Source organism: Paenibacillus sp. FSL R5-0623, assembly GCF_037974265.1.
In the GTDB taxonomy this organism is placed as follows: domain Bacteria; phylum Bacillota; class Bacilli; order Paenibacillales; family Paenibacillaceae; genus Paenibacillus.
Map to the genome: position 1 here is coordinate 5,651,807 of NZ_CP150233.1, position 115,343 is coordinate 5,767,149.

A 115,343-nucleotide genomic window follows, 5' to 3' on the forward strand; every position below is an offset into this window, starting at 1 on the left:
TCATAATAGGATTCATCTAACATCTTAGCCCCTACAGCTAAAGATAATTCATTTAGGTCCTTAGCTAAGGACACTTCATATATCCAATCTTCTACAGTATCCTTTTTCAAAATTTGTCTATCAGCCCACTCCTGCCAGTCCACCTTAGAGTAATACCCACTTACACATGCTATATATAAATTACTAGCTATGGTCAATTTATTTCCTCCCTTTTGGAGTCTGCGGATGTAGTCCTGGAACACCTTTCCCATGCTGGTCCGGATTCAAAAATGAGTTTGGATGATGATGTGGAATTGTATGAGTAGCTATATCATTCCTTCCATGATCAGTAAAATCATTATTACCTATTCTCCGTCCATATTGATCAAATATGGTTTCCCTCACATAGGTTTCACCAGTCTTATTATTAATTTTTATGTCTTTAATACTTCTTTCACCAGGAACAGTATAAACTCTTTGTCTGGTATTTATCTCTTTACCGTTCATTACTTTCCAGATTTCTTGCCCGTTCTCTTTGATTTTTTCAAGTGAACCGTGCCCCTGTTTCCAATAAGATTCATACCTAGTCGCTTCTACCGAATCCATCATATCAACAAACGATTCCTTTTGTTTTCCCGTCCCCCCAGTCTCACACCCCATCAATCCCAACGGATCGATATAACTCACCGGGTTGCCATTCACATACGCATATCGGTTAAACGTCTGCCCATCCTGAATCTCTCCACGGATCACATCTCGGTTCAAGAACCGCTTCAGATTCGGATTATAGTACCGTGCTCGCATGTAATACAGTCCGTTGGCATCCGTCATGACCCCATCTCGACCATTATACGCAAACGGCTGCTGGGTTAATCCTTCATGTTGCTCCAGTTCGCCATATAATCCGTACGTATAGCGATCCGTCACCCGGTTCTGCTCGTCCGTTAGCAACGTCGTACTACCACGCAGGTCGTAGTGGTAACTCAGGTATGTTCCGTCGGCATCCTCTCGACCAATAAGCCCCAGTCCATAGATGTAACGGGCCTTTACGTTCCCTTCCCCGTCCAGCTCCATCAACACCCGGCTCAGTTCATGTGCATCGTCGATGACATAGCGGGTCACTTGCCCTCGCTGCGCGAGTTCAATCCGGTCTCCCTGCGGGTTGTACCGATACTTCAGTTTCCCTGCCTTCACCAGACGGTTCCGAGCATCGTATTCGTAAGCGGAAGCGGTGTTACCATCCGTTGCATACAGCAGATTACCGTTGGCATCAATCTCGACAGGATAGTCCCCCACACGCTGAAGCCGGTTATCCCAGGTGTAGTGCAGATGCTGCGTGGGTGAAGTACTCGTGAATTCCGTTTCAGACACCCCGACCTGTTCACTCGTCAGGTTCCCGGATGGATCATACGTGTAGTGTACAACACGACCTGGTTCGGCGCCACTGCGCAGACGTTTCAAGGTATCATACGTATACTGTTTGTTTTCTTCCTTCAGCAGCAAGCCGCTTGGGCTATATTCGTACTTAAATTGCTGTAAACGAATGCCCTGTACGCTCGTATCCGTCAGCCGAGTCAGTTGGCCTGCGGCATCGTATTCCCGTTGCTCCTGGCTGCCGTTCGGGCGTCGGGTGTCGATGAGCTTCCCACTCGCATCATAGCGGTACCGGGTCAGGCGGCCGTTCCAGTCCTTCACTTCAGCCAGTTCACCTGTGGCCTGGTAGCGATATTCTACTACTTTGCCATCCGGATAGGTCAGTGCCGTCATCCGGCCTGCCGCATCATACGCATATTGCAGCAAATGTCCAAATCCATCGGTTCGCGTGAGCAAGCGGCCTGCCGCATCATAGGTTCGTTCCTCATGCTGCTCGGCTTCGAGCACACGCGCCACTTGTCCATCGGGCGTGTAGGTCAGCACAATTTCGCCCGCTTCATCGGTTGCCCGGATCAGGCGGCCCGCGGCATCATACGCGTAGCGGGTTTCCTGTCCCTTGGCATCCAGCTTGGCATTTAGCCAGCCGCGTTCATCATACGTATACGCCGTCCGTGCACCTACCGCATTCGTTTCCTGCAGCAAGCGACCACTGCGGTCATACGTTAGATGGGTCTCGTTTCCACTGGCATCAGTGTAACTTGTATTGCGATCTTCCCCATCCCATGTCTGGCGATAGGTCACTTCATCTGCGCCTTCGCCTTGAATGACTTCGGTCAGACGGTGCGCGGCATCGTAGCGATAATGGCGGGTATGACCATCTGCGTCGGTATCTTCGACGCGTTGATGGAGGGCATTGAACCGCAGCCGCGTCATGTGGCCGAGTCCATCCTGCCATGCCACGGGACGACCAGCCGCATCATAGGTCAGTTGCTGGACCGTCCGACCTTCGCCATCGATGACGGAGACCAAGCGACCTGCGCCATCATAGTAATACTTCGTGATGTGTCCTAATGCATCGGTCACGGTCTGTAATCGACCTGCGGCATCATAAGAGAGCTGCGTGGTTTCGCCCAGTGCATTCGTCTCGGCAATCAGGCGGTTTTCGGCATCATAGGTATACTGCCGGGTGTGACCGAGCGCATCGGTGATGCTCGCCACTTCCCCGTTCAGCGTATACGTATAGTGCATGGAGGCTCCAGACGGACGGGTCTCTCGAATGCGCTGCCCACTGGCATCATACAGGGTCTGCCACGTGAGGCCTAGAGGGTCGGTGATGGATGTCAGGCGATCTGCACCATCGTAGCTCCGGCGACTCACGCTTCCTGCGGCATCCGTGAGTTCGACCAGTCGACCTGCTTCATCCCAGCCCACCTGTAAACGTCGACCTTCCGGATCCAGCGTATGCTGCAGTTCACCTGTCTCGCTGTAGGCATAGGTCCAGATGGCTCCCATGAAGTCCTGGTACGTGGCTGTTTGTCCCGTTTTGGTGTAGACCCACTTGGCTGTACTACCATCTGGACGGCTCACTTCGGTCAGTCGTTGTTGTTCATCGTACTGGTAGCGGGTTACGCCGCCTTCGGCATCCGTTTCACGCTCAACTTGGTGGTGCATGGTATAGTGATATTCCGTTTCATGATCCAAAGGATCGATTTCACGAATCAGATGTCCCTCTTCATCGTAGACATACGTTGTTGTTTCGCCCAGTGGGTTGGTGACACTGGCCATCTGTCCCTGCGGCGTGTAGGTATAACGTGTAATACCGCCATCTTCAGCATGTACTTCGAGGAGCTGTAAGGCATCATCATGCACAAGGATGCGCGCCTGACCCAAACGATTGGTAACGGTAGTCCACGTCTGACCCGGATGGCTCTCGGTATCATATGCCATCCGCCCTGCTGCACCGGATGGGTCGGTTTGCGCAATGATTCGGTTTTTCTCATCGTAGGTATTGGTAAACTGAACAACGCCGGCTTCGCTCAGCGACATCAGACGCCCTTCGCCGTCATGGGTCATTTCCGTGATCGTACCGTCCGGTTCGGTTAGACGCACCAGGAATCCTGCGCTATCATAGCCAAATGTCGCTCCACGCAAGGCATCCCTGACCGCGGCAAGGTTTCCTTCCGCAGTGTAGTCCAGTGTCAGCACACGTCCCGTGACCCGGTCCTGCAACTGCTGGAGTTTTCCTTCTTCATCATAGACCAGATCAAGTGACAGTCCGTCCTTGTTGGTGTGACGAAGCAGTACGCCATTGAGATCGAATTGGTACATTTCGCGCGGACTACGGGCTGTATAGAGCCAACCCTGCTCGGTGTAGGTCAGCTCGTCATGGTTCACATCCAGGTCATCACTGCGGTAACGGCCGTCCCCTTGGTGTGTAAATCGGTTTTTCCGTCCCGGCGTCCAGCAGACATCCACGATGGGTTGGAATGCATCACTAGCTTCGGTTTCGGTCTGGTAATCCTTTGGAGTGATGTCCAACCGCAGACCATATTGATGTGTCCAAGCTGGGCCTAGCTCTCCCCGTTGCAACAGTCCCGAATGGTAGATTAGGGTAAAGGGCCAGTCGGCTGCTCCATGCAGCGTCAGCAAACTATGATTCATAAACTGATGACCGGTCGCTGCGTGAATCGGGTCCTCCACTTTACTTTCTGCGTGTGATTTTTGAGGATTCTGCGTTTCAGTGGTTCGCCCTGTAGATGGTTGATGTGGCGAAGAATCAACATCCTTCGACTTGGGCGCCCCTGGTACCTCTGCGCCTTTCGGAGCGTTACCTCCGGGTGTCTTCTTTATCATCGAAGCGGCCGCTGCAGAGCCCGTTCCTGCCGCCGTTCCTGCTGCAGCCGCTGCTTTCTCGGCATCGGTGAGTCCCGTATCGTGGCGTGTGGACCCGGCATCGCTTGGCGCATCGTCTGCTTTGCCCGTTGGTTTGTTACTCGTCATCGGCGCGTCACCTGTATCCCTGGAGCCTGCGGGGGCTTCACCTGCCTTGGTCGACTTCGGCGTCGCTCCGGCCATATCCTCCCCGGCTTCTCGGGTCGAGTTCCCGGGCACGCCCGCCTTGTTCGGGCTGGTCGGGATCGCATCGATTGCTTCATCGGCGTTGCGACCGACGGTTTTTGCTGCATCTGCAGCGTCATCCGCATGTTTAACGGTTTTTCCCGTCAGTTCCAGCGCCTCATCCGCATACTTGAAGAGGGAAGCGGCCTTATTGGCTCCTTTCCCCAGCGGCCCCAGCACGGCAAGACCACGCTCATACCAGGCCAGTTTCTCTCCGGTCAGCAGATCCCGACCTGTGATGGCCTCGATAATCCCTTTCACATTGCCAACGACAGGCAAGAAATCCAGCACCGTCCCCAATGCAAAGGTGAGGAAGCTCGCCAGCTTCCCCCAGTTGAATTTTTTGCCCTCCCGATCCGCTTGTTCATATTCTTCTCGTTTGCGACGGGTCAACTCCGACAACAGTTCCAGCTTGCTTTGCAAGCCGTCCAGTTCCCGCATCAGGTGGGTGAATGTGCTTTGTACCCCACCTTGGCTGAGGGTTTTATAGCTTAGGCTGTTCATGGACCGATTCAGGTCCGCGCGCAGATCCCCCATCTCATCCGCGGCTCCATTCAGACTTTTTGAGGTCCGCTTCAGGTCAGATAGGCTGACTTCCAATTTCATGTCTGTTCCTCTTTTCTATGTACAATGACGTTGCAATTCATTTTTTTAAATTGATACTTCTTCCTTTGCTCATCGTTCTAAATAAATGCGGTACACCGTAAGGCATACCGCAAATGAGTCTACAGTGTTCTCTTTAAAAATGACTTAGACTATATCCTGCTATTTCTCTTTTCTACATCTGAAACTAATGCGGTACCTGCGCACTGAAATCATCCCGGCTGGAGCGATCCGCATGGTAGAAGACCACGTCTCCGTCCCGCAACGTAAAGCTGTTTCCATAGCTATCCTCTACCTCACGCTGGAATCCTTCCAGCAACCATTGATTCATCAGCGGGGCATGGATATATTGCAGATGCGGTGCCGCCAGATTTCCCTCTCGAATGGACTCGAAGTTGAAGTTCACTACGATATACCCATCCTTCAAGAAGATCGGCGATTTAGCATCCAATCCGCCATGCGTACGTCCATACTCAGCCAAGTTTGTTCCCGCTTGAACTACATAGGGCTCGGCGGGCAGACTGTATTCCCCATACCATTGTTGAATGGCTGCATTCGCACGCAGGACATCTGCACTGGCGGTGGTGGGAATATTCGTTTTCGGACCGATAAACGTTCGAAGTTGCTCTGGCATCAAGAGCAGGCTATATCCGCCTACCGGAGTTTTCATTTTCGTGAACTTGTCTCGATAGTACTCTTGGTACGCTCGTTCACTCATCATCCCCGGATGGATTTCACCATATCGGTTGTATTTGTACGTCGCTGTATCTCGCAGTTGTTCGGACGGAACTTGACGTAGCCGATCATTCAGAATCACGAACCGCTTCACTTGATCTTCTGTCGAACCGATGCGAATAAAGTTCCGCTGGTTGGTGGAGTAATACAGATCCACGGGCACACGTTCGCTTCCATCCTTACTTACAAAATCAAAGGTTGGCGTGAGACGAATGCCGTCTCGTGGACCGAACATGTTGCCTTTTGTTTTAAAGTCAAACTTGAAGTGGTATCCCGTTTTCACCGCCACATTCTGGTACCCTTGCAGCGGGTGACTGCCCGGACGAATTGGGACAGTAAACTGGGGTTTGTTCCCCCGCTTGTCTCCGTCGATATCCTGCGTGCCGGTCCAGTAACTGATCCAGGTCGGCGCAAGACTATTTTTGAAACGGCGGAAGACCAGCTCCCAGTTATAGTCGGCGATATCGGTAATCTCAAAGTCGTATAGTCGCCCAATGACCTCCACAGATACTTCGTCCGAAGCGGCATGGTAGTACAGATCTGTGTTGGCATCGGGTTGGGCGTCGATCTCCGGCTCGCTACTAAAATGCGTTGGGGCATTTTCAGCGATATTCCGGAATTCCACCTGGTAGTCTCCTTCATCCACCCACACAGGCAGATAGAAGGTCGTATCCAGTACCGGTACCTGAACATCAATCCATGTATTTCGTGGATAAAATTGCGATCGGTTAGCACTGTACACGTCAAATGGAAAACGGACTTGTTTAATCCGATAATATTTGGCGTAATCCCGATCGCCATATCCCGGGTAAGATCCCGCATCCAGATGTTGTCCGCTGGTCGGGATGCGAACTGTGAATGGTCGCTCCAAAATGAGCGCAGACCGGTTCATGTTCGGCACCGTTTTCTGATTATGCGGCTGATCATCCGAAACGAGCGAGTAGTTCACCACTGGTGTATGGACGGTGACGGTGTTGATTGGATCAACTGGAAAGGTTTTTCCTCCGCTGCCGCCCAAGGTGGTTGGATGGAGGGCATACTGGATTTCTCCCGTGGAGTCCGTATCCGCTTTATTCAAGAGTGTCCGGGGAATCAACAGCTGATCTTCATACAACACCTGCTCCCCGGTGTTTTTATACGAGCCGATCTTGGTTGGTGCCGGGATTTGCGTCGGATCCGGTCCATTTTCAACGACGGTGCTGCCATCCATGACGTTTGTCGTCGAACCCTCCCAGGTAAAGTCGAGCGCATCATTCTTCACATCGGGTGGACCCGTTTGGCCCTCAGCCATGCCTTTAAGCAGTTCGGTATCATCAGGTACTTCTGGTGGTTCATATCCATCACTTGCCAATACTTCGGGAACATAGCTGATTTCCCCTGTTTCCTGCGGCATGACATGAATCTCCACGTCTTCCTCATGCTCCATCTCCAGGTCGGGTGGTGTGTATCCCTGGGGCCAGAGTGTAATCCGGCTTCCGTCAGGAAGAGCATAATTCTCCATCTTCGCCTGTTCGATCGAATACAGTTCGACGTTATTAATTTTCCAATAGCTATAGTTTCGGTCAAAGCTAAACGTATACTTCACATCAACCGTATCCGAATCCTCGGTATCGGGTTGCGGGATAGACGTACCATTCGGTCCGGGCAGATTAGGCTGCTTCACTTTCCAGGTCCGGGCATACGTAAGGTCCGCGGTACAATCATAGGTAATCGTGCCTTGCTGTTTGCCAAAGGTATGCTGGAACAGATAATTCATCGCCCACGTATTGGCATACAGGTGCTCCGAAGTCGGGATCCCCCGCGTAGCATCAAAATGAATGCCGTTCGTTGGATCATCCGCCAGAATATGCCCTTGGGCACCTGGGTCCATAAACGCAGTTTCGGGTGCGGCTACCTCATTCGGTGGATTGATGGTATATGTACAGCCTGCCACTCCCCCTGGTGGGGCTGCCCCATCACCCACCGTGACTTTTAAGTAAGCTATAAGATCGTATTTATATGAATCGTCGCTTTTCCAACGTACAGAAATTGTAGCGGTTCCCGGGCTTACGCCTTTAATCTTTCCACTTGGGTTCACCTCAACGATACCTTCCTGATCTGATTTCCATTCCACACCCGAACGAGTGGAGATATCTACCCAGTTCCCAAAGTCTGCCTCTCCAGGATTCATGGTAGCCACCTCACCTTTAAGGTAGGCCTCTTCATCAATCGCCAGTCGCTGGCTTCCCGTAAGACGAATTTTCTTTTGTTCTACAACTTTTCCTCGCCAAGTTATTGTGAGCGGAGTTAAATATAAAGCTGTTTTTTTTGGATATCCATTATTACCATTACCAACCGCGTCATCATTATATTCTTCTCTATACTTAGTAGGTATGTCTGGAAAATTGGCTCTCCCCGTTTCGGAAGTAAGCAAAACTGCTGTGTTCTGCCCTGTAAGCTCTAAATCACTAATATAAGAGGTGCGACCTTGTAGATCCGTTGTAGTAACTTTTGATATACGCGCTTCAGTAACCATATTTATATTTTCAACTGGAGTACCCTCAAAATAACTATATTCACGAGCCATATAATGTGAGTCATACAAATCTATTTTATCCCTGACAACTCCTAATGTTGGCCAAGGTGCTTCAGGAGGACCAACGCTGTTAACAATCTCATCTCCTCGAGATGATCTAGCAACCCACTTTCCATCATCCCTTTGGACCCAATATACACCCGGATTAGCTGTCCGTACCCCATCAACTTTTCTTACAACTTTTTGATAACCCGTTGGACCAACTGGAGATGCAACAGAAGCAGTAAGTGGTTCCCTATCCTCTGGATTAGAACTCACAGCAATAACTTTAGTAGAATTACCCGGAGCAGAAAAAACCAACATCATCTGATAGTTACTACATACAATAAATACAGATAATATTACTATACATTTTCGCAGACCTCTAAATTTCATATGTACATCCTCTAATCAATTTGGTATATAAAATGACGTAAGGGAGTTACCGACCCTTATAGATGAACCGTTTAAAGTAACATCCTCCGAACGATATCGATTGATAGATTGGGCCATCCAATATCGCTTAGAAACCCCTTTTTTGAAAAAGCCAGATTTCACATAATCTACCCTTGGTAAGTTTATTATTCCATATTTTTTTATAGCTCCACTTGTAAAATTACTTGCTGCACCACTAGTTAAGCGATATCCAGTCGAGTTAGCTAAGGCAAGATTGCTAAGATTATTTCCATTAGGAGTAACTGTTACTTCCATAAAAACCATGTAGCGATCTTCATCAATGAATCTGTCAAAATCTTTATCGATAAACATTTTTCCATACATATTCTTCACAGTCGAAGCAGTGGGGGCGTCGGCTATGATCATTCGATGGACTATCATTTCTCCAAGATTGTTACGAAGTGAAAAAGGTTTCTCCGTTATCAAGTCAAAACTATTCAAATAGTTTGCGTTCTCATATTTACTGTAAACAAATGGCGTCGCAGAAGTCAGATTCGTTCCTGTTAGACCTACCTCGCGCATTTCATTCAGATCTCTATACGACGTTGCCTTGCTCTTCTGTACCTGTTCGTAACGGGATAAAATAACTGCTGCCTCTGCTCGTGTGGTTGTTTTCCCCGGACCAAACGTACCGTCTGGGTACCCGCCCATCAATCCAGTTCCCAATACCACCGACACATAGGGATATGCTGCTTTCTTCAACCCGCCCTTGTAATATTCTGCCACAGGCACTAGCGTATTCTCTGTATCCTTTAACGCTTGCTTGTAATCTTCATCCTGAGCTGCAAGTCCTGAGCTGAGCCACTTTGCCATTTCCTCTCGTGTCAAAGCCGTGCCTGGCTTAAAACCATTCGGATAATCGGAAGTTTTCAAAAAGCCGAGCGATACCGCACGATTCACCTCGGTTTCACTCCAATGTCCCGTCAAATCCTGAAACTCATTAGCTAGCTCTGTCTCCAGCGTTCCTTTAGACACCCGAGCCAGCAGCGCTGCAAATTCTGCACGTGTTACTGTCGCTCCAGGCTTAAACGTACCATCACTATATCCTTTGAAATAACCTTTTGCTACCGCTGCATCGATCGATGCTTTCGCCCAATGGCTCGTTGGCACATCTTTAAATGAGGTCACGGCTGCTTGACTGGTGTTTGCGGTGAAAGGGAACATTCCAAATACCAATGCACCGCTTAATACTAGTTGTGTTACTTTTTTCAAATCTTTCACGCTCCATTTTTATTTTTTTCTGTGGAATCCTTCATGCCTATGTACCTTTTTTCCTTGAATCTACTATTTTGCTATCATCAAATATATAGGACTTATTTAAATAGAATAGTTCAATAAGCAATATATCCCATTCAAGTTCCATGAATATTTTACCATAACATGATGCCTATTCATAGGTATTAAGACTTATTCTCCCTTGTCTGAATATCCCTGAATCCACATATAATTCTTCCTAGCTTACTTAAATAACCAAAGCTTTACATATGTACTTGCTACTCTCTCCCCACATCTTTTCTCACAACATAGGCTCATCATCATAATGAAAAAACCTTTAAATGGCTTTTAATTTCCCCCCACCGTCATCTTGACCCCATAGAAACGACCGATTCGTTTATGGAACTCATTGAAGAAGTCCCAATATACGTCTGTAAATTCAATGACAATGCGGTCGATGGATACAGTGACCCCGTTCATGTGCCGCCCTCTCCCGAATTTTTTCATGAATTTCGGGCTTAATCAGAGGGCAGGTGGCTAGCCTTTAACACATGACATTCCCGATGGTGAAATGTTTAATTAACTCCTGACAATATTAGTGGTCGTCATATCCCAGTGATAAGATGCGACCACGTCTTTCCACCGTAACTATCGTTTCGGTTATTTACATTGTTGCGGCTCATTTTTGAAAAACTGTGAGAAAACGAAGATAACAAAAAACAGGTCAATCATGGTGGTATCTGACCATAATCGACCTGTTCGATGTAACGGAATAGCGTTATTTGGGTATAAAATTCGAGCTTTTTCGTACGTACAACCGAAATGACGAAATCATTATACGGGTATTACATGGGTTATGTGTGTTATTGGTTAAATGATGGGTTCATTCGACACTGGGTAAGCTCCCACCAAAGAAAAACCCCGAAAGGCATGAAGCCAATCGGGGTTAGTGTGGTGTCAATACCTTTCTAATTCTTCCACATGTAGCTGCGCAATTTTTCTAAACGGTTCGTATAATACAGATATTTTCCTTTGAAAGTCATTGTCCTCCATTAGAAGTGTATTCTTTTCTAAGTCACTGCTAATTGCATAAAACTCTTCACATTCAACAGATGCACCTTCACCACCATCTGCCTCGTCCCCGGAATTCAACAATAACTCTTGAAGAGATAACTTTCCTTCTAAATACATTAGATAATAATATCCAATTGTTGCATCGCTAGAAGGAACTCGATTTTTTACCTCGAACCTCTCTGAAATCAGTAAATCTCCAAGTGCATTACTTAACATTTCAATACTATTGGCTAACGAAATGTTAATCAACCACTCTTCGGCTGATGTTTGTTTTAGAATGCGTTTGTCAGCCCAATTTTGCCAGTCCTTCTTTTGGTAATAACCACTAAAAGATATCTCAAAAAGATAGTGCGCAATTGGTATCATACTACCACCTCGGAGTATTAGGATGAAGACCAGGAGTGTTCGGACCGTGTTGTGTAGAATTCTGCCATGGGTTTGGATGATGATGTGGGCTTTCATGATGATGTGGTTTCCCATGGTTTGTATAATCGTTATTTCCAATCCTTCTGCCGAACTGGTCATAAATTGTTTCTCTGTTGTACAGCTCGCCAGTATTACTTAATTTTTGGTCTATAATGCTCCGCGTACCAAGTGCAGTATACGTTCTCCCTCTTGTGTTTGGTGCTCCCTTATAGTCCGGATTTATATCCTGCTTCCAGTACCTTTGATATCGAGCCGCTTCTGAAGCGTCCATATCATCAACAAAAGTCCTAGGATTTCCCGTCCCCTCAGTCTCACACTTCATCAACCCCGGCGGATCAATGTAACTCACCGGGTTCCCGTTCACATACGCATACCGGTTAAAGGTCTGCCCCTCCTGAATCTCTCCACGGATCACATCTCGGTTCAGGAACCGTTTCAGCTTCGGATCATAATACCGTGCCCGTATGTAATACAGTCCGTTGGCATCGGTCATGACACCATCTCGACCATTATACGCAAATGGCTGCTGGGTCAAGCCTTCATGTTGCTCCAGTTCCCCATATAATCCATACGTATAGCGGTCCGTCACCCGGTTCTGCTCGTCCGTTAGCAACGTCGTACTACCACGTAGGTCATAGTGGTAACTGAGATAGGTTCCGTCAGCATCTTCTCGGCCAATCAGTCCGAGTCCATACACGTACCGCGCCTTCACATTCCCCTCGCCGTGCATCTCCATCAGCACCCGGCTCAGTTCATGCGCATCGTCAATCCTTTTACATCCAGTGAATCCCTAGCCTATTTCTCAGAACCATATCTAACATAGTGTTCGTTCTCACACTTCATCAACCCCAGCGAATCAATATAACTCACCGAATTCCCGTTCACATACGCATACCGGTTAAACGTCTACCCATCCTAAATTTCTCCGCGAATTACATCCCGGTTCAGGAACCGTTTCAACTTCGGGTCATAGTACCGTGTCCGCTTGTAATACAGTCATAAGGATGTTAACAGTTTAATATAAGAAAACCTGGCTCTTCGCTATACTTCGTGGCTAAAGTTACATTTTCTAGACTGATAGAGCGATTTGACATGGAGCCTCTGCGGGCATGAGTACTCGCGAAAGCCGCGAAGCATAGGGACTTCGCGTTGCTAACCAGCTTATCATGCCCGCCTCTCCATATAAAATCGCAGTCTTGTATTCCATTCGATGTAGCGAGGAAGCGAAAACCTTGAACGGCTTAAAACAGCGCTCAAGGTTTTCTTACATATATTAATAGTAATTTAGATGCAGGCGCTTCATTTATAATAGCTTTACATTGGTAAGGTAAAAATCCCCCAGGATTGATTCATAGTCGTAGAACAAGCTTATAGTTAATGCAATTCTACTAATTCCTCTTCATATCCTCGCTAGTTTGCCTTACCAAACAGGTTTGCAATTTTATCTATTTTCTTATCTGAGTATTAATCAGAATTTTTTGAGTAGATTTCGCACTTCATATCACAATCTGTCAAAAGAAAATAACATAGTAATAGATTTTTTATTCCTTCTTCTCAAGTAAATCTGCTAAAAGGATACGGCTCTTTCCATAGATTAACAGACAACCCCATTTCACGAACTTGTTTTACTGCCTTCTCACAATCTATCGTACTTCCAATGTCAACATAATAATCATAATCAAATCTTACAAACATTGAATCTGATTCCAACTCCACCCAGATATATTCTCTTAAAGCTAAACGAGAAATAAACTCCACCTCATTCAAACCTATACTAGTCCCCTTCTCAACTAATTGATAAAACTTAAGCATCTCTGTGTAATCTTCCAAAGAAAATCCCTTTTTTATGATACTATCTTTTATCACTTCCAGATCTAATGGTTTTTCAAGTTGTCTAACAAATATTTTGGAGGAATCTAAATTAATCATAAATATTTTAATTGCTCTAATAAACATTTCCTCTGTACGTAAGTAGTCATTTACCGTAAATTTATTCCCATCATATATCTTCCCAATATCAGAAACAGAAGTCCATGTAGGTTTTTTGCCTTGTTGATGTAGAGGGTGCTCGTCATCTGTATACTTAGTTATTTGCCAAAAGTATTTAATTTCAATCACCTATCCGATTTAAATTTTTATCATACGTTCCTTTTCTTGTTTCTTTCCTAAACAAATCCGTAATTGAATTTGCTTTCTTCCATACTCCCCCATTATCAGTTGAGCCATTCTGTCTAGGTGTATCAGGAGAGATATAATCCTTCCCATTAGTGTACACTGCTCTACCATGAGATTTTGTGTTTTCATCAACTCGTCTATAACCCAACATTTCTGCACCAATATCCGCTTCCTTATCAGTCCGATAAGGCCCATTCGGTGGTGTTGTTTTTGCAGAAGGTGTCCAATCTCCTGTTTTATTATTGTAATCATTTGTTCTTTGAGCTTTACGCTCGTAGTATCCACCGTAGGGATCGGCAGTCCCACACTTCATCAACCCCAGTGGATCAATGTAACTTACCGGATTCCCGTTCACATACGCATACCGGTTAAACGTCTGTCCATCCTGAATCTCTCCACGGATCACATCTCGGTTCAGGAACCGTTTCAGCTTTGGATCATAGTACCGTGCTCGCATGTAATATAGTCCGTTGGCATCGGTCATGACCCCATCTCGACCATTATACGCAAACGGTTGCTGGGTTAATCCTTCATGTTGCTCCAGTTCCCCATATAGTCCGTACGTATAGCGATCCGTCACCTGGTTACGTTCATCCGTCAGCAACGTCGTACTGCCACGCAGGTCGTAGTGGTAACTCAGATACGTTCCGTCGGCATCTTCGCGCCCGATTAGCCCCAGACCATAGATGTAACGGGATGTCACATTCCCTTCCCCATCCATCTCCATCAGCACCCCGCTCAGTTCATGTGCATCGTCGATGACATAGCGGGTCACTTGCCCTCGCTGCGCGATTTCAATCCGATCCCCCTGCGGGTTGTAGCGATACCTCAGTTTCCCTGCCTTCACCAGACGATTTCGAGCATCGTATTCGTAAGCGGAAGCGGTGTTACCATCCGTTGCATACAGCAGATTACCGTTGGCATCGATCTCGACGGGATAGTCTCCTACCCGCTGAATCCGGTTATCCCAGGTGTAGTGCAGATGCTGCGTGGGCGAAATGCTCGTGGATTCTGTTTCAGATGTCCCTACTTGTTCGGTTGTCAGGTTCCCGGATGGGTCATACGTGTAGTGTACAACACGGCCTGGCTGGGTGCCACTGCGTAGGCGCTTCAAGGTATCGTACGTGTACTGTTTGTTTTCTTCCTTCAACAGCAAGCCGCTTGGGCTGTATGCGTACTTGAATTGCTGTAAACGAATGCCTTGTCCACTCGTATCCGTCAGGCGAGTCAGTTGGCCCGCGGCATCATACTCCCGCTGCTCCTGGCTGCCGTTCGGGCGCCGAGTCTCGATAAGCTTCCCGCTTGCATCATAGCGGTACCGGGTCAGACGGCCGTTCCAGTCCTTCACTTCAGCCAGTTCACCCGTGGCTTGGTAACGATACTGCACCACTTTGCCATCCGGATAGGTCAGTGCCGTCATCCGGCCTGCCGCATCATACGCATATTGCAGTAGATGCCCAAATCCATCGGTTCGCGTAAGCAAGCGTCCTGCCGCATCGTAGGTTCGTCCCTCATGCTGCTCCGCTTCGAGCACACGCGCCACTTGTCCATCGGGCGTGTAGGTCAGCACGATTTCGCCTGCTTCATCCGTGGCACGGATCAGGCGGCCCGCGGCATCATACGTGTACCGGGTTTCCTGTCCCTTGGCATCCAGCTTGGCACTTAGCCAGCCACGATTATCATAAGTATACGCTGTCCGTGCACCTGCCGCATTTGTTTCCTGCAACAAGCGGCCACTGCGGTCATACGTTAGACGAGTCTGGTTTCCACTGGCATCGGTATAGCTCGTATTCCGATCTTCCCCATCCCATGTCTGGCGATAGGTCACTTCATCTGCGCCTTCGCCTTGAATGACTTCGGTCAGACGGTGCGCGGCATCGTAGCGATAATGACGGGTATGCCCATCCGCGTCGGTATCTTCGACGCGTTGATGGAGGGCATTAAACCGCAGCCGCGTCATGTGGCCGAGTCCATCCTGCCAGGCCACGGGGCGTCCTGCGCCATCATAGGTCAGCTGCTGGACAGTCCGCCCTTCGCCATCGATGACGGAGACCAGACGACCTGCACCATCAACGTGATACTTCGTGATGTGTCCTAACGCATCGGTCACGGTCTGCAATCGACCTGCGGTGTCATAGGATAGCTGCGTGCTTTCACCGAGCGCATTCGTTTCGGCGATCAGGCGGTTTTCGGCATCATAGGTGTACTCCCGGGTGTGACCGAGCGCATCGGTGAGGGTCGCCACTTCCCCGGTCGGCGTATACGTATACTGCATGGAGGCTCCAGACGGACGGGTATCCCGAATGCGCTGCCCACTGGCATCATACACGGTCTGCCACGTGAGGCCCAGCGGGTCGGTGATGGATGTCAGGCGATCTGCACCATCGTAGCTCCGGCGACTCACACTTCCTGCGGCATCCTTCAGTTCGACCAGTCGGCCTGCTTCATCCCAGCCCACCTGTAAACGTCGACCTTCCGGATCCAGCGTATGCTGCAGCTCCCCTGTCTCGCTGTAGGCATAAGTCCAGATGGCTCCCGTGAAGTCCTGGTACGTAGCCGTTTGTCCCGTTTCAGTATAGGTCCATTTCGCTATACTGCCATCTGGACGGGTCACTTCGGTCAGTCGTTGTTGTTCATCGTACTGGTAGCGGGTTACGCCGCCTTCAGCATCCGTTTCACGCGCAACTTGGTGGTGTGAGGTATAGTGATATTCCGTTTCATGACCCAGTGGGTCGATTTCGCGGATCAGATGCCCATCCGCATCATAGACATACGTCGTGTTTTCGCCCAGTGGGTTGGTGACACTGGCTATCTGTCCTTGTGGCGTGTAGGTATAACGTGTAATCCCGCCATCTTCGGCATGCACTTCGAGGAGCTGCAAGGCGTCATCATGCACGAGGGTGCGTGTCTGCCCCAGCCGATTGGTCACTGTAGTCCACGTCTGACCCGAGTGACTCTCGGTATCATAGTGGAAGTAGAATTTGCTTCCTGCCGCATCCGTCTGCTCCACAATTCGGTAAGATGCGTCGAAGGTGTTCGTGAACTGGAGGATGCCACTCTCCGTCAGGGAGATCAAACGTCCATCCTCATCCGAGACCAAATCGGTTACAACACCACCGGGCTCGATCACGCGAACCAATACGCCCTCCGGGCTATATTCAAATGCTACACGCCGTAGGGCATCCCTCACTTCTTTCAGTTCGCCTGTCGAGGTATAGTCCAAATGCAGGGATCGCTGGGTTGCCCGATCGGTTAGGGTCATCAGGCGACCCGCTACCTGATAAGACATGTCCAGGGTTAGGCCACTGGACTGCGTGTGACTGAGCAGTTGTCCTTCTTCGGTAAATCGATAGATCTCACGTGGCTCACGCGTTGTCAGTTTCCAACCATCCTCTTCCCGTTCGAGCACATCAAAGTACACATCGAGATCTGGACTTCGATAGGTTCCATCGGCTTGATAGATGAATTGGTTTTGACGTCCTGCTGTCCAATAGACGTCCACGGCAGGCGCGTGCTCAGCTGAATCTTGGATTGAAGAATGAACATGCAATCGCAGTCCGTATTGGTGCGTCCAGGCCGGGCCCAGTTCCCCTCGTTGCAGCAGGCCTGAGTGGTAGATCAAGGTCAAGGGCCAATCGGTAGCCCCATGCAGCGTCAGGATATCATGGTTCATAAACTGATAACCGGTAGCCGCATGGATCGGATCACCTGGACAGCTTTCTTTGTTGGATTTGGTTACATTCTGCGTTTCGGTGGTTCGCCCTGTAGATGGTTGATGCGGCGAAGAATCGATATCCTTCGACTTGGGCGCCCCTGGTACCTCTGCGCCTTTCGGAGCGTTACCTCCGGGTGTCTTCTTTATCATCGAAGCGGCCGCTGCAGAGCCCGTTCCTGCCGCCGTTCCTGCTGCAGCCGCTGCTTTCTCGGCATCGGTGAGTCCCGTATCGTGGCGTGTGGACCCGGCATCGCTTGGCGCATCGTCTGCTTTGCCCGTTGGTTTGTTACTCGTCATCGGCGCGTCACCTGTATCCCTGGAGCCTGCGGGGGCTTCACCTGCCTTGGTCGACTTCGGCGTCGCTCCGGCCATATCCTCCCCGGCTTCTCGGGTCGAGTTCCCGGGCACGCCCGCCTTGTTCGGGCTGGTCGGGATCGCATCGATTGCTTCATCGGCGTTGCGACCGACGGTTTTTGCTGCATCTGCAGCGTCATCCGCATGTTTAACGGTTTTTCCCGTCAGTTCCAGCGCCTCATCCGCATACTTGAAGAGGGAAGCGGCCTTATTGGCTCCTTTCCCCAGCGGCCCCAGCACGGCAAGACCACGCTCATACCAGGCCAGTTTCTCTCCGGTCAGCAGATCCCGACCTGTGATGGCCTCGATGATCCCTTTCACATTGCCGACGACAGGCAAGAAATCCAGCACCGTCCCCAATGCAAAGGTGAGGAAGCTCGCCAGCTTCCCCCAGTTGAATTTTTTGCCCTCCCGATCCGCTTGTTCATATTCTTCTCGTTTGCGACGGGTCAACTCCGACAACAGTTCCAGCTTACTTTGCAAGCCGTCCAGTTCCCGCATCAGGTGGGTGAATGTACTTTGTACCCCACCTTGACTGAGGGTTTTATAGCTTAGACTGTTCATGGACCGATTCAGGTCCGCGCGCAGATCCCCCATCTCATCCGCGGCTCCGTTCAGACTTTTTGAGGTCCGCTTCAGGTCAGATAGGCTGACTTCCAATTTCATGGCTGTTCCTCTTTTCTATGTACAATGGCGTTGCAATTCATTTTTTAAATTGATACTTCTTACTTTGCTCATCGTTCTAAATAAATGCGGTACACCGTAAGGCATACCGCATAAGCTCTACAACGTTCTCTCTAAAATACGACTAGACTATATCCTGCTATTTCTCTTTTCTACATCTGAAACTAATGCGGTACCTGCGCACTGAAATCATCGCGGCTAGAGCGATCGGCATGGTAAAAGACCACGTCTCCGTCCCGCAACGTCAAGCTGTTTCCGTAGCTATCCTCTACCTTACGCTGGAATCCTTCCAACAACCATTGATTCATCAGCGGAGCATGGATATATTGCAGATGAGGCGCCGCCAGATTTCCCTCTCGAATGGACTCGAAGTTAAAGTTCACCACGATATACCCATCCTTCAAGAAGATTGGTGATTTAGCATCCAATCCGCCATGCGTACGTCCATACTCAGCCAAGTTTGTTCCCGCTTGCACCACATAGGGCTCCGCGGGCAGACTGTATTCCCCGTACCATTGTTGAATGGCTGCATTCGCACGGAGGACATCGGCACTGGCGGTGGTGGGAATATTCGTTTTTGGACCAATAAATGTCCGCAACTGTTCTGGCATCAAGAGTAGACTATACCCACCTACGGGTGTTTTCATTTTCGTAAATTTGTCTCGATAGTACTCTTGGTACGCTCGTTCACTCATCATCCCCGGATGGATTTCACCATATCGGTTGTATTTGTACGTCGCTGTATCTCGCAGTTGTTCGGACGGAACTTGACGTAGCCGATCATTCAAAATCACGAACCGCTTCACTTGGTCTTCTGTCGAACCGATGCGAATAAAGTTCCGTTGGTTGGTGGAGTAGTACAGATCCACGGGCACACGTGTACTGCCATCCTTACCCACAAAATCAAAGGTTGGCGTAAGACGTATGCCGTCTCGTGGGCCGAACATGTTGCCTTTCGTTTTAAAATCAAACTTGAAGTGGTAACCCGTTTTCACGGCCACATTCTGGTAGCCTTGCAGTGGGTGACTGCCCGGGCGAATCGGGACGGTAAACTGGGGTTTGTTCCCCTGCTTGTCCCCATCGATATCCTGCGTGCCTGTCCAGTAGGTAATCCACGTTGGGGCAATGCTGCCCTTGAAGCGCCGGAAAACAAGTTCCCAGTTGTAGTCCGCAATATCCGTGATTTCAAAGTCATACAATCGGCCAATAACCTCGACGGATACTTCATCGGATGCAACGTGGTAGTACAGATCGGTATTCGCATCTGGCTGAGCATCGACTTCTGACTGCATAGGGTACTCGGACGGTGCATTTTCCGCAATGTTGCGAAACTCGACCTGGTAATCTCCCTCATCCACCCAGACGGGTAAATAAAAGGTCGTATCCAGCACAGGAACCTCAATGTCAATCCACGTATTTCGTGGATAGAACTCTGTCCGGTCGGCACTATACACATCAAACGGGAAACGCACCTGTTTGATCCGATAATACTTCGCATAGTCCCGATCTCCGTATCCCGGATACGAGCCTGCATCCAGATGCTGGCCGCTCGTCGGGATGCGAACGGTAAACGGTCGCTCCAAAATGAGCGCAGATCGATTCATGTTCGGCACGGTTTTCTGGTTATGCGGCTGGTCATCCGATACGAGCGAGTAGTTCACGACTGGGGTATGGACGGTGACGGTATTGATCGGATCGATTGGAAAGGTTTTTCCCCCACTACCTCCCAAAGTCATGGGATAGAGGGCATACTGAATTTCCCCTGTGGAGTCCGTATCCGCTTTATTCAAGAGTGTCCGGGGAATCAACAACCGATCTTCATAGAGCACCTGCTCCCCGGTATTTTTATACGAGCCAATCTTCGTGGGTGCCGGGATTTGCGTCGGGTTCGGTCCGTTCTCAACGACAGTGCTACCATCCATGACGTTGGTCGTCGAACCCTCCCACGTGAAGTCCAGCGCGTCATTTTTCACATCGGGTGGCCCCGTTTGACCTTCCGCCATGCCTTTAAGCAGTTCAGTATCATCCGGTACTTCTAGTGGTTCATATCCATCGCTTGCCAGCACTTCAGGTACATAGCTGATTTCTCCTGTTTCCTGCGGCATGACATGAATTTCCACGTCTTCGTCATGCTCCATCTCCAGGTCAGGCGGTGTGTACCCCTGAGGCCAGAGTATAATTCGACTTCCATCCGGGAGAGCATAATTCTCCATCTTGGCCTGCTCAATCGAATACAGTTCCACGTTATTGATTTTCCAATAGCTATAGTTTCGGTCAAAGCTGAACCTGTACGTGACGTCGACCGTATCCGAATCCTCTTTATCCGGTTGCGGGATGGATGTACCATTCGGCCCAGGCAGGTTAGGCTGTTTCACCTTCCAGGTTCGAACATACGTCAGTTCTGCTTCACAATCGTATGTAATCGTGCCTTGCTGTTTGCCAAAGGTATGCTGAAACAGATAGTTCATCGCCCACGTATTGGCATACAGATGCTCCGAGGTCGGTATCCCCCGCGTCGCATCAAAATGAATGCCGTTGGTTGGGTCATCCGCCAGAATATGCCCTTGAGCCCCCGGGTCCATAAAAGCAGTTTGTGGTGAGGCTACTTCATTCGGTGGATTTATCGTAGGTTTGCAACCTGCTACGCCACCAGGTTCATGCGGGATCGGGCCGTCCCCAACGGTAACATTTAAGTATGCTATGAGATCATATTCGTACGGAGTGCCGCTTTTCCAGCGTACGGATATTTTTGCAGTACCCGGGCTTACACCTTTGATCTTTCCGCTTGGGTTAACAGATACGACACTTTCATTATCTGATTTCCAAACCACACCCGGACGGGTCGAAATATCTACCCAATCGCCGAACTGCTTTGCTCCATGAGCCATCGTAGCCACTTCACCTTTGAGATTGGCTTCCTCATCTTTCTTTAAACGCTGCGTACCTGTAAGCCGAATTTTTTTCTGCTCTGTCCACTTGCTTCGCCATGTTATGTTTAAAGGTGTTAGATATAACGTGCTGTACTTGGTTTTGCCACTGGGGTTTTTGCCGTATTCTTTTGTGTATTCTTTTACGTAGTACTTTGAATCTATCTTTCCTGTTTCGGATGTTAAAGTTACTATTGTTTTGGTAGGATCCAGTTCGAGTTTGGTAATAAGAGAGTTTTTCCCTTGATATGCCGTTGTCTCGACTTTTGCGATATGTGGGCTCGGAATGAGAACATCAGAAGACACTTGCCTTTTAGTCTGATCCATGTACGTATCCGGTATATATGCTGGATTGTTGGCCATCTGTATTCGATCTCGAACAGATGTTTTCACAGGTGCATACTTGTCTCCGTCCTCAACATTGCTTGCTGGAATATTTCCATATGACGTTTCTGCAATCCACTTGAGACTATCAATTTGGTACCAGTACACCCCAGGGTTAGCCTGCTTGACCCCTTCAAACACCCTCACTACTTTTTGATAACCCGTTGGTCCCTCCGGTAGAGCCTGTACCGGGTTAGGAAACTCTTCTAATTCTTTCTGATCCTCAGGATCAGGACTGACAACAATCCTTTTTAAATCCTGGGCTTCGTTATCATTTGCTGCTATTGAAATACTATCCGTTGTAATGAGTATTAAAATAATAAAGAAAAAACACGACACTCCTTGTTTGATTCCTCTACATACATAGCTCATGGAATTCTAAAAAACGTGCTTGTATCTTTATCAACTACAAACGCTTCCACGGACTGGTTAGACGTGCCTGCTGACCTTCTCAAGAGAAAATTCATCCAAAAGGTACGAGGCACACCTTGTTTAAAGAACCCAGAATCCACATACTCCTCCACTGGCAAGTTGCTAATCCCATATGTTTTGGTAGTCCCGCTGTTGAAATTACTTACAGTTGTAAAGATATCTCCTACAGCTTGAACAAACGCTAAATTCCTTAAGTTATTCCCATTCGGAGTTACCGTGACTTCCATAAACGCCTCAAAGTATGGATCGCGGATAGGATTTGAATAATTTCTATCAATAAACATTTTCCCATATAAATTTTGAACCTTCGTCTCGGAATACGCATCTGCCACAATCATACGATGGGCCGTTATCGTTCCTAAATTATTTCGTAGCTTCACTTTTTTTCCAATCACATGATCAAAACTCGTATCGGTTCCATCCTCTCTCATGGAGTATCTATATAATGTAGCAGAAGTTAAATTTGTACCTGTCAGACCTACTTCCCGCATTTCATTTAAATCTCTGTACGAATCTGCCTTACTTTCTTGCACCTGTTGGTAACGAGACAAAATCACAGCAGCCTCTGCTCGTGTCGTCGTTTTCCCTGGACCAAATGTTCCATCAGGGTAGCCAGCCATTAAACCAGTCCCTAATGCAACCGAGACATACGGATAGGCCGCCTTCTTTAAACCACCTTTGTAGAACTCAGCTACAGGCACTAACGTGTTCTCTGTATCTGTATCTTTTAACGCTTGCTTGAAGTCTTCGTTTTGTGCGGCAAGACCTGAACTGAGCCACTTGGCCATTTCTTCCCGTGTCAATGCCGTGCTAGGTTTAAATCCGTTCGGATAATCCGAAGCTTTCAAAAAGCCGAGCGATACCGCACGGTTTACTTCTGCTTCACTCCAATGACCTGTCAAATCCCGAAATGCATTCGCTTGCTCCGACTCAGGAGTTCCTTTGGATACACGGGACAACAATGCCGCAAATTCCGCACGTGTTACCGTTGCTCCAGGCTTAAACGTCCCATCACTGTAGCCTTTAAAATAACCCTTGGACACAGCAGCATCGATGGAAGCTTTCGCCCAATGGCTGGCAGGCACGTCTTTAAATGAGGGAACTGCTGCATTTGCACTTCCGGTAAAAGAAAACATTCCAAGGACCAGCGCACCGCTTAGTAATAATTGTGTTACTTTTTTCAAATCTTTCACACTCCCATGTTGTTATTCTCTTCGTAAAATTCTGGGTATACCTATGTATCTCTTGAACCGTTCTTGCATGCTAAGAATTCTTAAAATATCACCTTCAATACTATGTAGTTTTCATCTTGCTTCATACTTTTTCAAGAATAAAAACTAGGTCTTCACTCATCCTAAAAGCCAATCAAAAATGCCATTTATAAGAATATTTTACCACTATAAGCTTGTGAAATATAGGTATTTAGGATTGATTTTAACAATCAGTTTAAGCGAGAGTATAACAAAACAGGTCAATCATGGTTGTATTTGACCATAATCAACCTGTTTGATGTAACGGAATAGCGTTATTTAGATTATACAACTAAAGCACTTGATGTGCGTACAACCGCTTTGAGGGAATCTTTGTACGGGTACTACATGGGTTAACTGTGTTATTTACTGAATGATGGGTTCAATCGGCACGGAGTAGCCCACTATCCATATTTTACCACACCTAAGAACCTGAAGTAATTCGATTGAGTGGTTGCTTCGACAATTTCCCCAGTGTATTCAAAATTATACAATAAAACTATTGCATTAAAATCATTCGTCAAACCTTCTTGCACTAGGGCAGTAAATCTTGGTGCAATTTCATCATCATAAGAGAACCCTTCAAGTAATTGATTCAAGTCATCACTTGCTTCTTCATAATACTCTGCTTCTCTTACAGCATCATCATATCTACGAATGTTAAAGTGCTTTGCAAATATGGATGGAACAAAATCACCTTCATCTGAATAAGAAACAGCAAGTAATCTATCCAACTCCTCAGAAGATTGAACATTACCTAGCCACAAAGATACGAAACCTTCCTTTTCCATGTTAATCCTCCTCTAAGGTTTTAATCCATTAGGCAAAGCATCTACGCCACCGTCAAATCTATAATTTGCCCAGTTTTGTAATCTTCTTTTAAACATGCCATAATCAGTAGAAGAATCAATAATTTCCAACAATTCATTATGTGCTTTTGTTGAGCCCTTACCACCATGTTTACCTTTAGGATTTACAAACTTGGTCTCGCTAATAAGTGTTCGCATTTCAGCAATCTGCTCACTCGTGACTCCCCATCTTTTAAAGACATCTGCTCTTGATACCATATGCCACTCATGTAACCCTCCAGGATGTCTAAGTCGGTCTTTAATAGTTTCTCTTAGTTTAGGATCTGCCCACACTTTATCAAATTCATCGGGAGTTAAGGAATTGAACCACTTATTAAACTCACCATTTCTAACTGACGGAACAGAATCAAGGATATTCCCCGTCCCCCCAGTCTCACACTTCATCAACCCCAACGGGTCAATGTAACTTACCGGATTCCCGTTGACATACGCATAGCGGTTAAACGTCTGTCCGTCCTGAATTTCACCGCGGATCACGTCCCGGTTCAGGAAACGCTTCAGTTTGGGATCATAATACCGCGCTCGCATGTAATACAATCCGTTCGCATCGGTCATGACCCCGTCTCGCCCATTGTACGCAAACGGCTGCGAGGTGACGCCTTCATGCTGCTCCAGTTCGCCGTACAGTCCGTACGTATAGCGATCCGTCACCCGGTTCTGCTCATCTGTCAGGAGAGTTGTACTGCCGCGCAGATCGTAGTGGTAGCTCAGATACGTGCCATCTGCATCTTCGCGTCCGATGAGCCCCAGCCCGTACACATAACGGGCTTTGACGTTGCCCTCGCCATCCAGCTCCATCAGCACCCGGCTCAGTTCAGGCGCATCGTCCATGACGTAGCGAGTCACTTGGCCTCGCTGCGCGAGTTCAATCCGGTCGCCTTGCGGGTTGTACCGATATTTCAGCTTGCCAGCCTTCACCAGTCGGTTACGGGCATCGTATTCGTACGCGGAAGCGGTGCTGCCATCCGTGGCATACAGCAGGTTACCATTGGCATCCATCTCTACGGGATAATCCCCTATACGCTGTAGGCGATTGTCCCAGGTGTAGTGTAGCTGCTGTTGTGTCAGCAAACTGCCCGGGTTTTCCGTTGGGGATGTCCCGACCTGTTCACTCGTCAGGTTCCCCGATGGATCATACATGTAGTGTACAACACGTCCTGGCTCGGCGCCACTGCGCAGACGTTTCAAGGTATCATACGTATACTGTTTGTTTTCTTCCTTCAGCAGCAAGCCGCTTGGGCTGTATTTGTACTTGAATTGCTGTAAACGAATGCCTTGTCCACTCGTATCCGTCAGGCGAGTCAGTTGGCCAGCGGCATCGTATTCCCGCTGCTCCTGGCTGCCGTTCGGGCGCCGAGTCTCGATGAGCTTCCCGCTTGCATCATAGCGGTACCGGGTCAGGCGACCGTTCCAGTCCTTCACTTCAGCCAGTTCACCCGTGGCTTGGTAACGATACTGCACCACTTTGCCATCCGGATAGGTCAGTGCCGTCATCCGGCCCGCGGCATCATACGCATATTGCAGGAGATGCCCAAACCCATCGGTTCGGGTAAGCACTCGGCCTGCCGCATCGTAGGTTCGTTCCTCATGCTGCTCGGCTTCCAGCACACGCGCCACCTGTCCATCCGGCGTGTAGGTCAGCACGATTTCCCCGGCTTCATCCGTGGCACGGATCAGGCGGCCCGCGGCATCATACGTATATCGGGTTTCTTGTCCTTTGGCATCCAGCTTGGCACTTAGCCAGCCGCGGTCATCATACGTATACGCCGTCCGTGCGCCTGCCACATTCGTTTCCTGTAGCAAGCGACCGCTGCGGTCATACGTTAGACGGGTCTCGTTTCCACTGGCATCGGTGTAGCTCGTATTCCGATCTTCCCCATCCCATGTCTGGCGATAGGTCACTTCATCTGACCCTTCGCCTTGAATGACTTCGGTCAGACGGTGCGCGGCATCGTAGCGATAATGGCGGGTATGACCATCCGCGTCAGTATCTTCGACGCGTTGATGGAGGGCATTGAACCGCAGCCGCGTCATGTGTCCAAGTCCATCCTGCCATGCCACGGGACGACCAGCCGCATCATAGGTCAGTTGCTGGACCGTCCGGCCTTCGCCATCGATGACGGACACCAGGCGACCTGCGCCATCATAGTGATACTGCGTGATGTGTCCTAGCGCATCGGTCACGGTCTGCAATCGACCTGCGGCATCATAGGAGAGCTGCGTGGTTTCGCCCAGTGCATTCGTCTCGGCAATCAGCCTGTTTTCGGCATCATACGTATATTGCCGAGTGTGACCGAGCGCATCGGTGATAGTCGCCACTTCCCCGTTCGGCGTATACGTATACTGCATGGAGGCCCCGGACGGACGCGTCTCGCGAATGCGCTGCCCACCAGCATCATACACGGTCTGCCACGTGAGGCCCAGCGGATCAGTGATGGATGTCAGGCGATCTGCACCATCGTAGCTCCGGCGACTCACACTTCCCGCGGCATCCGTCAGTTCGACCAGTCGGCCGGCTTCATCCCAGCCAATCTGTAAACGTCGACCTTCCGGATCGAGCGTATGCTCCAGCTCGCCTGTCTCGCTGTAAACATAGGTCCAGTTGGCACCCGTAAAGTCCAGATACGTGGCGGTTTGCCCGGTTTCGGTGTAAGTCCACTTGGCTGTACTGCCATCGGGACGGGTCACTTCGGTCAGTCGTTGTTGTTCATCGTACTGGTAGCTGGTTACACCACCTTCGGCATCCGTTTCACGCGCGACTTGGTGGTGCATGGTATAGCTATATTCCGTTTCCTGATCCAAGGGATCGATTTCACGAATCAGATGTCCCTCTTCATCGTAGACATACGTTGTTGTTTCGCCCAGTGGGTTGGTGACACTGGCCATCTGTCCCTGCGGCGTGTAGGTATAACGTGTAATACCGCCATCTTCGGCATGCACTTCGAGGAGCTGCAAGGCGTCATCATGCACGAGGGTTCGTGTCTGACCCAGCCGATTGGTCACAGTGGTCCACGTCTGCCCCGGATGACTCTCGGTATCATACTGGAACTGGAATTTACTTCCGGCCGCATCCGTCTGCTCCACAATTCGGTAAGATGCATCGAAGGTGTTCGTGAACTGGAGGATGCCACTCTCCGTCAGGGAGATCAACCGTCCATCCTCATCCGAAACCAAGTCGGTTACTACATCACCCGGCTCGATCACGCGAACCAATACGCCCTTCGGGCTATATTCAAATGTTACACGCCGCAGGGCATCCTTCACTTCTTTCAGTTCGCCTGTCGAGGTATAGTCCAGATGCAAGGATCGCTGGGTTGCCCGATCGGTTAGGGTCGTCAGGCGTCCCGCTGCCTGATAAGACATGTCCAGGGTTAGGCCACTGGATTGCGTGTGACTGAGCAGTTGTCCTTCTTCGGTAAATCGATAGATCTCACGCGGCTCACGCGTTGTCAGTTTCCAACCCTCATCTTCCCGTTCGAGCACGTCCCAATACACATCGAGATCTGAACTTCGATAGGTTCCATCGGCTTGATAGATGAATTGGTTTTGACGTCCTGCTGTCCAATAGACGTCCACGGCAGGCGCGTGCTCAGCTGAATCTTGAAACGACGATTGAACATGCAATCGCAGTCCGTATTGGTGCGTCCAGGCAGGTCCCAGTTCCCCTCGTTGCAGCAGGCCTGAGTGGTAGGTCAAGGTCAAGGGCCAATCGGTAGCCCCATGCAGCGTCAGGATATCATGGTTCATAAACTGATAACCGGTTGCCGCATGGATCGGATCACCTGGACAGCTTTCTTTGTTGGATTTGGTTACATTCTGCGTTTCGGTGGTTCGCCCTGTAGAGGGAGATTGCGACGAAGTTTCGATATCCTTCGACTTAGGCGCCCCTGGCGCATCTACGCCTTTCGGAGCACTACCTCCGGGTGTCTTCTTTATCATCGAAGCGGCCGCTGCAGAGCCCGTTCCTGCCGCTGTTCCTGCTGCAGCCGCTGCTTTCTCGGCATCGGTGAGTCCTGTATCATGGCGTGTGGACCCGGCATCGCCAGGTGCATCGTCTGCTTTGCCCGTTGGTTTGTTACTTGCCATTGGCGCGTCACCTGTATCCCTAGAGCCTGCGGGGGCTTCACCTGCCTTGGTCGACTTCGGCGTCGCTCCGGCCACATCCTCCCCGGCTTCTCGGGTCGAGTTCCCGGGCACTCCCGCCTTGTTGGTGCTCGTTGGCACGGCGTCGATCGCTTCATCCGCGTTACGACCTACGGTTTTCGCTGCATCTGCAGCGTCGTCCGCATGTTTCACGGTTTTTCCCGTCAGTTCCAGCGCCTCATCCGCATACTTGAAGAGGGATGCGGCCTTATTCGCCCCTTTCCCCAGCGGTCCCAGCACGGCAAGACCTCGTTCGTACCATGCAAGCTTCTCTCCCGTTAGCAGATCCCGGCCCGTAATGGCCTCGATAATGCCTTTCACATTGCCGACGACAGGCAAGAAATCCAGCACGGTTCCCAATGCAAAGGTGAGGAAGCTCGCCAGCTTCCCCCAGTTGAATTTTTTGCCCTCCCGATCCGCTTGTTCATATTCTTCTCGTTTGCGACGGGTCAACTCCGACAACAGTTCCAGCTTGCTTTGCAAGCCGTCCAGTTCCCGCATCAGGTGGGTGAACGTACTTTGTACCCCACCTTGGCTGAGAGTTTTATAGCTTAGGCTGTTCATGGACCGATTCAGGTCCGCACGCAGATCCCCCATCTCATCCGCGGCTCCGTTCAGACTTTTTGAGGTCCGCTTCAGGTCAGATAGGCTGACTTCCAATTTCACATTGCTTCCCCCTTATTTCTTCTTCGCAGCAGCAGCGGCTGCCGCTGCGGCCGCTCGTTGTCTTTCGCGCTCCTGACGCTCACGTTCCTGGCGTTCTCTCTCTCTGCGCTCTTCTTCAAGATCTTCCTGCATGAACTGATTGGCTAACGCTTCCAGTCGTCGTGCGAATTGTTCCATTTCATCCGCTGTCTGCCTCATCCGTTGAGTTGTGTCTCTGAAATCATCCATAAAGTGTTGATACACTCTCCCCTTCCAGATCATGGACTGTACATTACTATTGATACTGGAGCGTTCATTCTCCAGCTTGTTGCTGTTGTTGCGTAATTTGGAGGCAATGCTCCGCAGTTTACCGACGTCAGGCCGAATTGGCATATGTACATCTCCTTACTTTATTGAATCTGCCTTACTGAATCTCTCGGAAATGGCTTTAAGCTCGTCCCCTACATCCTTCAGTACAGTTGATACACTTTCCAGCTGAACATGGGCATCTTTGTAAGAGGAATAGAAACGCTCTTGAGATTTCCCCTCCCATTCCCCTGTAATTCCATCGATCAATGACTTTAGCTCTCGGGACAAAGCAATACTTTCCTGACTGCTGGCCAGAAATCGGGTAGCGATCTCCTTAATACGTTCAGGTTCAATTTTGATACGGTCTGCCATTTATTTGACCCCTTTCCCATCCAGTTTTTCGATTTGATCCGCAAATCGTAATAATGCTTTTTTCAATATGGCCGGCTTGTATGGCTGGAATTGAAGCGTACCCTCCGTCAATTCAACCGCCAGATACAGCTTGTCTCCCCATTGAGCATAGTGATAATCCTCCTGATGCCACATCAGTCCATGCCTCTTCATAAACATCATGGAGCCTGAGCGCTCCCCATTACTGAAGATGTCTAATGCAAGCTCTGCCTGTTCTTCCGTATGCCCTGCTTGAACCAGTCTATTACGCTGGTCTACTTCGGTTAGCTGATTCCATTGATCCCACGTGCAGTCTTTGATGACCGCCTTTTTGGCTGGACTCTTATATTGAAGTGTCAGTGGAAAGAACCCTTTCATAGCTTCTAACGTTAACTGGGCGTCTGCCACAGGAACAAGGACAATGCCTCCTGATTCATCTACTGTTTGTTCAACAACGATTCGAGGAGTGAAATAGTAGTGACCTGCGTATTTCCCAGTGCCTTCAATCTTCTTACTCACATGCATCACATCGGCACTGCCGCATGCAGCAATGCAATAAGCGAGCATTTCATTCATATCATAGCCAGCCCCCTCTTGCTTCGGAACCAGATATCCTTTGTCTACAAATGTCTTTTCAATTACCTTATATTCCTCTTCTAATTCCTTAGCCAGATACCCGCGATAAGGATCATCAAAGTTAGCTATATGACGGACTCCCACCAACTGAGTCAAGAAGAAAAATTCTTTAGGAGAGAGTTGGAATGACCACTCTTCCGTTAATTCATTTTCCAAGATAAAGCACTCCTTCAATCACTATTTAAATAGACCAATAACATAAATAATTAGTGCAAAAACCAGCGCACCAACTGAAGCACCTATTACATAGATCCACATACGGTCATAGGTGGACTGTTTATTCTGTTGGATCAGTTGATTCCAGCCTTTTTTAACGAGGGTCTGCTTAGGTTCAGGGTTAAAGACAGTCTGATCTATGCCTTCTTGCACCTGCTCCATGGCAATGGAGATTTCAACATGAAATGGCGAACGATCGTTAAATTGCTCAATCAGCTTGCCATATTCCCAGAAGGCCGATGTCAGATTCCCCTGACGTTCCAATTGACGGGCTCGAGCCAATTGATTCTCTTGGGCGTGACTCAAAGCGTTAACAGCATACTCACTCGGCAAGTGATTAGATTCCTCTACTGGTTGCTCCAACTCTTTTTCCATTTCAGATGTTGGAATCGCCTCTTGCTCCACGAATTGCTTCGCTGAAGCCAGTGCAATCTGCCATTCTCCAAAGGTTGGGCATTGCTGTAGTTGCTCTGCATTCCACAACCGATCTAGCAACGCTGCTACTTCAGGGCCATACTGTTGTTCGAGCGTCGCTTGAAGAAGTACATAGCGCTCACTTTGTTGCTGGATTTCTTGTGGATCAAAATAACTATCTCCCCACGCTTGCTTACATATGTCTGTACTCGACCAAGCCAGCATCTCGGCAAGCAGGATTCCACCAGCAAATCGATCCGCAAGAGGACTCCAGTCCCCATACTCTCTAAGGAAAGTTGCGGTATATCCCGTTGCACCCTCTGGCAGATTATCGGGTTCCTCCAATTGCTTAGCGTACATTCCTTCCACATCAACTAATTCAACAGACATGTCCTCCGTCTCTTGATTAGAGTTGACGATCAGCAGATTAGAAGCTGACAAGTCGGCATGGGCTATGCCAGCTTGCTCCAATACAGCCATGGTAGATACCAAAACCATTGCCAGTTTCATTGATTGTTCCCGAGATAATGCTTCTCGGCCAAGCATTAATTCACTCCATGTCACACCATCAATCCATGGCATATGTGCACCGTAAAGTAATTCAGGATACTGTCCGAGCAACTCCATATCTTCTATCGGATTCAATATCGTTCGTGACCATACGCTCAGTCCCGAGTGGACTGTGAGGTCTGCCATGAGCTCTGTCAACTTCATGACAGATGGCTGTCGGAAGGCTGGGCGGAACACCTTCAAGGCACTGTTTTCTCCCGAGCTGTTAATAAGCTTGTATACTGTGCCTTCCCTGCCCTCCTGACCATAAGGCATGCCTTCGAATTGAGGGTGCTGGACCAGTCTGTAAACTTGGTTTCTGATTCGTAGTTCTGTATTTATATCAGGTGGAAACACGATTCTTGCTCCCCTTTGCACAAAAAAATGATTCGAAATTATATTGTTGAGAAGGAGTTAACCTGCTCAATGCGCAGATAGCTTCCATCCATTGCTTTTACATCCTCCAGAGACTGCTGAAGGTCCATGCTATTCCACTCGCTTCCATCACTGCTAAGATAGTAGCGATAGTTGGATGCTTGAAACGTAAGGGCCATACCTTCATTTAATCCTTTGAGCATGGGTTCAAGTAATTCATGCAAAGGTATCGTATTAGGTAGCTCTATATCTGTCTTTTTACCAGTAGCATCAATAATTAAGGTCAATAATGTTCGATCCATGTGTTCTCCTCCTTACGGTTACATCGGGGTAGAAGCAGACATCTGCAGCCCTAGTGAAATTAGGTCTTTACTTGTACCAGGCAGCATCATAAGTGCACCCTTCTGAATCGAATATCCGGATTCCATCATCATTTCGCGATAGCTTTCAGGTACAACCGAAGACATTCGTTTTAATTTCTCCGAATAGGGATCCACCACGAAGGAATCCGGCATCATCCCTTTCCAAGCTCGTGTATCGCGAATCCGGCTAGTGGAAGCATCCTCTGTAATAAAAATATTTTCGACCAGCACTTGTCCATCAGGGACAGACATGGTTTTGATCCGTTCAACAATCGGTTCAGGATCTTCCCCTGTGTAAATGCCATCAGTCATATGACAGATCAGAGGGGCAGGACAGTGCTCCATGTTACGAAGCTCAGACTGAATAATCTTCTCCGCTTGTTTGAATGCCTTCGCCGTGTCTGTGAATCGTTTCGGGTATAGCGGTGGCAGACTTCCACGATTAGCAATACGATCAATAGATTTAACACCGTCTAGTAGATCGTATACTTCATCACTGTAGGCAAGAATCGCGATTCTATAACGAGGAGACACTTTTGATCCTTTCGTTGATCGGTAGACGATCTGGCGAATAATCGTCTGAAGTCCCTCGTTAACGATATCCATCCTCCGTTGCCCTTCAAGCTCAAGTGTCATTGAACCGCTAATATCAATTAAATAGATTAGTAGAGCGGGGGTGCTTCCCGTCGCATGTACTGAATAACTCATAGGAATAACCTCACATTTTCATACTCTGGATATAGAAAAAGCCAGGTAAGTTTACCTGGCTTCTTATGTAACTACTACTGTTGGTCTGCTTGTCTGAAGCGAGTTGAGATAGCTTTTAATTCTGTTCCTACTGCACGAAGCATTTCAACATAAACGGTCATGTTCTTCTTATCGGATTCAAATCTGTCATAGAATCCTTGGGAAGTCATACCTTCCCACTGGGAGCGCATGGATTCCATCAAGGAATTCAATTGCTGAGCCAACTGCTCGCTTTCTTGTGCTGCTTGGTCAAACTTCGATCCTGCGTTATCAATTTCTTCTGGTGTAATTAAAATCTTTGCCATTCTTATCTTCCCCTTTATACCATTTTTATAAATTTTACCCATTAACTATTGTATACAAAGAACTAGTGAATTGCCAAACATTTTTTGGGAAAAAAGACTCATATATGAGTCTTTTTTCCTTTAATGTCTGAGTTTACGACAAGAACTGCGTTTCTATTTATTTCTGCTACTTGTTCTTCAACCTGAGCAACCCCATTGGCAAATGCATGTACTGCTTTCACACTTACGAATTTCCGTTTAATATAGTAACCTTCTCCATCCGGCAATACTCGACTGCCTGAGACATAAGGAACTTTAATATTAAACAGCTCAGTATCTGTAGATTCAGCCGTACCCAACAACCAACCGATCTGACCAGATTTAATCTCTTTCATCCATTCATCATAATTCCGGTTAATCGCATTGGCTTGTCCAGAGACGATGATAAAGACTCCATGCTCTCGTCCATTACGGGTGATATATTCCAGATGACCTGTAATCGTTCTGGAGATACGCTTAGCCAGAAAATCAACATCGTCCATAATCAGAACCATTTTCGGGGCAAATTCATCCGGATCAGCAACTCTCTCTTCCAGTTTCGTACGTAGATTTTCGATCATTTCTTCCATCGTTGCCTCATTCGTTGCAAATGCCGCCGTATGATTTAATTCCTTCAGAGCTCCCAATCCTTGAGGCGTGCGTCTAAAGTCGCATAGATATAGTTCAAGTTCATCCGTTGAATACTTCATGGCTGATATCAATCCTATCGTGACAAGCAATGACGTTTTACCAGATTCCATTCTTCCGGCAACTATGAAATATGGACCATCCGCTTCCATATCCCATCCCAACATTCTCAAACTATCAATGTTCATATGAACGGGTAGCGTAGGATCAGACACGATATTAATATCTTTCAACACTTCTGGAATAGCAATGACCTCAGGTAATACTCGAATGGACTCTGGTTTAGCAGTCGTACAAGAAGCGTCAATTACTGCAAACTGTTCGCGCAATAACTTGGCACGGGAAGACTCATTCACCGCATTAATGGATAACGCCGTTTGGAACTCATATGGAGGGATTGTTCCCTTCACAAAGGCCCTTCCTTCCGGCATCTGTGTTGGTGCTTTGTTCAGCCTTCCTACGGCATAGTTATAGTCCCCTGCATCTGCAAGCATATATGAGACAGCATTCGGAAAGTTACTGCGGATTCGTTCCAACATATCGGAAATACGGTTGATCGTTGCTACAAAGTATATGCCTAGTCCCGGACCTTCACGCAGCAGAGGATCCAGCTTCTCATGAAGCTTCTCGAACTGCCCTCGGAAACTAACATAGCTATCGATAATGACTAGTATGGCCGGCAGCGTATTTCCTGTTTCAGCACAGTAAGACAGTCTGGATTTCACTCCTGTTTCAGCAAACAGCGTTTTACGCTTACTAATGGTCTCTTCCAGATAATTGAACAATCGGTTCATCTTCTCTTCCTGATCATCCTGAATGACATCCGCTACATGAGGCAATAGAGTATAATCCTTCAGCATTCTTCCAAAATCGAGCGCATAGATATTCACATCATTAGGTGTCGTCTCCGTTGCAAGTGAATAGAGCAAGGTCTGGATAAATGTTGTTTTCCCCGTACCTGGCATACCATATATCAGCCAATGTCCTGATTCCAGATCAATCCGAAGTGGAAATTGTCTTTGGTTCACTACATCATCAATAAGTCCAACCTGTGGATTCAAAATTTTACCTGATTCACTTGAACTGATAACTAGATCTTCCAAAGTCAGATGATTAGGCAGTGGCTCCAGCCAAGGACCTGGTAGACGCTGAATACCTTCGCGTTCTGCTTTCATCGCGATATGCTCAATAAGAACGTTTAATTGTTTTTTACTGAGCGTCTTTTCTTCAGCAGGTTTTGTTTCCTGAAGCAACTCGAGCTGGTCTCTTAACTTGGTCTTGCGACCATCTAATTCATAAGCATACATATTGCGGTCAGATTGCGTAATACTCTGATCTGGTCGATACGGAGCACCGCTCCATGCGAATTGAACGGATTCAAATACTTCATTACTACCGACTTGTAGAAAACCACGACCCGGGTTTGTAATATGAGCAGCATCCGGAATTCGGATCATCTCACGACTATCACTTTCGTCCTGAACTCGAAGGCAAACTTTATAACGGGAGTTACTCCAGATTTTATCATCTACAACGCCGCCTGGTTTCTGGGTTGCCAAGAGCAGATGCACACCCAATGTCCGACCAATAGCCGCAATGGAAACCAATTCACTCATGAACTCCGGTTGGTCTTTTTTCAGTTGTGCAAACTCATCGATGACAATGAATAGATGCGGGAGAGGATCCCGATCTTTCCACTCTGTAAGATAATATTCGTCAATATGCTGTACATTACCAGCAGCAATGAATAACCGCTGTCTTCGTTTAAGCTCGGCTTTAAGGGAAACCTTAGAACGTTCGATTAACCCTTCTTCTTCCAGATTCGTTACTGTGGCAATAACGTGAGGCAATTCCTGGAACGTGTTGGACATGCCCCCACCTTTATAGTCAATCAGCATAAACGCCATATCATGGGGATGATATTCAACCGCAAGTGATGCAATAATGGATTGAATAACTTCACTTTTACCTGAACCGGTTGTTCCTGCCATAAGTCCGTGAGGACCATGTCCTTTACGCTCGATCTTGTCATGAAGGTTCAGCAGAACCGGCTTTTTCCCCCCTCTAACACCCACAGGGAAAGGAAGGGTATTGGGATAACGTGACTTCTGCCAATTGTTTTCCACATGGAACTGTTCGATATTCTGTATTCCAAATAGTTCAAACAACGTCAGTACATTTACAATCTCATCCGCAGAATTCCTCTTGATCCGATACGGAGCAATCTGACGTGCAAATTGATCTGCTTGTTCCAGTGTCATCTGATCTGATTTGAAGGGTTGTACAAATGGGATCTCATCCTTAGGCTTGGCATAGGTAGCATCGCCAGCAGAACCACCCGTTACATTCGTTGAACGCATGACCCCTTCAGCCGAATGCAAATCAATAACAAGTTCACATTCCTTCGGAAGAACGTCCTTGCTCGGTGCAAGTACGATGCTGCAAACGCCAATGACCTCTGAGCTCTTCATCATCAAAGGAAGAATAGGCTCATGCTCCAGCATCTCAATGAACGGCAGGAAACAGACGTAAAACGGGAGTGCTTTCTCCCCCTTGTTCAACCATTGACGACGCTGTAACATCGTAAATAATTGCTCCATTAATTGAGGTTGATATCCCCGTTCTTCGAACAGATATCTGCCCGAACGGGTGTCGTTCCACACATGCGGAATCCACCTCATCCAGTCCCAATTTTCTCGTTGTATCTTATTCATAAATACGGCCATCTTAAGCTCGTCTGGTGCATGATGTGCCGCAAGTTGTGTCACAACAGTACGACAGAACATATTTAGTTCTTCTTCGTCGCCAACAAGCCCGATAATGCGATATTTACTCAAGTCCAGCAGGGCGGGAGCATTCGTAATTGTAGTGAATTTCTCCGTCATTTCCCTCGCTTTTTCAAGCATCGGATCCTTCTCGACTCCATTTTGCTTAGGTACCGTAATGTCGAAGTTACTTGGCACGGTTCCAATGCCGACGCGGACTTTCAAGAAGTCAAAATCCTGTGGAATTCGCTCCCATACCGAAGAGCTTCGCTCCTTGACCATATTGATACAAAATTGTGGATCCAAATGGGTTTGGTGCCAGTTCAAAATCAATTCGTTCTTCCAGTTCTGCAGCGTTTCCCTGTTCTCATTAATGTGATTGTCGTATAAACGTTCACGATCTTTAATTTTTTTGCGATGCTTTGCTTTATTCTGGAAATGAACTAGGACAGGAACAAAATATGAAACGACCATCATACAGAGGGAAATCATCTGTACGGTTACAAATTGCCCATTCCCCCGACTTTGGTAAAAAGTCATCATTGCCGCCCCACCTGCAACTGTAACCATAATGGGAACCATAATCGAGATAATGTTCAGTTGTGGTGGTTGAGGAAGTGAGGGCGGGGAGAAAATTTCCACTTCCTCTCCCGATGTTTCTTTAATAATCCTAGGCGATCTCTTATAAAAAAAATGGGACATGCTCAGTCTGCCTCCTCTTCAACGTATTTTTTAGCGATTCATGCAGCCCTTCGGATAATAACCTGCTGCTGCTGCATCTCTTTCACTTGAGAAGGTCTCATCTTCCCGATAACCATAAGAACATGTACTAGGGTAATAATATTTAATACCGGTTGTCAGATCGACAGCGCCTTTAATCTCTGTTTTCTTGACCAGTCGGCCTCCACCAAGAGCATAGTTGTTATAGAATTGGTCCCCTATCGGAATTCCTTGGATAAATGCCATAATTCCAATGTCATCGATGGAGTTGATCCATTCTTCCTGTGAAATTTGTGGAAGGCTAAAGGTATAATGGACCCCGTACCGAGTCGCATACTCATTATGTTTGTTTATATAATAAGCCAGATCCTGTTGAATACTTTTCACGATGACACTTTTTCGCATCGCTTCAAAATTGGCTGCATTGTCTAATAAAGGAATGTTGGTTGTGCCCTCCAAATCTTCACGGAACCCTTCAACCCAAGCCTTTGCGTAAGAATCATACGCATATACATAACTGTCCAACGTGAAATTAATACTGTTACCTCTGTCGTCCGAGTACGAATATGGTTTCTTCGGTCTCCACATATGCTTGAATACCCTTTCGCTATTGGCATCCCTGTACTCATCCACTGCGTACAAGTCATAGCCATCGTAATCAATGACGGCAACTGCTGGAATATATCCGGCAAGAGCCCCCTGTCTAACAGGATCATTGACAACATCAAAATTCAAATAGAGTGTGCGAAAGAAAGTGTCCAGCGCTCTCTCTTTATTCGCAAAGAAGAATTTTCTCGACTGATAACCCGCCTCATATTCTTGAAGTACATTCATATTTAACATTTGAGAAGCATCCTGAACTGCAGTATGCAGTGAAGCTGAATATTGATCAGATAAGGCCTGAGCCGTTTTTTGGTCTCCTGTTCGAAAATCCATGACGAGATAAAAAGGGACAAAGATACAGATAAACAATATCGCCAGATTAGTAATCTTCATTGATTACCATTCCTCCGTAAGGAACATAGACCTTAACGTTGCCGTCCGTGATGCCTCCAGTAAAAACATCACTCAGAATTGTTGCCATAGTACGATTAACATTTTTCACTTTCACGGTAAAGAAGTCACCTACCGCCATGACATATCTACGATCGATATCAGATGCTGGGCTATTGGGAAACAACCTCTGCATAATTTCCTGATTGTAATGACCATCGAAGTAGGTCGTGAAACTATCACGGAATGTAGCCGGATTAGCCGGATCAGTATATTCCGGATTGTATTTCTTGTGTAAATGTTCCATCTGGATGTCATACTGATTCCCCGTAGCTCCGAGCTTTTGGTTAAACTCTAGATACATCTCAGGAGTGATATACCCCTTGGTTCTAGCGGAATCCACGAATGTAGTCACAGCTGAGTGGATAACGATCTGAGACAAGTCATCCTGTCTTTGAGCCTGTTGGTACAACGGATACAAGAATAACAACACGATGGCAATGAACATGCCTAATATTTTGGAGAAAGAGTTTTCCACACTAGCTCACCCTTTATGTAAAAACAATGGTTTGTACTTTGCCTTGACTGTCTCGAATATATGAAACAACATAGGTTCGATTAAGATCGATTCCTGATACATCAATACTTTCAATATCATCTGAACTATAGAAGTATTTATTAACTACACGAATATTGGCGTCCAAGGTTTTCATTTGTCTTATGCTTTGAAGAACCTCTGCACCCGTGTAGGTAACTTGCTCTGTAATTTCAAGACTTGTGAACAACCTTCGCTCTTCATTTACCGCAGATTCATGCGTAACGTTAACTGCCGCATCCTGAGACTGAATGCCTCCAAGAGCGAACATGCAAGCGATAATTACGATGCTGATCTCAGCCGCAACTAATATGAACTTTTCCACTGTTTCGCTCATTGGAGACCTCCTTAGACTTAAGTCAAGATTTTCTACCGTTGCTGTTCAAACTTTATACCCCTGATCATATTATTGTCATCTCGAACTATACTAGAAATGAATTTTCCACTGGGATTGATATATTGAATGTTAGATTGTAATTCAGCATAGTATAGGGATGTTCTCTTCGTAGTATCCAGTGATGTGACTACTCCTCTTGCATCCAGATTGAATTGTTGACCATAAAATGTGCCTGAAGTACTAGTATCTTGATAATATTGTTTGCCCGTTATTACCTGTATGCCAAATTCATCTTGATTCACATACTGCCTGATCGCATTAAGAACTTGGCTTCCTGACAGTACAGTATTATTGTAAGTGTTATACTCTGTGTCTGATAGTTGAGTAGTTATCGCGGCCATCTTTGTCTGTCCCTGTTTTGCTGCATCCTGCGATGAAATCGTAATAATAACTACAATCGTAATCAACATAATGGTTAGGAATATACCCGCTGCTACCCTTATACCGACGCCTGTATTCTCTTCCAACGTATTCATTCCTCTCTTTTGTTTATTTCAGATAAAAACTATTCCTGTTCAAAAATTATTCCTCTAATCATGTTATTCTTATCCCTCACAATAGAGGATCTGAATTTCCCACTAGGATTAATATATTCATTGGCCGATTGCTTCTCAGCATTAACAAGGCTCAAAGTACCACCACTATTGGGAGTTATCTCTCCGATGTTGTTAAATACATCTCCGTAAAATGTACCCACAGTATTTCTTTGTTTCCCCGTAATAACCTGAACACCGAATTGCTCCTGATTCATATATTGCCGTACTGCATTCAGAACCTGACTACCCGATAATGTGGTATTGCTATACGTCTGATACTCCGTATCCGACAACTGCGTCGTGATTGCAGCCATCTTTGTCTGTCCCTGTTTTGCCGCATCTTGCGATGAAATCGTAATAATAACTACAATTGTAATCAACATGATGGTGAGGAATATACCGGCTGCGACCCGTATACCGACGCCTGTATTTTCTTCCATGAAAAAATCAATCCCCTCTTAAATGGTTTGTAATTGTGTTGATATATCACTTAGTTGTTTGAATGACATGTAGAGGAATGGGAAGACCAGATATAGTGCAATCAGCAGTGCACCTGGTGTCCAGCCAAATAACTTGCCATACGATGTTTTCTTTCGAATCAAACGCTCCAAACGCTCTTTCTTCTGCTCAGCATAGTACTCTTGTTCCATCTCCAGATCGTCAAACGCTTCACGTAATGATAGCTTATCTACCGCTTGCATTAGACGTTTCACGATTCTACCAAACGAATCAAACGGCGCATCCGATTTCAGCATTTTCAAGGCTTCCTCTGCACCACTATCATAATTGAGCAGACATTTTTGTAGCGCTGGTCTGAAAATAATACTGTATCGTTCCATCCACTCAAGTACGGTCTCCACAGAGATCCGTTCAAATTCACACAGAATCGAGATTAACACATGGAATTGGTCCACTTCATTTTGCATTTCCAATGCGCGTAACCGACGCTGAAATTGTAAAATCCATATGGTGATGTAATACCCTGTAACTCCAAAGCCTATAGCGATAAGGAGTTCCCACCATTTTAGATACTCATTGTTCACAACGGTTACTTTACCGATAATCCGATTGACAGTATTATTCATAGCCACATCTGTTAATGGCTCATTTGAATGAGTTTCTATGGACTGAACAACCTGTTCTCGCGTCAAATCTTTATTTGTCCGAAGATCTTCGATAATTTGGTTGTCCATTGTCGTTACCTTATTAGCACGCTCCAATTCATCCGCATTCATATATCCAAGAATGTTCGTTGCTTCTGACGTCGGTTTGCTGAATATATGATGTACGCTGTTGTAATGTAAGAACACAGAGAACACAATTACACCAATAAACGCGGAGACAGAGATAACGATTCGGTGGATATACAACCATTCCAATGTTAGATGAGAGTTTGCCTCTTTGAGGAGCATGTTGGTTCGATGATGCTTCCTCGTATTTGGAGATGGGACCAATCGATCCACGATCCACTTGACCCAAGACCATGAATATGCTTTCTTTTCCCACTCTTTTCGCGGACCTTTAGCTACATATTTGGCTTCATCATTCTCCGATAATTTACGAATTAGCAAGTAACAGATTACAGCTGAAGCGTATATGAACATTCGAACTAAAAAACCAATTCTGCTGTCATAGAACTCTGTCGTAATTGGAAAATAGTTTTCCGCCCAACGCTGTAACGGAAACGACAGCAGGATTGGAATAAGTGCAAGTAAGGTCAATCCGCCTAATTTGTAACGTAATTTTTGCCTTCTCATCAGGTCATATCTGATCTCTTGCACGAATTTATTAATGGCATTCAGATACATGGAGCCCTTTTGAACGTTGCGGTCACCGTACTCCATAATCAAATGAGACACTCCGGAAAAAACTTTCAAATAACGGTTAGGCGCAACCGCATAGTATTTTTCCAGCTCTCGAGCAGGATCCTTGGATGTTAATACTTCGTGAATCCTCTCTGTCTGGAGCTTGATGTCATGTGGTGACGATTGTGCAGCCTGGTACAAGGCCTCATCAACCATCCGCACTTCCTGATAATGATGACGATCATCCTCCAGAACGTTCGAGAACTGTTTTAACAGACGATCTTCAACCCGGTTCACAAAAATATCAATGCACAATTCGTTTATAACGATAGCTGCTAACGCTCCAAAGAATAATGCCATCCAACTTTTACTGATTATTGCCAGTACAATAAGACCAATAATGATAGATCCTAGCGTCAAATAGGTAATTCGCATCGTTTCTTTACGCAATGAATACTCATCGTAGGTGTTGATCGCAGTCAGACGTTTACGAATCTTCAGAATCTGTGACTTGACGATCGGAACCTTGATCAGTTGATGATATGATTTCTGGTAAAACACCAACAATTGTCTTGGTGTTTTTCCTGTTACATTTTTAGAAGAAGGCCATACATTCTCACGATTCTTCTTCCGCTTGCGATCTTTGAGAATTAGATAAAGAAGTATTCCGCCCGAAATAAGCAGAGCACCGCCTGCAATGGCAAAGATCCATATCCATTTATTCATTGAGCCTGCCCCCAATGCGCATTCAGAAACTGCCCGAAGTTCTCACGATCTTCCTCGTTCATGTTAAACAACATTTTTTCGATTTTTTCAGGAGAGATTGGAGACACAGCAACGTATTCACCATTACGGTATTCAATGATATTTCGTGCATTCCATACTCTTCCACTATTTCTTCTGTACACTTCTCTTTGAAGATTGACCAAGGCATCCAACTTACTCTCAATAGAATCACCTTTGGATAACACTTCTTCATGCTCCAACGTATCCGATTCAAATCGAACAGGTGTGATCTCAGTTATTCGCTCAATGTAACGTTTACCGTTCATTTCCTTACGCATGTGAACATCCCATTGCACCGCATTTGCTACCTGTTCTTCTGCGATACGCTCATTCTGGAACACACCGGTTTTGAGCAATGAGTTCCGCAAAGACCATACCAATTCACGTGCAGAGGTCGCATGATGTGTAAAGATCGTAAACAGACTTGCTACCTGCGACATCTGTATCATCCAAGCTGCCACGGGATCCGTAGCGACTTCCCCCAGAATGTTTACAGAACCGTCCGTTTTCTTCTGAAGGTCTAGTCCAGCTTGTCCGGCAATGTTCTCGGTTTCTCGCAATGCCAGTGAGTTACGTTGTGGATATAGTCTTCTTAGATGCAGCTCAAATGTCATCTCTTGAATCCTCAAAGTTAACGTAGCGTATATGTATTTAACTGAGGCCATGACCAAAGATGTCTTTCCTGAACCCTGAGGTCCAGTAAATGCAGTAACCTGCGCACCTTTCATCAGGTACTTAATCATATCTCTAGCTAATTCAGCATTTACGGCATCTTTGGATGAGATCAGATGATCCAATTTCATATTTGGTAGATCAAACTTCCTAACAAAAAATGCCCAACTCTCTGCAAACGGCGGTCGAACAACCACGACCCTGGATCCATCTTTCATTTCATTGACTTTAAAACCGTTCGTCTCCGTTAGTTGACCTGGATTGTCATACTTATAGATGTTCTGACATACCCTTTTCAATTCTAGGTCGGTTTCAAAACTTAAAAACGATAAATGTATAGATTTACCTCGAAAGAAAATCCATACGCTCTGGTACCCTGGATACTTATATTGCTTCATTCCTTGCAGTAATGAAATCTCATCTTCCACAATCTGCATATTGGTTGGAACACCTGATACCCCACCAGATACACCATCAATGGACATATCACGAATTTCGTCAATAACGCCAAACCCTTTATAATGCTGGTATACACGCTGCACAACGATAGCTAACTTATCATCAAACTCCAAACCACCACGTGCTTCTTTGACAAAAATGGAGTCAATCTCATCACCCGTAATTACATATGAATCTACCGTTCCATCTTCAATAACTTTTTTTGGTTGATCCAATTGATACTTATCGATTAACTTGGATAGACCTTGAAATCCGTGCTTCTTTTTATATAAATGAAGCAAAATATCAAATTTATCTTGTTGTGTTAATTGATCTTCATCCTCAAAAGGAATGATTCTATCGATATTATCATCGTTAAAACCATAATTACGTTCCAAAAGATCAGATATAAATTGCTTAAGATAAATCTTCTCTTGTATGTCACCTGAAGTCGCATTTTTCATGGCACTTCTTAGCTCAGCTACAACTCCCAGACGACGATTGTATTCCTCGCTTGTCATTCCCATATCCAACAAGTTACTGTTTACGTACTCATTAATCATGGTTTTAACGTATTCAAGAAGATAATCAAATTGGAACCGTTCTTCATTTTCATTTTTCTGACGTGTTCCAACCTGACCAGGTTTTCTGTTCAGCTTCAAGAATAAATACGCAATTAAAACAGCTACGATCAAAACAATTGCGAGGAAATTAATGGTGAAATTCAGTCCCATCTTAATTCCCTCTTTCAATTCGCTTCAGTTTGGTGTTAATACCAATCTCATGCAGTATTGTTTTTGCAGCACGGCCAACTTCCTGTATGAAGTAATGATTTTCATGACTGCTGCCGACAAATCGATTTCTAGCAAAGAAACCTTTAATGTCACCATCATTTAAATGATCTTTGAAGCTTGTATTATAGGGAATTGTCAATATAGGAGCTTTGAGCTTGTACTTGTTGGCTATATTTTTGATCTTATATTTTGACATAGGATCATACTGCGTCATAAGAAGCAGATGTGGCTTTTCTTCAAGTACCTCTGGCCAATGCTTCCTTTGATTGTCAAAATATTTTTCTAGTACACTTATATTTTGATTCACACAGATAACCACCAAATCTGCATCCCTGATCAGGCTGTTAGAGACCTCGTTATCCTGCCCACTTCTAGCATCCAAAAGTGAAATGCCATAGTATTCTGCCGCCATACGAAATACCATATTCACAGCTTCGATCGAACCCTGTTGTGGTCGATTAAGACGTTCACTTCCCCAAAGAAGGTCCAAACGATTCCGCTCTACCATTAGTGTATAATTTTTAACACTATTGCGTTCAAGCTTACTGCTCTTCGCAACACGCTCTAATGAGTCGAGCCCCAATCCACCAATGGCAAAAAATTGCCGATTATATTGATTAATTGTTTTATTGAAAAACCGCTCCATATCCCCGTCCGTCCGCTGCGGCTGAGATACTAAAGTTCTCACATCATACTCCAACCCGATAAATGCAGCCAAAGCAGCGGTTGCACTGGTTACGCCTAATCCATGCTGCATACCCCATAATGCAATTTTACCCATGTTAATTACTCCTTTCGGCCCGCTTCCATAATGCGTTAACTTTTGACGTTTCCAACCCAAGGATGAACTCTACCGCCTGTTTAATGACTAGTTTGTATGAACTGGACATACGTTTGACCATGACTGTATTTTTATATTGATTAATAATCTTCAGTGTCTGATCACGTTCATCAGGATAATAAACAAGACTCTCTTTCCACAATAAAGGTAGTTCATCCAGCAAACTATCCATATATTTTTCGTCCAGATGATTACTAACCTCATAAATAATTTTCGTTACCGGAAGGTTAACAGAGGATAACTTTTCTCCCTGGAAGTACGCGCGAATAAGGTTAACGTTTTTCTGAATAACAGGATTCTCATAGGAAGTCACAACATAAACAAAATCCACTTCTGGCCAATCAACCAACGAAGCCTCGTCATTACAATCTATGAGTACAAAATCATATTTCTGTTCTTCCAGATTATGCATCAGGTCCTCATATGAATGGACATCTTCCATAACATCAAATTGATCATGAGTGTTCATCGTGAGAGAATGATCAATTTTAGGGAATACGAACTCATAATCCTTATTTTGCGTTGCGTCTACAATCAGAACCCGATGATCCATTGACAACAATTTACCAAGGTACATCATAAAATCCGTTTTATCATAGTGGCCCATAACAAGTATTTGTTTCATCTTGGTCTCCTTATTTACTGTGCAGGTTCACGTGTATTGCTATCATTGAAAAGACTACCTGAGTCTGAAGTTGCATTTGGTGTATTCCCAGTATTACTTTGCTGGTTCATATCAGTTGAGTTTTCATTCATCAGAGAATTATCTTGCTGAGATGTTGGTGTGTTTCCTTGTCCTTCTGTCTCAGTAATGTACTCCCTTGAGTTCATCTCCGTCGTATTACGTCCACTGATATACTTTTGTCTGTCTTCATCACTCATGGACTGAATATCTTGTTCTAATTTTGCTCTTACTTGTCGTTCGAGAGCCGTTGTTGCCAATCCAACAATATTAGGATTAGATTCAATGAGATCCAATACTTTAGGATTAGATGGATAGTTGATGATTGCACCATCTTGCATGTAAGGATCAACATAACTTAATGCATAGATAGAGGCATCATTGATGTAAGCATCTACAATAGCACTTGACATCGTCAAAATTTCTTTTTCAGTCATTTTGTACCATATCGTCCCATTATTTAAATCTTCTACTTTTTTCTTAGAAAGTACTATGTAATCCTGACCTGTTGCAAAACGAATCCGAACATCTACAAATTCATCTTTTTTCAACTTTAAAGGAAGCTGTACTAGACTAAACTCTTGGTTTCTAAGGTCTTTGGGTGTTATTCCATCTTCAAACAACATTGGTGTGGTGATAATAGAGTTTTTCTGAAGATCAATCTTAATCCTTTTCCCTACAATCTCTGCTTGCTCTACTGTATTTTGGGGTACCGTACTAACCGGTACAACTAGAGAACTCACGTCATCTTCTGTAATTAAATCTCCGGCCTTATGATCATCATTCAGTACGATCACTTTCATCTTATCTTCATTCAACTTCTTCTGTGCATCTTGAAGTTGTTGCTCAATCTGAAGTGTTCGCTCAACATATCTTCCTTGAATATAGTCAATAATAAAATAGCCAGCGATAACACAAACAAATAAAATGATCGCCCCCCCAATGGAAGCGGACAGAAGCAACTGCTTCTGCCTAAAACGAATCTTAGACATAACGAACTCCTCTCAATCCAACATGATTAATCTTAATTATTCACGACCAATAATATAATCAAAACAATAATAATAACGATGCACAGTCCAAGGACACCATACAATAATGCTTTTGAAGATATCTTCTTAGAGTCCCCCATGTAGCTCTTCATCAACTTGTTTAATACCGAGTCTGTATCTCCTTGGTGTTTATAGGGATCAGCATGTGGTGGAATTCGATAAACAAGATTCCCTGGAAGATCTTTTCGAATATCTTGGATACTGAGATTTTCAACAAATGGTACACAATAAACCCAATTAGACTGATCCATTTTTTTATGTAAATCTCTAAATCTTCTAATCTTTCCTTGTCGCCACTCGCTACCTGCACCGAGCACAATATTTACACTCGCTCTGTAGAACTCTTTACTCCAGTCACTTTCTTCAAAGCTCCCGATATCCAAAATCAAGTAGTCATGTCCTGCTGTAATCAGATGGTTAATATCCAATTTGTTATTATTCTTGTAATACTCCACGCCCTCTATAGAGAAGTGGATGTTATTGCTTTTGAAATCCTGTGTTCCTTCATACGCGTTCTCAATACTTGTAAAGTCACTTGAACTATTGGCCTCCACTAGACCTACAGAGTAACCTTTACGTTTTAAATAATTTGCAATTAATATACTCTGATGAGTTGATCCGACTTTGGATTCAACACCCATAACTGCAACTAAAATGGTTCCGATGATCCGATCTTTAAGAATGATTCTTTCTTGAATCGGCACATCTGGAAGTTCCAAATCCATGACATCTGATGAGTCAAAACTGCCAGCAGAGGTTAATTTCGCTGTATAGCGATAAATGCGATCCTTTATCTTTTCAAGATCAGAATCATTGGATTCCCAATCCTCTTGTCCATTCCCAGTTACCTCACCTTGACTTGGCAATAAATTGCGCAGTGCTGGAATAATGGACTTTGGCTTCGTTCCTGGCGAGGTTGTAACAACGTTGATCCCCATGTCTGCCAATTCATGAACGACTCCGTCATCCTCATAACGATCAAGAGCAATGACAATAATTCGAGTATTTGAACGCACTGTTCGATATTGACTAATTCCACGTAGAAAAGTATTTGAATCGGTGCAGTCTAAATCAGTTATAAATGCATTGATGTTAATTCTAGCTACAGCTTCGCAAAATTCGATAAACTGACCACTCTCAAAGCGACCTACTTTTTCAAAACTAACATCTGTATTCCCTATGGCTTCATGTACTAGCGTAGAAGCTTTACTGGAAATGATAACCGCATTCACTATGTTTGCCTCCATTAATCCGCTAAAATTTTACTTTGGTCTAGATCAAAGATTCTATTAAGCCCACTTTGCTTCGTTCGAATAGCGCCTTCTTTCGCCTCACGGATATGATCATCCAGTGTAAATTCAGGCTTAGTGTCAATATACCCAATCAGTACAGTACTTGAGGCTTCAACATCAATTTTCATCCTTATGGAGTTAGCCAGCTCTGCTAATGGTAAATTAGAACTTGTTATAAGAGCTACAATGACATCACTTTGGTAACGTCCAGCAAATCCACTACCTTCCAAAGCCCTGCCCACGGCTCTTCCCGCTCTCTTAAAGGACTCTTCCTCCGAAATGTGGGTTGGATTCTGAATTTCTATGTATAATACCCCTACTGTCTTCCCTTTGGATAAAGCTTGATTAGCTTGATGAATAAAATGTTTTTGCGTGAACAAACCTGTTACTTCATCCCGTGTTGATGTGTATGTCGCTGCTTGCATAACCCCAATAATTTTTTCAAAAATCATCGTGAACACTATGAAGCTAACAAAAACACTCAAAATCAAACTAAGTTCTGCCAATAGTTCATAACCTGTAAATGCGCCCGAGAGATGCAACAATAGCTGCATTGCAAAAAGGATCGTTACCATAAAATACTGTGGATTTAGCCCGACATCCGGAAAAATCTTGATGAGTGTGTACAATGTCACACCTACTACAGAGAGAAACACTAAAAAGGAACTCATTTGTACGGGTAAGAACAAAGACATTGCGGCAGTAATCAAAGTAACCCCAGTTCCGCCTAAATGTACATAAAGTTTGTCTGTTCGTTTGTTGTAGTAAAGTCGAAATATCCCGATTTGAGCAATTATCATTCCAGCTGCATAGAGTGATATGAAAAACATATATGCAGACATGAGCTTATGAGGCATCAGAGCCATACCCGCATTTGCGAATAACATTAAAGAAAAAGCTCCCAAAAACTTTAAGTATGTTGGGTTTCGCCATTTCCTGTACATTAAAAATCCAATGATAAATAAAACAATATTAATAGACAACATAGAACCGATTGTTAACTTCCCAAAATCCCCCATGCAGTTCTTTTAACCCACTTTCTTGAAAATTATGTAATTTCATGAATTTTACAATTCCAATTTTTCATTCATTTTTCCCATTTTAAATATAATCAAATTCTTATCTAATTTGGTTCTTAGTACCTAGCATTTGGATAAATAAGTAACAGTAGATTAAATAATAGACCCATTTCAGCAATTTTACAACATATTTTTGTTATTTATGACCAATTGTACCTAAGAATATAGTCCTTTATTTTCACAACAGTCCTAGACATTGTTTAGTTCAGATCCGAAATTCCCTTTTTCATTTCCAATTAAATTGAGAGGTAATGAAAAACAAGAAAATTTCCAAGTATGTTTCCAACCAAAAAAACTGCCAGATCAATTGATCTAACAGCGTTTTCTTGGATATTTCACCCACTTGTTCTATAGTTTTTCATATTGCTCTTATCACAAAAAAAATGATTAAATAGTCTAAAAAATACTAGAAATTTGCATTAAAAATCCAACTTCCTCCCGAGTGTAATACTCGAATCCTCGAAGTTGTCCACCGTCGTCTTTTTTTCATAAAAGTGTACGGCATGTTGCATAATTCCTTCTCTTGTGTAAAACGCGTCTTCCGCCCCTAGTGGAAAAACAACCTTCTCTCCCGTACTTGCCGACTTATAGATACCCACAATCAGTTCAAGCGTATTCCGACCACTTTGGCCATCCACCAAAAGGGGTGATCCTGTCTCAATAGCATTTAACACATTCTCAACTTGCCCAGCGTGACCGACATGAGTAACATCAGGTAATTCGTGAGCGAGCTTCTGAATCTGGTGTTCCAACTCTCGATTCGGTTCCGGAAATCCGTTATTCCGCGCGGTAGAAGCAACCACTTTCCAAGGTGCAGATACCCGGGCTTTTTTGCCCTGAAAAATTAACTGCTGCTCCTCTCCGTGATGTACGACGGAACTGGTAATCATGCCAAGCGCCCCTTCCTGGAAGCGAAGCATCGCCATGGATATATCCTCAACTTCGGCATTATCATGTGCCGTATTTGCCATCATCGCCTGTAATTCCACTGGAGGTCCCATCATCCAGAGCATGGCATCAATATGATGCACCGCATGATTAAGGGTACAGCCTCCGCCTTCTTTTTCCCATGTCCCGCGCCACCACAGATCATAATAATTGTGGCCCCGCCACCAGAACGAATCAACCTGCACATGTACAATCGGTCCCATCCGTTTACTGTCCAGCACACCTTTTAACTTCATCATTGGTGTCGTAAAACGATTCTGTGCTACTACGGATAACAACTTGCCACTTGCTTGCGCTGCTCTCAACATCAGATCCGCTTCCTCCAGGGAAGATGCCATCGGTTTTTCAACCAACACATGTGCACCTGCTTGCATGAAATCACACGCAATGGGAGCATGCGTATACGGCGGCGTACAGACTGATACCAGATCAATGTTTAGGGCGAGTAAATCTGTGTAATCCGTGACAGCTTGTGCACCTTCCAGACCATATTCATTAATTCGCTTCTGTGCTTTTTCCACGTAAATATCGACCACAGCAACAATCTGACATCGCTCAGGGAACGCCAAATATGCTGAGATATGCGCTCCACTAATTGCACCTGCTCCGATAATCGCCACTCTTAACATCGTTACAACCTCCCTTATTCCCTTCACAATACACAATAATAAAGCGCTTTTATGCGTTCATCTTGTGGTAAAATATAACTATCTTGAGCATGATAAGGGAGGTATTCATAATGTCCATCATCCTGGGAGAACAATTTAATCTGGCCTGTCGTCGTACATCCAACACTACGTTTCGCGAAGTGTTTCATGCTCATTCCCAGATGGAGATAACCTATATCCACGAAGGATATGGGCAGTTGATAACGGAAGGTCAGGTTTTCTCCCTTGAACCCGGTATGCTCATGATTTTTCGTCCTTTTCAATTGCACCACATCCAGATTCAAGTTTCCAGACAGCAGCCTTTCATTCGAAATGTACTCATGGTTGAACTTGATCTACTGAAGGCACATTGGCCCCAATTTATCGTTACTCACCACTTCATACAGGATCTGCTGGAAGAGCAATCCCCCATTCAGCCCATCCGACTTGCTGCCACATCCCCACTCGTTCAACGAATGGAACAATATGCAGATACGTATCCAGGTCTGCTTCCTCATGAAATAGAGGAGGATACACGCCTCTTTTTATTGGAACTGCTCGCACAACTTCGCTATCTGTGGCAGGACGGGCAGCAACACCGCTCCCAAGATGTACTCTCGTCCAGTGCAAACGTTCTTCACCCTCATGCTGAAGCCATCATGCAATGGATTGAGCAGCATTACCATGAACCTTTTCGTTTGGAGCATATCGCAGATACTCTTCATCTGTCCCCCTATCATCTATCTCATGTATTTAAAAAAGCGACTGGCACCACCATCGTTGCTTATGCTCAAGCTACCCGGATTCGTCATGCCTGTGTGCTGCTCACTCGGTCCTCCCTTTCCGTTCCCGAAATCGGTCACCGTGTCGGTATGACCAGCCCCTCCTACTTTTGCAAAGTATTCCGTACTACCACAGGCTCTACACCACATCAATATCGGCTGAAGGTGCAGGGGAGGAAGTAATGGATCACAACAACAAGAAAGAAGCGAAAGAATTCACTTCTCCGCTTCTGCTCCTCTTTCACAGTTCACCCGATTCACCGCACATCAAGCCCCAACCGTTTCAAATAGGGAATTAGGCGTCTCTCTAGCTGCCTTAAATCATCCTTCTGTTCCGCTGACAAGCGTTCCTCATGGATACTTCCATCCTTGTCCATCACCATAACTTTGTATTTTTTCATTTGTTCGTAGACAGACTTGAACTCACGATATTGTTCCTTGGTAAATGTTTTCTCTGCCTGTTCCAACTGTTCCTTCCAAAATTGCTCCTCGTCCATCAGTTGGGTGGAGGATCCTCCACCCACAGCTTCTAGCTTCTCAAAAAACGGTTCCAGCTCAGCTACAAGAAGGTTATATCGTTCCTGCTCCACTGTATTCCACTGCTCTGGATGCATATTGCCCTGAGAATCGGGATACTTCACGGCCATTTGCCCTAATTGCTTCAGCAAGTCCATATATTGAACAAATTCTTCTTCACTGAAATGGGCCTTGGCCGTCTGCAGCTTTGCTTCCAACCTCATATAATCCTCAGCTGTTCCCCCCATAGCAGCGATATTCTCCTGTGAACCATATATTCCGTCTGCGAGATAGGTGTACCCTGCGTAGGCTCCGGTGGGAATAATGAGTACAGCAGCCAAGATCCCCGTGACCAGCCATTTTTTTCGATTTCTTCTGATGTGTGAATCATTTCGAATACCATCCATCATTTTATGTTTAATTCTCGCAGGAACGGACCAGTCTTGGGTCTCTTCCTGGTAGGCTGTTCGCAACTGTTCATCGAGTTTCATGCAGATCCTCCACCTTTCCCCGCAATCTTGGATTCATCTTCTCTTTTTGTCTCAACTTCGCCAGCGCCGCATGTATGCGCGATTTTACGGTTCCGAGCGGAATCGCCAATATGTCAGCAATCTCCTCTTGCGTATATTCATTCAAATAATGAAGTGTGACCACCTGCTGCAGCTTGTACGGTAAACGGCGCACCTGTTCCAGCAGAAGACGATTGGCCAGTTTGTTGATCAAATCAGTGGAAAAATCATATTCCATACCAACTACAGATTTTTCGATCCGCTTGCTAAACCGAAACTGCATCAACCTTTTGCGTCGATAACTCTGAACCTGTCGCATCGTCACCCCCATCAACCAGGGACGAAAAGCACGCTCCGCATCATATCGCTCTAATGACCGATACGCCTGAATGTAAATCTCCTGTACCACATCCTCCGCGTCAGACTTGTCCTTGATGAGAAATCGTACAGTTTGATATATCCTCGTCACTGTTTTCTCATATAATTCTCCATATGCTTCTTCATGCCCCGCCCGTATTAACGTTACAAGTTCTATGTACTCATCTTGCTCACTCATTATCCATCCCCCTCCTCCTTACACTATATATTGGCATGCCAGCATCATAGCGTTCGATTTATTTATTGAATGAGTAGGCATGGCTGAATCTGATACAAAAAAGACCTATGGTGTTTATCATGATATAATATACCTAATTTTGATATAATTGGAGGTTTTGCATCTGAGTTATAAGATCCCCTTTGGTCTTTTGCTATTATCTATTTCGATCATCGGATTTGTAATCGCCAGAACCCACCTTGAGGCCTACGCCACGGTATATAGACTTATTGGGATCTTGGTTATCTTATCGTCTCTTTTTCTTTCGAAAGCGGATATAGAGAGTAACTTAGCAGGGGTGGTCACTACAGTAATGAAACTTTTCAGCAAATTGTACTCAGAATATTTACTGATTCCACGACCTCTACGTTTGTTGTTTTTGTGGGGATGGATTGTTTTGTTTTTGGTTGCTGGTACCAAATTCAGATGGTTCTACTTCCTACAATAAACTGATTTCATAGAAGTCTGATCCCCTGGGACATCAAAAAAGAGCTGAGTCGTCATTATGACGTCTCGGCTCTTCTTTGATGCTCATCTTTCCGTACAGATAAAGATATTGGTAATTGAATCTGTGCTCGCTTATACGTTCCTTTTTGAGACAAACTTTATTTGATATTCAGAAATTCATAACTTGATCACCGCTCCTGAATAGTTCCACCTGTTCAAGTCTTGCCATTAAGTTGGCAAGGCTTTTTCTCTTTAACGCAGTTGTTTGACTTTGCTTATGTATTCTTTAGATTTTCTTCAGATTTATGCTCATTAATTCCTTAGTTTTTTTCATTAAGATTGCTATATCAACAAGAGAGGAGGCAAAACAATGATCAGCAATACGATCTTAGAGCTACTTCATCAGTATGGTTATCTGATTTTTTATTTTGCCTTCTCATTAGGACCTTTCGGGATTCCAATTCCAAATGAAATCACGATTATCAGCGGTGCCATTTTGAGTCACACAGGAGTTATCAATTCATGGATCACATACTTCTGTATTTTATCAGGGCTATTAACGGCCATTACCTTTGCTTATTTTGCAGGGAAGTTATTTGGACCCAAGATAAAACACAGATTTCAACATCATAAACACTTCGTTAAAGCAGAACTGATTTTGAATAAGAGTGGCAATTGGGCGATGTGCATCGGTTTGTTCATTCCAATCGTGCGATATGTTCTCCCTTTGGTCATTGGACTGAGCGGGGTGCAGTATAGAAAATTTGCTCTTATCTCCTATTCCAGTGCTTTGTTATGGACCTTAACGTATTTTACAGCGGGAATCTACTTCGGTGGTCCCATCCTATCTACGCTTCAATTATTCCATTTCTAACTGGGTCTGATAACATACCATCACATTATGGAGGAACCCCTATGAATTCCAATGAACCTGTACTATTTTTGAAAAGTTTTCTGCAAAGCCCTAAACATGTCGGCAGTATCATACCCAGTTCCCGGTTTCTCGCCAGCAAAATGGTGAAGCAAGCCTCTTGGTTAGAGGCAAAAGCAGTCGCCGAGCTTGGATCGGGTACAGGTCCTATCACTCGCTATATTCATCAACAAGTACAGGATTCCACCAAAGTCCTATTGTTTGAGATGAACGAAACGATGAGGAATACTCTTAAGACGGCATACCCGGAGTTCTCCTGTTATCCAGACGCCGCTCGATTGGTAGAATCTATGAATCAAGAGGGTGTTCTGCAACTGGATTACATTTTTAGCGGGTTACCCTTCTTCAACTTTGAGCCTGAATTAAGAAATACGTTGGTGGATCAGATTCATAAAGCACTTAAACCTGGAGGGTTATTCATCGCCTTTCAATATTCACTTCAAATGAAAAAAACATTATCCGAATACTTTATTATCGAAAAATTAGAATTCGTGCCTTTGAATGTCCCTCCTGCGTTCGTTTATGTCTGTCGCAAAAAGGAAACAATTTAAACATCCTGGGCTATCGTTTACACTGAAGTTATCCTAATTTTTAAGGAGTGTTGAATCATGAGTACCATTCTTGTTGTTGATGATGAACCCGATATCCGTGATGTCATTCATGTCTATTTACGTAACGAAGGATATCAGGTCATTGAAGCAGCCAATGGTGAAGAAGCGCTAACTATTATCAATACAACATCGGTCCAACTCGTCATATTGGATGTCATGATGCCCATTATGGACGGCATCAAAGCCTGCTTTAAAATAAGAGAAGTATCGACCACTCCCATTATTATGTTATCCGCCAAGGAAGAAGACATTGATAAAATTACAGGCCTGACTACCGGGGCCGACGATTACATGGTCAAACCGTTTAACCCGTTAGAATTACTGGCTCGCGTTAAAGCTCAGTTACGACGTCAAACACTGATCGGGAAACCAGAATCCAATTCACTTATTTTGATCAAGGACCTTGTCATTGATACAAGTAAACATTCCGTGAAGCTCAAAGATAATGACATTTCGCTTACACCACTGGAGTTTTCCATTCTAGTGCTGCTTGCCAGCCATCCTGGACAAGTATTTAGCTCCGAGAAAATTTACGAAACCGTATGGAAGGAACCTTACGGGTATTCGGATAATACAGTGATGGTTCATATTCGTAACCTGCGTGAGAAATTGGAAATGAATCCACGGGAACCTCAGTATATTAAAACGGTATGGGGAGTGGGCTATAAAATTGATTAAACGATTACCACATTTTAAAAAAAAGATACAGATTAACATCCTATATCAAATGTTGATCAGTTTATTGATTTCGTTTGTTGGCTCTGTGGGTGTAAATAATATGTTGATCATAGCTGCCGCAAAAATTAGTGAAAGATTTAATTGGCCTTCGCTTCTCTACATTTTCCCTTATGTTCTAACACCAATCTTCATCGTAATTTTCACTTTAATTTTTTTGTTTTCCACACGAAAAATTGTGAGAGATCTCATTACATTAGAGCAAGGGCTTCAATTCATTTCGGAGGGCAATCTGGACTACCGTGTACCCGTCAATCGACAAGATGAACTTGGACGCGTCGCTTCTAACATCAATCACATGACTGAACAATTGCAGCTGCAGATCTTCAAAGAGCGTGAGTTAGAGAAATCCAAGATGGACATGATTACGGGTATCTCACATGACCTGCGCACACCACTTACCAGCATAATCGGGTATATTGAGCTTCTTAGAACAGAATCCTTTCAAGACAAAGCAGAGTATGACCGCTTCATTCAGAACACCTATAACAAAGCAACGCATTTGAAGAAGTTACTCGATGATTTATTTGAATACACACGTCTAACCTCAATAGATACCCAATTGGATTTGAAAAAGGTTGATCTATGTCAGCTATTGGATCAATTGTTGTTTGAATTCGAGCCTCTAGCTCAGGAGAATAAGGTTCGTATTGAGAAAAAACTGGGTGATGCTCCGATTATGGTCTCCCTGGATAGTGATAAGATTGCACGAGCCATCGACAATCTTCTCATGAATGCACTGAAGTATTCCTTTAAACCGGGTACGATTCATGTTCGAATGAGTGTGCGGCATAATCACGTTACCATTGAAGTAGAGAATAAAGGCATGCCCCTAACGATAGAACAAAAGAACAGACTGTTTGATCGCTTTTATAAGGTGGATTATTCGAGGAATAGCGAAGGTATTCAATCAGGATCTGGTCTGGGTCTTTCTATTGCGAGAAACATTGCGGAGTTACATCAGGGGACTCTAACACTAGAACATACGCGTAACGTATTTATATTCCAACTAAGCTTGCCTTCTAACATCCAGTGAAACATCAATAGCATTGATAATGGAGGACACCACGATGAAAACACCCGAACCCTTTCTTTTCCTGCAAGGATTTCTGAGGAATCCCAAACGAGTAGGCAGTGTCCTGCCCAGTTCCAAATTTCTAGCCCATAAAATCGTCCAGTCTGTACGATGGGATGAGGTTAGAACCATTGCTGAGCTGGGGCCAGGAACAGGTGCTGTCACACGTCTCATGAGAGCACATTTACCGAACTCGGCAACCGTGTTTTTATTTGAAAGAGACCCCAAAATGAGAAGTAATCTGAAGAGAACATATCCTGAATTCATGTTCCATTCGAATGCATCCTATCTGTTGAAAAGAATCAATCAAGAACATGTGCAACAGTTGGATAGTATCATTTGCGGACTGCCCTTTTTTAATTTTTCCAGAGAAATGAGACAAAACATCCTGTCACAGATCCATACAGCGCTCCGACCTGGAGGCACATTAGTCTTGTACCAGTACTCACTTCATATGAGGAAACAATTAGCTGAGTTATTTGAGATGGAGAAAATTCAATTTGTGCCTTTCAACTTTCCTCCTGTTTTTGTGTATGTTTGTCGTAAAAGACAAGATGAAGGGCACACTCTATAAATGTTTAATGTCCTGTCTTGTCCTGGGAGGATCTAATCATGCGAGTCATCATCTTACGCGGCAACAACCGCGGCATAAACGCGATGAATCGGTTTCGAACACCAGGCATAATTAACGTCTTGCCACGTAAGAAGCCTCGATATCCTTCTTCCGCTACCTGTCCTGCTTCCATGATCGGGCCCTGCAACATCTTCGAGACACCCATACCCGAACGATCCACAAACCCGGTAGATGTCAGACCTGGACACAGTGCTGTCACCGTAACACCAGTACCGTTTACTTCATTTTCCAAAGCTTCAGTGAACGATAGCACATACGCTTTCGTCGCATAATATACCGACATCATCGGTCCAGGGAAAAAACCTACCAATGAAGCCACATTCATCACTCCGCCTTGCCTACGTTGGATCATATCCGGCAAGAATAGCTTGGTCATGACGGTTAAAGCCTTGATATTCACGTCAATCATATTAACTTCTTGTTCCATATCCGTTTCCATAAACGTCCCGAACAGACCGAAACCTGCATTGTTGACAAGATAGTCAACAACAATGCCCTTTTCCTTCAGCTCATGATAAATCTCCTGTGGTACCCCCGGTGCCGCTACATCTTTGGCAATAACCGTCGCCTGAATGCCATACTTTTTCCGATACTCCTGAGCTAGATCCTGTATTTTACCCTCACTTCGTGCTACCAGCACAATATGATGTCCACCTTTGGCAAACCGATCTGCTAACTCTTTACCAATCCCACCCGAGACCCCTGTGATTAGAACTGTCTTTCTCATGTTGTTGCCTGCCTCTCTTTTCTATAAAATGTGTTTCATCTGCGAACAGCAATATTTGAACGAACGTTCTATAATAGTAAAAAAAATAGACTACCTCCGTATGAGATCCATGGATAGCATCGCTATACGAAGAAGTTTTTCTTTGGTCATCGAAGTCTTGGCCATTCCCCTTAACCCAATGCTTACGTTATGCAGATATTCCGCCAATACCTCGGCGTTGTACTCGGTTGTGAATTCACCTTCCTGCTGTCCCCACACCATAATGTCCTTGATTAGTTTCTCCGTATTGGCAAACATCTCTATCGATCGATTGTTCATATCGTCATCACGTGCCGCCAATTCGACCGTTGAATTAACAATGAAGCAGCCTGATGCTGGAGATTCTTCTCCATGAATCAAAGAAGAAAATATAAACTGAAGTGCTTTCGTTGCCGTTTGAGAATGCTCTACACCTGTTGCAAGGGCGGAGCTCATCTGGTGATCATATAGATCTACTGTCTTCAGGTACAAGGTATGTTTATCGCCAAATGTGTCATACAAGCTTTTACGATGAATTCCCATATGATTGACCAGCTCTGTCATAGACGTCTTCTCATAGCCTTGTTCCCAAAAAAGTCTCATCGCTTTATCCAGTACAACAGACTCTTCGAACTCTTTGCTTCTCGCCATTGGCTTCCCTCCTGTTCAGAAAACGAACATTGAATAACATGAGTATGATCTTAACGAGCCTTTAAAAGGTAACAATGACTTTGCCCTGCGAGTGACCCGTTGATACTTTGATCAATGCCTTTTCAATGTCATCAAACGTATACGTAGAATCGATCGAAGGCTTAATGTCTTCTTTTTCTACAAGAGCTGTGATTTCTTGCAACTGAATCCCACTGGAATGTACAAATAAAAAACGGTATTCAGCTTGAGTCTTACGTGCCATGGAATCCAAGCGTGCACCTACGAGACCAAACAATGCTCTTTTCCACAACGGGAATTGACTGTCCACTGCAAAGCGATAATTGGGTCCTGCCTTCAAAGAGACTAATTTCCCCTGTGGTTTCAAAATGCTCAGTTCAGCTTTGATCTCATCCGCGCCCAAAGTGTCAATTACATAATCGATATCAGACAGAATGTCAGCATAACGCTCAGTCTTATAATTAATGAATTGATCTGCTCCAATGGATAAACTACGCGCTCTGCCCCTCTCACTGCCACTTGTAATAACCGTTAATCCCATAGACTTGGCAATCGGGATGGCCATTGCCCCGAATCCACCCGTTCCGCCAGGAATAAACAGCTTTTTATTCGGTTCAGCTCGGAGTACATCATGCAATGCTTGATACGCGGTCAGGGCAGTAAGGGGTACCGCCGCAGCTTCGATAAAAGATAGATTTCCAGGCATAATGGATAAGGCATCCTCATGTACAGTTGCATATTCAGCAAAAGCACCAATTTTATTCAGAGGCAACCTGGTATAAACCTTATCACCTACTTTAAAATTCCAAACATCATCACCAACGGCTTCAATGACACCCGATAATTCATTCCCTAAAGTTAAAGGTAACGTATAGTCGGCAATCATCCGAACACTGCCATTCATATTCAAGATATCCAGTGGATTTACACCCGCAGCTTTTACTTTGACAAGGACCTCACGGCTATGAATCTGAGGTATCTCAATATTATTGATTTCCACTTGGATTTTTTTGGAGTATTTCTGTATTTGAGCTGCTCTCATCATTTACCCTCTTCCTTTGCTTATAGACTATAAAAGTTGAACTCAAGATTATTTACACTGACACTACGATGACAGAACAACCTTCCAATCGCTGTTATCCCCAGATTTTTTTGATCCCCTTTCTAAAGGGAAAATCCGGTGATAAAGGCGAACGCTTCGCTTTTTCAGGTTCTTTCTGTCCTCTCCGTTAATGTGTAAATGATTAGTTCAATTTATGTGAGAACATGGCGCACAATTCAGTTGTACGCCACGTTACAGCTTGTGCTAGTGTTGCCCCTCTTGCGACTTTAATTATTCCATCGTAGGGTAATCCGTGTAGCCCTTACTTCCCAATCCAAAGAATGTTGTCGGATCTGCTTCGTTCAGTGGCGCACCTTGTTGAAGTCGTTCCACCAAATCTGGATTGGCTAAGGACCATACACCAACCGGTACCAGATCAGCGAGACCACCATCTAGATCTACACTAAGATCATCCAACTTTCTTCCAGCCCGATTGACCAACAATGGATTTTGCCAGATCGAACGAATGTCTTGAAGTAGGTTCTCATCTCCAAGATGCATAACATGAAGGTAAGCCAAATCCAATTGAGCCAATTCTTTTACAAGATAGCGATAGAGTTCAGGGCCTTGTTCGCCATCTTGAATTCCACCCAGCGGTGTCCCTGGTGAGATACGGAAGCCTGTTCGTTCTGGCCCTATTTCCTCCACGATGGCTTTGGTTACTTCCATCGCAAAGCGAGCACGATTTTCTATAGATCCGCCATACTCATCTGTGCGTGTATTCGAATTTTCTCCTAAAAATTGATTGATCAAGTATCCGTTGGCTCCATGAATTTCAACGCCATCTGCCCCTGCTTCGATCGCTGCGGCTACTGCTTTTCGGAAATCGGCGATGGTCGTTTTAATATCCTCCTGACCCAATTCCCGGGGAACGGGGATATCCTGCATCCCTGTAGCCGTAAACATTTCTACACCCGGTGCGATTGCAGATGGAGCAACCGGTTGGCGATGATGCGGGGTATTGTCCGGATGTGACATGCGACCAGCATGCATTAATTGGATGTAAACATATCCGCCAGCTTCATGCACCGCATCCGTTACCTTTTTCCATCCATCAATATGCTTGTCGGTATAAATGCCCGGTGACCATAAGTAACCCTTTCCATCGTCGGAAGGTTGTGTTCCTTCCGTAATCAGAAGTCCCATCGTTGCACGCTGAGCATAATAAAGTGCCGCCAACTCTCCAGGTGTACCATCTTCTTGTGCTCGACTGCGTGTCATAGGTGCCATCGCTAGTCGATGAGGCAATTCCATGTTGCCAATCTTTGTTTTACTCCATATCTTTTCCAATTGGATGTACTCCTCTTCTTATTTGAGATTTTGTAAATGTATCCTCTAGATTCTTCTGCTGTATTAATTCAATTCTGAAATCACCGGGAAGATCGCACCTGTCAGCTGAAAATCATAGTTCTGATCTACAATCCCTACAACCACTTCATTGTGATCATAGAGATCTACCATGAAGCCAGCCATTTCTTTGGCCGTGTGGTACTTAGGCATATTCGCTTTGTAATCAAATCCTTCAGCATCTATTGATTTTTGCACAAATTCTGTTTCCGTAATCGCTGGTGCCAGGATCTTCGCTTTTAGTTTTGCACCTTTCAGTTCCAGTTCTTTGGCAAGACCTTCTGTGAAGGCACTAACGTAGTATTTCGATGCAGAATAAGCAACACTGCCTACAGCAATGGCATATCCAAGTGCGGATGAGACGTTAATCAATTGAGTACCTTCGACATTCGCATAATCTCGCACATACAATGTAGAGAGAATGGTCAAAGATTCAATGTTAACACGCAGCATGGTCTCCACTTTATCCAAATTCTGTTCAGCAATGAACGAGCCTTCTCCAAGCCCGGCATTATTAATCCAAGTCTCAATCTGATATTCTTTCAAATCGTTATATAGCGTTTACGCCTCTGCGGTAACAGACAGGTCGCTTGTGTGAACGATAACATTTACTTTAGGATCGATACCCTGAATAGTCGATTTAAGTTCTTCCAACTTATCCAATCTTCTAGCTACCAAAATCAAATTTTTGCCCCGTGCTGCAAATGCCAATGCTGTTTCATATCCAATTCCTGAACTTGCTCCTGTAATTACGGTGTATTTCATCTTATTCTCTCCCTTATACTCTTTAGATTAGTGTAATTTCAGTTTCGAGAACGATCGTTCTTTATTGTGCAAAAAAAAAGCAGTTAGATCTAACTTGCTGTTAGCATATCATTTCTAGAACGAACAGTAAATAATTATTTTATATTTTATATGTAGAAAATATGCTTAGAACATACTTAAATGAGAAGAGACACGCTATATAAACCATTTTATATCATAAATTAAGAATTCCTATATCGTTTCACTCCTTCAATTTAAGCAGAACTAACTTTTCTTTCATTGGTTAATCTAATGTCAGGCCAATGGCCACAAGTATAAGCATCAACCTTTCCTGGTTACGCTAATCTGAATTCAACATCATCCATGCCAGAAATTCTCCAAACGAATCGGATACCTTTTCAACCTCTTCAAATTCAGGCTCACATCCACGGACAATAGCTCCACTGTCGGTTGTTAAGTCAATGGCATAGAAGGAATATCCATCTTCCACAGACATTACGATCGGCAAGTGATGATCCCACCAGGCCGTTATCTCTGACTGCCAAATAGAATCACCCTCTGCTGCCTCCAAACTAAGCATTTCAAATTCATTCCATTGGAATGCGGTCTCCGTGCTATTGTTGAACTCAGCCTCACAAATAAACCAGGTTTTCTCATCCGGTGCAACGCATTTTTCAACTACATTTAGAAATTCTAAATATTCATCAGGAAGTCCTTTATATCTTGAAGTAATGCTGCTGTTTAAATGTGACTGCGAACCGGATTTACTCGTTATGTCCCAGCCCTTTTCCCCGGCCCAAGCCATAAATTCCCTAAGGTGAGTTTTTTCTTTTCCATTATTCATTTCCAATTTATACACCTGCCTATCAGCTTAAGAAATAGAAACTATATCACCTATTCGGGAAATGAATGGAAAATCCCTGCTGTGGTACTTCAAAGACAAAGACAAAAAGACTGGAAACATGGCCCGAGAAACACGGCAACCAGGTTCCAGCCTTTGGTGGTTGGGGGAAAGTTAATTGGGAAATGGACAGGAATTATTAGTTAGTTAAACATCCTGTAGAAAAATAAAAATAACTGTCCCCAAAACACCAGCCCTCAATCCCTTACCCCACAAGGCTTTACCGCCATTTCCGAGATAAAAATTCGTGTCCCCAAAACGCTGAGAAAAAAGACCTGAAAACTGGAAAGAAACTGGTTCAATTGTGAACGAATACGACTAATAATTCGTGTCCTGAAAGGAAAGAGAAGTACCTGAAAAAAGTGGGAATCGGCATTTAAAACGCCTGGGTAAGAGCCTGGGAAATGCCTGAGTAAAATCTTGAATCAACTGCTTTCAATCCCCAAAAGCCTTGAGTAGCCTGGGTTTCTGCTTGATTACCTATTCGGGATTTGGATGGGAATTCCCTGCTGGGATGCTTTAATGGACGAGAAAAAGACTGGAGAAATGGTTGGGGCAATCGTCAACCAGGCTCCAGTCTTTGGTGGTTTGGGGACAGTTAATTTTAGTTAGGGACGTTAAAAATACAATTAGACAGGAATTTTTTAGTTATTAAAACGTAAGTCAAAGTTTACACTAAACATCTTAGAACTCAGGATCAAATTCGCTTAAATCCACTGGTATAAGTAGATCTTCAAGATTTTTTTTATTCCTATTTAGGCAAGAAAAGCAAGCTAAAGAATTATTTTTATGTAATCCTTCTCGTAGTCCAACAGTAATATTAATAAAATGAAATCCAGAACTAATTGAAATGAACATCATTCTTTTTATCTTATTATTCTCTTCAATTAAGTTGCTAATTGTTTCAATCAAATTAAAATCTGAAATAAGCTCATTATGTTTATAAACATCGTAGTCTTTCGATATAATTTGGTTCAACTTTTCTAACTGGTTATATATCTGATTAATATGAACAAAATCTTCACTTCCATAAGGAAAAAACGATTTGTTAATATCATCAATCGTATCAATATATAACAACTCCTGATAACCATACTTTTCATCACACTCTATATATCTTATCGAATTTAATTTCAACCATTTATTAAAGTAAACTAATTCATAATCATAATTATACGTATAATATTCATATTCGTACGAATCTCGCAAAATATCTGTATTGGGACCACAAAATAAAACATAATTAAAAGTACCTGAAGCAATACTGCTCTCAAATTTAATCCCATCAAAACCTATTTTTCTAATGTATTCAGATAATAATTGCGTTGCTACATATTCTATATTTTTTTCATTCTCATTAATTGGTTTACTAATCTCTACAATGAAATTAGATATGAATTCATTAACCCAATTATCATTATGATTATAGTCTTTTTTAAATATGCTTTTAGTTTTAATTTCTATTTTTTTTGTTAGATCTAATATGTCAAGTTCAAATATCGGTTGTAATTCTCCAATTAGAACATGATCACCTTTGTTGGTACGAATTTCTTTTAATGTGGTTTCTATATGAGTTGCTAAATACGTGTAAGAAATACCAGCAGGACTCATCCTGTTATTTACAGCATATTTAGCAGGTGCTGGTGAAATTTCTCTGTACCAATTTGCATTTTTATCATTCATTTCATATTTTCGAGCTCTGAACAAAATAGTATCTACCTCAAGTTTTCCACCCATTAATTGAAATAAATCACCAAGTTTGTTTAAAAGATCTTCTCTATGTGTGTTTCCTGTTCCAACATCAAAATATCTATTGTAGTATTTACATAAATGCTTAAATTTCCCCCATGATGAATACTCCAATGTCGATTCTACCCCAAATAAATCATTTTTAAAGACAAAACAAGGGTTAAAAATATCACTCATGTGGTCTATACAACCATCTTGAATATCAGACATTGTTAATCCTGTTGAATCAATTAATTCGCTTAGTAATTTACTGGCACTTTCTACATCATGCAAATCTGAAAAAATTGGATTCTCCCAATAAAGAATATCTAATACTGACTCTCCAGCTTCTTGCCCGTTACCACTGATATACGATGAGCTGTCTGAATCCCACATGGCTCCTGTAAATTCTTCTACATGTTCATATGCTCTTTCAAATCCTTCTCGAATGAATAACCCCAATTCCTCAACAGCAATCGTATATACCGATTCACTATCACAAAAATCACAATTTTGAATATCGTTTTTTTCTGCAATTTGTTCAATTATCTCTTCGTCATTAAAGCAGTTAACACAACAATTCATTTTTCCTCAGCACCTTTTTCAAAAAAAGTTTTTCACCTATTACTAAACAATCAACATTACAAAACTCAATTAGCCCCAAATGACACATTTTCTACAATGACTTTCTGCTATACAAATTGAGAACATTTTTATCGTATGAGCATTTACTCAAATTTCATCTCTTCCTTAATCTTAATCTCTGATGCCGATTTATAAGTTCCAGATGCATTTATTGGTTCAAATCTGATATCTTTTTTGTATTCTGCACTAAGCTCTTTTGCAGTTTCAGATAATACCTTTGACTTTTCATACTCTTTATCCGTATAACAAATCAGTACAAAATAGCCGAAATCAACATCTTCCACCAAAAGATAGGTTGGTAACTGATAATTAACACCATCTTTATATCTTTGATGCTTGCCAAGTTTTAATTCAATTAATGCTCTTTTATTTTTTCCAATAGAAAAGTAAAAGTCAACAGATCCTCTTCCAAGATCTACTTCTTGATTTACTAATATGTCTGTATCTTTCAAGCATAACTTAGCAATTATTTGAAACAATCTTTGTACTTTCTTTTCGTTCACACCACCTTCAGAGGTGTTTAGTAACTCAAACCCTTTTTGGTGCTCAACAACATTTTTAAAATACTTCACCATTTCAATTACTGCTTCTTTGAATTCATCTACACTATATTTTTTCACTTCGTCTAATGAATGAGAAGCAAGGTTATCTCTGATTCTCTGATACTCTTCTTTTATATCCTTTGGCATAAGTTCTTCATAGTAGTCTAAATCAATGTTGAAAAAGTTTGTCACTATTTGGGGCTGATTTTTGTAAATCTCAAATAACTCACCTACATCAAGAAAATCAATATCTTCAAATATGATACCAATCAAATCATGAGGTGTCTCAATATCCCTAAGAATTCTCAAGGTATCTTCATCTAATTTTCTTACTATATCATCAGTTAAATACTTGGATACAATCTCACCTACATTGAAGCCATCATCAGATGAATCATAAACGAAATAGAGTATATTAAATAACATATACTCATAAAGTGGGTTTAAATTATGCGAAAACCGATCTCGTATATAACTATGGAGAGTTTTTAGATCTTGCATCGCTGAATGCTCGTCATCTTGCATGTGTTCTGGGAAGACAGTAGCATATATGTCTTCGAATTCAAGATTCCCCCCAATTTCCATAAAATACGAATAGATATCATCAATTAAATTGTTAATAATTTTAATAGACTCTTTGGGGAACTCTTCATCAAAATTTATCATTGTACTTGGTACTCCTTCTTATATAAGCTCTTTTATATTCATTTCAACTCCCTTTTATCTTCAACAGTTCACAGCAAATGAAACTCCCTATTTTTTACCAACAATTGGATTGAAGATAGCCCTCACGTTATTTTCAATCACTTTAACAAGTTCATACAAAGTATCATCCTCAAGTTCGTTTAAAGGTGAATACGAAACCCTAAATTGAATACCATTCTTCAATGCATCTCTATGCCTTAATTTCATCCCGTATGTCTTTTGGAACCGTCCTTCAATATGCTCATTAACTCTACTCTGAACATTTTTGCTTTTACCTATATACAAGGGAATCCAAGCATTTTTGAATTTGTTTTGTTCATCAGATATATAATGATACTCTGCTCTTCGCTTATAAAATGTAGGGCTGTTATCCACTCCATCCCACAGCCTCTTAAGTTGTTCAAACCATTTATGCTTCACTGTGGCTAAAGTTAAACACTCTGTATTCTTCAACCAGTAATCATAATATTCCGAGAAATTAGCTTCAAAAAGGTAAATCCCAACTTCCTCTCTAAATACAGAAAAGAAGTCCGTAGAAGTCACTATATTAGGATTGTCACTCATATTAAAAACATTTATATCTACTTCTTTACTGCGTCTTCTTGTCCTCAAGTCCTCAATCGTCCTATCAGTCAAATATTCCAAAATATGATTTACCGAACTCTGTACTTGTTCTATTTCATTTCTTAACTGTTTGTAATCCATACGACATTCCTTAGCTATAGTGATATTTTATCTGGAGATATTTAATGCTGATGTCAAATAATCAAAATCTTTATAGGTGAATTTCGTAACTGAATAAGTTTATATATTAAGCCACTTATCATCATTATCCACCTTCTTGAATATATGAGTAATCCTCTGGTATTAATTTCAACCATTCATCCCAATCAATTTCAGGGTATATAGCATTTAGATTAAAAGAGTTCTGTTCGAACAGTTCAAGCGTTCTTGGATATTGATTCACGTACAGGTTCCAAGTTGCACTATATTTTGTACGCACTTTAGAATTACTATGATTTCGCATATTCTCAAAAATAAATTTAATATGGAGGGTTTCTGCCATAACATATCTTGTTAATCCTAATTCATCAATTAACCAGCCGTTTGAATATCCTTCATACTCTAATCGGTGAAGATTCTGAGTTACGAATACAAAATTTAGATCATCACTGTAACGCTGTGTCCGAAAAATATTATTTGATGCATTGCAACGATCAGTGATAAACAACCCCGTACATGGTATTTCCTTTTCTATGAGATATGCATCGATAAGTGCAGTTCCATAAAAACAAGGGATTTGATTAATTTCATAGTTAATAAATTGCCCATATGTTATTACTGCTCTGAAGGTAATGTCCCTACCAATAAGTCTATGTTGAAGATCCTGAACAAACTCACATAGGAACATCACTGTATATGCTTTCGTTTGTTCGTCAGGAGTAGAAAAATTGTTGTATATTAATATCGTATCTGAAAAGACAATTGCCTTAAAGCCATCATGTAGATGTACATTGAGACTGGCGATTACCTGATACAAATCTTTAACTCTATTGATATCACTATCAACCAGTTCCTTGAAACCTAAAATGTCTATATATAATAAGTATTTTTCATCCATCTGTTTTCTCCTTTTGATTCAATAGTCAGGTTACAAGGCCTGTGAAATTGTTTGCACGAAGAGAGTAGACACTAAGCCCTAACCAGTCCAGTGGAGTCAGGAACAAATTGTTTGATGTTCATAGTTGCCAGCTTTTTTTTAGCTTCTTTGTTTAATGGTGGACAAGCTATAAACAACAAATCTTTTGCTCTACTAAATGCGACATATAGAATACGAGTATCATCTTCGTTAGAATCAATATCAGGATTAATAAGTTGTTTAACTTCATCAATATCTGAAAGATATAGCAGTACAGATTGAAATTCCATCCCTTTTGCCTTATGAATAGTTCGTATATCTGATGATTTTTCTTCTGGCAAGATAAGATTATCTAAAAGTTTCTTTATGGATGTTGCATCGGAAAACTCTTTAATTTTCCCCCTTGTAATCTTCTTAATTCCATAGTTCTTAGTCTTTAACGTTTGGAATAAACTTTCATAAAAATCATATAAAGAGCCATTATAAAACTCATCCATCCTACCAGCCATAAATTCAAGCAGATCCACTGCCAAACTTCGTTTCATTATAGAGCTAATTTGTTGACTCTCCTGAAAAGGTTCCTTTAAAACCCCATCCTTATCAGTTCTAAATACTTTTATGAGTTCCTTTACTCCTGCCTCTTGTCGGTTATCTTTAACCGATTTATACGCAGTAAATATCCTTTTAATAAACCTTTCCCTATTAGCATCTACTTCATTAAAAATCGACCAAATATCCTCAACCTCAGCATTTCGAAGTCGCTTTACCGTGTCATTATTACGAGTTAATATACAATAATCTCCATCAAGCCCGAACCTACTTCTCAATTCATGAAAGCTTGTTACGCTTATGTCTGTCGTTTCGCTACATTCATAAAAATAAACATCAATCTCACTATCATCCCTTGTAGGCTTTTGTTCCAGCTCATCACCGATTCTAATGCAATTCAGAAAGTCTACAATTTCACTACCGCTTCTCCTATTATTTTCTATTGAATACGTAGTTTGATTTGGAAGAGTAAATGAAATAAAATCCTGACGCGAAGCTCCCTGAAATTCATAAATAGATTGAGCTGAATCTCCGATTACACCAATTACAGAACCAGTATTGCTTAGCTTCTTTATAATCTCTGTCTGGATCGGATTTGTGTCTTGGAATTCATCTATAAATATATACGGATATTTAGAACTTAAATGTTCAAGAAGAACGGGATATTCCTCAAGAATTTTATAAGCGAAATAAAGCACATCCTCGTGATGAATTACACCCTCTTTCCAAAACTGCTTCTTATATAAGAGCAGTTCTTCTGACCGTATACTATACCTTCCGATCTTGCTTAGATAGAATTTTCTTGGTTTCAAGTTAATTTCACCATCTTCAAGCTTCCAATCTAAGTTTTCTAAGCATTTTTTGATCTTTATTTTATCAGTCAAATAGCTTCCATTCTTCGCTTCTTGTTGCCAAACGTATATTTTACCTTTTGTAGCTATGTTATCGTCATGACCATCTAATTCTTCAACATTAACCAACGTATTTCCGTTGTCATCCTTCATTAGATATATATAGGGCTTAACAATATTCGCATAAAGAAAACTATGGATTGTTGATACTTCAACTTTATTCTGATTGGTTCCCAACCGCTTCTGAATCTCTTCTCCTGCTACAGTTGTATATGTAATGCATGCAATTTTTGATGTGGGCGTAAGATTCCTCACATTTTGAAGAACGTTTAGAATGTGCATAACAAGCCAATGTGTTTTTCCCGCACCAGGACCAGCGATAACTTTGAAATGATTCGTTAACTCTAAAATCCTTTCATCGGAAGAGATAACCCTGACCTTATCCATTACGTTCCTCCAATTCGTTTCTATAGCACACCCACTCAAACGCTCCTTTTATATGTGCGGGCACATTAATAACAGTAGACCTATTGTCTTGTATCCTGCTTGCTAATTCGAATGCCAGCTCACCCTTTACGCCTTGAGCATGAATTAAAAAGCTTGAGGCAAGCTTTGCACGCTCCTTTTCCTTCTCAGCCCAGGTACACACGCTCAATTCTTTTACCTCTACGATCTCAACATCATCTGTAAATAAAAGCGTGTTTTCAGAATTATCCCATGCTAAATCGTATTCAAATGTTTTCCCTTTTTCTGATTTATAGAATACCTTAACGTTTGAACTTGCTGTTGTCTGTTCGTTAAGATTTCTTACTGCACCTGATATCGGCTTGTAGTCAAAAATATCAGGACTACTGTCTAAATCAAAAGGCCAACATTTCTTCCAGCTTCTTCGTACTCCATCTTGCTTTTCCTTAACGATTTTTGATGGATCAGAGTCTATAACACAGCTTACTCTCTTTTCCAAAGCATACTCTCTGTTTTCTGATTTAACCCCTGCACCATATAGTTTAATAAAATGTTTAAATGTTAGTGCATCAACCCGAACAAGAGCTACATGGTGCTTGTCCATATCACAATTCACCTTTTGAGCTAAAATCGGGAGCAAAATCAATTCAGCCATCCCTTCCACCAATACGACTGACTTCGCAAACAACATGGCTGATTTAGTTGCATCCAAAAATCTTTCTACATATTTCCTTGATTCCTGATCTTCATTACTTTCTGAAAAAACTTTACTGGGATACTTTGCGAATACAGGCTTCCCACCTTCTTTTTCCAGGCAAATGATCGGTTTCAACCCAACAGCAGAAGTAATCTGCGTGGAATGTGTTGTTATAAAAATTTGCCTACTGAAACTTTGATTATCCATCTCATCCTTCATAAATTTCAAAAAATTGTACTGAAGAGCTGGATGAAGATGTGCTTCTGGTTCCTCAATTAGTAGAATAGGAAATGTCTTTGCATTTTCGCCGTACTCGGGGGAAGTTATCATTTTGAATTTCGATAATATCAATGAAATATAAATGAGATTGTTATAACCCATGCCATTATTAATGATTGGGATCTCGATTCCAGTCTGATCTCTAATGATAAGCCGTAAGGCTGACAATACATCTCCCTCCTGTAAATTCCCATCTAAAGCAGGTACGCCGCCAACAGATGCACCCGTTTTTTCTGCGAATTCTAAGAATTCTTTCTGATTTACCCGTCCAACAATATCATCAACTAATGAACGAGAGAGCTGACCAAATTTATCATTACCAACAGTCACATTTTGACCATCAGTCTTTTCACTATGATCCACAGTATGCATTGCTTTATCTTTAAAATGAATGAGCAGTTGTTTCAGCAGGGTGTTTTTTCCTGTAAACATGTTGCTCTCAACATCACGAAGCGCATCTAATGTCTCACAATGAATTTTATCCAAATATTCAGGCTCAGCACGATTTTTATTAACAATATTCCCACCATAGATTCTTGCAACGTATCGTTTTAGATTTCTTTCTAACAAGAACCAACGTTCTTTTGGTGTAGATAAATTAGCACTTTCCTCAATATATTTTTTTTGATCCTGTTCTGGAAGGAAATATTTAAAGGTTAGCTCTGCCTCCCACGGCGTTTCCAATTTCGTAAGCCAGCTTGCAACTATAGCCTTATCATCCATAGTATCTGTATTGGAGGATTTAAGCGTTGCGGTAATTGTTATTTCTGGTGGGGTTGATACATCAAGGCTTTTATTAAAATCGTCTATGGTAGGCGCTTTGGCGCTTCCTCTTTTAAAAAGAAACTCCAATGCTTTGATTACTGTAGTTTTCCCTGCATTATTACCGCCGATTAATACATTTAATCCTTCGTTAAATTCAACAGTAAAGTCTTGAAAACACCTAAAGTTTTGGATCGTTAGCTTAGAAATATACAAATAACCCTTCCTCCTTGGCCTCTCATTTCACCTGCTATAGGAAGTGAGAATACTATACTTCACTAAAACTCTAAATTAAGCCATACACAGTCTGTTCGCATTAGAATGATTTATTCCATTCATCTTAAAATCCAATCAATACCCAAAAGATTCAAAAAGCTCCACCATTCTTATTGATTCGACAAATGGTACAAATGTCCTCCAAAAAGATAAGTATAATGCACTTAAAACTTCCGAAAACGTTCCTTTTCGGAATAAATAAGGTTCTTGTTCTCGCTATAGAGTGAAGAGGATATTTAATTATAGGTCGGAGAAACACAAAAAATCCGATCGATAATCAGGAGAGGATACCTGAACTTCGTCGGCTTGGTGAAAAACTTATTTTGCTGGTGGGTGGACTATAATTGTAATTTATATAGCAATGGTTTCTTTGACACGCTAAGCTTCAGATGCCAACTTCGTACGTCTGATGGGATGTTCAAGGGTTAGGCTTGGCAAGTTTGATTGCTCTTCCCTTTCCTCATGCCTGTCCCCTCACTCAGCTCGGCTGTTTGAACGGGATTGTTTTTATTGTTTGAAAATTTCAATTGCGATAAATTAAAACTTATATGTTTTCTTCCGTCCCGAATATTCATCAGCTATCCACTCCCATTGAGTTACACGTTTTGCTAATTCTAACGTGTTGATGGGGTTAGCAATGTAACAAACCTCTAATTCTTCTTCAGTCTGCTTTACAATCGCAATCACATATTGATCAGTTAATTGATTTGCAGTAGAGTATTCGTTATTTGTTATAGAGAATGCTTCTCCCATTCTTTTCACGCTTTTCACTTCAACACATAGCGTTCCATTCTTTGTGTGGACCTCAAGGTCATATCCCAAATTACTTTTGCTTACATCTACAACTCTCAAAACACCTTCATCATTTTCCAGACAAGTCGCCAAGTTTTTCTCCACACTTCGCCACTTCGAAACAGAAGCTCTATAGTGCTTTATCTCACCAATTGCAGTAAAGTCAATATCATCATGTAAACTTGAACTCGTTTTATTATTGTTTTGGTCCAACGTAGTGAAGAATCCCTGATGCTTTTTGATATCTATCTCTCGGTTCATACTTTTTAATTCAAAATTCTTCTTCTCTTTTTGACTCCCAAATCGATTACTATCAATTGGAAAGTCCAATTGTTTAAAAAACCATTTTAGATCGTTATTATCTATTAACTTAATTTCCAATAATTTTATGAATTCATCATCGAATTCAGCTTGGATTTTTGCTTTTTCCAAAGGAGCAAAGCCATATGCAAACTTTATCAGGTTCGCTTTCTTAACAAGCTTGATCTTATTTATATCTAAATTAAACCTGTACTGCTCTACACATTTTGCGAGTGTCTCAACACCCCCTGTTACAGAAGGAACATACGAACTAAGTTGAGTTAATATATCTTCTATTGTTAATTCTCTTATTTTCAAAGACTTAGAAAATTGTAATAAACAAGGGTATTGACCTTCGAGTGCTTTACTTATAGGTATATTATCTGATTTACTACACAAAGCTTCAAAATCATTATTATTTAACCAGTCTGGGTTAACACGCAGTTTCCTCATTCCATAAATGCCACCTTTGTAATGAAACCAAGGCTTATCCGTAAAAGCTTTTTTTAACTCTTCCAAAAATCTATCTTTATATTTATTAGAACTCATATTTAATGCTATTTCATGTTTGAAATATGATAATAATTCAAATAATCCTTTAACATTATCTGACTCTTGTGAGGAGGACAATACTTCTTTAGTTAGTTCTAAAATAATACTGACGCATATATCTGTTGCTAATCTGGAAGCCTTATCTAAAGTAATCTTGGTTCTTGAGGGGTCTGTCGAGAAATCACCATTTATTTTTATCGGTAATCCTACATACTCCTTTGTTGGCATAAAGGCATGAACCACAGCACGATCCTGTTCTAAGGCAATTAGATGTCCTGTTTCGTTCGTTAAAAAAGCCACTGCATTTGATTTTTTGTCCGTTTCATGAACCACTAACCAGTTTTCAATAGTATTATTCATGAAAATTTGCACACTCTGTTTATTGGCTCTCCATTTTCGATTAGAGGTTATACTTACATACTGATCCAATTCGAATATTACTTCATTAATGTTATTCAAAAAGATTAATGCACTCGAATCAAAGTTATTAATTTCAATATCTAAGACATTAGAGTATAAACTTTCAAAAACAAAAACCGTTTTATAGCCAGACGAAATGAGCCTTTCTGTAACAGCTCCGATACCTGGATCAATTGGATTGAAATTATGAGGAATACGCACTAACGGAACTTCAATACTGCTATCGATTAAACCTGAAGTCAGTTCTTTAGAAAAAGTCATCTCTATCTCATTGCTAAGTACATGGACTCGATTGGCAAGATTAACAACTGACTTAAATCCAATTCCACGATACCCGATTGTGTTACCATCTCGCCTTTTTGATGATGATCCACTTCTACATATTGCTTTTGCATCAGTTGTATTAAACGGTCGACCGTCGTTAGCTACAATGACAAAATCATTTATTTGGTTGATGTAATACTTTTTCGCACCCGCATCATCTGCATTTTGAAGAAGTTCAATAATGGAACGCTCCTGATAGCTTTCAGCTATATATTTCTCCATGTTAGCTAAATCAGAAAATAAAATCGGTGAATTATGGGCTTCTTTCAAAAAATCTTTCTGAATCTCCTTAATAAATGAATTCATAATAGCTCCTTAATGTTTCTTCGGAAACAATCTAAGTTTATCAGCTTTTAATGCAATGTCATTTTCATAAATCACCAATTGAAAAACATCAAATCCAAAGAAATCATTACTATAGATTGTTTTGGTTGCTGTTTCTATTACGTTGCCATCAACATCATAAACTATAAGAGTTAGATTTATATTCTCATTTATAGTTGAAGCATTGGATGCAAAAACTTCACCTAATACTGTGATATTATAATCAGTATCCACTTTTACAGATAAATTGTCGAAGTAAATACCCAATCTCTCTTCCAATGGTTCTAATCGTTGTAAATTTTTCCTCAGTTTTGTTTGCACCTGAGATGGGGTAAATGATTTCTCTACTTCACTTGAATCAATCTCCGATGCAACCCACTGTACTGAAGTTTGATTCTTCTTTTTAGCAGTGAATCTCATTTCGTAATGTATTCCTAATTGTTCATCGGCTACTTCGATGAACAATGAGTCTCCTGATTTAATCGCACTTAATTGGGGCTTCGTAAAGATCAGACCAGCGAGCTTAAACGAGTCAGCTTTAATAGAACCCTCTCTGGAAAGTAATTTGTTTAAAAAACTATCAAATTCAATTTGTTCTTTATCTTCTTTTACATAGCTTATAGATTTAAAACTGACTTTTTTCGTTTTTTTTCCGTGATTATGGATTTTCAAATGGAATACAAAACCTGATTCTCCACTTGTAAAGGAAGTCTCCTGTGTCTCATTAATTTCAAAGCTTATTTCTTCAAGCTTAAAGATAGTTGCGCCAGACAAATATATCTCCTCCATCATTGCTTTACTGGTTTACTTCTATATGTAATTCAACTTATTCATTCGTTTAATCATCTTCAACGTATCCTTTTCGTATCCAACTCCCTTAACCACTTCTTCCCAATAACTATCATATTTAAAAGAAAACTGTATGTTCTAATACTCTTGTACCTTCTTGTGAATACGTTCTTTCACCACCACATTCATCCCCTTCATTCTCAACTACCCATCTTATTCTAAATTGACTTTCAAGTGGTTCACCCGTATAAGCAAATAATAACCACTTCCCTTTGGGTAATGGTCTATGACTGGGATTTAAATCAAAACTAAAATCTTGGTCATAGAACCAATCAGCATCAATTCTTTGTTCTTCTTTTAGTTCATTCATTAGTGTGGTATACCGTATTACACGTACTTTTGTATTAATATACTTACCTGGTCCCTCATTGACCTCTGTAGCAGTTCTTGTAAATGCATTTGCCATTGTAGTTCGATTTTGATAGCTTTCTTCAAGCGTTTTCCAATAACTCTTATCTTCAATTGACTGCTTGTTAAAGAAATAGGCTTAATAAGATAGTTCTATAGTTTGATAGTTCTATACTACCATGAGGAGAAAGTGCTTTCCACATAATCCCCAATGACTTGACATTATTGAAAAAATTCTGTTCTATTAACCGTAACTCAACTTTTATTCCCAAAAGGTATCTTTTCGGAATATATATACTTCAATAAGTAAAGGCCTGAGGGTATTGCACTCCTCAGGCCTTTACTTATTTGTGTTTTGGAGATATCACAGTAAACTCCTGCGAAAATTCTTCTGGAACCCTACTTACTCCAGCCTTCACTTTAACCTTATTTAAAGTTAGTGATTCATTGTTCGACTTCAATTCCCCGATTGCCCACAATACTCTACGTTTTTGAAACGCTTCAGCATCTTCTACCACCTGCTCAAGAAAGGTTCGAGTACGTGGCATCTTTTTTAAATGCTTAGGCATTAAACATTTGCTACCTATAATCTCCTGTATTCTTTCCAAAGTGATGCGGCGTGGCTTTCCTACCTCACTCATCAACTGTTCTGCAATCTCAGCAACTTCTTCAAGAATTTCCACATCTCGCTTTTCCCAATCATGACGCGTAGTACCAGCCTTCGGTGGCAACTTTTGGGGCATGTGCTCCATAAGAAATTCTCGATCGTACAGATAGAGCCACGCATATACCTTGGGATTAAGCTTCCTCAACTCCAATCTACCATGATGAGGATAATCATTTCGCATTTGCAACCATACTTCTCGTCTCTCCCTTTTAGCTTGCTCTCTATATTCTTCAGTCATTGTTTTCTTCATAATTTTTCTCTTTGGCAGAGATATTTTACTCTCATGACCATCTATTTCAGATGGATCGCTATTAAAAACTTCGTCCAGTGTCAATCCTAAAAATTGCATGACCAACAGATGGCGAATAGGATGAAACCCCTTTCGATGCCTTTGGAAAATTAGCTTTAACCAGCTACTTTCACCATTTGCTGATGATTGGAGAATCTCCAGCAGTTCAACTCCGTAAAAATCAATAAATTCTGCTCTTAATCGCTTATAATCAGTTCTTCCCTTATCTGAGGCGTAGCCTTTCCGCATCAACTGATTTATGTAGTGTTTATGAAACCACTCCATTGGACGATGATTATATTTAAAATTGAGCAACTTCTCAATGTTGTTCACGATGCAACTATATTGGCCCAACATTTCCTTATCAGTAATCTCTCGAACAGAATGATCAGTGCAATTATCCTGTGTTGGAGCTATGAATGCATACTTCGTTCTTTCTCTCGTCAAAACCGAGCTTTCAGAAAGCCATATGCCATGTTTGATGCAAATTCGAACACCTGGGATTTGAAATAGCCGCGTCCAATATAGTTCTCCATGCTGTCTTATGCTCTCCTGATTGCATAAGGAGCAATATTGAAAGTGAGTATTCGGTTGGACTGATGATGACATTAAACCAATGGCATTATGCAGATCCCTTCCATGCTCATCAAGCATACTGATATATATGGCGTGCGCCTGTTCTTCATCCCGAAAAGCGTTATAAAAGAGGTACATCGTATTCTGGTAGATGAGTTGTTTTGCTGATATTGTTGATCCAATAGGTAAATTTGAAACTATATTGCTGATGCCTGGTTGCAACTCCAAGCATGCTGTGAAGCTATCTGTTCCGAATATGTCCATTAAGATAGCCCTGTTGCTTATGTTCCCACTTCGAATCCCAACTCTGGCAAGCAAACTTTGTAATAACTCATCATGATAGGGAGTCGGAAATTGGAGCATCATCCGAGTTCACTTCCAGTATCTATTGAAAAATCAGAGGCAATATATCCAGCATCTTTTAGCGCCTGGTAGGCAGTAAAACCATTTTCTTTCCCTGCCTTAACAAGCTTTCTCAAGTCGCGTTCATCATCAATTTGTGGTTGTGTCTTGCTTGTAGCTTGCTTGTCTTCAATTAGACCAAGATGAAGCTTATAAGCCTCCTGTACAACCTCTTGGATGTTTTGAATTTGAGGCATATCTGAAGTAATCTTGCTGACATTATGTTTGGCTTCTTTTTCTGGAACCCCTAATAGTGTTAATCGCACTACGGCATCCTGTTTCAATCGCTCAGCTTGCACCTGTTGTTCTTTTTGTGTTTTCTGAAACGTTTGAAGCAAATTTCCTAAATCCAGCTTGGATTGCTCCGCCGCTATAAATCCATCGATTGGAGCAATATTGATATCGCCAAACCTGGCAATGCCGTTCAGGTTGCCTGAGCGAAGCGCGTTCAACATCGGCTCAACTAATTTCAGGCTATCTTTAACGACACCCTTAATGATCTGTGGGGTTATCGTTTCTGTCCCTGATGTTATCGCACGTATCTGAGAGAACATAAAAATTTTAACGGCAATGTCCGTTATTCCGCAACTCGCTTCATATATCGTATCATTCAACTCTGTTGTTAATTCCGTTGGATTCCGAACCCACTGATGGTCCCAAATCCCTTCGATGAAAAGCCTCCAACTCGGCTCAGATTTCTTCATTGGTAGCCAGGCAACGTCACCCTGGCCACTACCTCGTCGTGCAATACGGAAATCAGAGAAAAGGGATTGAGCGGTGGGAGTTCCAATTAGGATAGTTGGAAGACCTATAGAATTCGATAACGTAACAAAGAAGGAGAGCATTTTTTCCGCACCGCCACTTTTTGCTACGGATAAGTTTTGGATCTCGTCTACGCAAAGAAGCCCTAAGTTACAGCCCCTTGCAATTTGGGCGACAATCGGCATCAAAGAGGCGGCAGATAATTTAGTGTTTTTGCCAAAGCGATCCATGTAATTTGTCCCGAGGAGCTGATCCAACTCTACAAAAAAATTATTAATTAGCCCTCTAATTGAGCCGTCTGGAGGGCATTCCAAACGCAGAAATACAACCTCATAGGCGCTTAATTCAACACCATTGTACTCCGAATGACTAATGATTTGTGGAATCGTAGAGAGGATGCGATTGATAGCCGTGCTCTTCCCCATACCACTTACGCCAACAATGGTCAGTCCCGAAGAAGAAATTTGTATGTTTTGACGGATTTGCCCCCTTTGAATATCTGCATATCCTTGAACCATTTGGCTCGCATAGTTAGGCTGTATAGGGTTTCGATTGACATAGCCCTGCCGAATCAGTCTCGATATTCGATTTTCAAGGTCAATATGCAGAGGCATTACTTGAAAGTAACCAAGCAGTTGCTGAATCATGTGGAAACGATAATGACTGTCGGCATAGCGCTCCTCCACATCAAAGTGAGGATAACTTGATAAGGCTTGAACAACCTCTTCTTTAGACATAATGGGAGGTAGTGCTTCGATAAGCATATTGCCCTCGTATTGACTGACAATTTGCTGTGAATATTGAGCCACTTGTGCCAAAGTCCCGTTAGGAATCTTTATCCATTCCATGCTATTCCTCCCCTCGTTTCCTTCTCAACAATTCGAAATCATCAAAATAATCAATGTTCCCAGAGGAGTCTGCCCTGTCTTCAGAATGAGTTGGTTTTCCGAACCCAAGTTGGGCATGTATGGATTCCTCATTCCGTATGAGTTTCTTTTCAAAATTCCGATAGTCTTGAATTCCACGAAGTTTTTCAGCTTTTGTACCCGAGACATATTGCTCTTTCGTTTGCTTTTCCGCTTCCTGTACAATAGCTTCGATGTGTGTGATGAGATCAATTTGAGGTTGTAGCTCTTTTTCTGTATGTTGCGCCTTTTGCATCCGCTCGAACTCCTGCAAATACTCAATTTCCTCCTGCGTTCGACCGTTGAATTGATTATACTGGCTTAGAAGATAGCAAGGTTCAAAACCATTCTCGCCCACTCCCCGCAGATATATCGTCCCGAGATTTCGTGGATCGTAGCTCACAGGAATTTTCCAAGTTCCTACGCGTGCTTTCTCCATCCACCGCTCTTTCAGAGCTGTATGACTACTATAAAATAAACCTTTAAATTTCAATCCTTGGTAAGTCACCAGGCATTCAGACGCTGGAAGCAAGTTTAGCAAGATAACTGACTTCGGAACTTCCCTCAATTTTCCTGAACGATATTGTACTCCCCACTGCCAGATTTTTGATGGGATGCTCTCTACATCATCACTGATCATCATTTCCTCGCGAGGATAATTGGGCAAATAATGATTGTTATGGTAGAGCACACAGCGGATGATGATCTGTGTGAACTGGTATAAGTCCAATTTTGCATCCAAGCGATAATCGCGACTGTTCGGACCTCTTTGCCTAAAATCTGGATTGATTACTCCAGGAAGCATCATCTTAGTCAGATCATTTGTTGTCCTAAAGTGTCGCTCAAGAATTGCTTTCAAATCCCCTCTGTAGCTGGATGTATTCTCGATTTTAACGTGCAGACTGCTTATGAGGGTCTCCGCATCCTTTGTAAAGAGTTCTCCGCGATCCCCGAGAATGGTTTCGGGTAGGTGCTTTGCCTCCCATTCTTCAGGTCGAATATCGATTCCATACTGCCTACAAAATTCAACTTTATCTTCACAGCAATTTGCAATTGCCATTGCCGCAGATAACCAGCTTGTTTCCAAAGTGACATGGATCGAAGTGATGCATCTGCTGAAGACATCCTGGGTGTATACAAGGTAGGGACGTCCGATTATCCAGTTCCTATTAATTCTTGAGACCAAATATACATCGAAAGCAGTCGCATCGAACAAGTAGCGTGACCCTGGTCCAATGGCTTCTGCTGTAGCACTCCCGAGGACTGGACGGTGAAGCAACTCATATTTTTTCGAGCTAAACCTCGTTGAGACTTCCTTCTTGATGTTGTTTTCCTTCTGAAAGAAGTATTTGAACTGAGTATACGTTGGTAATTTGCTCGAACCTTGAATAATAGGCATCTTCACACCGTTTTCCATCCTGCTGTCATGACTATAGAACTCCTGAATCATCTTTTGATAAGCAAACTTCAGCGGTGCTTTCTTTGAGGTATAATAGTATTTTTTCAAGACGACTCGAAAAATCCGTTCAACCTCTTCGTCAACATTAATCCCTTCTTCTTGACTATATTTTCGCGGTCTTCCACGCTTTTCTTGCCCTGAAGCCTTCGTCTTTCCCTTGCCTCCTCTTTTATCAAACGATGGAGCCAAGGCGTATTTGACTTTCCCCTTGACCCAAAATGACTTCAGGTATCGTCCAATAGTTTTTGTGCTGACTCCTGAAAAGTCAGATGCTTTTTGGATTAGCTTCATACGAGTAGCCGTGTCGAATATGGCTGGTTCCTGATCCCCTAATTGTTTTACAGCCTCCCATGCGTTCTCCATCTGCACCCTTGCCTTATCAGATAAAAGCTCCTCACAGACAACAGAAAACCATTGATCCTCGACCACATGAATTACTTCTTCCTGTATTCCTCTCTCAATATCCTCAATTAATCGCAGTTCAGGGAATCGATTCGTAAAGATATTAATGATATAGCAATGGACTCGTCCAGCATCGATCCACAAAATTCTTTCGATTTGCTTTGTATCTCCTCCATATTGGAGCATCGTGTTAACCGCTAATCTTAGCAACTGTATCACTTCCTTTGTTATCCACAATCTCAATGCTTTTAGCAGAATGATTAAGGTCAATAGGCTTGTCCATATCGATTTTGATTTGTTTAGCCGCAAGCAGATGCTTGAGCATTAATAATCCTTTCCCTTGCTCTCCTGAAACCTGACTGTCAAAACGTTCGATTGCGTTTTTTATCGATCCTTGCCCGCCGATTAACAACTCCATTAAAAATCGGATTTCGCCTGCAATCTGTTGATCTGAATATCCCCAATCGCTTAGTCTTCTTGCGGCGTGCAACCATTCAATGTTCTTTGCCCGTACCGCATTGATTTCAGAGGAGCTAACCAGTCCCCAGGGAATACCTTTTTTGTGCCAATATCGGCGAATGACCTCATAACGTTCAATGACTGAGTTTTTTTCGAAATCCCTCGCCTCTTTGATGTTGCGTGCAAAATGTCGCTCTTGTCCCTCATCATTTTTTACCGTAATCAGGAAGGTGCTCGTTAAAATATGTGGAGTACCTGTTTTACGATCCATAAGCTTTTTGGCTAAGTCGTCATCGAGAATATCAGTCATCTCGTACAAATCCATGAGGGGATAATGCTCGCGGATGTCGATCACAGCATCTGACCACTCGCATAAATAGAAATAGCGCGTCTCATTATCGGATAGAAAATGATGCACCCTGCCAGTTTTCCAGCCCGAAACTCTGCTCACTCTTCCGCGGGATGCAATGCTATGGACATTTAGCCATGGCTGGTATTCTGCCCCACGCCCCTGACCTCTTCCTTCCTTAATGAATCGTTGTAATTTGGCATCAGAAGCATCGTAGTTAAATTTAGACATCAGATCTCCCCCCATTCTGCAATCTTAAAGAGATATGATAGGCGTCCGTCGCTTCAGCATGTTTTTGACCGTATGTGTAATTCGTCAGTATTACGCTGTTCAATGCATCTCCTGCAAGCATCTCCTCAACACTTTTGACATCCCACTGCTTCAAAGCTTTGTTTGAAATAAAGCCTTGAATAGCATCGTTTCTGAAATTGACGCTAAAGTTGTTACAATCGATGAATTCTATTTTAGCTCGAGAAGTGATGTCACCGTGGTAAAACTCAGCCAACTTCCCGATATTTTCATCGATAAATGCAATCGTTTTAATTGGTATATACATAGATGAGATTGTTAAGTGTTTTAGTAGTTTCCGAAGCGATCCTAAGTCCAATAGAAAATCAAAGATGATCACAACATCTGTCTTAAAATCTTCACCTGAATTGTATCTGACAATTTTGCAACTATACTCGATTTCCATTTTTTCAACCTTCTTTCTTCTTATTTAAAGCACAAAAAAATGCATTGCCTATATGCGACAAGTCTCCTTTTTTTTAAAGGAAACAGCATATATCCAATGCATTTAAAGTTGGTTTCGGTATTCTTGGTTGTATTATAACTCATAGCGGGCTAATCAACAACCAATGATCATTGCGCACTTTTGATCAAAACACGATTATATTCAACTCAGAAATCTATCATATAGAGACTTATAAACAAATGGAGAATGATTGTATTCATCTAAAGGATAGGCAGGAAATTAAGCAGTGACATATTTACAAGGCAAAATTAAAAACAGGAGCGTGCGCAGACATGAGCAAAGATACATTAGGCTATATCTTGGGTATTGCATTTTTGAGTTCGATTTTGGCGTTCATTGTATCAATTCTATTAGACGTTTTGCTGTTTGTAGCAGTTTTTTCAGTTGTTCTTTTGCCGCTTTGGGGAGCTTTCCGTCAACATAAAAATTGGACGCATGAAACGAGTGGATTGAGAAAGTGGCTGAGTATATTTAGGAAGGTATCTAAATGGGGAAAGCCACGCTTGACATTTTACTTGATTGCAATTGTTGTTGTTGTTGGATTTAGCTATGGGCAGATAACGGCAATATTAGGATACGTGACTGGGGGAATGATATTTATGCTGATAGCTTGGGAATCGGTTCGATATGTTCTATTAAAATCAAAAAAAGTCAAGATCATTTCATTTGCAGTCGCTTTGAAAAGTGTCTGGTAGTTTATATTGACGAGGGAGAGAGAGGAGATTTCCTCTCTTTTTGTCATGAAAAATGTGCGCCTTGAGTGAGTTTGTGAAATAGTTGTAAATAAATGGTTGCATATATAAAATGTCTTTAAATTATCAAGCTAAAATACAAATAAAAGTGTTATACTACTTCGCAATCTTCTTATGTGCGTCCCTACGGACGCTTAGCGCAAAACATGGTTACAATATTCGCCTGCGCGATAAACCTTGGTTTTTATGCAAACTCCTCATTGGTGATACGCGTAAAAAACTAAGCATCCCATCTCAGGGATACATGCTTGATATAAGATTGCGTTCCTCCAAACATGAGATACACAACTTTAATGCGTTAAACCGATAACTGTAGTGTAAATTATATAAATTTATAGCTATTAAAATGGAATTGGATCATCTTCAATATCGATTAGGATGTCTTCTGCATCATCAACCAACGTAGAATTATCTGCTGAGTTAATTTTCTTCACGGTATATTCAGCTAAATACACCTGATTTGCTCTTGCTTCTCCAAAGTGCTTACTCACTTTCTCCTTTGTAAGTAAACTTCCCCATACGCCAGCGGCTTGCAGTATGATAACGACCTTTTCTGCCAATTGCAATGTTTCATTACTATACTCTGGGATTGTGTAAAACGTAATCCTTTTGCCTCCTAATATAGCCCTGATTCATCCGATAACTCAAAATCGCATCAGATATTTCAAGCATTCTGCTTGGAAGTTTTTGATGCGGAATTTTTACAATTAATCCTGATAGCGCGAGCATATTAATGGATCTGGTCACGGTTGATTGACTAATTTTCAATTTTTCCTTAATTCGATTGGTTGCGGAGAAAAACACATGCTGATTTTCGTAGCTGAAGACCCGATATAATTTATCCTCCTGGTGATCGTTGAAATACTCTAAGATGGCATAGTATTTTTGAATAAATTGAAACACTGCGGGATATGCTTGCTCCAGATCCTTTCTTTCTCCACGTATGTATTGCAGATTGCTCTGATACTTTTGAGCTTGTTGTAATACCCATTCGTCCTTTAGTTCCAGTTCAAACAAATTGGCGAGTAGGCTCCGAGCGCTCTGGAATGCGTTCTCCGCTTCATCAGCGTTTCCAAGAACAATTTCGACGACATCAAATATATTAAGGCTAATCGTGCCGCCGAATTTCGTCTTGGAGAAATAGCGATAGACCCCTGCTTCATCTTTGGATATCCAGGCATCGTTGCCAGATACAAAATCGCAATAATACCACTCATCTTCCGCCATGTCCAAGTTACCAAACACTTTGCCAAAAGCGTTCTGACTTTGGATGTAGTGTTCGAATTCTTGTGTTGTCGTTATAGCAGAGAAATCCTCGTTGTCTATATAGCTTCTGATCTGGAAGTGCTGTATGCGATCAGTATTGTGCAAATATTGTCGAATAATGTTCTTTTCAATTGTATTGGGCTTGACGCTCCCACCCTTAAATATACTGTTGATGTCCATATGCTCTCCGATTATTGTAAAATATTATTTACATTTATATCGGCTCAGAAGAGACATTTCAATACAGTTTGAATCTAAACTCTATTGCTACAGAATAAAAAGCAAGGGAGCAAACTGCTCCCCCACCCTTTTCCTGTTGTATTGAATTCTTTTTGCTTTTAATCTAAAGCCTTGTAGGATTCGATTAGGAACAAAATGTTTGTAGCCGCGAGATGTAGAGCATATGCAACCAAATGAGTAGGCAAATGGACTATACTTTCACCCTGCCCATGGCCGCTGTTTTTGTTACGAATGGTGGGTAATCCGCTTTCCAGTGTATCCCTTAAAGAACTAAATTGTGTTTGGAGACTTATGGATAGCAATCCATTCTGAAATAGTGTATTTATCAGAGGTTTCGCTGTTGCATTATCTCGAACTTCCCATCCTTTGCGCTTGCAAATCGTTTTCATGACGCTCTCGAAAGCCTTCAGAGCATCTGAAATTGCTTCTTTATGTCGTCCCTTACGGAAGTGTTCGTGAGCAGACATGAACTCCTGAGATGCCCCCTCAAACCCTTCTTCAGACATCATACTAATTGCTGGCTGGACAGCTTCTTCGTAAATATACTCCGAATCAACTCTGACAATTTGCCCTTCGATATACTGATAGCCAATGGCATGTTCGCGGAAACGCTGATTAAGCTCCTCAATAGCGTCCTCAGCTGTTTGCGTTATATTAGCTTTTTTCAATACTGATTGATCCCAAGTTCGTACTACCTTGTCGATCCACAAAAAACTCATTTCGATAATATCCAACACTTGCTCTGTAGTAGTATTTTGAATAAAATGTTGGCATTTAGCATAGGGATTATCGCCATGCTTGCTAAGAGAAAAGATTCCGTACTCTTTGCACAATTGCTTATGAATTTGAAGCCAGATATTATTAGATGGACTGGTATGCGTCTTTCCATAAAAATCGGTCTCATAATACCATCTACCAATAGCATCAGACCATAAATGTATAACTTGAATTAGGAAATTCCTTGGTAGATCGTCGTATATTAAAATTTCTTTATCAGGCTTCTTTCCTCTTTTGGAAAAGAGATCAAAAATCAAGTTTGCTCACCTCCATCGTCATTTTGATTATATCAAATTGCTAAAACTATATCTTCCTATTTCACGCTTTCTATTGCTACTCATCTAATGCAATAGAGTTTAAATACAAACACCATCGACTGATCAAAAATTCAAAAAAAAAAGGAGCCAATTTCCCGCTCCCCCACTTCTCACTGTTTAGCTTACGGCTTTTTTAAAATCGTCAATTATCTCCGATAGCTGATACATCTCTCTCATTTTAGATGTCGGCGACCATTCGGCATGATCAATAAACTCAACAATACGTATAAGCGACTGTTTAGCTTCAGAACTAAGCATACCACTCCCTAAAAAATAGCTGTTCTGAATCAACACTTCCGACAAAGAAAATGATCTGTCCTCTTCATCCAACTCGTAAAACAAGATTGGAACCAACACCTCATTTCTAATCCGTAATGCCTTAGCCAGCGCAAGTATCTTGCTTATGCTCGGAGAATTTCGCTCTCCGCTTTCGAGTCGGTGGATATAGCCTGCACTAACTGACCCACCACTGGCATTTTCAAGATCCTTTAACGAAAAATTGCGTAGCTTGCGGTAGTGCTTAATCAAAAGTGCGAATTTATCAGAACCACCTGTTCCTTGTTCACTCTTTTCCCCTGTTATGCTTCCGTCCATGTTAGCCCTCCATTATTATTCCTGTTAGGAACCCTGATTTGTTGTTAACCCTACATCATAGTCGCCAATAGGATTGATCATAATTTTATAGAGGGGGAAGTTAAAGAATGTTCCTAAACCTTACTACTTTACCAGCTTTATTTCATCTAATATTGGATATATTTCCCTTATAACAGTATAAAAAGGAGAGCAAATCCATTGTTCTCGGATTCGTTCTCCATTAGCCTTGTACTGATTGTCCGACAGATAAGTTGTCCATTAATGCATTTATACTTTTAGCCTATCATCTCAGCCAATGACGGTATGAAAGTTCTTCAAATACTGTTTGCTTAGCAACTTGATTGACCTACTGATTTCTCTGCTTTCCGTCACCTGATTAATCAGGTTACCACCGTGAAAGTCAGCAGTAAACAATTAAGTTGTGTAATGTAGAGAGATTTATTATCAATCCTTACTATGACTGTCCCTATATAAGCGATAAAGATCCTTTAACATCTCCAAAGCAAGTTGAAAAAGCGACAATTTTCGAAACATATGCATCGTCGCAACAAATATGAGAAAGAAAACAATTTGCATAAAAGGTCTGTTTAGCGGATCGTGACCATACATTTGATAAATACTTCGGTTTAAAAACAATAAACCTCCTCCGACCATTAGCCGAACTGCCAGAAATAGCTTCTCTGGTTCCATATTTCGTTCCCCTCCTAAAATCAGCGATCTGTTTAGTCTGATTCCTTCCCTTTAACTCCCATCAAACAAAAAAAAGCACAGATCTCCCTTAAGGTAAGATCGGTGCTTCCGATTTGAAATATTCGATTCAGTTGCCTCCATTATACTTCATTACTTTTAGTCAAGTAAATAAACCCTTATAGTGATTGAGTATAAATTTTTCGGTAGCTCCCTCGCCATCTTAATGTTTCTTCTGCTTCATTTTAAATCAACAATCTCAACTGGAATTTGAAATCGATACTTAATTGCCTGCAATGCAAGTATGCTGTTGCGGTTATCAAGGGTATTAAACAAAAAGCGAACCTCGCATTCCGCCTCCGAGCCGTACAGACTAAATGCCAGGTCAATCAAGCTACGAGTGCCGCCAGTTAGGAAAGCTTGATTGTAAGCCTCCAGCCTTATAGTATGATCCTCAAAGTCGTAAAGCATTTCGATATTTTTGTACAACAGTTCTGTTCCTGAGAAAATGTAAAAGAGTGAGCACCGTTCAATGTCCTTGATATTCGTTTTGTCTCTTTCGCATAAATCATTGAATCGTCTTTTGTGCTCGTCTGAACGAAATTGCATACATATGCCTCCTTGATAATTGGTTTATATCTTATATGCATGCAACCTATCAAAAACAAGTATCGAATCTATTAAATTGAATCAATGTTGTATCGAAGTTTTAGAGTATTGTTTCCATATTCGCATCCTCTCGCTTCTCTCCCCCTCCTGTATTTATTAATACTACAAATAGCTGACGGTTAATCTCTAAAACCCTATACGCATCAAGGCTTTTTCGACGTTTGCAACTACACAAATAATTGACGGTTAATCCTTACAAAAAAATGACCTGAACATCAGGTCATTAGAATTTCAGAACGTATTTGCTTTGCTTTATCTTACCGTTTTCCTCTGTTGTTTTCTTTAGAAATCCTTTATTGTCAAGGTTGTTTGTCATCAATGATAAGCCTTGTTGAGTCTTGCCGATCTGATCAGCAATATACTTCTGGCTCGCCCAGAAACAATCTTCTTGATTGCCTGACTTGCGGCGCAGAAAGCAGTACAGCTTCATCTCACCGTCCGTAAGCTCTTTCAGCATTTTATCTACCAAAGCATTCCCGAGTGTAGTATAACCTTCTGCCGCACTAAAATAAGGGGTAAGATAGTAAACATAAGTTTCTCCCTTTCTTCGATTCGACCTTCGCTTGGATACATACTTCTTTGTAACCAGAGCTTTAATATTTCGTTCGACTGTTCGCTCAGATATATTTGCAAATCGTTGAATATCTTTTTTACTGAATTCCTTGACCTCACCAAGTTCTGCCGCTAATTTCATTGAGAGAAAAATCCTGACAGATGCATCGGGGAGCACTGCGAATTCCTCAAAAAAGGAATTTGTAATTTTAATCTCATCCTTGATTTTGTACTGATCAAAATCCAGATATCCATATGCCTGAAACAGCTCTTGTGTGTATACCCCGTGTCCTCCTTTGAAACCCAATCCGTAAATTCTGCCGACTTCTTTCCTGATCTCATCAGCGTCCAATATTGGCGAGCATCGTTCTCCCCATAAAGTCATGGTTGTTCTTATAGTTTGAATGTCTAAGCCCAGCTTGTTACGCAGGAAGGGAATAATAAAGAACATAACCTTGTTCCTAAGTCCTGCTTGACTTCCAGCAAGGATTTTCTGAATCGCGAGCGGGAGCCGCTTAAAATCAAGCATGCTATAAACAGCCTTCAAGTGCTCTACGTCAATCTGAGTTATCTCAACTATTTCAATTTCCTTTTTTGCTTTGTTTTTTTCAGCTTTCCTTTCAGCATTGCTAATTGGTGCAGTAGGAATAGTCTCCAAATCAATCTCGGTCAAAGGGGTGGTTTGCTCAACCACATCGGGGAGATTGTTCAGTTTCCCAAAAACATCTGCAACGTGATAGCGACGTTCCGTCCAAAAATGATCGGTTGTGGCGATGATTTTCGGATTAATCGAATCATAATACTTGCTCTTTTTGTCCAATGCCTTGCAGTTGAAGCTATAAGGCATCCGAAGCACCCTCGAAGCATCAACAATAGCCGAGTCCACCCGAAAACCTTTTGCCATCATCAGTCCTGTAAACTTCTTTAAAATTCCCTTGTCCGTCACCCGATGATTGAGCAAAATAATACTCTGCCAGCCATGACCACTGAAAACATCAATTGTCTCAATATCCAGGTCTAACAATCTCTGTTTCTCTTGTAAAAACTGCTCCTCGGTTATATCATCGAAATCTGCCGCCAAAATGCTTGTAAACAAAGCATTCTCTTTATTGACCTTTCCTTTTTCATATGGTTTCCCATTCTTTTTGTATACCACCATGTCGAAGTCAAAGGCAAATGCAGAATAGTACAAATCGACCCCTTTGCCGTTGATTGCATGGAGGAATTTTTTTAGTTCAACAACATCTTTTTGCCCAAGACGCCAGGATCCAAAACTCCGCAAATAATCCTCTATTCTCTGTTCGCGTTTGACTGGCCGCAGTTCAATTCGTCCATCATTCCAATGACTCTCTTCCAACTGCGGATGGATAGCCTTCAGGAATCGAATCTGCTTCTCTGCCTGCTTGTCGATTTGTCCATCCGTCAAGACTGGCACTTGGTTAAAAATCTTCATTTTTTTCATGAAAAATAGCCCCCTTTGCAGGAAGCTTCAACTGACCCTTTCTCTCTTTCATCCAATTATCGAAGAAAATATCAAACCATCTCAAGCAATTGCGAGATTATATTTCTTGTTAAACCGTAGTATAATCATGACATATGTTGAATGAAGAGAGCGCTTATAGTAAACACAAACTTGGCGGGGAGTGTTGAAGCCTCTCTTTTTTGTTTTTTATTGTTGTAGTCGAGGGCAACTGATTTGATAACTATTAATGCCTGCAAGCAAGTCCGACCATTAATCAATTTTAAGATGCTTGGTCACCTTGGATCTTCACAAAACGATTTAGCTCCACAATGTAGTACCAACCTGCAACCGCCATATCCTCTCTCAGATCAGCCTCGTCAACCATCAGTTCACTCGCCAATTGGTCAAACTCCCGATATTCCTCTTTCTTCAACTCTCCGTTTAAAAATGTCGCACGTTCGTTAACCGATAATCGATAGATTTGATGCTCGTACATATGCCGCACCCCCTTGATTTTTTGTTTATATATTTTATGCAGAAAAAGAAGGATGCAATCGAATTATGTTGCGGAAAATGCTTATAATATAGAGTTAAAAATAATAAAGGATGAGCAATTATGTGTATCAAAAACAGCAACTTTAAGGAGGATCGCTGAGGCTCAAAATCGAGAAATTTCAGAAAAACATATTTTATATACGGAGGTATTTCGAAATGGAAAAATTGGTAATGTATAAGGACAAATTCTTTTTTTTGCAATCAATTAATTTTGATAAATATGATATGGAATTTGGTATTTACAACCTTGCTAATGAGCAGATTGGGAGCACATTTTTCGGATTTAATGAAGGCGCTAATCCTTTTGATAATGAGGTAGAAACAGATCAATTTATGGAGTGGGTGCAGGACGAGTCACACAAAATTGAGGCGGAATTCAAGTTTCTTTTTGAATTTTTTCATCCTGTCGAGGCGGCGGACGAGCTTGGATTTTCCGCTCCCGAATTAATGGACATGATGCAGGAGAAATGGAGTATTCCCTGCGAGGTGATGGATGCAATCCTGCCTTGAGGTAGCAAGCAATAATTTCGGCAAAGAAGACTTCCTACATACATTAGGAGGTCTTTTGTTTTGCCACAATTCTTCGACTCATATATGAAATTTAGCTAAACCAACAAAACAAACATTAACGAAATTGATAATTCGTTAACCTTGCATTAGAATAGAATGTACAAGGGAGATGTAGATGATGAATAGAACGGTATATGATTACACCCATGAGCGAATTGGTTATGGCTTCAATGAAAAAAATCCTGTGGTGATTGAAAAAGAGACGGATTATATCCTATCCAAAGTTTTAGCCAGTTTTGCAATATCCTTTCAGGATAAAGTTGTAGGCATCAAGGTTTCGAACGAACAATTTACATACACGGCAGAATACCTCTTATCTCCGACTCACAAAAAAAATCTGATAACATGGCTGGATCGAGTCTACGAAATCAACTCGCCAGTTAGTGATTTAGATTTCGGGAAATGGAAAATTGACCTTGACACTTGGTATTATGAATTAGGCGGTGTGTCTATTGAATATATCTACCATGATGACTACCTATTTACCGCTTCGGAAGCCGCAGATCTGCTGGGCATTTCAAGGGTGACTTTGCGAAAGTATGTAAGTCAGGGATTAGAATGCCAAGACAACAACGGTTCTCACAAAAAGATTCCAAGACATGCAGTTGAACTGATGCGGGATACGGTTTATGCCATACGGATGCAAATGAATTATCAAAAGAAAAAAAAATTAGAACAAACTCCTCAAGAGCGTCTATTCGAAATTAATCAAGAACTGACTGAGTTGCAAATGCGGTATGGCAAGAAGACTTACCAAGAAGCATTTAAAGGCATAGCGGAGGGTGATTTGGATGATCCAATCGACTGCTATCGTTGGAAAGACTTAATTGAGGAAATGGAAGAAATTCTTAAAATTGCGGGGAATACTAAAGGGAATTGATGTATATTTGAATGTCGAAGTGCAGTGCTGATTGATGGCTCTTCTTTTTTTGTATTGTAAAAATCGAAATATTTGTAAAGTAAAAAACAAGCCATTAGGCTTGCTTCTTTTACTTTTCCCCCTCACGTATGGCTTCAGGGGAATTTCATTAATAATTCTCCTGCGTTTTATTACTGAGTAATATGGGATTTTACATCATCGGTATAGCTACCGATCAGAAAAATCGAAATATCTACAGAATCACAAAGATAAATGGACTGGTTTGGTTTGTAGGAACTCCCATAAAAGTAACGATATGTGGAAACTTTTAAATTGTATCTTCCATCCTTAGCGGAAACATTTGTGAAAACTTCACGCGTATTTTTCAATCCAAATGCATTTTTTTCAGGCATCTCATACACCTGACTAAGCGAGTCCCATGAACCTGACTGAGATGGATTCGTCAAGTTATAAGTCACGTGATTCCCAAACTTATCGGCAAATGGCATTTGAACACTAAGAGTGGTAGGGGCTGTTACAGTTCCGCCATACTGACGAGAAACCGTTCTAAAGGAACAATCGCCAGGCCACCCTTTAGGCGAGTTACGATACGTGTTTGTGTCGAACTTAACGATATACTTGATCTCAAATCCATATCCAGCTTTGACCTTTGCTTGATCTGGACGAGCTAAAATATCCACCCAACCATCTCCACCAAGTTTATCTTTCGTCAGTTTGCTTCTGAACATGACATTTGTGATCTTATACTCCTCGTAATAGCTTCTTGTATCCGTCCACGTATTGTCATAGGTGGTGATGCAATAACTACCCGATCCCCATTTGTTTGACCAGTAATAACGATAACCTTCACGATCATGGATATAGTGAGTTTCTGACCAAGTATTGCGGTTGTTTACAACCAAACATGTCTCAGGGTTTGAATTCGTCATATATGCCATTACTGCACTCGTATCGATGTTGTCTGCATACGGGTTCGTTGTGCTTGTAGATGTTTCAATTATCCGCCTCGGTGGTGGGTTAATCTCTACTGTAAAGGCATTTGAAGTACCATTTGATCCCGCACTAAGCGATACATTGGGTACAGTCCATGAGAATGGATAATCAACGTTTGCTGGAAGTGTAACGATTTCTTCCTTAACAACTCTACCATTCCGATCTCGAATTTCAATTTCTACATCTCGATCCGAGTTCTCAGGGTTAATGTTCGATGCGATGAATTCGAATGTCAGTGTCTCATTCAAAGTAGAAGATGGACCAATAATCGATGTAGGAACAATTGTGAAATTGCTTACGCTCAGATTGTTCGTTGATCTCCATACTTTTGAGGCTTTATCGTTTGAAGGATCAGAACTTTGATTACCGAAACTTGGCGATGCGTTGAACCAGTGGATTTGGAAATCCGCCTTAATGCTCGGTACAAGTGGTGTAATCGCATCTCTAATCTCAATGACTGCCGTATTACCATTAAAGGTTAGTGCCTTCGTTGCTGATACTTTGTCATGGTCAATATAGACGGTTCCTGTATCGTTCAGAGCGATAGAAACAGCCGCAAATGGGTTGTAATAATCGTTTGGATCACCAACGAGTTTGTTACCCGTTACTTTTTTCACCGTGATTCTCACACCATGAGACATTCCTGGAACAACATCATTTGTAACGTTTCCTTGATTATCAAGAAGCTCGATAGAACTTTCTACAAGTCCGATATCTTCTTCTTTAATCTTAAATCGAAGTCGCCCATCGTCATCACCCGTGTAGATATTGTCATTGTAGAGCTTGAATCCTGGGGAAACCTCAGCCCCTAATACAAACTGCTCCTTAACCGTTGAAGGGACAGTAAATTCCCATTGTAGGATCTCTCCAGTAGTATCGTTCTTTGTTTTGTCGAAGGTTACAACTTGACCTACATTTATTTTGCTTATGGCTGTCGATGTATTCGTGTTAACTCCTGGGATAACATCTTCTGTTACAGCGGTATTCCATTTTCCAAGGATCGTCGAATCGTCGTCAAATGCCGCCATCTGCATCATTCTAATCGGCGTATAGCGAGTTGGACGACCATCAAAGTCTTTTTGAACCATGTTTTTGACCTTGGCAGTAATGATTAGTTTTTCGCCAGCGGCAACCTCTTGGTTGTTAATTGCCCACGTTTTTGCGATGTTGTCGTTGTTGCTTGCATCGGCAGTCATTAGACCTACGACTTTACCCGATTTCTTATCAGAAACTTTGAATTCCACAACCCTAAGATTATTGCGAGGAGGCGATTTCAAAACAAAAACGGCGTAGTATCCAGAGCCATGCCATCCCACGGCAATGCCTGTCGATTGATCAGGATTGTTTTTGAGAGTGAGCTTGGTCGCCCAGTCAGCCGCATCAGACCATAAATCCATATTAGCTCTTCTTAGCTCTGGGTGCTGTGGAAAGAGGTAGCGAATAAACCATTGAACTTTTTGTTCAAACACCTCCCTATTTTCGCTAATGCTGACATCGTAAGGGGACGCATCAACCTTTTGAGGATGACCATCAATCTCTTTCCAAGGCTCTCTCCACCAGTCTTTTTCAAGAGGATTCCAATTTTCACTTGGATAATCCGCTGGAAAGTACGGGTTGTCCACAACAATCCCGCCTCCATCTCCTGAATACCCCAAATACCTCCACTCTAATTTTTGTCCAAAGTATGCTGACAATCGACTGGTATTCGTAATTGTAGTTGTCCCTGTATTATCACCCTGATAATCCATGACATCTGAATTAAAAGGATCAACCGAACCCTTTTTGAGATTTTGCCACAAGCCCTTATCAGCTCTTACCAATTTCCAATAGTCAAGATTTGGACGCTCCACATTATTTTCATACATTAAGGAGTGATCCTGATTGTCGTTTCGCTGTTCAGCGGGAGTGTCCTCCGTGATGGAATACCAGGAAAACTTGTTCATGTGGATCTGTTCCCAAATTTGAGTGATGCCATATTTGCTATACCACTTTTCCTGCTCCGTATTTTTATTAAAAGTTATATACGTAGGCGGCTCAATGTTTGGATCTCGAACATTAATGCCCATATTTATCCCATCATCCCAATGCGGGGTGGCAAGATCTTGAATCCCTGCTCCTCCGCCAAGGGCGGCATAAGAGTTTTGGATATTCAGTGTCCCAATAAGTACAATCGACAGTAATGCTACTCCAGCTACTAAAAGTTTCTTCTTTTTCTTCATTTTTTCAGCCCCTCTCTTTCTTTAATTTTATATTTATCCAGAATATACAACAGGGATAATCTGTTCTATACTGTTCGAGCTTGCAATATCTTATATGCTAAAATCAGCAAAAAAAATAAGAGCTACGGATCTCTCCGTAACTCCTACTTGCTGTTAAACTACAGTTACTTATTTCTTCTTGTGTCCGATCTGGATGGAGAATGAGCCTTCGCTGTTCACAATATTAATTTTCCTCCCATCAAGAGTAAACGGCTTCATGTATTTATCAATATTCTTTCCATCGGCACCGTCTTGGACAATGTTGAATAGCTTCATATATTCATCGGGAAGGAAAAAATTAAAAAGTTCTCTTCCAATATATGGAATTTTATTTGCATCATTTTCAGCCGTCTTGTCTCCATACCAGGCGGAAAATTGGATATCGACGTAGTATTCCGAATGGGTTCTTACTATAATTTTGTTTCCCACCTCCATATTCGTGATACCGTGGATATTGTACATGTAACCCTTCAAGAAGCCAAGCTCTTTTTCAAGAATTGCTTTGTCTTTTTGAAAGTCATCTGTCGATGTAGAGCGTATTTGTGGCGGACTCCACTCGGCAGAAACGGGGTATTTTAAATCAGGTTTCCACTCAGACGGTGTTGATGTCGGCGTCGGCGCTTGAGTAGGAGTTACTGGTACATCTTCAACAGGCTCTAAATTTGCTGGAGTCTTGCCCACAATAACAAACTCCGCATTACCCTCTTCTGTGACTTCAACATCGTAACCCATTACTTCTTTCAAAAACTCAACAGGCACATAGAGCTTGCCGCTGATTTGTGCGGGTTTCATCGCCACTGGAACCGTGACGGTGTTAATCACCTTGGTCGCAATCGGAACAGCTTTGCCATCGACAATGACAGATGATTTACCTAAATAAACATTAATCTTTGTACCATCTTTCTTCGTGATTAAAGCAGAATGTTGCTCGTCAATCCAAATCAGCTTATCCCCCATGCCCCCAACTACAGCCTCAATGGGCACAAACAGTGTCTCTGTCCGCTCAACTGGCTGTCCTTCTGTCTTGGCAATTTTTATACCATCTACATAAAGCGTCTTAGTGCTTTGAGCGGCCATTACCACATTAATGCATACTAATAATAAGATGGCAGACAATATAACCGATGTAATCATTTTCTTTTGTTTATTCATTTCATCGCCCTCCGTTTATTTTTTCTTTATTGTAAAGTGCCTGGCACTACAGGGACATAGATTTTGTGTCGAACCACGTCCGAGCTACTTTTATGATGTTATACACCGTTTGTACACATTCATTCATACAAAGTAATGACTAAATGCACAGCATCTATGAAATTGTTCTTAACTCATTCATAACTTTGATGAAGTTGCTCCCATTCTCCAGTCCTCTTCCGCCAATATACTAAAAACGAATTCAAATCCTTGTTGAATTCACGCAATGCATAGCCCTCAATTATCTGATCCGCCATGCCCAAATTAATCTGCAAGAGATCGATCAACTCTTGTTTCACTGGCTTTTTTTCTCTTTCATGAAACAAAGCGGAAATGATAGTGTCAAAAATATAGCCGATACCCAGCTCTTCTCTCATCTGATAATACAAATGAAACGTCTCTCGATTCTTCAGCAAATACATAGCAAGAAAGCGTCTGGCTCGATGATTAGTATTAATCTTGGCCATAATCTGGCTGATCGTTTTTGTCTCAAATAGATGCTCCCACATTTGCTCCAGATACTCGCCGAATGCCTCTTGATCAAATTGCATCCTCTTCTTACCTCCCCTTAAAACTCAAGCTCATTAATACTCGTTCTTATATTGCAACTGAGCCAGCCCTCCGCATACACATTTTACTTCCATTGATTAATGTTCTCCTGATGCTCTGATAATTATCTTGTTTTGCTCAGCAACGACAATGCAATTGTCTCCAATAGCAATGTTCGCTTGTTTCAATGTGGCAATCGGGATAATAAATACGCACTCTTCTTCATCGGCGATGACTTTAATAAATTGTTGTTGATAGTCCACTGTTTTCCCTCCCTTTCACTCACTTATTTTTATAATGTTTAGATGTGAACCCTATTAAATAAATCAAGCGCTCAGTCGTCTTCTGACCGAGCGCTTTAAAATGACACAGTTTTATTTTCGCAAATACACGTTAATCATTGTAGGCATCTCAAACAGATTGTTATAGATACATTATATTATTTTAAAATGTATATAACAAACATTTTTTCTATATTGTTACTTTTATAACTCCATTAAAACAAATTAACCTGCTTATTTGTAAATCATCAATTTCACTTTACTTTTTGCCGATTGAAACAGTGACCCAAGTTACACCATTATAACCTGAACCCTCAGTAATCTTAATCTCGCGCCCTTCCAGCTTAAAAGGTTTATTTATATATTGAGATACATCCCTACCATCGAACCCATCCGACATAATCTTAAACAACTTCATATGCTCATGAGGAAGAAACATCTTAAAAAGTTCGCGCGAGACATAAGGTATTTTGTTGCTATTGTTTGCTTCTGTTTTTGACCCATACCAGCTTGTGAATTGGATATCATACATGTATTTTGAATTGTCGCCCAAGTAAATAACCGAGAGCGGATAGTTCGAATACGCATTCTTCCCATAAGGATTAAAAGAGCGTCCGTCCGTGAAACCAAGTTCTGCATCCAGTATTTCACTGTTCCTACGATGGTCGTTGGTAGCAACCGATACAATTTGCGGGGGTATCCAATCCGCAGGAGGAAGGAACCGAAGATCAGGCTTCCAATTTGGCAACGGTTTTGGTTTTGGAATAGGTGTTGCTTCGTAGTCACCTACGGATTGAGACTCTTTGTTTAGTTCTCCTGCATGAACGACAGGCATTGCTTCCCTGACATCGGTTTGAATTGGATAGCCCAATACCTCAGTCAAAAAATCGATTGGAACAAATAGCTTGTTGTTGACCACCATCGGTGTATACGGTTTATAATTTGCGCCATCGGCAATAAATTTTTTTGATATGGGGACAGACTTGTTATTTAGGAGTGCCGCGCCCTTGTTTTCATAAATGCTGATCTTAGATCCGTCTTTTTTCTCAATGACTCCATTTTCAGGCTGATTGATCCACATGAATTTGTCACCCATGCCACGAACAATCGGTTCAACAGGAATATATATGTTTTCCGCCAGGTAGAAAGGCTCCCCTAAGATCGATGCCACTGGATCTCCATTTACATTCAGACGAGATGGATCTGATTCCATAGTGGAAGTGATTGGGATATATTGCAAAAAGGACGGATCCGAAGGATTAAGAGGGCTTTTTAATAACTTTCCCTTCCCTTGTTCTAACAGGTTCTTTATGAACTGCACCGCTTCAGCACGCGTTAAATACCCTTTCGGGCTATAACCCTCTACGGACAATAGAGCAGGATTATTACCTCTGGCAAGACCGCTATCAAGCATGTATCTAACAGCTTCGTTCCCCCTAAAATGTACTCCTTGCGTTGCAGAAATCAGTTCGGCAACCTTGACGCGAGTCATTTCACGGTTACGTGTGCGGTTATCACCTTCTTTTGAATTAGGATAGCTCAATTGATCGGCAAGCTTGTAGTAATTATTCGCCCATTGCCCATTCTCATCGGATTTAATTTCTGGTTGAAAAGCACGAATTAACATGGCGAGAAATTCCGCTTCTGTTACTAAATTGTTCGGTTTAAAGCTTCCATCCTCGTATCCCTTGGCAATGTTGTGTTCCAATGCCCATTGTATTGTTTCCTTTCCCCAGTGCTTTTCTACATCTGGGAAGACAGTAGATGCGGAGACAGGTAAACAGAGCGTGATGAATAGAATAGAAAATATCAACAAGGTTGGCACTGCTTTTCTTTTCATAGTATCCCCCAATAAAATAGTTGCTTTAAGTAATAATCCAAATCGCAAGAGGCAACAAACCTACTCCACGGTACAAGAAAGTAGATAGTCGTTTTAGGTTAAAGACGTAATGGCGGCAATTCGCTTGGATTCGATGGCTCAGTCGGTCTTTCAAGTAGCCCACCAATGCCATATTCCACAAAGTTCTTAACGAACTGTACGGCTTCCGCACGAGTCAAACCTTTATCGCCTTCAAAGCTTTTGATGGAGACTTCATTTGGATTCTTACCCTCTGCAAGACCAAATGCAAGCAGATAGTGAATCGCATTGTTACCGCTGAAATTCACACCTTCTGTCGAAGAGATCAACTCTGCTACCTGTTTGCGGAGGACTACTTTATTCCTCGATGCAATATCAGTGTAGCTTTTAACAGGGTAATTCAGCTCTTTAGCACGTTTGTAGTACACTTCTGCCCAATTCTCCGACTTTGAAGAAGAAAGCGTTGGTTCAAACGCACGTAGCATCATCGTCAAGAATTCGGCTTCGGTTACGTTCTTGTTTGGCTTGAACGTTCCGTCCTCGTATCCTTTGATCATGTCTTTTGAAATTGCCCACTCCACCGTTGCTTCGTACCATGCCCCTTTTTTTACGTCTGAGAACGCTACCTTTTCAGCGGCATCTACGCTTTGTGGAATCGATGTTGCGATGAGCGCGACAAATAGTGCGATTGTGAGGAACTTAAACTGCTTTTTAAACATAAGTATGTACGCTCCATTTCCTGCTTTATTATTGGGGGGAGTTGCATTAACAACTCCCCCCTGTTGCTTATCGAGTTGAAAACTCCAAAATCAACGGGTTTTTCAGTTCAAAGCTTTCCTTCGAGTCTTTGCTCGCTTTGCCTTTTACCGTGGTATCCAAAATGATCGTGAACGTTTCTTTCGAATCGAACTTACCACCATCCTTCGGCATTACTACAAGACGATTGAACATCACTTTGACTTCTACGTCTTCCACCAACTCGCCTTTGCTATTTAGAACAAAGACATTTTTACCTGGTTGAATAGAAGCTTCATCAATGTACTTATAATTCTCGCTTTTCATTGCTACTTGCAAACTGATACCAACTGGAACAAAAGTGCGAAGCTCCTTTTTCGTTGGAAGATCTTCGATTTTCAGCTCTTTTTTGAGTGTCTCCAATTCCTTTTGGAACTCATCACGTTTCTCTTTGTCAGTCAGGGAGTCAATTGCTGACTTTGCACCAACATAATCAACGATAGTCAGCGATTCCTTCGCTTTCTCAAGAGCTGTTTTCACTTCATCATCCGAAGACGCTTTTTCTGGCGCAGGAGTAACGATAACTGTATTACTGCCGCTACCACTGCCACTTGGAGTTGGAGCTGGTGTTGGATTCGTAGGAATCTCTACAACATCGTCGTCTGGATCTGTCGGATTAATTGGAGGCGTTACTACAGGAACGGCTTGAGTTCTTGCATCAAGCGTAGCACCAGCAGAAACATTGCCACTTGCATCAACTGTTTTTACAACAATGGTATAAGGTTTATCTGCAACCAATCCAGTAAACTCGTAGGACGAATTTGTAGTATCCGCAATAAAGTTGCCGTTAACAAACAGCTTCACCTTTGCAAAATCACTATCCGATGGATTGATCCAACGTGCTGTGATCGTTGTTTGGCTTGTAGCGTCCGTTACCAATCCCGTTACTTCCGCAGGAGCCGTTGTATCAACTGGCGGTTGCGGATTTACTGGAGGATCAATTGGAGGCGTTATGACAGGTATTACTTGTGTTCTGCCTACAACTGAAGTGCCGATGGATTCATTACCGTTTACGTCTACTGTTTTAATAACAATAGAGTAATCTGTATCCGCCGACAGACCAGCGAATTCGAAGAACGAGTTTGTTGTGTCAGAAACAAAAGTTCCATTGAGGTAGAGATTTGCTTTCGCATAATCTGCATCCATTGGATTTACCCACCGAACACGAATGGTGTTAACAGTCGCATCAGCAACTTCCAAGCTCGAAACCTCACCAGGAGGTGTTACATCTACTGGCGGTTGTGGATCAACTGGAGGCGTTACAACGGGTGTTGCCTTCGTTCTGCCCACAATTGAAGTACCAATGGACTCATTACCATTTATGTCTACTGTTTTCACAACGATCGTGTAATCCGTGTTCTCTGTCAGACCAACGAATTTGAAGAACGGGTTCGTTGTGTTAGAAACAAACGTTCCATTTAAGTAGACGTTTGCTTTCGCAAAATCTACATCTATTGGATTTGTCCAAGAAACATCAATGGAAGAATTCGTCTCTCCGACCACCGTAAAGTTGCTGACTTCGGCTGGTGCCGTGTTGTCAACTGGAGGTGTCGAATCAGGTACAGGCTTCGTTTTCGTCATCACATAACGTCCAGACGATTCATTGCCATTAGCATCTACTGTTTTCAATTGAAGAACATAGTTCGTATCCGCAGTCAAACCATTGAATACATAACTTGTTCCTGGTGTTTCACCTACGAGCGTTCCATTCACATACAGATTCGATTTTACGAAGTCTGGATCGCTCGGATTAACCCAAGATACTTCGGCTGTCGTGGTAGTCACTTCTCCAACCGTCAGATTACTTACTTCTGCTGGAGGGGTTGTATCTATTACAGGTTGATTGTCCTTTGTTGTTACAGTGACCATTTCACCCGCAGATTCGTTTCCATTTGCATCAACCGTTTTCGCTTTAAGCTCATAGTTTGTGCTTGGATTCAATCCAGTAAATACATAACGTGTTCCAGAAGCATCCCCAACAAAAACATTGTCTTTGTAAAGGTTAACCTTTTCAAAATCTGCATCGCTTGGATTTATCCAATTGATTTCCGCAGACGTTGTGGTCACTTCGCCAATACTCAGTCCAGAAACTTCATCAGGAGCCGTTGTGTCTGCAACAGGAAGATCATCTGTCGTCACTGTTACGGATTGACCAGCGGATACGTTACCCGATGCGTCTTCGGTTTTGAAATCAAACACGTAAGTCGTGCTTGGAGTCAGACCTGTGAACTCATGTTCCGTAGTCGTGGCACTCCCCACTGACGTTCCGTTTTGAGTCAAATTAACTCTTAGGAAATCTGAATCAGTTGGGTTTGTCCATGTTATTTTCGCTGATGTTGTAGTTTTCTCAGCAACAGCAAGGTTTCTTACTTCCGCAGGTGCGGTAACGTCTGCATCTGTTTTCGCTACAACCACTTCACCAGCCGATTCATTTCCGTTTTGATCCAAAGATTTGACCGCAATGGTGTAAGAAGTATTCGATTGAAGGTTCTCCAACGTAAATACTTCGCCATTTGTCGTACCAACTTTTACATCGTTCGCATAAATATTATTTGTTGCGAAGTCTGCATCTTGTGGATTCGACCAGGAAAGCGAGATGCTGTTTTCGGACTTATCAGCAACGGCAAGATTCGTTACATTCGCAGGAGGAGCAACATCCTTATTGAATGACAGCGAACCAAATCCGTACTCGATATCACGTCCTGGTGCTCCCAGATCAACGGCATATTTTTTAATTTCCTCACGAAGCTCAACATTGCTCATGTTTGGATACTTTTGCATCAACAGAGCAATCATGCCTGCTACGTGTGGAGCCGCCTGTGAAGTACCGCTTGATTTACCATAACCGCCAGTGCCATCGGCTTTCACATATGTTGAAATGACATCAACACCTGGAGCCGCAAGTTCGACTTCCTCACCAACAGAAGAGAAACCTCCACGTTGATTCAAGTTGTCTACTGCCGCAACCGCAATGACACTATCGTATTTTGCAGGGTAATTGACAGTGGGAGTGCTAATCGGAATAGGATTTCCATTAGCATCTTCCTGACTATTGCCTGCCGCACCAACAACGACGATTCCTGCGTTGTAGGCATTATCAATCATTTCCTTTAAGAGTGACGAATCTGTATCCGTACCAAGGGAAACATTGATGATGTCCATTCCATTCTGAATCGACCATTCGATGCCTTCAAGAACGTCGATAAGCGTTCCTTCACCGTCTTCACCCATCGCTTTCACGGCATAGAGTTGAACGTCGGGTGCGACCCCTACCAAACCGCCATTTCCACTTTTAGCGGCAATAATACCAGCAACATGAGTACCATGTCCGTTATCATCGTTATAGCTGGATGTGTAGTCTACGGTCGAAACGCCGCCTGCAATCGTCAATTCGCTGTGTGCGAAAATACCAGAGTCGATAACTGCTACTTTAACGCCTGCTCCCGTATTGCCTTCATCCCACATTTTCGTTGGTTGAACAGCTTGGAAGTTCCATTGGGTTTGCTCCGTTGGAACGGCAGTAACTTTGAAATCTCCACCAGTGATTCGGAATGTGATGTTTCGCTCGATATACGCAATATTCGGATCACTCGCCAATTCATGTAAATCAGCGTTCGTTACCGTAGCGGATACTGCGGGAATCGTTTCGAATTCATGTTTAACATCAACGACTTCATCCAGTACCTTTTCCTTACCCTCTTCGTTCTTGTACACAACAATAACCTCTTGCTCAGTGCCCACCTGACTATCACTTGCATGTGCTAATTGTGAATTGATAATTATTGATAAGACGAGAACTGATGTAAAAACTTTACTGAACTTCTTCATTTGAAATACTCTCTCCCTCGTACTGGGTATGTATAAACATTTGAATCTACTGCTATACCATATCCCACCTCCTACCAAGAATGGTCCAAGTATCATATAGTGTCCTTATATAAGTAAAAAGACCTATACTATTAATTATCGGCAGAGGAGTTGGGGGATTTCAGGGGTGAACACCATTAATCCCCTGATTATTTGTGTCTTTTGTGTGTCTAAAGTTTGGGATTGTAGTAGGATATTCGAACTATAGACGTTAAACTACGTGTTAATGTTTACGACAATATAGAAGAGAATGGTAGGAGGAAATAAGTTAAGAAAAGGAATCCCAATTTTCATGATTATCTTAATGGTAATAACACTTTGTTTTTGGGGGTATAAACCACAAAATGCAGTTGCAAATCAGGGGGCTAATATTGCAGATATTAGGACTCACTGGGCAAAAGAGACAATTGAATGGGCAATAAGCAGAAATATTGTAACAGGGTATGAGGATGGAACTTTTAGACCGAACAAGTTTGTGTCCGAAGCAGAGTTTCTTACGATGTTAATTCGCACCTATTTGCCAGAAATTCAAAGCAGTAAGAGTGGTAACTGGGCTGACAGTTATTGTGAGATTGCTAATCAAAATAACTATTTGCTTGATGGTTATGAGGAAATCGAAAAAAGAAATGAACTGATTACTCGGTTAGAAGTAACAGAATTAATAACCTCAACCCAAGGCAAACATTACGATGGGGATCATGCAATACAATTTATGTACGGTAATAAGTTAGCAAGTGGATCAGATCCCAATACGCTTACTATTACAGGGTTTAAAGCATTGGAGTTGCTTACTCGTGCTGAAGCAGTGCAGTTTATTGAAAACCTATACGAAAATGGGAAAAGGGAGTTACTACCCATTAGGTGAAGTCCCCTTGAGTTCTGATGTCAATTTGCACAGTATGTATGTAGATGAAGTTCAAGTTGCCAAAAGTGAAGGACAACCTATTGTTCGGACTGGTACACTGTTTGTACCTATCGATCCCATTGTAAACGGTATGGCTTTAATGAAAACTGGCTTACTACAGGCGATGGCGATATGTTTTTAAACGGCTGGAAATCAAACAAAAAACTCGATGAAGCGATTGCTATATTTAAAGAACTAAAACCTGAGTAACAAGATTTTGCTCTGGAGCAGATTTGCAAATTAGCAGACTTACAGGCAAAGCAAAATACCGAATCGGATTGACTGCTTTAAATCAATACTGTTACCTTTCAAACAAATTAACACTCAGGCATCAAATAGCCTAAGTGTTAATTTGTTTTTGAAGCAATCGTATTTGAAGATCAACAGACTCCGCCCCCTATAATTCAACCTCTACAACGTCACCTGTGTGAAAGTGAAACTCCATTTCATTTAAGTCCAGCTTGTCCATTGACACTTTCACAACTCCTTGAGCAGTTGCATAAAACTCTTGCATAGAGAATGCCCCCAATGCAATAACCAAACCAGCAACGATTACTGTCTCGATTGAGACGTATCCCATTTTGTTTCTCATCCATTTTTTCAACATATAAATCCCCCCTCTCTTCTCGATTTCTTTATTGTTAATATAGCAAAAGTTCCGTTAATTCATAACGCAAAATAGGTTTAATTCCTCTCAGTCTATGAAAGCTCGAAATGCACCCGATATGGCTTGACTGGAGCTGGCACGCACCAAATTTTCCCAGTAGCGAAGAAAGCTATTGTAGCTCTCCATCAGCAATTTGCCTTCAATGAAAATCGCAAGCAATGAGGTATCTACCTGAGCAGTCTGCCATGGCGAAATCTCGATATTATCGTACACATTGTTGTGCTGGAAAAAGCGAAATTCCTTTTCTTCCGCCAGCTCAATAATTTCAACAAGCAATTTCCTTTTTTCAATTTCTGGAAGTAGTTCAGAAAAATCTTCCGCATAACTCTGATCGTAAAGAGAGAACTGCTCACTCAAGAACATATGCAACTGCTCTTGCACAACCGATTCCTTGATGATAAAGGAGACATTCTCCTCTGATTCCTCGAAATCAAAGAGTTCCAGGTTTACCAACTTGCCAAGTTCTCCTGTGATTTTCTCAATCGTTGTTTTCTCAATTTCTCTTTTTCCAATCAGCATTTGATGGCAAATTCCCATTTGCAGATATTGTCCCATGTTAATATTCCTCCTCTTACTGTGATTTTAAATAGCATTATTTTGAATAGGTAGCCAAAGGTGATGCCGATGACAACCATTAAAAGACCAGCAATCAATTCGGTAATCAAGTTTTGGATGAAGCTTCTCTCTTTAATTTGTTGAGTATGAATTGCACCCTATCCAACTCCATATTTCAATGATGTTGCGTTCATAACGACATTAAAAAAGCCAGCCTATTTTGGCTGACCCTTGGCGCAATCTATGCAGATATAATCAAAGAATAGTCGTTGCATCGTATTGCACCTCACTTAACATTGTTTTGAGCACAATCATACAGCTAAATCTAAAGGCGGTCAACCAAAATTTGGATGGTGTTTCCTTGTAAACAATATAGGATTGCCGCATGCAATAAAGCGGAAAAAGTGTTAACATCAGTCCCAAATACTGAAAGGAGACTCGATATGTCGGAGCATTTGAAAAGCATTGAATTATGTAATGGATGGTAATACCATCCGATAAAAATTAGCGTCTGACCAGGTTCGCGTGCTTGATGCCATCTAAAAACTGATTCGTAATGTCATAATGTATAAAGCGTACATCGATTTGTTTCTGAATCATTTGATAAACATGCCATTTACTCAAAATATGGGATAGTCGGGTATCTCCACGCTCTTTTGAAACAAAGTCGATAGTTGCCGATTCAGCCTGTGACTTTAGATGGTTGGAAGCGAACTCGTCAATGGATACGATACCAACCTTCAGCTCAATCTCATCCTGGAAATAACGGCTGAACATATGGTGCATACAAGCGATATGGGTCGCTATCTTATAAATGTTTGATCTATTGAAAATGTCGAAAATAAGAGCTGTGATCTTAACCTGACCTTCACTAACCTTAATTTGAGCAATGTATGCATTAAACGAGAGCATCGTATCAAGTGTATAATTATGGACTCTTTCTTCCTTGTTTAAATCCTGACTTCTCATAGCGACTTTTTTAACACGATCAACTGAGGTCATTTCAGGCGAGCGATGTTTCCCTCCTCCTTTCCCGTCCGATGCTTCTGATCCCTTCCTCAACCCCTCTCCCATTCTCTGCTTGATTTCCTGCATTTTCTCGATATCTTGCTCAACCGAAAGCATATCCAAATACTTTTGGAGAGTTGCTTCATTTTTCATTTTTTCAAGGAAGAAAAGCCCTTGATTCTTGTTATATAAAATTGTGCTGTGGTAGCGTTCCAATAGATCAATGATTGCTCCAAGCGTTACCCCTATGCCTTCCTTTTCAATGCGGGGAATGACTTTGTTGAGAATATATTGGTTTTTAAAAATGCTGACCAAAATCCTTTCATTCCCCAAAGCTCTCTTGACAGATGCAACGCTGTAGCTGTCTGATTTCCCCTCCAAAAAGCGAATACCATATTTTCGCATTACAAGCATATAGAGTTGGGTATTCTTTCCGTAAGCCGTGAATGACTCTTTTCTTAAAATATCTGCATCAACAAGTTCTGTTATGGAGCTGTAAAACGCTGAGAAGCTTTTTACTGTTCCCATCACTTCTGCGTATCGGTATAACTGTTTCATCAACATGACTTTGTTGCCGAAACAGTAGATAATCTCAAGATACAATCGATACTTATCGCAAACTGCTTGTTTTTTAGCATTGGATATAGTCATAATTTCAATTCCCCCTTTCAAACTCTAATTGTTTCGTATTGGCATCCAATCATGCTGACGAATGTTTCTTTAGATCTCATTTCCTCGATCCCATACGAATTGGTGATGATTTCAACCCCTACTTCGTTTCCCGCGCTATTGATATATAAGCCATCTGGCATTGATATTAGTTTCTCTTTGAGCATATCTTGATACAGCTTTGCTTCCACCTCGTTTCCTTCTTTTCGCATATCGGAAATACGATCTTCAAATTCTTTGCGAATTAGAGTTTCCGTTTTCCAGCTTTCTCGCGACTCTTCTGATAAGCTGAAATATTTTTCTGCTATCGCAAGGTCGTGTATCGGGCTTTGAGCATGGTATGCATAACTCAAAGCCCATAAGCGAGCGGCTGTTTCTCTTCCTGACTTCGTAAGCTTATAACATTCCTCGCTTTTCCCTTTTTGCTTGTACGCGACTTTTTCCATAAGACCATCTCTTACAAGATTTTTGATACGCCTATCGGCTAAGCCGCAAGAGTGAAGATGATCGGAAGAGACATGACCAACTCTGTGCATTGCCGTAAATGCGAGTCGATCTCGGTTGAAAAATTGGGTAACGAGTGGTTTGCTTCTTCTTGCCATTGCTTGCACCTCCTTTTGATGAGTTAATAATTTGACCATCGTAGATGGTCAGTGTGGCATTTGCGTCTCGGAGAGACGATTGTCGCGACGTACTTTCGCGGCAACATGCTTTGTTGACTCATCAGAAGATGAGGCAATGCCTTTTTGTGTTTCGCAGAAACACTTGTCCCATTGGCAAATGGGGCAACGGCTTTTCCCAAGGGGCGAGTTTCCATGGCTCCGTTTTGCAGGGAGTGCCGTAGGCCGAGCGGTCGGCGATAGGCGAGCACAACGGGGCTTGGTGGTTCTTAGTGAGCCGATTTTCCGTAGGAAGAGGCGAGCTTAGAACCCACCCATGGAAACGAAGCCCCTGTTCCCGTTGATGATTGCATTATAGATTTTGAAGGAGGAATTATAACCTTCTCTCGATTAATGCAAAAAAAAGGCTCCACGCCCTTGGGCGTAGGAGCCTCTTCTCGCTCGCGAGAAGCATGGTTTTCATGTTGTTGATGCTGTGCGACAACCCATGCTGTAATTGCAAATGCATGCCCAATTAGATTGTTAGATTGGGTATGAAGCATTATTAGAGTAGTTGACACACCAACACTGGATCAACCTATCTTATTCATCCGATTCTTGATTTGTCAGCGAAATAGTTTATTTTCCGTATTATATTCTTTCCTCTTCCACTTTAAACAAGTACAACTGTGGTCAGGGTTTAATAGAAGTTCTAACGCCATTTTTGATATTTCAAGTTGATCTCGCCCAATTAACTTAGTCTTCATATCGTACTGAGTATTTTTCTGAAGCTTTTTTCTGTTTACTTTTGCCATAACTCAATTCCATTTCGAGTCTTCAAAAGTCGAAAAATCATTTCATCTAAAACAGGCTTAAAAGCAGTGGCTACTTGTGATTTCTGAATAGAATGAGAGTCGATATTAGCGAAAAGAGGCGAGTTGGGGAAAACGCTATTCCAACAATAATCAGGATATAGCCGACACGCTTCCTGGTTATAAAATATGTGCGAAGCTTCAATATCGTTAAATCTTGTCCTTAAAATGCCACCAACCCTTAATTCGGGGTTAAATTCGTCTTGTACATACTTGATTTTATTCAGCCAGCTTTTGATTAGTTGGAGTTTGTTAGGAGAGTACGTCATGACTGCGAAATCGGAGATAGACAATGATAGGCTAAACACTTCTTTGGAAGACGTACTGGGAGTATCTATAACGACAAAATCATAATATGCCGTCTTTGCCTGATTTAGCAGTTCTTTCATTGCAATAACGACCTCTGGCATTTTATAGCCTTGAATGTAAAACTTGAATGGAGAAGAGCAAATCCACTGATCGCCAGGAATAATGTGAAGATTTTCGTTGATAGGAACAATATATGAAGCAACATCGCCACTCTCTAATACATCACAAATCGTTCCTCTCACCGTATTATCGTGTAATAACACCTCGCTCAAGTCGCATTGTCCACATAGGTCGAGTGCCAACACTTTATAATTGGCACTTAATAAGTGTGCAAACATGCAGGCAATCGTTGTCTTGCCAGAGCCGCCAATTGTACTACTAATGCTGATTGCGATAGTCATTAGTCTTTCACCACCCTATTTTGATGGTAAGTTTACCGTTAATATCCGTGAAAAGTCAATACCAAAATAAAGTTAATTATTTTAACACAAATCAGTATAAAAAGTAAATAAGAACTTATCACACATTGTATGAACATGTTTCATACAACCTCATAATTGTTATGAACAAGTTATGAACATCCTCACACCTATTCGGTAACATGTTCGTAATTCTTATGAATTTGTTACACATCTATCCATATAAAAAAACCGAGCAACAATCAGATAGGCTATTTGAGCATTGTTGTCGGCAATGAAAGTTGTTTGCATATTGGAATTTGAAATATAGTCAACTGGGCATGCTTTTGATAACGTCCTTATGAATTCCGTGCCACACAATCCTGCGCGGTTTCCCTTGCCTCTTTTAAAGATTCCCACAATATCTAAACCTCCTCCTCTCCTGAACACAGATTTCAGAGGAAGATGTCGATCTGTTACCCAACTCTTCTAAAATCTCGCTTTTCAAAGTAAAAGTACCGAAGAATCGGCTATATTCACCGATATCGACGGTACTTTTATTGATTCCCCCTAATTATCTCTTGATTATTCTTATACATCTGAATACGAAATCATCGGGGATGGAGAAAGCGTTCGTTATAATCATCGCTTTAATGACAGAAAACCTACCTTCTAATGACCCCACAACTAAGAAAAAACCGCCAATCCGAAATTGTTATATTAGTGACTGAGATTCTCAAGTAATCTCCTCATGTTCAGTCCACACTTGGAATTAAGACTTGTATTGATCTAAGAAAAAAGTGTACTATTCATTCGTTCCATTTTTTTCATTATTGAATTGACTCTCAAATACTTCTTTTGCCCCTTCGTGCCAACCAGTAAACTTATAAATCCTTTTGGTTACTTTCCTGCCTTCACCTGTAACGCCACGAAGTAATAGCCCCCTCGTTTATTGTCGCAGAAAGCCCACCTTTTCCACTTGTATCATAAAACTCTTCTATCTCCACAGTTTCAGCCGTATTTATTCGAGTCGCAATTGCAAGTTCTTGAGCAACTCGGGCTTGAGCTTGAGCCATTTGCGATAAAAGTTCTTGTCTTGCAGTTTCTATTTGCAACTCGAAAACAGGTGACTCTGACATGCCTTGTATTTTCTCAACCGCCTTCTCTGCTCCCTTAGTAATTAAATAAACTGAAGGATTTAATGCAAACAATACTTTATCTTTAGTACTCATTTTTTTTGGGGTCGAACATATTCAACATCTTCCACAACTCCTTTTTATACTGCTTTTGTACGAAAACCACCTTTTCACAACCTGACAACTCGCATTTTACATTTCAGGCAAGTTTAACGGAGATGGAATTGATCATATTTCTTATTTATTTCAACTTTACATAAACCTAATCGGTTTTCCTCGCGTTATTTCAGCGTATTCCGCTATAATTCTCTAACTATTTCTTCATCCAACATAGCTTTTCTCTTTTCCCAGTCGGGCATTAACAAATAAAGCATATTATAGAAGCCGTCCTTGTGGTCATTATATTGAAAATGAATCAACTCGTGTAGCACCACATAATCGATACAATATTTAGGTGCTTTAATCAACTCTGAATTAAGAAGAATGGTATTCGAATCAATGAGTGCAGAACCCCATCTTGCCTTCATAGTACGTAGGTCAATCCTCGGTTTGTGAATGCCGTATTTTTGCACCAGCGAATATTGTTTATCTAAAGACTCTTCAAATGTTTTGATTGCCTTATCACGATACCATTCATCCATCAGCTTGGCTTTACGAGCATAATTATTCGGATCTTTTACCATAAGTACAATAAAACCTCGGTAATACTTGACCCTTTCTTCTTCAGTAGTGATTTCCAAACGCAAACGATACTGCTTACCTAAATACTTGTATGATTCGCCACTAACATATTCACGTTCGCTTTGTTTATACGGCTGTACTTGTTCAAAACTGTTTACATTCTTCAAGATCCAGCCGCCCTTACTCTTTACAAAATCGTATATAAAACTGAGTGGTACTTTCTCCGAAGCAGAGATCATAATCGTCATATTAGGTTTAATGTTGAGGTTTACATTCTTAACATTTTTTCGTTCAATGAAAAACTCGATTACACGATCGGCAAATACTATCTGATGTTTTTCCATAATGTCACTACCTTAATAACGACGTAATGCCACTGTCTTTATCTGTTCAATAATTTTATCAACTTGGTCAAAGCCAAGACTGACATTATGCTCTTTCGTAAAGTCAAAGATAAGGTCATCTAATTCTTGTGCAATCCGATTGTGTACTTCCATGTTATCATGCCAATCCACCTTGGTGTAAGCACGAATGATATCTTCCATTTTCAATGCTAATTCGGCTAATAGTTCTTCACTCATCTTCTGCTCTTTCATAATGTCTTTCGTCACACCATAGAAAGCCTGAGCATTTCCATTTTTCCTGATGCTATCAGGATAATCCTCAACAGGCTCCCCTTCCTGGTATTCCTTTTTAAGATCATTCATTCTCTGCAAATACTCGGCTTCAGAAATCCGTTGTTGCTTATATGCCTCAATTGCTTCCTTTACCCGTTCAGAAAACTTCTTGTAATACGCAGGATTCTCATCCCATTTTGTATTGATGCTTTTAGTAAGACGAGTACGAATCGCATCTGCTTTGGCGCGTTTCGATTCTAACCGCTCCAATTCCTCTTCAAATGCCTTTTGATTAAGAATATCCACTGGATTAGTGATGCGAATAACCTCTTCAGCAGAGATATAATGGTCCATTAGATTCTGCATTTTCGCTTCATATTCTTTATGGTCAATGGTATCGGAATAGCGTAACTTCACCGCTTTACGAAGTTCTTGAAAAAATTTCAAGTCCTTCTTAAACCTTTTCAATTCCTCTGGCGGCAATGCGTTATAAATTTTTTCAGACTCTAATGCTATACCAAGATTTTGCCCGAATTTTGAGAGGACTCCGTAAAATTCTTGCCTACGCTCCTCATCTTCCAGCCATACTTCATATTCTTCAGCATCTTGTTTGTTCTTAATTGGAGCGAAAATTTGAAGTAAGTCGGAGTGGTACTGCCGCAATGAACCAATTACACTGATCACATCGTAAATGGCTCCCTGCAAATCCTTGGGATCGAAGTTTTCAAGCCCTGCACCTGAATACATCTCCAATGCCTGGTCCAATCTATCCAACAATCCCCTGTAATCGATAATGAAACCATAGTCTTTACCATCATACAATCGATTAACTCTGGCAATTGCCTGTAACAATGTATGCTCTCTCATTGGCTTATCAATATATAAAACAGTAGCTCTTGGTGCATCGAAACCAGTAAGAAGCTTATCAACAACGATTAACAACTCAATCTCATCACCCTCGATGAAATCCTCTTTAATCGCATCCTCATAGTTTTCGTCATCACCATAGCGATTCATCATTCGATTCCAAAAATTGAGCACCTTATCTCTTGACACCTCATCGACTATTTCATGCCCTTCTCTTTGATCTGGAGGAGAAATGACAACAGCACACGTAAGATCACCAAACTCCTCAAAGGCTTCTAAATATCGAATAGCTTCAATCTTACTATTGGTCGCAAGCATTGCTTTGAACTGGCTTCCCTGTGTCTTATAGTTGTCCAAAAAATGCTGATTAATATCAAATGCAATCATACTAATCCGCTGATTAGATGAGGCAATCCGCTCAAACTGACTCCACTTTTTCATGACCTCATCTTTTTGCTTGTCATTTAAGTTACGAGTGATCATCTCCAAGCGGGTATCAATCGCCTTTTGATTGACTGTTTGATCGATCATTTTCCCCTCGTATAGAAGTGGGACAATCGCCTTGTCTCTTACACCGTCAGCAATCGTATATGTATGAATTAGTTTACCAAACTTAATCATGGTGCTCTTTTCTTTCTTCATGAGCGGCGTGCCTGTGAAACCCAAATAACAGGCGTTGGGGAAAACCTTTTTCATCTTAATGTGAAGTTCACCATACTGTGTCCGATGCGATTCATCGACTAAGATGAATATATCTCTGGACTCTATAGGTTTTAGCTGTGTCGAAGCCGTATCGAACTTATGAACCAATGTTGTCACAATATCCGCATTGTTGTCTTTAATGAGATCGACAAGATGCGACCCTTTAGTCGCCCTGCTTGCTTTTAATCGTGTATGTTTAAACGTCTTATGTATCTGCTTATCCAGTTCCACTCGATCGGTTACGATAACCACTTTTGGATTAAAATCATTCATCTCGGATAGGATATATTTCGCCAGCATCACCATCGTTAAGCTCTTGCCTGAACCTTGGGTATGCCATATGACACCAGATTGACGATTCCCATTTTCGTCACGTTCTTGGATGGTCTTGATGATTTCCTTGATCGCAAAATATTGTTGATATCGAGTTACCTTCTTAACATCTTTATCAAAAAGGGTAAAGAAGTGAGTTAGTTCCAGCAACCGTTCAGGATGAAACAGAGAGATGATATTCTTATCTTGCGTTGTCGGCAAGCGACCTACGACGGTTTCATCCAATAGTGAATGCAACCATTCTTCTTTCTCTTCCTTCCACACCGACCAGAACTTCTTTGGCGTGTTGCACGTTGCATACTTCGTCTCATTTTTGTTCGTAGACATGACGATTTGTACATACTTAAAGAGCTGTG

At 42.3% G+C, this 115,343-nt stretch carries 88 protein-coding genes and 1 pseudogene (2 of these 89 running past the window's edge); 10 read left to right on the forward strand and 79 right to left on the reverse strand.

Annotated elements, in window-relative coordinates:
* From MKY92_RS24880 to MKY92_RS25045, 34 genes are all read right to left on the reverse strand, one after another.
* Positions 1–197 carry the 5' portion of a hypothetical protein gene (locus MKY92_RS24880; RefSeq protein ID WP_339298000.1) on the reverse strand. It extends 286 nt beyond the left edge of the window, so 197 of the gene's 483 nt are visible here — the first part of the coding sequence; its start codon is at positions 195–197; its stop codon lies beyond the left edge, outside the window.
* A 1-nt stretch (position 198) separates the two neighbouring features.
* Positions 199–5,076, reverse strand: coding sequence for an RHS repeat-associated core domain-containing protein (locus MKY92_RS24885; protein WP_339298001.1), 4,878 nt, complete (start codon positions 5,074–5,076; stop codon positions 199–201).
* Between the two features lie 184 nt (positions 5,077–5,260).
* Positions 5,261–8,374 (reverse strand): DUF5704 domain-containing protein, encoded by a 3,114-nt coding sequence (locus MKY92_RS24890; protein WP_339298002.1) that lies wholly within the window; start codon positions 8,372–8,374, stop codon positions 5,261–5,263.
* 399 nt (positions 8,375–8,773) lie between these two features.
* Positions 8,774–10,039, reverse strand: a complete 1,266-nt coding sequence (locus MKY92_RS24895) for an S-layer homology domain-containing protein (protein ID WP_339298003.1) — start codon at positions 10,037–10,039, stop codon at positions 8,774–8,776.
* Positions 10,040–10,381: 342 nt separating this feature from the next.
* Positions 10,382–10,513: a hypothetical protein gene (locus tag MKY92_RS24900; RefSeq protein WP_339298004.1), complete on the reverse strand. Its 132-nt coding sequence runs from the start codon at positions 10,511–10,513 to the stop codon at positions 10,382–10,384.
* A gap of 477 nt (positions 10,514–10,990) precedes the next feature.
* Positions 10,991–11,473 carry a hypothetical protein gene (locus MKY92_RS24905; RefSeq protein WP_339298005.1) on the reverse strand — a complete coding sequence of 161 codons (483 nt, stop codon included), beginning with the start codon at positions 11,471–11,473 and terminating at the stop codon, positions 10,991–10,993.
* A gap of 1 nt (position 11,474) precedes the next feature.
* Complete coding sequence (locus tag MKY92_RS24910; RefSeq protein ID WP_339298006.1) at positions 11,475–12,269, reverse strand: RHS repeat-associated core domain-containing protein; 795 nt, start codon at positions 12,267–12,269, stop codon at positions 11,475–11,477.
* 818 nt (positions 12,270–13,087) lie between these two features.
* Positions 13,088–13,651 carry a hypothetical protein gene (locus tag MKY92_RS24915; RefSeq protein WP_339298007.1) on the reverse strand — a complete coding sequence of 188 codons (564 nt, stop codon included), beginning with the start codon at positions 13,649–13,651 and terminating at the stop codon, positions 13,088–13,090.
* Positions 13,644–18,443: an RHS repeat-associated core domain-containing protein gene (locus MKY92_RS24920; protein ID WP_339298008.1), complete on the reverse strand. Its 4,800-nt coding sequence runs from the start codon at positions 18,441–18,443 to the stop codon at positions 13,644–13,646. Before MKY92_RS24920 ends, MKY92_RS24915 begins: the two co-directional genes overlap by 8 nt.
* A 182-nt stretch (positions 18,444–18,625) precedes the next feature.
* Positions 18,626–22,111, reverse strand: a complete 3,486-nt coding sequence (locus MKY92_RS24925) for a DUF5704 domain-containing protein (RefSeq protein ID WP_339298009.1) — start codon at positions 22,109–22,111, stop codon at positions 18,626–18,628.
* A 29-nt stretch (positions 22,112–22,140) separates the two neighbouring features.
* Positions 22,141–23,388: an S-layer homology domain-containing protein gene (locus MKY92_RS24930; protein ID WP_339298010.1), complete on the reverse strand. Its 1,248-nt coding sequence runs from the start codon at positions 23,386–23,388 to the stop codon at positions 22,141–22,143.
* 470 nt (positions 23,389–23,858) lie between these two features.
* Entirely contained in the window at positions 23,859–24,245 is a 387-nt protein-coding gene (locus tag MKY92_RS24935) for an immunity 22 family protein (RefSeq protein ID WP_339298011.1), read from the reverse strand.
* 12 nt (positions 24,246–24,257) lie between these two features.
* Positions 24,258–29,132: an RHS repeat-associated core domain-containing protein gene (locus MKY92_RS24940; protein ID WP_339298012.1), complete on the reverse strand. Its 4,875-nt coding sequence runs from the start codon at positions 29,130–29,132 to the stop codon at positions 24,258–24,260.
* A gap of 12 nt (positions 29,133–29,144) precedes the next feature.
* Positions 29,145–29,504 (reverse strand): WXG100 family type VII secretion target, encoded by a 360-nt coding sequence (locus MKY92_RS24945; protein ID WP_339298013.1) that lies wholly within the window; start codon positions 29,502–29,504, stop codon positions 29,145–29,147.
* Positions 29,505–29,516: 12 nt separating this feature from the next.
* Complete coding sequence (locus MKY92_RS24950) at positions 29,517–29,792, reverse strand: WXG100 family type VII secretion target (protein ID WP_150364197.1); 276 nt, start codon at positions 29,790–29,792, stop codon at positions 29,517–29,519.
* Positions 29,793–30,602, reverse strand: coding sequence for a hypothetical protein (locus tag MKY92_RS24955; RefSeq protein WP_339298014.1), 810 nt, complete (start codon positions 30,600–30,602; stop codon positions 29,793–29,795).
* A 21-nt stretch (positions 30,603–30,623) separates the two neighbouring features.
* On the reverse strand, positions 30,624–31,982 hold the full coding sequence (locus MKY92_RS24960) for a hypothetical protein (RefSeq protein WP_339298015.1): 1,359 nt from the start codon (positions 31,980–31,982) through the stop codon (positions 30,624–30,626).
* A gap of 38 nt (positions 31,983–32,020) precedes the next feature.
* Positions 32,021–32,302, reverse strand: coding sequence for an EsaB/YukD family protein (locus tag MKY92_RS24965; RefSeq protein WP_076210973.1), 282 nt, complete (start codon positions 32,300–32,302; stop codon positions 32,021–32,023).
* An 18-nt stretch (positions 32,303–32,320) separates the two neighbouring features.
* Entirely contained in the window at positions 32,321–33,070 is a 750-nt protein-coding gene (locus tag MKY92_RS24970) for a vWA domain-containing protein (RefSeq protein ID WP_145153652.1), read from the reverse strand.
* A 74-nt stretch (positions 33,071–33,144) separates the two neighbouring features.
* Positions 33,145–33,414, reverse strand: a complete 270-nt coding sequence (locus MKY92_RS24975) for a WXG100 family type VII secretion target (RefSeq protein ID WP_190945006.1) — start codon at positions 33,412–33,414, stop codon at positions 33,145–33,147.
* A 98-nt stretch (positions 33,415–33,512) separates the two neighbouring features.
* The gene (essC, locus tag MKY92_RS24980; RefSeq protein ID WP_339298016.1) at positions 33,513–37,547 is read right to left on the reverse strand and encodes a type VII secretion protein EssC; all 4,035 of its coding nucleotides are present in this window, start codon (positions 37,545–37,547) and stop codon (positions 33,513–33,515) included.
* A gap of 30 nt (positions 37,548–37,577) precedes the next feature.
* Complete coding sequence (locus tag MKY92_RS24985) at positions 37,578–38,561, reverse strand: hypothetical protein (protein WP_145153658.1); 984 nt, start codon at positions 38,559–38,561, stop codon at positions 37,578–37,580.
* Positions 38,548–39,096: a hypothetical protein gene (locus MKY92_RS24990; RefSeq protein ID WP_339298017.1), complete on the reverse strand. Its 549-nt coding sequence runs from the start codon at positions 39,094–39,096 to the stop codon at positions 38,548–38,550. Before MKY92_RS24990 ends, MKY92_RS24985 begins: the two co-directional genes overlap by 14 nt.
* Positions 39,097–39,109: 13 nt before the next feature.
* Positions 39,110–39,490: a hypothetical protein gene (locus MKY92_RS24995; protein WP_339298018.1), complete on the reverse strand. Its 381-nt coding sequence runs from the start codon at positions 39,488–39,490 to the stop codon at positions 39,110–39,112.
* 32 nt (positions 39,491–39,522) lie between these two features.
* Entirely contained in the window at positions 39,523–40,026 is a 504-nt protein-coding gene (locus MKY92_RS25000) for an ABC transporter permease (protein WP_339298019.1), read from the reverse strand.
* 29 nt (positions 40,027–40,055) lie between these two features.
* Positions 40,056–40,526, reverse strand: coding sequence for an ABC transporter permease (locus tag MKY92_RS25005; RefSeq protein ID WP_339298020.1), 471 nt, complete (start codon positions 40,524–40,526; stop codon positions 40,056–40,058).
* A gap of 18 nt (positions 40,527–40,544) precedes the next feature.
* The gene (locus MKY92_RS25010) at positions 40,545–42,617 is read right to left on the reverse strand and encodes a hypothetical protein (protein WP_339298021.1); all 2,073 of its coding nucleotides are present in this window, start codon (positions 42,615–42,617) and stop codon (positions 40,545–40,547) included.
* On the reverse strand, positions 42,614–44,521 hold the full coding sequence (locus MKY92_RS25015) for an ATPase, T2SS/T4P/T4SS family (RefSeq protein ID WP_339257328.1): 1,908 nt from the start codon (positions 44,519–44,521) through the stop codon (positions 42,614–42,616). Before MKY92_RS25015 ends, MKY92_RS25010 begins: the two co-directional genes overlap by 4 nt.
* Before the next feature lies 1 nt (position 44,522).
* Positions 44,523–45,362 (reverse strand): hypothetical protein, encoded by an 840-nt coding sequence (locus MKY92_RS25020; RefSeq protein ID WP_017692338.1) that lies wholly within the window; start codon positions 45,360–45,362, stop codon positions 44,523–44,525.
* 1 nt (position 45,363) lies between these two features.
* Positions 45,364–46,047 carry a hypothetical protein gene (locus tag MKY92_RS25025; RefSeq protein WP_339298022.1) on the reverse strand — a complete coding sequence of 228 codons (684 nt, stop codon included), beginning with the start codon at positions 46,045–46,047 and terminating at the stop codon, positions 45,364–45,366.
* Positions 46,048–46,061: 14 nt separating this feature from the next.
* Positions 46,062–47,096 carry an SAF domain-containing protein gene (locus MKY92_RS25030; RefSeq protein WP_339298023.1) on the reverse strand — a complete coding sequence of 345 codons (1,035 nt, stop codon included), beginning with the start codon at positions 47,094–47,096 and terminating at the stop codon, positions 46,062–46,064.
* A 32-nt stretch (positions 47,097–47,128) separates the two neighbouring features.
* Positions 47,129–48,388 carry a hypothetical protein gene (locus tag MKY92_RS25035; protein WP_339298024.1) on the reverse strand — a complete coding sequence of 420 codons (1,260 nt, stop codon included), beginning with the start codon at positions 48,386–48,388 and terminating at the stop codon, positions 47,129–47,131.
* Positions 48,389–48,402: 14 nt separating this feature from the next.
* Positions 48,403–49,467: a hypothetical protein gene (locus tag MKY92_RS25040; RefSeq protein ID WP_339298025.1), complete on the reverse strand. Its 1,065-nt coding sequence runs from the start codon at positions 49,465–49,467 to the stop codon at positions 48,403–48,405.
* A gap of 479 nt (positions 49,468–49,946) precedes the next feature.
* The gene (locus tag MKY92_RS25045; RefSeq protein WP_339298026.1) at positions 49,947–51,104 is read right to left on the reverse strand and encodes a Gfo/Idh/MocA family oxidoreductase; all 1,158 of its coding nucleotides are present in this window, start codon (positions 51,102–51,104) and stop codon (positions 49,947–49,949) included.
* 110 nt (positions 51,105–51,214) lie between these two features.
* On the opposite strand from MKY92_RS25045, the gene MKY92_RS25050 reads away from it, so the two are divergent.
* Positions 51,215–52,087, forward strand: a complete 873-nt coding sequence (locus MKY92_RS25050) for an AraC family transcriptional regulator (protein ID WP_339298027.1) — start codon at positions 51,215–51,217, stop codon at positions 52,085–52,087.
* Between the two features lie 74 nt (positions 52,088–52,161).
* Here MKY92_RS25050 and MKY92_RS25055 read toward each other — a convergent pair whose 3' ends face one another.
* Positions 52,162–52,911 (reverse strand): DUF3600 domain-containing protein, encoded by a 750-nt coding sequence (locus MKY92_RS25055; protein ID WP_339298028.1) that lies wholly within the window; start codon positions 52,909–52,911, stop codon positions 52,162–52,164.
* Entirely contained in the window at positions 52,898–53,485 is a 588-nt protein-coding gene (locus MKY92_RS25060; protein WP_339298029.1) for a sigma-70 family RNA polymerase sigma factor, read from the reverse strand. Before MKY92_RS25060 ends, MKY92_RS25055 begins: the two co-directional genes overlap by 14 nt.
* Positions 53,486–54,341: 856 nt before the next feature.
* On the opposite strand from MKY92_RS25060, the gene MKY92_RS25065 reads away from it, so the two are divergent.
* Genes MKY92_RS25065 through MKY92_RS25085 form a run of 5 tightly spaced genes read left to right on the forward strand, consistent with a single transcriptional unit; the run spans position 54,342 to position 57,897 of the window.
* Positions 54,342–54,845 carry a DedA family protein gene (locus MKY92_RS25065; protein ID WP_339298030.1) on the forward strand — a complete coding sequence of 168 codons (504 nt, stop codon included), beginning with the start codon at positions 54,342–54,344 and terminating at the stop codon, positions 54,843–54,845.
* A 41-nt stretch (positions 54,846–54,886) separates the two neighbouring features.
* Positions 54,887–55,453, forward strand: a complete 567-nt coding sequence (locus tag MKY92_RS25070) for a methyltransferase domain-containing protein (RefSeq protein WP_339298031.1) — start codon at positions 54,887–54,889, stop codon at positions 55,451–55,453.
* A gap of 57 nt (positions 55,454–55,510) precedes the next feature.
* Entirely contained in the window at positions 55,511–56,191 is a 681-nt protein-coding gene (locus MKY92_RS25075) for a response regulator transcription factor (protein WP_339298032.1), read from the forward strand.
* 49 nt (positions 56,192–56,240) lie between these two features.
* Positions 56,241–57,284, forward strand: a complete 1,044-nt coding sequence (locus MKY92_RS25080; protein ID WP_339298033.1) for a HAMP domain-containing sensor histidine kinase — start codon at positions 56,241–56,243, stop codon at positions 57,282–57,284.
* A gap of 34 nt (positions 57,285–57,318) precedes the next feature.
* The gene (locus MKY92_RS25085) at positions 57,319–57,897 is read left to right on the forward strand and encodes a methyltransferase domain-containing protein (RefSeq protein WP_339298034.1); all 579 of its coding nucleotides are present in this window, start codon (positions 57,319–57,321) and stop codon (positions 57,895–57,897) included.
* 4 nt (positions 57,898–57,901) lie between these two features.
* On the opposite strand, the gene MKY92_RS25090 is transcribed toward MKY92_RS25085, so the two are convergent.
* The 20 genes and pseudogenes from MKY92_RS25090 to MKY92_RS25185 all read right to left on the reverse strand — a co-directional run bounded on the left by MKY92_RS25090 (position 57,902) and on the right by MKY92_RS25185 (position 83,497).
* Positions 57,902–58,684, reverse strand: coding sequence for an SDR family oxidoreductase (locus MKY92_RS25090; protein WP_339298035.1), 783 nt, complete (start codon positions 58,682–58,684; stop codon positions 57,902–57,904).
* Between the two features lie 90 nt (positions 58,685–58,774).
* On the reverse strand, positions 58,775–59,353 hold the full coding sequence (locus MKY92_RS25095) for a TetR/AcrR family transcriptional regulator (protein ID WP_339298036.1): 579 nt from the start codon (positions 59,351–59,353) through the stop codon (positions 58,775–58,777).
* 61 nt (positions 59,354–59,414) lie between these two features.
* Complete coding sequence (locus MKY92_RS25100; RefSeq protein WP_339301907.1) at positions 59,415–60,413, reverse strand: NADP-dependent oxidoreductase; 999 nt, start codon at positions 60,411–60,413, stop codon at positions 59,415–59,417.
* A 291-nt stretch (positions 60,414–60,704) separates the two neighbouring features.
* Positions 60,705–61,763: an alkene reductase gene (locus MKY92_RS25105; RefSeq protein WP_339298037.1), complete on the reverse strand. Its 1,059-nt coding sequence runs from the start codon at positions 61,761–61,763 to the stop codon at positions 60,705–60,707.
* Between the two features lie 63 nt (positions 61,764–61,826).
* Positions 61,827–62,585: pseudogene (locus tag MKY92_RS25110) on the reverse strand (SDR family NAD(P)-dependent oxidoreductase).
* Between the two features lie 340 nt (positions 62,586–62,925).
* Positions 62,926–63,429 carry an SMI1/KNR4 family protein gene (locus tag MKY92_RS25115; RefSeq protein WP_339298038.1) on the reverse strand — a complete coding sequence of 168 codons (504 nt, stop codon included), beginning with the start codon at positions 63,427–63,429 and terminating at the stop codon, positions 62,926–62,928.
* Positions 63,430–64,170: 741 nt separating this feature from the next.
* The gene (locus MKY92_RS25120; RefSeq protein ID WP_339298039.1) at positions 64,171–65,799 is read right to left on the reverse strand and encodes an RES domain-containing protein; all 1,629 of its coding nucleotides are present in this window, start codon (positions 65,797–65,799) and stop codon (positions 64,171–64,173) included.
* 143 nt (positions 65,800–65,942) lie between these two features.
* Complete coding sequence (locus tag MKY92_RS25125) at positions 65,943–67,067, reverse strand: hypothetical protein (protein WP_339298041.1); 1,125 nt, start codon at positions 67,065–67,067, stop codon at positions 65,943–65,945.
* 87 nt (positions 67,068–67,154) lie between these two features.
* A complete protein-coding gene (locus tag MKY92_RS25130) occupies positions 67,155–67,811 on the reverse strand; it encodes a hypothetical protein (protein WP_339298042.1) in 657 nt (218 codons plus the stop codon).
* A gap of 124 nt (positions 67,812–67,935) precedes the next feature.
* Positions 67,936–68,727 carry a hypothetical protein gene (locus tag MKY92_RS25135; RefSeq protein WP_339298043.1) on the reverse strand — a complete coding sequence of 264 codons (792 nt, stop codon included), beginning with the start codon at positions 68,725–68,727 and terminating at the stop codon, positions 67,936–67,938.
* A 71-nt stretch (positions 68,728–68,798) separates the two neighbouring features.
* A complete protein-coding gene (locus MKY92_RS25140; RefSeq protein ID WP_339298044.1) occupies positions 68,799–70,592 on the reverse strand; it encodes an ATP-dependent helicase in 1,794 nt (597 codons plus the stop codon).
* A complete protein-coding gene (locus MKY92_RS25145; RefSeq protein WP_339298045.1) occupies positions 70,585–72,564 on the reverse strand; it encodes an AAA family ATPase in 1,980 nt (659 codons plus the stop codon). The genes MKY92_RS25140 and MKY92_RS25145 overlap by 8 nt, the downstream gene beginning before the upstream one ends.
* A gap of 597 nt (positions 72,565–73,161) precedes the next feature.
* On the reverse strand, positions 73,162–75,318 hold the full coding sequence (locus MKY92_RS25150; protein WP_339298046.1) for a DUF3883 domain-containing protein: 2,157 nt from the start codon (positions 75,316–75,318) through the stop codon (positions 73,162–73,164).
* 9 nt (positions 75,319–75,327) lie between these two features.
* On the reverse strand, positions 75,328–76,110 hold the full coding sequence (locus tag MKY92_RS25155; protein WP_339298047.1) for a hypothetical protein: 783 nt from the start codon (positions 76,108–76,110) through the stop codon (positions 75,328–75,330).
* Between the two features lie 133 nt (positions 76,111–76,243).
* Positions 76,244–76,591: a hypothetical protein gene (locus tag MKY92_RS25160; RefSeq protein ID WP_339298048.1), complete on the reverse strand. Its 348-nt coding sequence runs from the start codon at positions 76,589–76,591 to the stop codon at positions 76,244–76,246.
* A gap of 286 nt (positions 76,592–76,877) precedes the next feature.
* Positions 76,878–78,431, reverse strand: coding sequence for a TnsD family Tn7-like transposition protein (locus tag MKY92_RS25165; RefSeq protein ID WP_339298049.1), 1,554 nt, complete (start codon positions 78,429–78,431; stop codon positions 76,878–76,880).
* Positions 78,428–80,077, reverse strand: a complete 1,650-nt coding sequence (locus MKY92_RS25170) for an ATP-binding protein (protein WP_339298050.1) — start codon at positions 80,075–80,077, stop codon at positions 78,428–78,430. The genes MKY92_RS25165 and MKY92_RS25170 overlap by 4 nt, the downstream gene beginning before the upstream one ends.
* A gap of 1 nt (position 80,078) precedes the next feature.
* Entirely contained in the window at positions 80,079–82,205 is a 2,127-nt protein-coding gene (locus MKY92_RS25175) for a Mu transposase C-terminal domain-containing protein (RefSeq protein WP_339298051.1), read from the reverse strand.
* Positions 82,186–83,034, reverse strand: coding sequence for a TnsA endonuclease C-terminal domain-containing protein (locus MKY92_RS25180; RefSeq protein ID WP_339298052.1), 849 nt, complete (start codon positions 83,032–83,034; stop codon positions 82,186–82,188). The genes MKY92_RS25175 and MKY92_RS25180 overlap by 20 nt, the downstream gene beginning before the upstream one ends.
* The gene (locus MKY92_RS25185; RefSeq protein ID WP_339298053.1) at positions 83,027–83,497 is read right to left on the reverse strand and encodes a hypothetical protein; all 471 of its coding nucleotides are present in this window, start codon (positions 83,495–83,497) and stop codon (positions 83,027–83,029) included. The genes MKY92_RS25180 and MKY92_RS25185 overlap by 8 nt, the downstream gene beginning before the upstream one ends.
* A 332-nt stretch (positions 83,498–83,829) precedes the next feature.
* On the opposite strand from MKY92_RS25185, the gene MKY92_RS25190 reads away from it, so the two are divergent.
* Positions 83,830–84,252 (forward strand): hypothetical protein, encoded by a 423-nt coding sequence (locus MKY92_RS25190; RefSeq protein WP_339298054.1) that lies wholly within the window; start codon positions 83,830–83,832, stop codon positions 84,250–84,252.
* A gap of 398 nt (positions 84,253–84,650) precedes the next feature.
* Here MKY92_RS25190 and MKY92_RS25195 read toward each other — a convergent pair whose 3' ends face one another.
* The 8 genes from MKY92_RS25195 to MKY92_RS25230 form a co-directional block, all read right to left on the reverse strand.
* The gene (locus tag MKY92_RS25195) at positions 84,651–84,875 is read right to left on the reverse strand and encodes a hypothetical protein (RefSeq protein WP_339298055.1); all 225 of its coding nucleotides are present in this window, start codon (positions 84,873–84,875) and stop codon (positions 84,651–84,653) included.
* 10 nt (positions 84,876–84,885) lie between these two features.
* Positions 84,886–85,755 (reverse strand): hypothetical protein, encoded by an 870-nt coding sequence (locus tag MKY92_RS25200; RefSeq protein ID WP_339298056.1) that lies wholly within the window; start codon positions 85,753–85,755, stop codon positions 84,886–84,888.
* A 158-nt stretch (positions 85,756–85,913) separates the two neighbouring features.
* Complete coding sequence (locus tag MKY92_RS25205) at positions 85,914–86,849, reverse strand: hypothetical protein (protein WP_339298057.1); 936 nt, start codon at positions 86,847–86,849, stop codon at positions 85,914–85,916.
* Between the two features lie 177 nt (positions 86,850–87,026).
* Positions 87,027–87,503 (reverse strand): helix-turn-helix transcriptional regulator, encoded by a 477-nt coding sequence (locus tag MKY92_RS25210; protein WP_339298058.1) that lies wholly within the window; start codon positions 87,501–87,503, stop codon positions 87,027–87,029.
* 444 nt (positions 87,504–87,947) lie between these two features.
* Positions 87,948–88,193, reverse strand: a complete 246-nt coding sequence (locus MKY92_RS25215) for a hypothetical protein (RefSeq protein ID WP_339298059.1) — start codon at positions 88,191–88,193, stop codon at positions 87,948–87,950.
* 237 nt (positions 88,194–88,430) lie between these two features.
* The gene (locus MKY92_RS25220; protein ID WP_339298061.1) at positions 88,431–88,799 is read right to left on the reverse strand and encodes a DUF6075 family protein; all 369 of its coding nucleotides are present in this window, start codon (positions 88,797–88,799) and stop codon (positions 88,431–88,433) included.
* A gap of 283 nt (positions 88,800–89,082) precedes the next feature.
* Positions 89,083–90,873, reverse strand: coding sequence for a hypothetical protein (locus tag MKY92_RS25225; protein ID WP_339298062.1), 1,791 nt, complete (start codon positions 90,871–90,873; stop codon positions 89,083–89,085).
* Between the two features lie 280 nt (positions 90,874–91,153).
* Positions 91,154–91,369, reverse strand: coding sequence for a hypothetical protein (locus MKY92_RS25230; protein ID WP_339298063.1), 216 nt, complete (start codon positions 91,367–91,369; stop codon positions 91,154–91,156).
* Positions 91,370–91,584: 215 nt separating this feature from the next.
* Here MKY92_RS25230 and MKY92_RS25235 point away from each other — a divergent pair, with 215 nt between their 5' ends.
* Both MKY92_RS25235 and MKY92_RS25240 read left to right on the forward strand, forming a co-directional pair.
* Entirely contained in the window at positions 91,585–91,938 is a 354-nt protein-coding gene (locus MKY92_RS25235; RefSeq protein ID WP_339298064.1) for a hypothetical protein, read from the forward strand.
* Positions 91,939–92,113: 175 nt separating this feature from the next.
* Complete coding sequence (locus MKY92_RS25240) at positions 92,114–92,878, forward strand: DNA-binding protein (protein WP_339298065.1); 765 nt, start codon at positions 92,114–92,116, stop codon at positions 92,876–92,878.
* A 170-nt stretch (positions 92,879–93,048) separates the two neighbouring features.
* Here MKY92_RS25240 and MKY92_RS25245 read toward each other — a convergent pair whose 3' ends face one another.
* The 7 genes from MKY92_RS25245 to MKY92_RS25275 all read right to left on the reverse strand — a co-directional run bounded on the left by MKY92_RS25245 (position 93,049) and on the right by MKY92_RS25275 (position 104,517).
* A complete protein-coding gene (locus tag MKY92_RS25245) occupies positions 93,049–96,090 on the reverse strand; it encodes a hypothetical protein (protein ID WP_339298066.1) in 3,042 nt (1,013 codons plus the stop codon).
* A 168-nt stretch (positions 96,091–96,258) separates the two neighbouring features.
* Positions 96,259–97,281 carry a copper amine oxidase N-terminal domain-containing protein gene (locus MKY92_RS25250; protein ID WP_339298067.1) on the reverse strand — a complete coding sequence of 341 codons (1,023 nt, stop codon included), beginning with the start codon at positions 97,279–97,281 and terminating at the stop codon, positions 96,259–96,261.
* Positions 97,282–97,454: 173 nt separating this feature from the next.
* Positions 97,455–97,871 (reverse strand): hypothetical protein, encoded by a 417-nt coding sequence (locus MKY92_RS25255; protein ID WP_339298068.1) that lies wholly within the window; start codon positions 97,869–97,871, stop codon positions 97,455–97,457.
* Between the two features lie 96 nt (positions 97,872–97,967).
* Positions 97,968–98,132 carry a hypothetical protein gene (locus MKY92_RS25260; protein WP_339298069.1) on the reverse strand — a complete coding sequence of 55 codons (165 nt, stop codon included), beginning with the start codon at positions 98,130–98,132 and terminating at the stop codon, positions 97,968–97,970.
* 277 nt (positions 98,133–98,409) lie between these two features.
* Positions 98,410–99,990 carry an S-layer homology domain-containing protein gene (locus MKY92_RS25265; RefSeq protein WP_339298070.1) on the reverse strand — a complete coding sequence of 527 codons (1,581 nt, stop codon included), beginning with the start codon at positions 99,988–99,990 and terminating at the stop codon, positions 98,410–98,412.
* Between the two features lie 98 nt (positions 99,991–100,088).
* On the reverse strand, positions 100,089–100,727 hold the full coding sequence (locus tag MKY92_RS25270) for an S-layer homology domain-containing protein (protein WP_339298071.1): 639 nt from the start codon (positions 100,725–100,727) through the stop codon (positions 100,089–100,091).
* A 67-nt stretch (positions 100,728–100,794) separates the two neighbouring features.
* Positions 100,795–104,517: a S8 family serine peptidase gene (locus tag MKY92_RS25275; protein WP_339298072.1), complete on the reverse strand. Its 3,723-nt coding sequence runs from the start codon at positions 104,515–104,517 to the stop codon at positions 100,795–100,797.
* Between the two features lie 445 nt (positions 104,518–104,962).
* On the opposite strand from MKY92_RS25275, the gene MKY92_RS25280 reads away from it, so the two are divergent.
* Entirely contained in the window at positions 104,963–105,535 is a 573-nt protein-coding gene (locus MKY92_RS25280) for an S-layer homology domain-containing protein (RefSeq protein WP_339298073.1), read from the forward strand.
* A gap of 436 nt (positions 105,536–105,971) precedes the next feature.
* Here the strand turns inward: MKY92_RS25280 and MKY92_RS25285 are convergent, their stop codons facing one another.
* The 8 genes from MKY92_RS25285 to MKY92_RS25320 form a co-directional block, all read right to left on the reverse strand.
* Entirely contained in the window at positions 105,972–106,181 is a 210-nt protein-coding gene (locus MKY92_RS25285) for a hypothetical protein (RefSeq protein ID WP_339298074.1), read from the reverse strand.
* A gap of 87 nt (positions 106,182–106,268) precedes the next feature.
* A complete protein-coding gene (locus tag MKY92_RS25290) occupies positions 106,269–106,796 on the reverse strand; it encodes a hypothetical protein (RefSeq protein ID WP_339298075.1) in 528 nt (175 codons plus the stop codon).
* Between the two features lie 504 nt (positions 106,797–107,300).
* Entirely contained in the window at positions 107,301–108,455 is a 1,155-nt protein-coding gene (locus tag MKY92_RS25295; protein ID WP_339298076.1) for a hypothetical protein, read from the reverse strand.
* Between the two features lie 17 nt (positions 108,456–108,472).
* Positions 108,473–109,075 (reverse strand): hypothetical protein, encoded by a 603-nt coding sequence (locus MKY92_RS25300; RefSeq protein WP_339298077.1) that lies wholly within the window; start codon positions 109,073–109,075, stop codon positions 108,473–108,475.
* A 799-nt stretch (positions 109,076–109,874) separates the two neighbouring features.
* A complete protein-coding gene (locus MKY92_RS25305; protein WP_339298078.1) occupies positions 109,875–110,654 on the reverse strand; it encodes a ParA family protein in 780 nt (259 codons plus the stop codon).
* A gap of 911 nt (positions 110,655–111,565) precedes the next feature.
* Positions 111,566–111,883: a hypothetical protein gene (locus MKY92_RS25310; RefSeq protein WP_339298079.1), complete on the reverse strand. Its 318-nt coding sequence runs from the start codon at positions 111,881–111,883 to the stop codon at positions 111,566–111,568.
* Between the two features lie 203 nt (positions 111,884–112,086).
* Positions 112,087–112,812: a SprT family zinc-dependent metalloprotease gene (locus MKY92_RS25315; RefSeq protein WP_339298080.1), complete on the reverse strand. Its 726-nt coding sequence runs from the start codon at positions 112,810–112,812 to the stop codon at positions 112,087–112,089.
* Between the two features lie 12 nt (positions 112,813–112,824).
* Positions 112,825–115,343, reverse strand: partial view of a type I restriction endonuclease subunit R gene (locus MKY92_RS25320; RefSeq protein ID WP_339298081.1) — the 3' portion only. The gene runs 574 nt beyond the window's last position; only the last 2,519 of its 3,093 coding nucleotides appear in the window; its start codon lies off the right edge, out of view; its stop codon occupies positions 112,825–112,827.

Bases quoted from the DNA above. Each gene is read 5' to 3' on its own strand.
- MKY92_RS24885 (WP_339298001.1), bottom strand. From the start codon at position 5,076: ATGAAATTGGAAGTCAGCCTATCTGACCTGAAGCGGACCTCAAAAAGT.
- MKY92_RS24890 (WP_339298002.1), bottom strand. From the start codon at position 8,374: ATGGCTCGTGAATATAGTTATTTTGAGGGTACTCCAGTTGAAAATATA.
- MKY92_RS24900 (WP_339298004.1), bottom strand. From the start codon at position 10,513: ATGAACGGGGTCACTGTATCCATCGACCGCATTGTCATTGAATTTACA.
- MKY92_RS24905 (WP_339298005.1), bottom strand. From the start codon at position 11,473: ATGATACCAATTGCGCACTATCTTTTTGAGATATCTTTTAGTGGTTAT.
- MKY92_RS24910 (WP_339298006.1), bottom strand. From the start codon at position 12,269: ATGGAGATGCACGGCGAGGGGAATGTGAAGGCGCGGTACGTGTATGGA.
- MKY92_RS24920 (WP_339298008.1), bottom strand. From the start codon at position 18,443: ATGAAATTGGAAGTCAGCCTATCTGACCTGAAGCGGACCTCAAAAAGT.
- MKY92_RS24935 (WP_339298011.1), bottom strand. From the start codon at position 24,245: ATGGAAAAGGAAGGTTTCGTATCTTTGTGGCTAGGTAATGTTCAATCT.
- MKY92_RS24945 (WP_339298013.1), bottom strand. From the start codon at position 29,504: ATGCCAATTCGGCCTGACGTCGGTAAACTGCGGAGCATTGCCTCCAAA.
- MKY92_RS24950 (WP_150364197.1), bottom strand. From the start codon at position 29,792: ATGGCAGACCGTATCAAAATTGAACCTGAACGTATTAAGGAGATCGCT.
- MKY92_RS24965 (WP_076210973.1), bottom strand. From the start codon at position 32,302: ATGGATCGAACATTATTGACCTTAATTATTGATGCTACTGGTAAAAAG.
- MKY92_RS24970 (WP_145153652.1), bottom strand. From the start codon at position 33,070: ATGAGTTATTCAGTACATGCGACGGGAAGCACCCCCGCTCTACTAATC.
- MKY92_RS24975 (WP_190945006.1), bottom strand. From the start codon at position 33,414: ATGGCAAAGATTTTAATTACACCAGAAGAAATTGATAACGCAGGATCG.
- essC (WP_339298016.1), bottom strand. From the start codon at position 37,547: ATGTCCCATTTTTTTTATAAGAGATCGCCTAGGATTATTAAAGAAACA.
- MKY92_RS24985 (WP_145153658.1), bottom strand. From the start codon at position 38,561: ATGAAGATTACTAATCTGGCGATATTGTTTATCTGTATCTTTGTCCCT.
- MKY92_RS24995 (WP_339298018.1), bottom strand. From the start codon at position 39,490: ATGAGCGAAACAGTGGAAAAGTTCATATTAGTTGCGGCTGAGATCAGC.
- MKY92_RS25000 (WP_339298019.1), bottom strand. From the start codon at position 40,026: ATGAATACGTTGGAAGAGAATACAGGCGTCGGTATAAGGGTAGCAGCG.
- MKY92_RS25005 (WP_339298020.1), bottom strand. From the start codon at position 40,526: ATGGAAGAAAATACAGGCGTCGGTATACGGGTCGCAGCCGGTATATTC.
- MKY92_RS25010 (WP_339298021.1), bottom strand. From the start codon at position 42,617: ATGAATAAATGGATATGGATCTTTGCCATTGCAGGCGGTGCTCTGCTT.
- MKY92_RS25015 (WP_339257328.1), bottom strand. From the start codon at position 44,521: ATGGGACTGAATTTCACCATTAATTTCCTCGCAATTGTTTTGATCGTA.
- MKY92_RS25020 (WP_017692338.1), bottom strand. From the start codon at position 45,362: ATGGGTAAAATTGCATTATGGGGTATGCAGCATGGATTAGGCGTAACC.
- MKY92_RS25025 (WP_339298022.1), bottom strand. From the start codon at position 46,047: ATGAAACAAATACTTGTTATGGGCCACTATGATAAAACGGATTTTATG.
- MKY92_RS25030 (WP_339298023.1), bottom strand. From the start codon at position 47,096: ATGTCTAAGATTCGTTTTAGGCAGAAGCAGTTGCTTCTGTCCGCTTCC.
- MKY92_RS25040 (WP_339298025.1), bottom strand. From the start codon at position 49,467: ATGGGGGATTTTGGGAAGTTAACAATCGGTTCTATGTTGTCTATTAAT.
- MKY92_RS25045 (WP_339298026.1), bottom strand. From the start codon at position 51,104: ATGTTAAGAGTGGCGATTATCGGAGCAGGTGCAATTAGTGGAGCGCAT.
- MKY92_RS25050 (WP_339298027.1), top strand. From the start codon at position 51,215: ATGTCCATCATCCTGGGAGAACAATTTAATCTGGCCTGTCGTCGTACA.
- MKY92_RS25055 (WP_339298028.1), bottom strand. From the start codon at position 52,911: ATGAAACTCGATGAACAGTTGCGAACAGCCTACCAGGAAGAGACCCAA.
- MKY92_RS25060 (WP_339298029.1), bottom strand. From the start codon at position 53,485: ATGAGTGAGCAAGATGAGTACATAGAACTTGTAACGTTAATACGGGCG.
- MKY92_RS25065 (WP_339298030.1), top strand. From the start codon at position 54,342: ATGATCAGCAATACGATCTTAGAGCTACTTCATCAGTATGGTTATCTG.
- MKY92_RS25070 (WP_339298031.1), top strand. From the start codon at position 54,887: ATGAATTCCAATGAACCTGTACTATTTTTGAAAAGTTTTCTGCAAAGC.
- MKY92_RS25075 (WP_339298032.1), top strand. From the start codon at position 55,511: ATGAGTACCATTCTTGTTGTTGATGATGAACCCGATATCCGTGATGTC.
- MKY92_RS25080 (WP_339298033.1), top strand. From the start codon at position 56,241: ATGTTGATCAGTTTATTGATTTCGTTTGTTGGCTCTGTGGGTGTAAAT.
- MKY92_RS25085 (WP_339298034.1), top strand. From the start codon at position 57,319: ATGAAAACACCCGAACCCTTTCTTTTCCTGCAAGGATTTCTGAGGAAT.
- MKY92_RS25090 (WP_339298035.1), bottom strand. From the start codon at position 58,684: ATGAGAAAGACAGTTCTAATCACAGGGGTCTCGGGTGGGATTGGTAAA.
- MKY92_RS25095 (WP_339298036.1), bottom strand. From the start codon at position 59,353: ATGGCGAGAAGCAAAGAGTTCGAAGAGTCTGTTGTACTGGATAAAGCG.
- MKY92_RS25100 (WP_339301907.1), bottom strand. From the start codon at position 60,413: ATGAGAGCAGCTCAAATACAGAAATACTCCAAAAAAATCCAAGTGGAA.
- MKY92_RS25115 (WP_339298038.1), bottom strand. From the start codon at position 63,429: ATGAATAATGGAAAAGAAAAAACTCACCTTAGGGAATTTATGGCTTGG.
- MKY92_RS25120 (WP_339298039.1), bottom strand. From the start codon at position 65,799: ATGAATTGTTGTGTTAACTGCTTTAATGACGAAGAGATAATTGAACAA.
- MKY92_RS25125 (WP_339298041.1), bottom strand. From the start codon at position 67,067: ATGATAAATTTTGATGAAGAGTTCCCCAAAGAGTCTATTAAAATTATT.
- MKY92_RS25130 (WP_339298042.1), bottom strand. From the start codon at position 67,811: ATGGATTACAAACAGTTAAGAAATGAAATAGAACAAGTACAGAGTTCG.
- MKY92_RS25135 (WP_339298043.1), bottom strand. From the start codon at position 68,727: ATGGATGAAAAATACTTATTATATATAGACATTTTAGGTTTCAAGGAA.
- MKY92_RS25140 (WP_339298044.1), bottom strand. From the start codon at position 70,592: ATGGATAAGGTCAGGGTTATCTCTTCCGATGAAAGGATTTTAGAGTTA.
- MKY92_RS25150 (WP_339298046.1), bottom strand. From the start codon at position 75,318: ATGAATTCATTTATTAAGGAGATTCAGAAAGATTTTTTGAAAGAAGCC.
- MKY92_RS25160 (WP_339298048.1), bottom strand. From the start codon at position 76,591: ATGGCAAATGCATTTACAAGAACTGCTACAGAGGTCAATGAGGGACCA.
- MKY92_RS25165 (WP_339298049.1), bottom strand. From the start codon at position 78,431: ATGATGCTCCAATTTCCGACTCCCTATCATGATGAGTTATTACAAAGT.
- MKY92_RS25170 (WP_339298050.1), bottom strand. From the start codon at position 80,077: ATGGAATGGATAAAGATTCCTAACGGGACTTTGGCACAAGTGGCTCAA.
- MKY92_RS25180 (WP_339298052.1), bottom strand. From the start codon at position 83,034: ATGTCTAAATTTAACTACGATGCTTCTGATGCCAAATTACAACGATTC.
- MKY92_RS25185 (WP_339298053.1), bottom strand. From the start codon at position 83,497: ATGGAAATCGAGTATAGTTGCAAAATTGTCAGATACAATTCAGGTGAA.
- MKY92_RS25190 (WP_339298054.1), top strand. From the start codon at position 83,830: ATGAGCAAAGATACATTAGGCTATATCTTGGGTATTGCATTTTTGAGT.
- MKY92_RS25200 (WP_339298056.1), bottom strand. From the start codon at position 85,755: ATGGACATCAACAGTATATTTAAGGGTGGGAGCGTCAAGCCCAATACA.
- MKY92_RS25210 (WP_339298058.1), bottom strand. From the start codon at position 87,503: ATGGACGGAAGCATAACAGGGGAAAAGAGTGAACAAGGAACAGGTGGT.
- MKY92_RS25215 (WP_339298059.1), bottom strand. From the start codon at position 88,193: ATGGAACCAGAGAAGCTATTTCTGGCAGTTCGGCTAATGGTCGGAGGA.
- MKY92_RS25220 (WP_339298061.1), bottom strand. From the start codon at position 88,799: ATGCAATTTCGTTCAGACGAGCACAAAAGACGATTCAATGATTTATGC.
- MKY92_RS25225 (WP_339298062.1), bottom strand. From the start codon at position 90,873: ATGAAAAAAATGAAGATTTTTAACCAAGTGCCAGTCTTGACGGATGGA.
- MKY92_RS25230 (WP_339298063.1), bottom strand. From the start codon at position 91,369: ATGTACGAGCATCAAATCTATCGATTATCGGTTAACGAACGTGCGACA.
- MKY92_RS25235 (WP_339298064.1), top strand. From the start codon at position 91,585: ATGGAAAAATTGGTAATGTATAAGGACAAATTCTTTTTTTTGCAATCA.
- MKY92_RS25240 (WP_339298065.1), top strand. From the start codon at position 92,114: ATGATGAATAGAACGGTATATGATTACACCCATGAGCGAATTGGTTAT.
- MKY92_RS25245 (WP_339298066.1), bottom strand. From the start codon at position 96,090: ATGAAGAAAAAGAAGAAACTTTTAGTAGCTGGAGTAGCATTACTGTCG.
- MKY92_RS25250 (WP_339298067.1), bottom strand. From the start codon at position 97,281: ATGAATAAACAAAAGAAAATGATTACATCGGTTATATTGTCTGCCATC.
- MKY92_RS25255 (WP_339298068.1), bottom strand. From the start codon at position 97,871: ATGCAATTTGATCAAGAGGCATTCGGCGAGTATCTGGAGCAAATGTGG.
- MKY92_RS25265 (WP_339298070.1), bottom strand. From the start codon at position 99,990: ATGAAAAGAAAAGCAGTGCCAACCTTGTTGATATTTTCTATTCTATTC.
- MKY92_RS25270 (WP_339298071.1), bottom strand. From the start codon at position 100,727: ATGTTTAAAAAGCAGTTTAAGTTCCTCACAATCGCACTATTTGTCGCG.
- MKY92_RS25280 (WP_339298073.1), top strand. From the start codon at position 104,963: ATGATTATCTTAATGGTAATAACACTTTGTTTTTGGGGGTATAAACCA.
- MKY92_RS25285 (WP_339298074.1), bottom strand. From the start codon at position 106,181: ATGTTGAAAAAATGGATGAGAAACAAAATGGGATACGTCTCAATCGAG.
- MKY92_RS25290 (WP_339298075.1), bottom strand. From the start codon at position 106,796: ATGGGACAATATCTGCAAATGGGAATTTGCCATCAAATGCTGATTGGA.
- MKY92_RS25295 (WP_339298076.1), bottom strand. From the start codon at position 108,455: ATGACTATATCCAATGCTAAAAAACAAGCAGTTTGCGATAAGTATCGA.
- MKY92_RS25300 (WP_339298077.1), bottom strand. From the start codon at position 109,075: ATGGCAAGAAGAAGCAAACCACTCGTTACCCAATTTTTCAACCGAGAT.
- MKY92_RS25305 (WP_339298078.1), bottom strand. From the start codon at position 110,654: ATGACTATCGCAATCAGCATTAGTAGTACAATTGGCGGCTCTGGCAAG.
- MKY92_RS25310 (WP_339298079.1), bottom strand. From the start codon at position 111,883: ATGAGTACTAAAGATAAAGTATTGTTTGCATTAAATCCTTCAGTTTAT.
- MKY92_RS25315 (WP_339298080.1), bottom strand. From the start codon at position 112,812: ATGGAAAAACATCAGATAGTATTTGCCGATCGTGTAATCGAGTTTTTC.